Source organism: Streptomyces sp. 142MFCol3.1 (assembly GCF_000424945.1).
Lineage (GTDB): Bacteria > Actinomycetota > Actinomycetes > Streptomycetales > Streptomycetaceae > Streptomyces > Streptomyces siamensis.
In genome coordinates, this window is record NZ_AUKV01000006.1 from 226,784 (window position 1) to 338,663 (window position 111,880).

Below are 111,880 nucleotides of genomic sequence, written 5' to 3' on the forward strand. Positions count from 1 at the left end.
TCGAGCACGGCAGGGGCGGCGGACCCGCGATGACCTTCACCCAGCGCGGCCTGGACCGCACGGTCTGGCCCCGCCTCACCGGCGGCTGCCATCTGGCCCGCGACCCGGTCGCCGCGCTGCGGGACGCCGGGTTCGAACTCGGCCCGTACCGGCGGCTGCTGATGCCCGAGAAGGGGCCTCGGCTGCCCACCTCGTACTGCGTGCTGGGCACGGCGTGGCGCCCCCGCCTCACCGAGCCGGAGAAGCCGGGGCCGGCGGTGTGACCGCAACGGCCGGCGCGGCAGGAGCGGCCTGTGCGCCGGGACCGGCCGACGCGGCAGGAGCGGCCTGTGCGGCAGGACCGGCCGACGCGACAGTAGCTGCCCGACCCGCCGTCCCGTACCCCGTGCTCACAGGCTCCAGCGGCGCAGCTCGTGGGCGATGTCGTGCACCGTCGCCTCGCCGCTCTTCACCAGACGCGCCAGTTCGCGCACCTGCTCGGGCGAGGTGACGACCTTCAGCCCGCTCGCGACGAGATAGGCGTACGCGACGGCCGATGCGAACATCGCGTTGGAGCGTTCCAGTGCGGGAACGTGCAGCAGCAGCTGGAGCAGCGCGGCGGCACGGGCGTGCGGACTGTCGTAGACGGGGATGCCGAATATCTCCGCCTCGTGCCGGCTGACGGCGGCGACGAGCGCTCCCCAGTCCGTGACCTGGGGGTCCCCGGGTGTCTTCTGTTCGGCGATCATGAGGAGCCAGGCAAGATCGACTCTGAGACTGCTCAACTGATCAACGACGACCTTCGCGTGTGCCTTCTCGGTCCGCGCCGAACTCCTCGGCGAAGACGGATTCGTATTGCTTCATGAAATCGGCGGCGGCTTCCACGAACGTGTGGCCGACCTCCCCGGTGTCCTGCCGGACCAGCTCTTCGATGTAGCGGTTCACGCTCATCCCGCGCTCCAGCGCTCGCTCACGGGCGGCGCGGGCCGTGCCCTCGTCCACCCGTACGTTCAGCTGAGTCTTGGCCATGCTTCGAAGCTAGCGCCGGATCGCTAGCACCGGCAAGAGGGGCCGGCGCATCCGGGGGTGGAGTGCCCCGGGTGGAGCATGGCCCTTACACCGGCATCGTGGGCACGACCTGCGGTGGAGGCCGACCGGCACCTCGGGGGGATACCAAGTGTGCCCCCGATCACATTAGGCTCTGCCGGGACATAAGGAGTCGGGACGTCGATCGCTGAGGAGGCGGCCTTGTCCACACCTGCTGCGGAGCATGCTCTCGGGCGCGCGGAGGGGGACGGGATCGCCGCCCGCGCCCGGGGCCTGACCAAGGCCTACGGCTCGGGCGAGACGACGGTGCTCGCCCTCGACTCGGTCGACGTGGACATCGCGCGCGGCCGCTTCACCACGGTGATGGGCCCGTCGGGGTCCGGGAAATCCACCCTCATGCACTGTCTGGCGGGGCTCGACACGGTCTCGGCCGGTCAGGTGTGGCTGGGTGGCACCGAGATCACCGGCCTGAAGGAGCGCGAGCTGACCCGGCTGCGACGGGACCGCATCGGCTTCATGTTCCAGTCGTTCAACCTGATCCCCACGCTGAACGCGGCCGAGAACATCACGCTGCCGATGGACATCGCGGGCCAGAAGCCCGACCAGAAGTGGCTCGACCAGGTCATCGACACGCTGGGGCTGCGCGCACGGCTGAAGCACCGGCCCGCCCAGCTGTCCGGCGGCCAGCAGCAGCGCGTCGCCTGCGCCCGAGCGCTCGCCTCGCGCCCCGAGCTGATCTTCGCGGACGAGCCGACCGGCAATCTGGACTCCCGTGCGGGCCTGGAGGTCCTCGGATTCCTGCGCGAGGCGGTCGACGACCTCGGCCAGACGGTCGTGATGGTCACGCACGATCCCGGTGCCGCCGCCCACTCCGACCTGGTGCTCTTCCTCGCCGACGGACGGATCGTGGACGAGATGGAGCGCCCCACGGCGGACGCCGTCCTGGAGCGGATGAAACGCTTCGACACGCTCCGGGTGACCTTCGACGGCACGGGCGAGGGACCCGGCCCCGACAGGGTGCCCGCCACCGGCAGTGTCGGCCGACCGGGCGAGCCCGGCGACTCCATCGAATCCAGCGACGTGACCCTGGACAAGGACTGAGGCGGTCGTGCTCAAGGCGACACTGCGAAGCTTTCTCGCGCACAAGGGGCGGCTGCTCCTTTCGGCGCTGGCCGTCGTGCTGTCCGTCGCGTTCGTCGCGGGCAGCCTCATCTTCTCCGACACCGTCACCCGTACGTTCGACCGGCTCTTCGCCTCCACCGCGGCCGATGTGACGGTGGCGCCGAAGAACGATCTGGACTCGCAGATCCCGACCGGCGCCACCCAGACGGTGCCCGCCTCGCTCGCGGACCGGCTGGCGAAGGTCGACGGCGTCGCCGCGACCCATGTGGACGCGGCCGTCGAGAACGCCACGGTCGTCGACGCCGACAACAAGTCGGTCGGCCCCACCACCGGCGCCCCCACCATCGTGACCAACTGGGAGGTCACCGAACGCAGTCCGGTGAAGCTGACCTCCGGCCACGAGCCGAGGGGTGACGGCGAGGCGCTTCTGGACGCGGACACCGCCGAGAAGAAGCACGTCGGTATCGGTGACACCCTGACGGTGCAGGCGCAGCCCGGCTCGTTCAAGGTGCGGATCGTGGGCATCGCCACCTTCACCACCACCAACCCCGGTGCCGCGCTGCTGTTCCTCGACACACCGACCGCGCAGACCAGGCTGCTGGGCAGTCCCGACGCGGCGACGAGCGTCTCCCTGGACGCGGCACCGGGGGTGAGCGACGCCGTCCTCAAGCAGCGCGTCGCCGCCGAACTGGGCACCCGAACCTACGAGCTGAAGACGGCCGAGGAGCAGGCCAAGTCCTCCGCCGAGCAACTGGGCGGCTTCCTGGACGTCATCAAGTACGTGATGCTCGGCTTCGCGGGCATCGCGGTCCTGGTGGGCATCTTCCTGATCGTCAACACCTTCTCGATGCTGATCGCCCAGCGCACCCGCGAGCTGGGGCTGTTGCGCGCGCTGGGCGCGGACCGGCGTCAGGTGCGCCGGTCCGTGCTCACCGAGGCGCTGCTGCTGGGGCTGGTCGGCTCCACGCTCGGGCTGGCCGCCGGAATCGGTCTCGCGCTCGGGCTGATCAAGCTGATGTCCGCGTTCGGCATGAACCTCAAGTCGACCGAGATGGTGATCGGCTGGCCCACCCCCGTCTCGGCGTACGCGGTCGGCGTCGGCGTCACCTTCGTGGCGGCCTATCTGCCCGCGCGGCGCGCGGCCGGCGTCTCCCCCATGGCGGCCCTCGCGGACGCCGAGATCGCCGGCGTGGGGCGGCCCCTGCGGATGCGCGCCGTGGTGGGTTCGGTGGTCGGCGCGGCAGGTGTGGCCGCGCTCGCGGGGTGCGCCGCCTCGTCGAAGACCTCGACGGCCGCCTCTCTGCTGGGCCTGGGCGTCGTCCTGACGCTCATCGCGACAGTGATCGCGGGGCCACTCCTGGTGCGGCCGGTGATCCGGGTCCTGGGCGGGGCCTTCCCGGCCCTGTTCGGCTCGGTCGGCCGGATGAGCCAGCGCAACGCGCTGCGCAATCCCCGTCGCACGGGCGCCACCGCGGCGGCCTTGATGGTGGGCCTCGCCCTGGTCGGCGGGATGTCCGTGGCGAGCGCGTCGATGACCAAATCGTTCGACCAGCAGATCGACAGGACGCTCGGCGCGGACTTCGTGATACAGAACAGCAACTTCCAGCCCTTCTCGCAGGAGCTCACGGACAAGGTCCGCGGCACGGACGGCGCCGGGCTGGTGGTCCGTCAGCGGTTCACGCCGGTCGCGGTGCGGCTGCCGGACGGGAAGCGCGTCGAGACGACCGCGGCGGCCTACGATCCGCAGCTCGACGAGGTCGCCCACGTCACGTACGCGCAGGGCGGCACGGCGGCGGCGCTCGGCGACGGCCGTATCGCCATGGACCGGAAGTTCGCGAAGGAGCACGACGTCAGGGTGGGCAGCACGGTCCCCGTCGAGTTCCCCGCCGGCCGCAACACCCGCCTGACGGTGGGGGCCCTCACCGACCAGGACTCCGGCGAGGGCTTCGGCATGCAGGGCGGCCTGTTCTTCGGCTTCGGCACCATCGAGAAGTACGTGCCGGGCGGGCAGGACTCCGCGCTGTACGTCAACGCGGCGTCGGGCACCACGCCCGACCAGCTGCGCACGAGTCTGGAGAAGGCACTCGACGCGTATCCGCAGGTGCAGGTCCGCGACCAGGCCGACTACAAGAAGCTGATCCACGATCAGATCGCGGTACTGCTCTACCTCGTGTACGCGCTGCTCGGGCTCGCGATCGTCATCGCGGTTCTCGGGGTGGTCAACACCCTGGCGCTGTCGGTCGTGGAGCGCACCCGTGAGATCGGTCTGCTGCGCGCCATCGGGCTCGCCCGCCGTCAGCTGCGCCGGATGATCCGGCTCGAGTCGGTGGTGATCGCCGTGTTCGGAGCGGTTCTCGGTCTGGCGCTCGGTGTCGTCTGGGGCGTCTGCATCCAGCAGGTCCTCGCCCTGCAGGGCATGAAGGCGCTCGCCATCCCGTGGGCGACGATCGTCGCCGTCGTGGTCGGTTCGGCGGTGGTGGGCATCGTCGCCGCCCTCCTGCCGGCCCTGCGCGCCTCCCGGATGAACGTGCTGGCCGCGATCGCGCACGAGTGACGTACCCGCCTCCTGTCCGCCGCCCGGGCGCACGCCGACCGTGACCGAGGAGAGTTGATGTCCCGCCTGTTGCGTCCCTTCCGTTTCGGCGTCAGCCTGCTCGCACCCGCCCCTGCCGACGAGTGGCACGCGAAGTGCCGCCGGGCGGAGGACCTGGGATACGACGTGATCACGGTGGCCGACCACCTGGGACTGCCCGCGCCGTTCCCGTCCCTGGTGGCGGCCGCTCAGGCGACCGAGCGGCCGCGCCTGGGCACGTTCGTGCTCAACACGGGCTTCTGGAACCCCGAGCTGCTGGCCCGCGAGGTGGCCACCACCGACGCGCTGACGGGCGGGCGTCTCGAACTGGGCCTGGGTACCGGTTATGTGGAGGCGGAGCACGAGACGGCCGGACTTCCCTGGGGTACACCACGTGAGCGCGTCGACCATCTCCAGCACACCATCGAGGAGTTGGACCGGCTTCTGAGCTCGGAGGACCACCAGCCGCGCCCCGTCCAGTCGCCCCGGGTCCCGCTGCTGATCGGGGCCAACGGCGACCGGATGCTGCGGCTCACCGCCGAGCACGCCGACATCGCGGCGTTCACCGGGGCGCGCACCCTGCCGGGCGGCAGGCTGGAACCGGTCACCGCCGCGGAGCTCGACCAGCGCGTCGCCGTGTACCGGGAGGCGGCGACCGGCCGGAAGGAGCCCGCCGAGCTCAACCTGCTGATCCAGATCGTCACCGTCGCCGAGGACCGATCCGAGGCGATCCGGCCGTGGCTGCCCCGTACCCCCCACCTGACGGAGCAGCAGGTCCTGGAGCTGCCCATCGTCCTGGTGGGCACGCTGGAGGAGATCACCGAGCGGTTGCGGGCGCAGCGTGCGCGGTACGGCATCTCGTACCTGACGGTGCTGGAGCCCCACATGGAGGCGTTCGCTCCCGTCGCCGAGGCGTTGCGCGGCGAATGAGAGCCCGCCCCTCACGCCCCGCGCGTCCTCGGCGACGGCGGTGTCGACGACGGTGTCCGGATGATGGAATTCCGTGCCACCGTCCGGGCGGGGTGATGGGATCGCCACATGACTGAGCTGCGGATACGGGCCGCCGCGCCCGCCGACGCCGACGCCGTGCTGGGCTTCTGGAAGGTGGCCGCGGAGGGGACGAGCATCAGCGACGACCGGGACGGCGTCGAACGGCTGGTGGCCCGCGACCCGGAGGCTCTGATCCTCGCCGAGCGCGACGGCGAACTCGTCGGCACGGTGATCGCGGGCTACGACGGGTGGCGGTGCCATCTGTACCGGCTGGCGGTGCACCCGGAACGGCGCCGGCTGGGCATCGGCTCCGCGCTCCTCGCGGCCGCGGAGGAGCGCTTCGTACGGCTCGGAGGACGGCGCGGGGACGCCATGGTGCTTCAGCGGAACGAGACCGCGCACCATGTCTGGCGCGCGGCAGGGTACAGGTCCGAAGAACAGTGGCGGCGCTGGGTGAAGCCGCTCTCCGGCTGAGAGGTGCGGCCGGGGCGCCGCCGCCCGGGGACACCCCGACCGGAACGCTTTGCCCGTCCTTTACCATTGGAAGATCACTCGATCACCCGATGACACATGAAAGGTGTGAGCGTCCGCCCATGGGCGAGCCTCCCAGTAGCCGATGCCGTGACCCGCACGGCGACCGCCGACATCGCGCGGTCCTCCCGTCCCTGGCCGACCATGGGACGGAGGTGACCCGATGACCGAAGTGCTCCTCCTCCTGGTGGCGGTGCTGCTGTCCCTCGCCTGTGGCGCCTTCGTCGCGGCGGAGTTCTCGCTGACCACCGTGGAGCGCAGCGAGCTGGAGCGCGCCGTGGAGCGCGGTGAACGCGGCGCGTCCGGCGCCCTCAAGGCCGTACGGAACCTCACCTTCCAGCTCTCCGGCGCCCAGCTCGGCATCACCGTCACCAACCTGGTGGTCGGCATGCTCTCGGAGTCCTCGATCGCCGAACTGATCGCGGGTCCGCTGGAGGCCGTCGGCATCTCCCCCTCCGCCTCACAGTCGGTGGCCCTGGTCATCGGTACGGCACTGTCGACGATCTTCCTGATGGTCGTCGGCGAGCTCGTGCCCAAGAACTGGGCGATCTCCTCGCCCCTCGCCGTGGCCAAGCGGGTGGCGACACCGCAACGCTGGTTCAGCGCCGCGTTCCGCCCGTTCATCACCCACCTGAACAACTCGGCCAACCGTGCAGTGCGCCGCTTCGGCCTCGAACCCGCCGAGGAGCTGGCCTCCGCGCGCGGTCCGCAGGAGCTGGTGGCACTCGCCCGGCACTCCGCCAAGGAGGGCGCCCTGGAGGCGGACACCGCCGAGCTCTTCGTGCGCACGCTGAACCTGGCCGACCTGACCGCGGAGAACGTGATGACCCCGCGCGTCCAGGTCATCGCGCTGGACGTCCAGGCGACCGCCGAGGACGTGGCGAACGTGACCCGGGCCACGGGCCTGTCCCGTTTCCCCGTGTACCGCGGCAGCCTCGACTCGGTCGTCGGCGTCGCGCACATCAAGGACGTACTGACCGTGCCGGCCGAGCGTCGCGCGCAGACGTCCGTCTCCCAGATCGTGCGCGAGCCCCTCCTCGTCCCCGAATCGCTGACCGTCGACCGGCTGCTCGACCGGCTGGCCGGCAAGCGCACCATGGCCGTGGTCATCGACGAGTACGGCGGGACGGCCGGGGTCGCCACCCTGGAGGACATCGTCGAGGAGGTCGTCGGCGAGGTGCGGGACGAGCACGACCCGCACGAGACACCGGACCTCGCCCCGGTCGGCCAGGACGAGGACGGCCGCGAGCTGTACTCGGCCGACGGCTCCGCCCGCATCGACCAGCTCGTGCGGGTCGGGCTGCGGGTGCCCGAGGGACCGTACGAGACGCTCGCCGGCTTCGTCGCCGCCGAGCTGGGCCGCATTCCCGCCGTCGGCGACGCCGTCGAGGTCGCCGGCTGGCGGCTCGACGTGGTGGACGCCTCCGGGCGGCGCGCCGCGCGGGTACTGATGCACGCGCCGGACGACGAGGAGGAGGGGGCGCGATGACCGCCGTACAACTGCTGATCGGCCTCGCGACGCTCGTCGTGAACGCCTTCTTCGTGGGTGCCGAGTTCGCGCTGATCTCGGTGCGTCGCAGCCAGATCGAGCCGCACGCCGAGCAGGGCGACCGGCGGGCCCGCAGCGTGCTGTGGGGGCTGCAGCACGTGTCGGCGCTGCTCGCCGCGGCGCAGCTCGGCATCACCCTGTGCACGCTGGTCCTCGGCATCGTCGCCGAGCCCGCCATCGCCCATCTGCTGGAGCCCGTGTTCCACGCGATGGGAGTGTCGTCGAGCGCCGGCCACGCCGTCTCGTTCGTCATCGCGCTGACCCTGGCGACGTATCTGCACATGCTGCTCGGCGAGATGGTGCCGAAGAACATCGCGCTCGCGGAGCCGGTACGCACCGCGCTGCTGCTCGGGCCGCCGCTGGTCGCGCTCTCCCGGGCGCTCCGGCCGGTGATCTTCACTGTCAACGCCTTCGCGAACGGCCTGCTCAAGCTGTTGCGGGTCGAGGCGAAGGACGAGGTCTCCGCGACCTTCTCCGACGACGAGCTGGCCCGGCTGGTGCAGGACTCCGGCGCTGCGGGGCTCATCGACGACCGCGCCAAGGAACGGCTGCACGACGCCCTGGAGCTCGGCCGCAGGCCGGTGTGCGACGTGGTGCTCCCACTGGAACGCGTCGTCTACGCGCGCGTAGGCGTCACCCCGGAGCAGCTGGAGCGGCTGTCCGCCGAGTCGGGTTTCTCCCGCTTCCCCGTCGTCGACGACGGACGTCGCATCGTGGGGTACCTGCACGTCAAGGACGCGCTCGACGCGACGCCGCGCGACCTGCCGTTCCGTGTCCAGGACATGCGGTCCATCGCGCGAGTCCGCGAGACCACTCCGCTCGACGACGTCCTCACGGCCATGCGGCGCAGCCGCACGCATCTCGCGGCCGTCATGGGCAGCGACGGGCGGCTCGCGGGGCTGGTCACGATGGAGGACGTACTGCGGGAGCTGTTCGGTCAGCCGGCCTAGCGGACCTCCCCCGGCGGGCCGTCACGGCCCCCGCCGGTGGCACGGACCCCGCTGGTGGCACGGGCCCGGCGCCGTGCGCGGGTGGGCCTGCCGTGCGCTCCGACGCCCCGGGGCCTCCCCGGGCGTCGGGTCACCGGCGTTCGGACGCTCCCAGGGGTGGCTGGGGGCGGCTCTGGACTCCGAACGGGCGCGCGTCCCCGGGTGTTCGCCCCGAAAGGCCGCTCCCGGTGTCCGGGCGCGGCACGCGTCGGTCGAGGAGGGACGGGGGCTACGGCCCGACCGACCGACGAGTATGTGATCGGGTTACCATCTTTGGCGCCATGCAAACAAATGCCACCTACACCAGCCTCGTCGCGGTCGGCGACTCCTTCACCGAGGGCATGTCGGACCTGCTGCCCGACGGTTCGTACCGCGGATGGGCCGATCTCCTCGCGAGCCGGATGGCGGCCCGGACGCCCGGTTTCCGGTACGCCAACCTCGCGGTGCGCGGCAAGCTCATCAAGCAGATCGTCGACGAGCAGGTGGACGTGGCCGCCGCGATGCGGCCCGACGTCATCACCCTGGTCGGCGGACTCAACGACACGCTGCGGCCCAAAGTCGACATGGGGCGCGTCCGCGGTCTTCTGGAGGAGGCCGTGGAGCGGCTCGCCCCCGCCTGCGAACAGCTGGTGCTGATGCGCAGCCCGGGCCGCAACGGTCCGGTGCTCGAACGCTTCCGGCCCCGCATGGAGGAACTCTTCGCCTGTGTCGACGACCTCGCGGCACGGCACGGCGCGCTCGTGGTGGACCTCTACGGCGCCCCGTCGCTCGCCGACCCCCGTCTGTGGGACGTGGACCGGCTCCACCTGACGTCCGAGGGACACCGCAGGGTCGCGGAAGCCGTGTGGCAGGCCCTTGGCCACGAGCCGGAGGACACCGCCTGGCGGACGCCGATGGCGGCCACGGCCCCGCCGCGCTGGCTCGCCCGGCGCGCCGCCGACGCGCAGTTCGCCAAGCAGCACCTGCTGCCGTGGATCGGGCGCCGGCTGACCGGCCGGTCCTCCGGCGACGGACGCCCGGCGAAGCGGCCGGAACTGCTGCCGTACGAGGGGCCGGCGGCATAGCCGCCGACGCCCGGACGGCACCGTGGGGTACACAGGAGACGCACCGCTGAAGGGAGCCCCGTGCCCACGACCGTGATCAACCTGAAGGGCCACATCCGCGAGTTCGGTCCCCGGCTGGAAACCGCCCCCGACGATCTCGTCTACGTGGGCCGCCGCTGGACCATGGGCCATTGGGACCTGCCGCAGCACCCCCTTTACAACCCCTTCGCGCCCGACACCGCCACCAAGCGGCGCGACGGCACCCGCGCCGAGGTCATGGTGCAGTACCGGGCGTATCTGCTGGAGCGGCCCGAGCTGCTGGAGCTGGTGCCCGCTCTGCGCGGGAAGACGCTGGCCTGCTGGTGCGCTCCCGAGCTCTGCCACGGCGACGTCCTGGCCGAGCTCGCGGACGCGTCGGCGCCGGACTCGTAGCTTCCCACGAACAACCCCGCGGCGCTGGCCTGCAGGAATCGCCAGTAGAATCCGTACACGTGACTGCTGCGCCTGCAAAGCCCCGTATCCCCAACGTCCTCGCCGGACGCTATGCCTCCGCCGAGCTCGCCACGCTCTGGTCCCCCGAGCAGAAGGTCAAGCTGGAGCGTCAGCTCTGGCTGGCCGTGCTGCGGGCCCAGAAGGACCTCGGGATCGAGGTTCCGGACGCCGCCATCGCCGACTACGAGCGTGTCCTCGACCAGGTCGACCTCGCGTCGATCGCCGAGCGCGAGAAGATCACCCGCCACGACGTGAAGGCGCGGATCGAGGAGTTCAACGACCTCGCCGGGCACGAGCACGTGCACAAGGGCATGACCTCCCGCGACCTCACCGAGAACGTCGAGCAGCTGCAGATCCGGCTCTCGCTGGAGCTGATGCGCGATCGCACGGTGGCCGTGCTGGCGCGTCTCGGCAAGCTCGCCGGAGAGTACGCCGAGCTGGTCATGGCCGGCCGCTCGCACAATGTGGCCGCTCAGGCGACCACCCTCGGCAAGCGTTTCGCGACCGCCACGGACGAGCTGCTCGTCGCGTACGCCCGGGCCGAGGAGCTGATCGGCCGCTACCCGCTGCGTGGCATCAAGGGCCCGGTCGGCACGGCGCAGGACATGCTCGACCTGCTGGGCGGGGACGCGGCGAAGCTCGCGGACCTGGAGCAGCGCATCGCCGGGCACCTCGGCTTCTCGCAGGCCTTCACCTCCGTCGGCCAGGTCTACCCGCGCTCCCTCGACTACGAGGTGGTGACGGCCCTCGTGCAGTTGGCGGCGGCCCCGTCCTCGCTGGCCAAGACGATCCGCCTGATGGCCGGGCACGAACTGGTCACGGAGGGCTTCAAGCCGGGCCAGGTCGGTTCCTCGGCGATGCCGCACAAGATGAACACCCGCTCCTGCGAGCGTGTCAACGGCCTGATGGTCATCCTGCGCGGCTACGCGTCGATGACCGGCGAGCTGGCGGGCGACCAGTGGAACGAGGGCGACGTGTCCTGTTCCGTGGTGCGCCGGGTCGCGCTGCCCGACGCCTTCTTCGCCCTGGACGGTCTGCTGGAGACCTTCCTCACCGTGCTCGACGAGTTCGGTGCGTTCCCGGCCGTCGTCGCGCGCGAGCTGGACCGCTACCTGCCGTTCCTCGCGACGACGAAGGTCCTGATGGGCGCGGTGCGCGCGGGCGTCGGCCGCGAGGTCGCCCACGAGGCCATCAAGGAGAACGCCGTCGCCTCCGCCCTCGCCATGCGTGAGCGGGGCGCCGAGCGCAACGAACTGCTCGACAAGCTCGCCGCGGACGAGCGCATCCCGCTCGGCCGCGCCCAGCTCGACGAGCTGATGGCGGACAAGCTGTCCTTCACCGGTGCCGCGGCCGACCAGGTCGCCGCCGTCGTGGGCCGGGTCGAGGAGATCGTGAAGCAGCACCCGGAGGCCGCCGGCTACACGCCGGGAGCGATCCTCTGACACGGCTCACACCCGCGGACCTCGAGGCCGCCCGCGACCGGCTGGTGCCGGATGTCGTCGCGGACGGCCTCGACGTGCTGTTCTGCGGTATCAATCCGGGTCTGACGACGGCGGCGACGGGGCACCACTTCGCCCGCCCCGGCAACCGCTTCTGGCCCGTGCTGCACCTTTCCGGCTTCACTCCCCGTCTGATGAAGCCTGCCGAGCAGCAGGAGCTGCTGTCCTACGGGCTCGGCATCACCAACGTGGTGGCGCGGGCCACCGCCCGGGCCGACGAACTCAGTGCCGACGAGTACCGCGAGGGCGGGCTGCTGCTGGCCGCCAAGGTGCAGCGGCTGCGGCCGCGGTGGCTGGCCGTGGTGGGCGTGACCGCCTACCGGGCCGCGTTCGGTGAGCGCGGGGCCCAGGTGGGGCCGCAGGAACGGACGTTCGGAGCCAGCCGGGTGTGGGTGCTGCCCAACCCCAGTGGGCTCAACGCTCATTGGACGGCGCCGACGATGGCCGAGGAGTACGCCCGGCTGCGGGAGGCCGCCGCCGAGGAGTGACGGGTCCCAGAAGCGACGGGCCGGAGGCGTCAGGGTGGGTCGATCTCCGTGATCACGGCGAGGAGCTGGAACGGCAGCTCCTTGTCCCACTGGGAGACTCCGAGGGCCACCCAGCGGTCGTGGTGACCGGCCTTCCACAGGTGCACGTCCGGTACGTGCGAACTCAGGTCGCCCCACGGCTCGGGTATGTCCTCGCCGCTCGCCGTCCGCCCGAACACGCTTCTCAGGCTGACCCGCTGAGGTGCTCCCCAGCGGCGGGTGAGCAGCTCCGACAGACCGTCTCGGTCGGCCTCGTACTGCTCCTCCGTCTCTTCCCACGCCGTGCCGTCGTCCTCCCAGAAGTCCTCGCTCGTCGCCAGTTCGGCTATGTGGTAACCGGGTCCTGCGGTGCCGACGTCCGATCGGCCGTGCTCCGCCGGGAAGTCCGCGGAGCACAGCCGCTCGATCGTGGCGAGGTGCTGCGCGCTGGTCATGGCATCCAGTAAAGCGGCTGCCACTGACAATTGGCGTCCCGTCAGGCGTCCCGGCGCCGCATGCTCCACGCTCCGGCCGCCAGGGCCGCCGCCGCCCAGAGTGCCGTGACGCCGAGGCCCGTCCAGGGGCCGAGGGCGCCGTCCCACGTCTCGTGGAGCACCACCTGGCCCGCCTTGTCCGGCAGGAAGTCCGCCACGGTGCCCGACGCTCCGCCGACGACGAAGGACACGATCAGGAGGAACGGGATCAGAATGCTCAATGTGGCCACGCCACTGCGCAGGACGGCCGCGATTCCCCCCGCGAAGAGGGCCATCAGCGCCAGATAGACGCCGCAGCCGACAGCGCCGCGCAGTTCCTCGCCCCAGGTGAGCGTGCTCGCCCTGGAGCCGAGCACCGCCGTGCCCACGACCATGCTCACACCCCCGGAGACCAGGCCGATCACGAGGGCGGGGCCGCCCACGGCCACGGCCTTGGCCGCGAACCACCGCACGCGGTCGGGAACCGCGGCGAGCGAGAGACGCAGAGCACCTCCCTGGAATTCCGCCGAGACCGCCTGCGCGCCGAAGGTGATCGCCGCGATCTGTCCGAAGCTGACGCCGAAGAACGTGGAGAACAGCGGGTCGAACTCCTCCCCCGAGTCGTCCAGTCCGGCGAGTGCGGAGAAGGCGGTGGTCGCGAGGAGGACGGCGGCCAGTCCCCACAGGAGCGACCGCAGCGTACGGATCTTGATCAACTCCGAGCGCAGTGCGGGTGCGAACGTCATGGTCAGGCCTCCTGAGTCTGCGGCGTGGTCGGGGTGGCGGCGAACTCGGTCTCGGCGCCCGTCAGATCCAGATAGGCCTGCTCCAACGTGGCTTCCTCCGAGGCGAGTTCGAGGATCGGAAGGTGCGCAGCCGAGGTGAGGCGGCCGATGTCCTCCACGCGTGCGTCGAAGGCCGTCCAGCGGCCGTCCTCGCCCTCGACCGCCTCGATGCCGTGCCGGGCGAACAGGCCGCCCAGCGCGGCTCCGTCCGTGGTGCGCACCCGCACCCGGGGCTGCACGCGCGCGTGGATGAACTCACGCATGGGCATGTCCGCCAGGAGCCGGCCGCGGCCGAGGACCACGAGGTGGTCGGCGAAGGACGCGGTCTCGTTCATGAGATGGCTGGAGACGAGGACGGTGCGGCCCTCGCGGGCCAGCTCGCGCAGCAACTCCCGGATCCAGATGATCCCTTCGGGGTCGAGCCCGTTCGACGGCTCGTCGAGCAGCACCACCGGCGGGTCCCCCAGGAGGGCGGCCGCGATGCCGAGCCGCTGACGCATCCCCAGGGAGTACGTCTTGACCCGGTGCCGGGCGACGGAGCCGAGTCCCGACTGCTCCAGCACCTCGTCCACCCGCCGTTCGGGGATGCGGTTGCTCGCGGCGAGCGCCCTCAGGTGGTCACGGGCGGTGCGCGACCCGTGCGCGGCCTGCGCGTCGAGCAGGGCGCCCACGTGGCGCAGGGGCTCGTCGAGCGTGGCGTAGGCGCGGCCTCCGACGGTGGCGGTGCCGGACGTGGGCCGGTCGAGGCCGAGCACGAGTCGCATGGTGGTGGACTTTCCGGCGCCGTTGGGACCGAGGAATCCCGTGACACGGCCCGGGAGAACGCTGAAGGTGAGGTGGTCGACGGCGCGCTTGGTGCCGTACTCCTTGGTCAGGTCCTGGACGTCGATGCTGGTCATGGTGACAGCGTGGCCGGTGCAGACCGGGTGTGGCCTCCCCCGCCGGTGGAGATGGTCTCCCCCGAGCGGGGGAGGCCCGTTGTCAGTGGCTCCTGGCACGATGACGCAATGGCCCGCTTTCTGCGCCCGCTGGTCCGGGGGACGACGTACACACGACTGCTGCACCTGTGGGTGCCGATGCTGTTCGTCTCCGTGTGGATGTTCATCGACATGTCGAAGCCGTGGGTGCCGGCCGCCCTGCTCGTCCCGCTGGGGCTGATCCCCGCGGTGCGCCGGGGTGAGGGGGTACAGGCGCGCTACATGCTGGCGCCCGGCGAGCGGGAAGCCCCCGAGTCGGCCTTCTCCCTCTCGCCCGCGATCACGTGGCGCGACCGGCTGCGGACGGTGCTCTGGCTGGAAGCGCGCATGGCCCTCGGGTGGGTCCTGGCGCCCGCCACGGTCTGGCTGCCGGCGACGGCGGTGATTCTCACCCAGGCCTCGTTCCGATCAGTGTCGATCGACACCCCGATCGTGACCCTCCATATCGATCCGCACTGGGCGTACGCGCTGCTCGTCCCGCTGCCGCTGCTCGCGCTGTACGGCGTGGTCGTCGGGCTCGGTGAGCTGATCACCGCGATCGCGCGCCGGCTCCTCGGGCCCTCCCCCACCGAGCGGCTCGCGGCACTGGAGGAGCGCACCGAGCAGCTGCTGGAGCGCAATCGCATCGCCCGCGAGCTCCACGACTCGATCGGACACGCGCTGACCGTCGCGGTGGTCCAGGCCGGAGCGGCCCGCGCGGCCGGTGACCCCGCCTTCACCGAGCGGGCACTGGCGGCCATCGAGGACACGGGCCGTGCCGCCCTGGAGGATCTGGAGCGCGTACTGGGCGTGTTGCGGGAGGCCGAACGGCCGGTGAGCAGCCGCCCCACCCTGGCCGACGCCGACCGGCTCCTGGAGTCGGCGCGCGCCTCCGGGGCCAAGGTCGACGCCGAAGTCACGGGCCCCGTCGACACGGTGCCCGGTCCGGTGTCCCGGGAGGGCTACCGCATCCTCCAGGAGTCGCTCACCAACGTGTTGCGGCACGCGGGAAGCGTCCCCGTCCAGGTGCGTGTCGAAGTCCGGGGCGAGTCGCTGGACCTGGAGGTCCGCAATCTGCTGGCCTCGGACATACCGGGGCCCGGCCGGGGCAGCGGGCTGCGCGGCATACGGGAAAGGGCCGCGCTGCTCGGCGGTCGCGCGCGGACGGGCCCGGACCAGGGCGAATGGCAGGTGCATGTAGAGCTGCCGCTGAGTTGATCTAGGCTGGCCGGATGCCGGTCACCGTTCTTCTCGTCGACGACGAACCCCTCGTACGCGCCGGTCTGCGCGCCGTCCTGGAGGCGCAGTCCGACATCGAGGTCGTCGGGGAGGCGGCGGACGGTGCCGCGGTGATCCCCCTGGTGCGGCAGCTGCGTCCCGATGTGGTCGCCATGGACGTCCGGATGCCCCTCCTTGACGGCATCGAGGCGACGCGCGCGGTGCTGCGCACGGTGAGCGATCCGCCGAAGATCCTCGTGGTGACGACGTTCGAGAACGACGAGTACGTCTACGAGGCGCTGCGCGCGGGAGCGGACGGGTTCCTCCTGAAGCGGGCACGGCCGGCCGAGATCGTGCACGCGGTGCGACTGGTCGCCGAGGGCGAGTCACTGCTTTTCCCCTCCTCCGTAAGGCAGTTGGCCGCCGAGTACGGCGACACCTCGGGCAATCCCGCCGCCCGGGCTGCCATGGAGCGAGCCGCGCTGACCGAGCGGGAGGCGGAGGTCCTGCGCCTGATGGCCAGGGGCCTGTCGAACGCGGAGATCGCCGCACGGCTGACCGTCGGCACCGAGACGGTGAAGTCCCACGTCAGTGCCGTACTGGCGAAGCTGGGAGCCCGGGACCGCACCCAGGCGGTCATCGCGGCGTACGAATCGGGGTTCGTGGCACCGGGCTGATCAGGACGCGCCGTCCATGAAGGGGTCCCGGCACTCGCCGGGGTGCGCCCCGCCGAGTACGATCCGCCCAACACGCGCGCGAGCTGGGAGGACGGACGTTGGGGCGGTTGACCGGCGGGGACCCCTCTCTGCTGCGAAGGATCAATTCCGCGGTGGTGCTGCACGCACTGCGCGCCACGGACTGCGCGACCCTCACCGAGATCACCCGGGTGACCGGACTGTCCCGGCCGACGGTCGAGGGCGTCGTCGAGGGCCTCATCGAGAACGGGCTCGTCGTCGAGAAGGCGGCCGAGGAAGGCGCCGCACGGCGCCAGGGGCGTCCGGCGCGCAGGTTCCGCTTCAGGGCCGAGGCGGGCCATCTGCTGGGCCTGGAGATCGGCCCGCACCGGGTCGCCGCGCTCCTCGCCGACCTGGACGGCCGGGTCATGGGCGCCATGGCGAAGGACGTCGACGAGACCGCTTGCGCGGACGAGCGGCTCGAACGGCTGCGGGTGGCCGTCGCGGAGCTGCTGCGCCGGGCGGGCGTCTCCCGCAACTCCCTGCGTGCGGTCGGTGTGGGCAGCCCCGGGATCGTCGAGGCGGACGGCACCGTGCGGCTGGGCACGGCGCTCCCCGAGTGGACGGGCCTGCGGCTGGGCGAGCGACTGAGCCGCTCCTTCAAGTGCCCGGTGCTGGTCGAGAACGACGCCAACGCGGCAGCGGTCGCCGAGCACTGGAAGGGCGCGGCCACCGAGTCCGACGACGTGGTGTTCGTCCTCGCGGGACTGAGTCCGGGTGCCGGGTCGCTGATCGGCGGCCGGCTGCACCGCGGGTACGGGGGCGCGGCCGGCGAGATCGGCGCGCTGCATCTGCTGGGGCGCGACGTCACCCCGGAGACCCTGCTGTCCACGACGGACGAGCCCTTGCACCCGCTGGACGAGCAGGCTGTGGCCGAGGTCTTCGCCCTCGCGCGGAACGGCGACCAGCGGGCGCGCGCGGCCGTCGACCGTTTCATCCAGCGCCTGGTGCACGATGTGGCGGCGCTCGTCCTCGCCCTCGACCCCGAACTGGTCGTCATCGGCGGCTGGGCGGCCGGGCTGGACGGTGTACTGGAGCCGCTGCGGCGCGAGTTGGCACGCTACTGCCTGCGCCCGCCGAAGGTGACGCTGTCGATGCTGGGCGAGGCCGCCGTGGCGACGGGTGCCCTGCGGCTGGCCCTCGATCACGTGGAGGAGCAGCTGTTCGCGGTCGAGGGCACCGTGACGGCGCGCCGCTGACCCGCGAAGCGCGCCGCGCCCCGGGCGTGACCGGGGCGCGACGTGCGGCTCAGGAGGCCCGGCGCTCCGGGTCGTGGTGTATCTCGACCCCGCCGGAGTCGCCGAAGGTCAGCCGGCAGGTGTCGGCCCGGTACGTGGCGACGGAGACCGCGGCGGTACGCCCCTCGGCGAAGAACCGGGTCGTGACGACGAGCACGGGAGCTCCGGGGAGCCGATCGAGCTCCTTGGCGTCGTCAGCGCGCGCCGAGCCGAGCTCCACCGCCCGGTCCTGGTTCTCCAGATCCAGCCGCTGGAGCTCGCGCAGCACGGCACGCGCGCGTGCCGCACCCGAGGGCGCGTCTATGGCAGACAGGTCGGGGACCGAGGACGCCGGCACGTAGAGCAGCTCGGCGGCGACCTGCTGGCCGTGGGTCACCCGGGAGCGGCGCACCGTGTGGACCTGTTCGCCGTGTGCCGTCTCCAGGATGCCGGCCACCGAAGCGGGCGGCGCCGCCACCGTGCAGTCCGTGGCCTGCCACGCATCGCCGGCCGCACCCGGCCAGGTGTGCTGTTCGGATCCCACGGCGACGCCCACGCGCGGCGGTGCGACGGTGGTGCCGACACCCCGGCGGCGCTGGAGCCTGCCTTCCAGTTCGAGCTGTTCGAGTGCCTGCCGCAGGGTGGCCCGGGCGACGCCGAAGCGGGCTGCCAGGTCACGTTCGTTGGGCAGGATCTCGCCGACCGAGAACTCGGAGTCCAGTGCCTCACTGAGCACGGTCTTGAGATGCCAGTACTTAGGCTCCGGCACCGATTCCAGCTGCGTGGTCCCCACCCTGTCCTCCGCAATCGCCGTGGCCCGGCGGCGTTTTAGCGCCCTTGTTTATTAAAGGTTCTTGCACTATCTCTGCGACGATAGGCCCGCCCCCACCCTTGGTCAAGACCAATCCTCGATCGCTTACGCTGTGCACAGGCGCGTTGCCGCAGAGCGTTCACGGGGCGTTCGCAGGGGGCGATCTTCCGGACACAACGCCGAAAGCCCCCGTCCAGAGGACGGGGGCTTTCGAGCACGTACGAAGGCGATCCGGACGGTGCGCCGACGCGGGCCGCCACGCCCGGCCCCGCGGCGGCTCAGCCGCGGTTGCGGCTCAATCGACGTCGAGCGTCAGCAGCTTCTCCGGGTTGCGCATGATGTAGATGCACTGGATCCGGCCGTCCACGACGTCCAGTTGGAAGACGCTGTCGGGCTTCGAACCGGACATGATCACGAGCGCGGGGCCGCCGTTGATCTCCAGGAAGCGGAACGAGACGTGCGGTACGCCCTTCTTCGCCGCGCCGTGCAGGAACCGCCCCACCTTGTCGGCGGACTCGATGACCCGCAGCGGGGCCTGCGACCGCCCGCCGCTGTCGCCGACGAGGCGGACGTCGGGGGCGAGCATGGCCATGAGCCCTTCCAGGTCGCCGTCCGCGGCGGCGGCCAGGAACCGCTCGGTGAGGTCGCGGCGTTCGGCGGGGTCGACCTCGTACCGCGGCCGGCGTTCGTCGACGTGCCTGCGCGCCCGCCCGGCGAGTTGACGCACCGCGGGCTCCTCGCGGTCGAGGACGGCCGCGATGTCCGCGTACGGGTAGCCGAACGCCTCGCGGAGCACGAAGACGGCCCGCTCGAGAGGCGAGAGGGACTCCAGGACGACGAGGACGGCGAGCGAGACCGAGTCGGCGAGGACGGCCCTCTCCGCGCTGTCGGGGACGGTGTCCGCGAAGTGCGTGACGTACGGCTCGGGAAGCCACGGCCCCACGTACGCCTCTTTGCGCGACTGCACTTGGCGTAGCCGGTCGATGGCGAGCCGGGTGGTGACGCGGACCAGATAGCCGCGCGGCTCGCGCACGTCCGAGCGGTCGGCGCCGGACCAGCGCAACCAGGCCTCCTGCACCACGTCCTCCGCGTCGGCGACCCTGCCGAGCATGCGGTAGGCCACGCCCGTCAGCAGGGGGCGGTGCTCTTCGAAGACGTCGGTCGCCGTGTCGGGTGCCACGGCTCCATCCCACCCGACGGATCCCCTCATGTCCAGGCGGAATCGGTCGACGCCGGAGCAGAATGACCTGCGGGCCACCGGTGGCCGGTGTCCCCGACCCTGGAGGAGTGACGATGCGGTACGCGGTTCTGGGCACGGGCGAAGTGGGGCGCACTCTCGGCGGCAAGCTGATCGAACTGGGTCACGAGGTGTCGTTGGGTTCGCGGGTGAAGGACAATCCGGCAGCCGTGGAGTGGGCCGACAGCATGGGCCCCGGCGCGGGCCACGGTACGTTCGCGGAGGCGGCGGCCTTCGGCGAGGTCGTCGTGAACGCGGTGGGCGGGCGGGTGGCTCTCACCGTGCTGCGTTCCGTCGACGAGGAGCATCTGAACGGGAAGATCGTCCTCGACGTGTCCAACCCCATCGCCTTCGAGGAGGGGCAGGTGCGTCTGGCCCCGGTCGAGTCGGACAGCGTGGGCGAACAGATCCAGCGGGCCTTCCCGAACACCCGCGTGGTGAAGAGCCTGAACACCATCAACTGCTATCTGATGGTGGACCCGGCGATGGTGCCCGGAGAGCACCAGATCTTCGTGTCCGGCGAGGACCAGAGCGCGAAGGAGCAGGTGACCGCGATGCTCGGGGAGTTCGGCTGGCCTCCGCACCGCGTCATCGACCTCGGCGGCATCCGCACGGCCCGGGCCGCGGAGATGATGCTGCCGCTGTGGCTGACACTGTTCCAGCACATCGGGCACCCCGAGTTCAACGTGGAGGTACGCAGGGCGCGTTGAGGACGGTGAGCACCTCGCACCACCTTCAGGACCCGTGCCCGCGAGTCCGCGTCCCAGGGTTCTCGGCGCGGGGGCTACCCGTCGGTAGCAGTTGCTGACAAGCTGTCTACAAGACAGTCCGTCAGCGTGTCCCATGCGTCCCAGACGAGGAGCAGCCCCATGTCCGCCACGGTCTCGTTCAGCCTCCCCACCTCGCGCGGCCCCAGGACCGTCACCGTCTCCTACGCGCGCGTGGGCACCGGTGAACCGCTCCTGCTGCTGCACGGGATCGGTCACCACCGGCAGGCCTGGGACCCGGTGCTCCACATCCTGGCCGCCGAACGTGACGTCATAGCCGTCGACCTGCCCGGCTTCGGGGAGTCCCCGGCACTGCCCGACGGCCTCACCTACGACCTGTCGACGGTAGTGCCCACGCTGGGCGCGCTCTGCGAGGCTCTCGGCATCGAACGGCCGCACGTGGCGGGCAACTCGCTCGGCGGGCTGCTGGCTCTGGAGCTGGGCCGCGAGAAGCTCGTACGGTCCGTCACTGCGCTCTCGCCCGCCGGATTCTGGTCGCCGGTCGAGCGCCGCTATGCGTTCGGGGTGCTGAGCGCCATGCGGCAGGGGGCCAGGCGGCTGCCGCTCCCCGTGGTCGAGCGGCTGTCGCGGACGGCCGCCGGACGGGCGGCGCTGACAAGCACCATCTATGCCCGGCCGGGGCGCCGGTCACCCGAGGCCGTCGTCGCCGAGACCCTGGCGCTGGCCCACGCCGAGGGATTCGCCGAGACCCTCAGGGCGGGCACCACGGTCCGGTTCACGGACGACGTCCCGGGCCTTCCCGTCACCGTGGCCTGGGGAAGCCGTGACCGGCTGCTGGTGCGCCGCCAGGGGATCCGCGCCAAGCACATCATTCCGCGTGCCCGGCTGGTGCGGCTGCCCGGTTGCGGACACGTCCCGATGAACGACGATCCCGCGCTCGTCGCCCGCGTCATCCTCGACGGCAGCCGCTGATCGACGCCCGACGAGAGCCAGGGCACCGGATCCGAGGGCGACTCCGGCGCCCACCAGGCCGCTTCCGAGGGCCTGCGCGGCTCCGTAGGCGCCCGTGCCGACGAGCGGCGCGCTGCCCGCCGCCGCGACGGGGATGAGGCCGGAGAACAGGGTCGCGCGCTCCGCGCCGATGCTCTGCATGCCCATGTACCAGCACACGAACCCGACGACCGTGACGACCGCCGCCTGCCACAGCAGCGCGGCGGTCTCGGTGGCGTCCGGCATCCGCAACCACGCGCTGCCGCCGGTGAGCAGCCCCGCCACGGCCGACTCGACGGCAGCGACCCCGCAGACGGTGGCCGACAACAGCCGTGGCCCCAGCGGCCGCAGGACGGGTACGGCCAGGACCGCGAAGCCCACCTCGCCGCACAGCGCACCCACGGAGCAGCCGATGCCCGCGGCGTCAGTACGGCCCCACCCCTGGACGGTGAAGGCGCCCAGTGCCACGAGCAACGCCCCGTACAGGACGCGGCGTTGAGGCCTGCGCCCCTCCTGGAGGGGCACGACGACGGCCACGACGACCGGGGCACAGCCCACCAAGACGCCCGGGACAGCGGGTTCCGCCGTCCGTTCGGCGGCGATCACCGCGAGGTTGAAGCCGACCATGCCGACGGCCGCGAGCAGTGCGAGACGGCCCCATCGACGCGCGTCGAGGGAACGCAGTCGCGTCATGGAGCCCCGGCCGACCATGGGCAACAGCAGCAGGCAGGCCAGTCCGTAGCGCAGGAACTGACCACCCGCGTAGGGGTAGTGGCCCAGGACGCTGTTGGCGGTGAAGGAGCCTCCGACGAGGACACAGGCGAAGGCGGCGAGCAGGGCGCCTCGGGCGGTGGTGGGGTTCATGAGGGCGACGCTATGAAGGCGCGTGGTCCGGTTTAAGGTCCACTTCCATGACGTCATCGGGGACCAATCACAGCGTGCCGGCGGGGCCCGGGCCGTCGGACGGTGCTCCGTGGGCGGCGGCCTGGGAACTGCTCCTTCCGGCCGCTTCGGCCCCCGCACGCGCGCGTGGCCGCACCCTTCAGGCGGCGCTCCGCGAGGCGGTCCGCACGGGCCGGCTCGCTCCGGGGACCCGCCTGCCGTCCAGCCGCGAGCTCGCCGCAGACCTCGGCGTGTCACGGGGCCTGGTCACCGAGGCGTACGAGCAGCTGACGGCCGAGGGCTACCTGCGCAGCGACCGGGGTGCCGGGACCTGGGTCGGCGACGCGGTCCGGGCGGCCGGTCCCCGCGCGCGTGACCTGGCCCCGCGGAGCTCCGGAGCGCGGGCCGACTTCGTGCCCGGTACGCCCGACCTGTCGCTGTTCCCGCGCGCCGCGTGGGCGGCCGCGCACCGCGGCGTGCTGGGCGAACTGCCGCACCATGCCCTGGGTTACCCCGATCCGCGCGGGCTGCCCCGGCTGCGCACCGCGCTCACCGAGCTGCTCGCCCGGCGCCGCGGCGTGGTCGCCGACCCGGAACGGATCGTCGTGGTCTCAGGAGTGGCGCAGGCCATGGCCCTGCTCGGGCTCGTGCTGCACGCGCGCGGTCTGCGCACTGTCGGCGTGGAGGACCCCGGCAGTCCCGAGCACGGTGCGCTGTACGCCTCCGCCGGCGTCGGCACCGTACCGCTGCCGCTCGACGACGAAGGACTGGCCGTCGGACCACTGAAGGCGTCGGGGGTGCACGCGGTGGTGACGACGCCGGCTCATCAGTTCCCCACGGGCATCGCCTGCTCGGCACGTCGCCGCGCCCAACTCCTCGACTGGGCTCGCTCGGTGGGCGGGCTCGTGATCGAGGACGACTACGACGGGGACTTCCGCTACGACCGTGCCCCCGTGGGCGCCCTCCAGGGGCTCGATCCGGGGCACGTCGCCTACACCGGGTCGGTCAGCAAGTCCCTCGCCCCGGGCCTGCGGCTCGGCTGGCTGCTCGTACCGGCCTCGCTCTGCGAGGAGGTCGTCGAACGCAAGCGCACCATGGACCTGGGGAACCCGGTCGTCGACCAGGCGCTCCTCGCCCGCTTCCTGGAGCGCGGGGACTACGACCGGCAGCTCCGCCGCTGCCAGCGCGCCTACCGGGAACGGCGCGACGCCCTCGTGGCCGCGCTGGCGTCGCACTTTCCCGGTACGGAGGTGTCGGGCATCGCGGCCGGCCTCCACGCCATCGCGGCCCTGCCCGAGCGGTACGGGCCGCTCGACCGTTTCCTGGAACGCACCCGTGCGGCCGGGGTGGCGGTGCGTCCGCTGGCGCAGTACGGGACGGCGGTCGAGGACGGCTTGCGGCTGGTGCTGGGGTACGCGCATCTGTCGCCCGCGCGGATCCACGACGGGGTGGCGCTGCTGGCGGAGGCGGTACGCGACTGATCCCGCCGGCGTGCTCCCACCCCGGCGCGGCGCGTGAGCGCACGCGGACCCGCCCACGAGCGGACCCGCCCCGGCACGCATGAGCGCACGGATCCGCCGCCCGCGACCGGTCCCGGAGGTCCCGTCCGTTTCGCGATGCCCACGGGTGCCCGCGTGCCCGGTACGGCGGTTCCCCTGTCCCTGGGGCCAGTTGTTCACTTGTGGTTTCCGTGTGCGCTGCGGCGCACCAGTAGTTGTGGCACTGCACACCGGCCGGATCCGTCCCAGGAGGCGCATTCATGTCGCACCATCCGCCAAGCCACTTCCCCGGTCGTCGCAGCGTGCTGCGCGGCTCCCTCGCCGCGTCCGCGGCGCTCGCCCTGCCCACCGCGCTCGGCTCGGCACCGGCGTTGGCCCTGTCCGGACGCCCGAAGGCGGGGTGGGGCGTACAGGCGGGCGACGTGACCGCCGACTCCGGCCTCGTGTGGGTCCGCTCCGACCGCCCCGCGCGGATGATCGTCGAGACGTCGGCGACCGAGTCGTTCAGCCGTTCCCGCAGATGGCACGGGCCGCTGCTCGGCGCGGACACCGACTTCACGGGGACCACCAGGCTGCGCGGGCTGCCCGCCGGCGAGCAGATCCACTACCGCGTCCTGCTCGCGGACCCCGACGACCCGCGGCGCACCGGCGAACCGGTGACCGGCACCTTCCGCACGACGCCCGCCGGACGACGGCGTGGCGTGCGCTTCCTGTGGTCGGGCGACCTGGCGGGACAGGGTTGGGGCATCAACCCCGACATCGGCGGCTACCGCATCTACGACGCCATGGCCCGGCTCGATCCGGACTTCTTCCTGTGCAGCGGCGACAGCATCTACGCCGACGGACCGATCGCGGCGACCGCGACGCTCCCCGACGGCAGCACGTGGCGGAACATCACGACCGAGGAGAAGTCCAAGGTCGCCGAGTCGCTGGCCGAGTTCCGCGGCAACTTCCGCTACAACCTGCTGGACGAGAACCTGAAGCGCTTCAACGCCCAGGTGCCGTCGATCATCCAGTGGGACGACCACGAGGTGCGCAACAACTGGTACCCCGGCGAGGTGATCGCGGCCTCGGACACGCGGTACACGGAGAAGAGCGTCGACGTGCTGGCCGCTCGTGCCCGTCGCGCGTTCAGCGAGTACTTCCCGCTCTCCACGCTGCGGCCGGGCGGCAAGGACGGCCGCGTGTACCGGGTCATGCGTCACGGCCCGCTCCTGGACGTCTTCGTGCTCGACATGAGGACCTACCGCAACGCCAACTCCTCCGGCACCCAGACCACCGACCCGCAGGGCATCCTCGGCGTCGAGCAGCTGGAGTGGCTCAAGCGCGAGCTGTCGCGGTCGCGCGCGGTGTGGAAGGTGATCGCCTCCGACATGCCGCTCGGTCTGGTCGTGCCGGACACGACCGAGGGGAAGCCGAACATCGAGGCCGTGGCACAGGGCGACCCCGGCGCACCTCTCGGACGCGAGTTGCAGATCGCGGAGCTGCTGCGGTTCGTCAAGCACCGGCGGATCACCGGCACCGTCTGGCTGACCGCCGATGTGCACCACACCTCGGCGCAGCACTATCAGCCGTCGCGGGCCGCCTTCACCGACTTCGAGCCGTTCTGGGAGTTCGTGTCCGGGCCTCTCAACGCCGGAGCCTTCCCGGCGAGCGCGCTGGACGGCACGTTCGGACCGGAGCGGGTGTTCGTGAAGGCTCCGACCGCGTCGAACGTCTCGCCCGCGGGCGGATACCAGTTCTTCGGCGAGGTCGACATCGACGGAGACAGCGGCGAGCTCACGGTGCGGCTGCGGGAGCAGGACGGGACCGTGCTGTTCACTCAGGTGCTGCAGCCGGGGCGCGTGGGCCAGTAGCGTCTCTCGGCTCCCGTACCCTCGAACGGGCGGGCCGCGCACCGGAGTCATCCCCCGGTGTGCGGCCCGCCCGCCTGCCCTGCGGACCGGCCCGCCTCGGCGCGGCTCAGGTCGACTCAGCTCGGCGCGCTCGGCCGCGGCTCACCTCGGCCCGGCGCGGCACGGCACGACTTCCCTCAGCCGACGCGGCGTGGCTCGGCCCGGCGCGGCACGGTTCGGGCCGGCGCGGCACGGTTCGCACCGTGCACAAGTATGCGCAGGTCAGAACCGATTGTCAGTGGTCACCTCTACGGTTTTTCCATGACACGATCTTTCCAGGCCGTGGCCTACACCCGACCCTCCGCGCTGGAGTCCGCACCGGGCGGACAGCGGCTGGGACTTGAGACCTCGCAGGGCGCGACGCCCACGGGAATCCAGGCCCACCCGCGCTTCTTCGCGGGCTTCCTGACCTCCCCTCAGGTCGCCGCGGCCGGGCTGCTGGCGGTGGCCGACGTCGCCGCGGCCCGCTACTACCAGCGGCAGCTGAGCGCGTCCCTGGACCCGGTGGTCACGGGCAACGGCGACCGGCTCCGCTTCGAGTCCTTCTCCGGCTGCGGGGGTGTGTACGCGCGCCTGGACGTCCTGACGCCGGGTCTCGACGGCGGCGAGGTCGGCCACGGCACGACCAATGTCGACGTCAACAACCCGCTGCGCGAGGCGCTTTCCCGCATCGGCACGGACGATCCGCTGCACCTGCGGGTCGGCCCCGACGACCTGACGGTGACCACGCTGGACGGCCCCGTCGTCGAGAAGAAGGTGCCGCTGCCGGACCGCTGGTTGCGGGGGTTCGCCGAGGCCCAGGTGACGGCGGCCGGTTTCGACCTGCGGGCCGAGCTGCCTGCGGCCGAGGCAGTGCGCTTCCTGCGCTCGCTGCCGCGCGGCACCGCGCGCGGCGCTTCGCGTGGAGCCCAGTGGGTGGTGCCGGCGGGGCGCGGCCTGCGGCCCACGACCCGCCCGGTTTCCGGGGCGGTGTGCCTGCCCGGCCCGGAGCGCCTGATCGCCCTCCAGCGGGTGCTGCGCCACGCGTCGGCGCTGCGGGTGTACGGCCCTCCGGTGACCGGCGACACCAGCGCCGCCGCCTGGGAGGTCGTCCTGCCGGGCATGCGGCTGACGCTGACGCTGTCGCCCGACTCCGCTCGCGGGTTCTCCGGGGAAGGCGGGGTGCTGGACGCCCTCGCGACCGACGAGGCCGCCGAGGACGCGGAGTTGATCGCCGTGCTGCTGGCCTGGGAGCCGCGCGTCGACGTGGGAGACCTCGCCGCCGCCTCCGGCCTGCCGGCCGAGCGGGTGCGCGCCGCGCTGATCCGCCTCGGCACCTCGGGCCGCGTGGGGTACGACACGGCGGAGGCGGCGTACTTCCACCGCGAACTGCCATACGACGCCGAGCGGGTGGAGCGTCACAATCCGAGGCTGCGGTCGGCCCGGGCCCTGGTCGCCGCGGGTGCGGTCGCCCTGGACGGCGCGCTCGGCACGGTGACCGCCGAGGACGGCCACGTCCACCGGGTGCGCGACGACGCGGGGACGCTGAGCTGCTCCTGCCTGTGGTGGGCCAGGTACCGGGGAGGACGCGGACCGTGCAGACACGCGCTGGCGGTGCGCATGGTCCGGCGGGGAAACGCGACGGGGCGGCGGGAGACGCGGATCGACGGGGGTGTGCGATGAGTCGCGAGGCGCTGGTCACAGCGGTACGGGCAGGTCAGACGATCGAGGTCACCGGCCTCCTGGACGGGATGACGGATGCCGAACGGCGGGCGTGCCTGCCCGCGTTGAAGGAGCTGCGCAAGGAGTTGCGGGGCGCCCCGTGGAGCGCCCCGTCCCGCAAGGCCTACCCCGCGCTGCACGCGGCCGGCGCGGCATGTCACACGGGCGCGGCGGGGGCGGCCACCTGGATCGCGGCGGCCGACATGCGCTGGTCCCAGGCCTCCCCCGGCGTGCTCCTGCACGTCCTGGGCGACCGTGCGCCCGAATGGCTCGGCGACGTGGCTCACCGACTCGCGCAGCGGCCGGTCACCTCCCGGGTGCCGTACGCGTTGACGGCGGGCCTGGTGCGGCTGTCGGGCTGTGAGGTGCCGACGACCGACGCCCATGTGACGGGCTGGTTCGAGCACGTCGGAAGTGCGTGGCACCACGGGGACACCGTGGTCGAGCGCCTCCGCCAGGAGCCGCACCTGCCGGTCATGGTCGCCGCCCTCTTCGAGTCCCTGGAGGTGACCGGCCGGGTCGGCTGGCTGTTCGGTGACGGTCCGGACAGTTGGTACAGCGCACTCGCGCGGCTCACCCGGGAAGGCACCCTCGACCGCAAGATCATGGTGGACGCCTGCGTGGCCAGGCTGCTGCGCGGTGGCACGGCCGCCGACCAGCGGTTGTTCCTGCGCCTGCTGACCTGCCTCGACCTGACGCGGGACGAGGAGCGGGAGCGGTCGGCGGACTGGACGGCACTGGCCTGCGACGCGGCGTCGCCGGTGGCTTGGCACGCCCAGGCCATTCTGGCTTCCCTCGTCCTGGACGGCGAGCCGGCGCTCCGGCAGCTCGCCGAAATGACTTCCGGGGTGCTGTTCCGGCCGGAGAAGAAGCTCGTCCGGGCCCAGCTCATCCTGTTGGGCAAGGTACTCAAGCGCGATCCGTCGAGCGCGCCCGACCTCCTGCCGGCGGTGGCGCAGGCGTTCGGGCACCAGGACACGGAGGTGCAGGAGCGCGCGCTCAAGCTCGTGGAGCGGCACTTCGCCCGGCTCGACGGTGCGGACGGGGCCCGCGAGCGGATCGCCGAGCTGGCGGCGGAGTTGAGTCCCGGGCCACGCGCCCGGGCGGAGCGGCTGCTGGGCGCCGGTGTGGTGGATTCCTCCCCGCTGGTCCACACGGAGGTGCTGCCGCCAGTGCCGGAGCGCACACGGCTCGCGCCGGCGCCGGGATCGGCGGTGGAGGTGGCCGAGGAGGTCGGCGCCCTGCTGGCCTCCGGCGGCGACGTCGCCACCTTCGAGCGCGCGCTGGACGCTCTGGTCCGACATGCCCACGACGACCGGGAGGCGCTGCTGGAGGCCCTGCACCCCGCCGTCGCACAGCGCTGGTGGCTGGACGCCGGCGTCTCCGACACGCATGCGGACCGGTACTTCCGGGAGTCGCCCTACGGGCTGGAGGTCGTCCTCGCGTCGTTGCTCGGGCGGGTGCGGGCGGCCACGCTCCACGCGGCGGTGCAGCAGAGGCCGGACAGGGGCGACTGCCCGCACCGCGCCCTGTCCCGCGCCTTCGACGCGCGTCTGTGGGAGGTGGCCCATCGGATCCGTACCGATCCGCTGCCGTTCCTGCTGGCCACCCCCAGCTGGTCGACGGGGCTGCTGGAGCCGGACGAACTGGTGGCACGTCTGGCCGAGTACCGGCGGCTCGACGCCCGGCCTGGAGCGGCGGACTTCGCCCAGGCGCTGCTGCGTGTCCGGCGGGACGGCGACGGTGCGCCGGCGGCCGCGGCGGCACAGGCTCGGGCGCTCGGCACACCCGAGGGGTACCGGCTGGCCCAGTGGCTCACCGCGCAGGGCCCGCGTCTCCCGCTGAGCCGGCGTCGGACCGTGGGCGTCCGCATCCTGCTGGAGCTGGGCGAACTCGACGAGATACAGGGGCAGTTCCCGCCGGAGTTCCGGCGGCTCGGACGTCCGCAGTCCGTCTTCAAGAACCGCACGTACTGCCCGCACTGGGACCGGGCGGAGCGGCAGCACTGGTCGGCGGTGCTGCCCGGCCGGCGGGAGATGGTGGCGGCCCGCGTACTCGGCGACCTCGCCTCGGCCGCCGTGGACGACAGCCGGAAGGAGGCGGCGATCCTGCCCCTGCTCGCCGAGGCCGACGGTGAGGCGGGTGAGGCCCTGCATCTGTGTGTGGCGTACGGGCTGGCGGCGCGCGACCCGGAGGACCGGCTGTGCGCCGTGGACGCCCTGCTGGTCCTGGCGGCGCGCGGTCAGCTCGACGCGGCGCGGCTCGGCGCCGATCTCGGCCAGTTGGTGCGCCGTGGTTGTGTGAAGCCGCTGCGGCTCGCCGAGTCGATACGCACCGCGGCGGCGACCGGCGCGTACGCCACCGTGTGGTCGGTGCTCCGTGACGCGCTGCCGATCGTGCTGGCCGACCTCGCGACGGACGGTACGGGCGGCAGCGCCACGCGCGGGCTCGGGGACCTGCTGGCGGTCGCCGCGGACTGCGCCGAGCGGTCGGGGGCACGCGGCGATCTGGCCCATCTCGCCCGGGCCGCCGGGCGGCGCGGCTCGTCGCGGCTGGTCACCCAGGCCCGCCGCCTACGGATCGCGCTGACGCAGGAGGCAGCCGCCTGACGTACGACCGGCCCGTCGGCGGCATGACCCGAGGGGGACGCACCGCCTTTGACGAGTCTCGTGACCAGTGCGGAACACGAGCGGTCCAGGCCGAGCAAAGGACCCCTAAAAAGAACTGTAAAAAGGGCAGAACGACACTTAACCGATCAGTCACAAAGCGTTCGTGATCACGCAACACCGTTCCTTCACAGTGACTGTATGACTCCTGACATGTCTGATGTGACCCGTGCGAAGCACGGGCGTCCCATACACCACTGGCGGCGGGACGTCGTCGAACTCGCCGCCCTGTTCACGGCCGTGGCCGTCGCCGACGCCGTCGCCAACCTGATCGGGCACGGGCCCGACGGCCCCGCCCTGCTCGTGATCTCGGCGGTGATCCTGGTCGCCACGGCGGGCTTCCACATCTGGTGGGCACGGCGCCACGGCCACGCCCCGCCGGCGGGCGATACCGGCGCCCGGCCCGGCGCCCACGGGCGACGGGCCGGGCGCTCCGACGAGCCCGCCGCGGCCCCGCAGGCCGCCGGGGAGACCGTGCTGTGGCGGATGCGCACGACGGTGAAGGACGCGCCGGGTTCGCTGGCGGCGCTGTGCACGGCGCTGGCCCGGCAGCGGGTCGACATCCTGAGCCTGCAGACGCATCCGCTGGCGAAGGGCACGGTTGACGAGTTCCTGCTGCGGGCCCCCGCGGACCTGGACGCCGCCGAGATCACCCGGGCCGTGTCCCGGGCGGGCGGTGCCGGGACGTGGATCGAGCGTGCCGACGCCCACGACCTGGTGGACGCTCCGACCCGGGTGCTCGGCCTGGCCACTCGCACAGCGCTCGACGCCGCCGAACTTCCCCTGGCTCTGCGACAGTTGCTCGGCCGCTGCACCATCCGGTCGCTGCCCGGCAAGTCGCCGGTCTCCGGACGGGTGGAGGAGGGCGCGCCCGTGGAGGGTGCGCTGGAGGACACCGTCATGCGGCTGCGGGCCCCGGAGGGCGGTGTGATCACGGTGGAGCGGCCGTATCTGCCGTTCACGCCGACCGAGTTCGCGCGGGCGAGGGCGTTGGTGGAGCTGGACGCGCGGCTCGGTCCGCGGATTCCGCGCAGCCAGGACGTGCTGACGCTGCCCGAGGGCAACGCCATCACCGTGCGACGGGCCGACGGGTCCGACGTCGAGGCGGCCAAGGCGATGCACGAGCGCTGCTCCGCGCGGACGCTGAGCATGCGCTACCACGGCCCGGTGGGCGACGCGGACCGCTACCTCAGCCACCTGCTCAGCCCGCGCTTCGGTCGCACCCTCGCCGTGCAGACGGCGTCGGGCCGCATCGTCGGGCTCGGACACCTTCTCTGGGACGGTGACGAGACGGAGATCGCGCTCCTCGTCGAGGACGACTGGCAGCGGCGCGGGATCGGCAGCGAGCTGCTCGGCCGGCTGGTGGCCCTGGCCGTCGAGGCCGGCTGCGAGAGCGTGTACGTCGTGACGCAGGCCTCCAACACCGGCATGGTGGCCGCCATGCGCGGCCTCGGTCTCCCCCTCGACTACCAGATCGAGGAGGGCACCCTGGTCATCACCGCCCGCCTGGAGCCGGCCGGACCGGCGCGGCTGCCGCACGGCGAAGAGCAGCGCGGGGAACGCGTCGCGCGCGACTGACCGCGTCCCGTACGGACACCTCGCCGTCCGGCCCCCCGTGGGTCGGACGGCGAGGTGAAGCCGGGCGTCCGCCGTCACTCGGACCGGCCCGGCTCCTCCCCCGCTCCCGCGCCCCTCTCCCCTACGCCACGGGCACCGGGGTCCCCAACGCCGCGTCGAGGTCGGCCCAGAGGTCGTCGACGTCCTCCAGACCGACCGACATCCGCAGCAGCCGGTCGCTGACGCCCGCGTCGTGGCGGTCCTGTTCGGGCACTATGCGGTGGCTGATCGAGGCCGGGTGCTGGATCAGGCTGTCCACGCTGCCGAGGCTCACGGCCGGGGTGACCAGACGGACCCCGGCGATCACGTCGTGCGGGTCCCCGTGAACCTCGAACGCGATCATGGCGCCGCCGATGCGCGGGTAGTGGACGCGGGCGACACGCGGATCGGCGGCGAGGCGCCGGGCGAGTTCGGCGGCGTTCGAGGACGCGGCCCGCACCCGTACCGGAAGCGTGGACAGGCCGCGCAGCAGCAGATATCCGGCCAGCGGATGCAGGACACCACCGGTCGCGAACCGCACCTGGCGCAGCCGCCGGGCGAACTCCTCATCGCAGGCCACCACGCCGGCCATCACGTCGCCGTGTCCGCCGAGGTACTTGGTCGCGCTGTGCAGGATCAGGCGCGCGCCGTGTTCGGCGGGGCGCTGCAGCACGGGCGTGGCGAACGTGTTGTCCGCGAGCAACGGCACGGAGCCACAGGCGTGCGCGACGGCCCTGAGGTCCACCTCGGCAAGCGTCGGATTGGCCGGCGACTCGACCATCACCAGACCGGTGTCCGGCCGCAGGGCGTCGGCGATGCCCGCCGGATCGACCCAGGTGACCTCGCTGCCCAGCAGGCCCGCCGTCAGCAGGTGGTCGCTGCATCCGTACAGCGGGCGTACCGCGACGACGTGCCGCAGGCCCATGGCGTTCCTGACGAGCAGGACGGCGCTCAGCGCGGCCATGCCACTGGCGAAGGCGACCGCGCTCTCGGTGCCTTCGAGCCGGGCGAGCGCGGTCTCGAAGCGGGCGACGGTCGGATTGCCGAGCCGTGCGTAGACGGGCGGGCCGTCCGGTTCGGCGCCGTCCGCGGCGAACGCGTCGATGCGGGCGGCCTCGCCCCGGCTGTCGTACGAGGGGTAGGTCGTCGACAGATCGATCGGCGCCGCGTGAAGTCCCTGGGCGGCGAGATCCTCCCGCCCGGCGTGCACGGCCTCGGTGGCGAGCGCCCGGACCAGGGGTGCGGCGGACACCTGGGGGGTTCCGTTCAGGTCGTCCCGGGCATCGCGAGCGTCATATGCGTCGTACACAACGGAGTCCATGTGGCGAAGCCTGAACACCGAACGGGCCGTGAGCGCCACATCCCGTGTTACGTTCGCGCCATGGCCGATTCCGTCGTACTCGATCCGGTGGATCTTCATCTGCTGCGGCTGTTGCAGAACGACGCCCGGACGACGTACCGCGACCTCGCCGCACAGGTCGGTGTCGCGCCCTCGACGTGCCTGGACCGGGTGACCCGGCTGCGCCGTGCGGGGGTGATTCTCGGCCATCAGCTGCGGCTGGACCCGGCGAAGCTGGGCAGGGGCCTCGAAGCGTTGCTGTCCGTGCAGGTCAGGCCGCATCGACGGGAGCTGGTGGGGCCCTTCGTGGACCGGATAAGGGCCCTTCCGGAGTCCCGCACGGTCTTCCATCTCACCGGTCCCGACGACTATCTCGTCCATGTCGCGGTGGCGGACATGGCGGATCTGCAGCGCCTGGTGCTCGACGAGTTCACCTCGCAGCGCGAAGTGGCGCGGGTCGAGACCCGGTTGATCTTCCAGCAGTGGGACTGCGGTCCGCTGCTGCCTCCCCGCCGGGACGCGCACACCGGCCAGCCGTCCGCGGAACCGTCCGTGCGGCTCGGCAGGACGCCGGTGCCCGAACAGCCCGCCAGGCCGGCGGCGGGGGCTGGCTGATCCGGCACAAGAACCGGATACCGGGCTGACGCGACGCCCGTCCTCATATGAGGATGTCCGCATGTCACAGACGAAGAGCCCGCTGCCCCGCGAGGTCGCCGACACCTACGTCGACGAACTCATCGCCCTCGACCCGGTCCTCGGAACGTACCTCGGTGTGAAGGAGAGTCACAACAAGCTCCCCGACACCTCGCCCGCCGGCCAGGAGGCGGTCGCGGAGCTCGCACGGGCGACGCTCGCCCGGCTCGACGACGCCGAGCGGGTGCCCGGGGCGGACAGTGACATGGAGCGCCGGTGTGCCCGGCTGCTGCGCGAGCGGCTCACCGCCCAACTCGCCGTCCACGACGCCGGCGAGGGCCTGCGCGCCGTCGGCAACCTGCACACGGCGCCGCACGGCGTGCGCGAGATCTTCACCCTGACGCCGGCCGACACGCAGGAGGACTGGGCGATCATCGCCGAGCGGCTGCGCGCCGTTCCGGCCGCCCTGGCGGGATACCGCGAGTCCCTCGCCCTCGGCCTGGACCGCAAGCTGTACGCGGGCCCGCGCCCGACAGCGACCTTCATCGGGCAGCTCACCGAGTGGTCGGACACCGACGGGCAGGGCCTCGGCTGGTTCGAGGACTTCGCGTCGGCGGGCCCGGACGCGCTGCGGGAGGAGCTCGACACGGCCGCTCGCGCCGCCACCGAGGCGATCGTCGCCCTGCGGGACTGGATGCGCGACGTGTACGCCCCCACGATCGAGGGCGCGCCCGACACGGTGGGCCGTGAGCGGTACGCACGGCTGGCCCGCTACTTCAACGGCACCGATCTCGACCTGGACGAGGCGTACGCCTACGGCTGGGCCGAGTACCACCGGCTGCTCGCGGAGATGAAGTCCGAGGCCGAGAAGATCCTGCCCGGCGCCGCGACCCCCTGGGTGGCGCTCGCGCACCTCGACGAGCACGGTAGGCACGTCGAGGGCGTCGACGAGGTGCGGACCTGGCTCCAGGGCCTCATGGACGAGGCGATCGAGGCCCTGGACGGCACGCACTTCGAACTCGCCGAGCCGGTACGGAAGGTGGAGTCCCGCATCGCACCGCCCGGTGGCGCCGCGGCACCGTACTACACCGCGCCGTCGCAGGACTTCTCGCGCCCCGGACGGACGTGGCTGCCGACCATGGGGCAGACCCGCTTCCCCGTCTACGATCTGGTCTCGACCTGGTACCACGAGGGGGTGCCCGGCCATCACCTCCAGCTCGCCCAATGGGTGTACGTGGTCGACGACCTCTCCCGCTACCAGGCCACCGTCGGCCAGGTCAGCGCGAACTGCGAGGGCTGGGCGCTCTACGCGGAGCGGCTGATGGACGAGCTGGGCTTCCTCACCGACGCCGAGCAGCGGCTCGGGTACCTCGACGCGCAGATGATGCGCGCCGCCCGGGTCGTCGTCGACATCGGCATGCACCTGGAGCTGGACATCCCGGCCGACTCGCCCTTCCACCCCGGTGAGCGGTGGACCCCCGACCTGGCGCAGGAGTTCTTCGACGCGCACAGCAGCCGCCCGGCCGACTTCGTGGAGAGCGAGCTGACCCGCTACCTCACCATCCCCGGCCAGGCCATCGGCTACAAGCTCGGCGAGCGTGCGTGGCTGCTGGGCCGGGAGAACGCGAAGAAGCGGCACGGCGACGCGTTCGACGCGAAGGCCTGGCACATGGCGGCCCTGTCTCAGGGTTCGCTGGGCCTGGACGACCTGGTGGACGAGCTGTCCCGGCTCTGAGCTGCGCGTACGGAGCGGCCGGGACCGGTACCCGCCCGGCCGCTCAGTGCGTCAGCCGGCGCAGTTGCACGAGGCCGAGCCATGTCTCGGGGCCCGGCTCCGCGTAGGCGGCGCGCACCGCGTACCGGCCGGGTTCGAGAGCGACCCGCAGATGGTCGGTGCGCTCCGAGGCGGTGCCGGGCCACGCCGCGTCGAAGAGGACCACCGGCCCCGGTACCTTCCACTGCACCTCCGGCTCCCACGCGGCCCCGGCCAGCGCGGCCGGCACGCCGGAGAGGAGCTCCTGCTCGGACTCGGCGGCGCACCACCGGACGAAGGTGCCGTACTCGGGGAGGTATGCCGTGGAGGCGGGCTGGTCGCCGAGGACGAGGGCCCTGGTGTCCCCGACCGGCACGAGGCCGATGAACCCTTCCACGTCACATGCCCGGTCGTAGTCGGAGGACATGTCGTCGCCGTCCGCCCCCGACCAGAACGGCAGCACGACCTCCGGGATCGCTATGAGGGGTCCGCCACCCGACTCCACCCAATCGACCGCACCTGGGTCCGCGTATCTGGCCATGCGCAGAAGCTACACGCCCGGGACCGCAGGGATGTTCGGTGTCCCCCACCCCGTCCGATACGAGCGGGTCAGCAGCCGCAGTCGTCCGTGCCGACCGGGGCGGTCAGCGGGTCCGCGGCGCGCCGCTCCCGGCCCTCCCAGGTCTCGAACTCGAAGCCCTCACGGGCCCAGTACTCGAAGCCGCCGAGCATCTCCTTGACCTGGAAGCCGAGTTGGGCGAGGGCGAGAGCCGCGCGGGTGGCTCCGTTGCAGCCGGGACCCCAGCAGTAGGTCACGACCGGAACCGACTTGTCGAGGATCTGCTCGGCCTGTTCGGGGATGAGCGCGGTGGGCAGGTGGACGGCGCCGGGGATGTGACCCTGGTCCCACGACTCGGTGGAACGGGAGTCGAGGACGACGAAGCCGGGGTCGGCGCCGTCGGCGAGGGCGGCGGCGACGTCGGACACGTCAGCGTGGAAGGCGAGGCTCGCGCCGAAGTAGGCGGCGGCCGCGGCCGGGGACGCGGGCGCGACCCGCAGGACGGGGTTCGCGCCCGCCGACCCGGTCGTGGTCGCGCCGGTCATGGTCCCGGCGGTCGTGGTGCCCGCGTCGGGCTGCGTCGTCTTCACGGTGCCGGTGGTGCCGGTGGTGCTGGTGGCGGCGGTCGCGGTCATGGTCTGGCCTTCCCTCCCGGGTCCCGCCGGCCGGCGCCGGTGCGCGCACCCTCCGCGCATCCGGCGGCCCCGGTGCTTCCTGCGCACCCGGCCGAGCGGAACGTTCTCACCAGAAATCTACGGTCGATGATCCACATCCTGAAGTGGCGATCCACGGCCTCCCTCTTGATCGACCGGGGAATCGCCTGCTATCCAACGCACATGACCGCGTATTCCCCGGACGCCACCGACTGGCGCATCCTCGATGTCCTCCAGCGGGAGGGGCGGGCGAGTTTCGCCGAGCTCGCCCGCGCCGTCTCCATGTCCGCGAGCGCGGTCACCGAGCGGGTGCGCCGCCTGGAGGAAGCGGGCGTCATCCGGGGCTATGCGGCCGTCGTCGATCCGGAGAGCCTCGGCCTGCCCATCCTCGCGTTCGTCCGGCTCAGATATCCCCATGGCAACTACAAGCCGTTCCACGACCTCGTCGCGGCGACGCCCGAGATCCTGGAGGCGCATCACGTCACCGGCGACGACTGCTTCGTCATCAAGGTCGCCGCACGCTCGATGAGCCACTTGGAGGAGGTGTCCGGCAGGATCGGCGCCCTGGGCTCGGTGACGACCAGTGTCGTCTACTCCTCCCCGCTTCCCCGGCGGCCCCTCGGCCACTGAGTCCGCCGCCCCGGGCAGCCGGGTCGCGTGACGTATGGCGGCCGGCGCGCCTGACAACCGGAGGCCGGGTCGCGCGGCATGCGAGGGCGGGGCCCGTGCGGCGCCCGGGCGTCCGTCGGTGCCGGCGGGCCGCCGAACGACATGGCAGCGGTGCGCCGTGTCAGTCGACGGCGCCCCTCTGCCGTACGACCGAGCCCGTCCTCCCCTTCACCACTTCCAGCTGGGCGTGCACGCGCCGCCGCAGATCGGCGACGTGGCTGACGATGCCGACGCTGCGATCGCGCTCCCGCAACGAGTCGAGGACGTCGAGGACCTCGTCGAGGGTCTGGTCGTCGAGACTGCCGAAGCCCTCGTCGATGAAGAGGGTGTCGAGCCGCACGCCCCCCGCCTCGTCGGTGACGACGTCCGCGAGGCCGAGGGCCAGCGCCAGCGAGGCGAAGAACGTCTCGCCGCCGGACAGAGTCGCCGTGTCCCGCTCGCGTCCGGTCCAGGCGTCGACGACGTGCAGGCCGAGTCCGCTGCGGCCACGGCCGGCACGGTCGGCGGAGTGCACGAGCGTGTAGCGCCCGGAGGACATGCGGTGCAGGCGCGCCGTCGCCGCGGCGGCCACCTGTTCCAGGCGCGCGGCGAGAACGTACGACTCCAGGCGCATCTTGCGTTCGTTCTCCGCCGACGTGCCCGCCGCGAGGCCGGCCATGCGGGCGACACGGTCGTACTCCTCGCGCAGCGGGGCCAGCCGGCGTACGCCTGTGTCGGCGCGCCCGGACAGTGCGTCGAGCTCGGCGCAGCGCCGGGCAGCGGCGTCCTGCGCGGAGGCCGCGTCCCGCAGGCGGCGGGCGGCGGACTCGGCGGCCCGCTCCGCGGCGGGCAGGTCGGCGGGCGGCCGCTGGGCGGCGTGCGCCGTGTCGGCCTCGGCGAGCACCGCGCGCACGGCCGCCTCCTCGGACTGCCAGGCGTCGAGCCTCCGTTGCAGTTCCCGGTGGGCGGCGTCGTCGAGCAGCGCGGCGGCGGCCGCCCGCGGGGTGTCGAACCCGGCACGGAACGCCGCGTCGGCGAGCCGGGCGTCGGCCTCCTTGAGGCGCTGCGCGGTGTCCTCGGCGGCGCGGACGGCGTCCGCGGCCTCCGTCAGCAGCGCTACCCGCCGCTCCAGCTGGGCGGCGCGCGCGGACACGCTGCCCGCGTCGCCGCGTGCCTGCGTCAACTCCCCTTCGAGACCGGCCTTCTCGCGGTCCAGCGCCTCGCGGAGGGAGGCACGCGAGGCGACGCGACGGGCGGCTTCCTGCTGGGCGGCCGTCCGCCGCCGGTACTCGCGCTCCGACTGCTCCCGCGCCTCACGCGCCGCGTGCAGGCCGGAGGCGGCGGAGCGGGCCTCGGCGTGCCGGTGTTCCAGCTCCTCGGTCTCCTGGGCGAGGCGCGCGGTGGGGGTGTCGCCCGCCTCGGCGGTCGCGGCGGCCAGCGCCTCGCGCACGACGCCGAGCCGTCTCTCCGCTTCGGCGCGCTCCTCGTCGGCGCTCTGGAATCCGGCGAGGGCCCGTTCCTCGGTCTCGCGGTCGACGTGTCCGTCGATCTTCTGTGCCGGTGCCGGGTGTTCGGTGCCGCCGCAGACGGCGCAGGGCTCACCGTCGACGAGGCCCGCGGCGAGTTCCGCGGCGATGCCCTTGAGCCGCTGTTCCTTCAGGTCGAGCCAGTGGGCGCGCGCTTCGGTGGCCCGCTCGCGCGCGGCGAGGGCCCGCTCGTGTGCGGCGTCCGTGTCGCGTGCGAACTGGTCCCTCTGCCGAGCCGCGTCGAGCCGCCTGAGGGCCGGGTCGCGCTGGACGGCGAGCTGCTCTGCGCGTGTCGCCGCCTCCTGTGCGGTCTCGATGTCCGACTCGATGCCGGCGCGGGTGTCCTCCCATGCGGCGAGCCAGGCCTCGGCCTCCTGGAGGACGTCCTCGTCGGCGCGCTCCTGACGGTCCAAGGAGGCGCGCTCCGTGGTCAGTTCGGCCAGGCGCCGTTCGGCCCGGCGCGCGGATTCCAGGCCGCCGAGCTCCTCGGCCGCCTTGCGGGCGGCGGTGGCGAGTCCGGACGCCCCGGCGTCGGCGAACGTCTGCGGCAGACCGGCAAGCGCGCGTGCCTCTTCGTCCGCCGCGCGCCGATGCTCGGTCTCGGCGAGGTCGCGCAGGTCGAGCGCCGGAGCCACCGCCTCGGCCTTGCGGGCGCGCTGCATGCGCGCCTGGGCCTCCTGGTGGGCGTCGGCGCGCTCCTCCAGGCGCGTGGCCCGCTCCCGAGCCGCGGTGAACCGGCGCTGGAGTCGGTCCACTTCACGTACGTCGTCGAGTTCGCGGTCCGCCGCGGTGTGCGCGGACTCGGCGGCGGTGCGTGCGCAGTGAGCGATCGTGAGGCGCTCGCGGGTGGTGCTGCGGGCGACGGCGGCCCAGGCCAGGACGGACTCAGCGAGGCCCGGTTCGCCGGGTTTCAGCTCGGGCAGGGCGATCTCGACGCCGCTCCCGGCCTCCTGCTGCATGCGGTGCGCGTCGGCCAGCAACTCGGCATCCCTCGCCCGCACTTCGGCCTCGGTGGTGCGGCGCCGCTCGGCGAGGCGCTTTTCGACCTCGGCGAAGCGGTGGGTGTCGAAGAGGCGGCCGAGCAGCTTTCCGCGGGCCTCGGCGTCGGCCCGCAGGAAGCGCGCGAAGTCGCCCTGGGGCAGCAGCACGACCTGGCAGAACTGCTCGCGGCTCATGCCGAGCAGTTGGGTGAGCTCCTCACCGATCTCCTGGTGGGAGCGGCTGAGGTCCTTCCAGGAGCCCGCCGAAGCGTCGTACTCGCGCAGCCAGCTCTGGGCCTTCTCGGTGGTCGTGCCCGTGCCGCGCTTCTTGGGCCGCTCCCAGGGCGGCTGCCTGGTGATCTCCAGCCGGCGTCCGGCGACGGTGAGGTCGAGGCGGATCTCGGTGCGGGTGCCGGGTTCCGCGTGGTCGCTGCGCAGACCGAGGCCCTGCCCCGTCTGGCGGGCGCCCGGCACCGCGCCGTACAGCGCGTAGCACACGGAGTCCAGGACGGAGGTCTTGCCCGCGCCGGTCGGTCCGTGAAGCAGGAAGAGTCCGGCGGCGGACAGCGCGTCGAAGTCGACCGTCTGGGGTGCGCCGAAGGGTCCGAACGCGGTGATGTCGAGGCGGTGCAGTCTCACCGGGCGACCTCCCGAACGGCCTCGTCGGCGCGGACGGCGTCGAACGCGTCACGCAGCACGGCCTGCTCGTGCGGGTCGGGGCCCGCACCGCGTACATGGGCCACGAAGTCCTCCGCGATCTGCTCCTCGCTGCGGCCCGCCAGCCGCCGGGCGTAGGAAATGTCGGGTTCCTCGGGGGCGCGCTCCGGGTCGAAGGCGAGGTTGAGGGTGTGCGGGAAGCGCTCGGACAGCCTGGCCATGGGATCGGCCGGGCGGACCGGGTCGGTGAGGGTCGCCTCGACCCACGCGTCCTCGTGGCGCGCCAGCGCCGGATCGGCGAGGAGGTCGTCCAGGCGGCCCCGGAGGCGGGCGAGGGTGCGGGGCACAGGGCAGTCGATCCGCTCCGCTTCGAGGGAGCCGTCGGCGCCCAGGTCGACCAGCCACATGGTCTTGCGGTGGTCGGCCTCCGAGAAGGAGTACGGAAGCGGGGAGCCCGAGTAGCGCACGCGCCCGGTGATGGTCTGGCTGCCGTGCAGGTGTCCGAGCGCGGTGTAGTCGACGCCGTCGAAGATTCCGGCGGGCACGGAGGCGACGCCGCCGACGGTGATGTCCCGCTCGCTGTCGCTGGGCTCGCCGCCGGTGACGAAGGCATGGGCGAGGACCACGGAGCGGGTGCCGGGCGGGCGGGCGGCGAGGTCGGCGCGGACCCGCTCCATCGCGGCGGCCAGTACCGTCTCGTGTCCCGGCTTGTCCACCCCGAACTCGTCCTTCACGAGAGCCGGTTCGAGGTACGGCAGGCCGTAGAAGGCCACGTCGCCGTGCTGGTCGGCGAGGACGACGGGGGTGCCGCACGCCGAGGGCTCGGTCCGCAGGTGGATGCCGGCCCGGCCGATGAGTCCGGCGCCGACTCCGAGCCGGCGGGCCGAGTCGTGGTTCCCGGAGATCATCACCGTGGGCACGCCGAGGTCGGCCAGCCGGTGCAGCGCGTCGTCGAAGAGCTCGACGGCGGCGAGGGGCGGCACCGCCCGGTCGTACACGTCCCCCGACACGACCACCGCGTCGACGCCGCGCTCGCGCGCGGTCGTGACCAGATGGGCGATGAACTCGGCCTGGGCGCCGAGCATGTTCACCCGGTGGAACGCCCGGCCGAGATGCCAGTCGGAAGTGTGCAGGAGCCTCATGATCCCCGAGACTAACGGGCGGGTCGGACATCACGGGCGGCTACTCCCGTATCCCCCGTCCGCCGCATCGGCGGTGGGTGTCCGCTCGGCCCGTCACGCGTCCCCGTACGCCTCTCCCCCGAGTTCGAGTTCCGCCGCCCCGGACGTCGCGTCCGCCAGCCAGGCGCGGAAGGCCTCCACGTCGGCGTCCGGCAGCCCGATCTCGATGGTGACCACCTCGCCGTACCGCACGTCGCGCACCTCGCGCCCGGCCGAGCGCAGGTCGTTCTGCACCTTGCCGGCCCGCTGGTGGTCCACGGTCACGGTGGCGAGCCGGAACCTGCGGCGGGTGACGGTCCCGAGCGCGTCCAGGGCCTCCCCCACCGAGCCGCCGTAAGCCCTGATGAGTCCGCCCGCGCCCAGCTTGACCCCGCCGTAGTAGCGGGTGACGACGGCCACGACGTACCGCATGTCGCGGCGCAGCAGCATCTGGAGCATGGGGACGCCGGCGGTGCCTCCCGGTTCGCCGTCGTCGCTCGCCTTCTGCACGGCCGCGTCGGCACCGATCACGTACGCGTAGCAGTTGTGCGTGGCGTCGGCGTGCTCCTTGCGGACGGCCGCGACGAAGTCCTGGGCCTCCCGCTCGGTGGCGGCCGGGGCGAGGGCGCACAGGAAGCGGGAGCGATTGATCTCGGTCTCGTGCACGCCCGCGCGGGCCACTGTGCGGTACTCGTCCTGCATCGGGTCAGCGTATGCGCTGCACGCGTGCGTGCCGTACGCCGCCTCCCGCCCCGCACGCCCTCTCCCGCCTCCGGGCCCGGCCGCCCTTGGTGACCGCTGCGACGGATGTCGGCAGTGTCACGTCCGAGGGGCTCGTACCGGCCCCCGGCGCGGGGGGCTCACCCCGGCGCCGTCACGTCTTCTTCCCCCTCTTGCCCCTCGGCACCGTCACGTCGGTGAGCAGTGCCCCGGAGGGCGCGAGCTCCTGCCAGCTCCCGCCGTGCCAGGCGAGGACGGCGACGGCCGCGGTCGGGAACTTCGTGCGCACCTGCACCAGGGTGTCGTCCAGGTCGTCCCCGGCGAGGTCGAGGATCAGATCCTCGATCCCCGGGTTGTGCCCGATCAGCAGCAACGTCCTGACCCGCTCCGGGACTGCCCGGACGGCCGCCAGTAGTTCGGATGCGTCCGCTCCGTACAGGCGCCGGTCGAACCGTACGGGAGGCGGGGTGCCCCACTGTTCGGCGGCCAGTTCCCAGGTCTGGCGCGCGCGGACGGCGGTGGAGCACAGCGCGAGGTCCGGCAGCCAGTCGGCGCTTGCGAGCGCCCGCCCGGCTGCCGGGGCGTCACGACGGCCGCGCGGCGCGAGCGGCCGCTCGTGGTCGGGCACGCCCGCGGGCCACGCGGACTTGGCGTGCCGCAGGACCACGAGCCGCCGCAACGGCCCGGCAGCCGCGCGCGGCGTCACGACGCCGCTCCGATGTCCCTGGTGAGTTCGAGCCCGAGGAGCCGGTCCGCGTAGGCGTACGTCTCGAAGCGGGCCCCCTCCGGTACGTCGGACTCCTCCACCCACCGCAGGACGCCGAGGACGCCGGGAACGTCCAGGTCGTCCTCCCAGGCGGTGCGCAGTCGCTGCCGTACGTCCTCGGGCACGGGCCTGGAGGGCCGGGTCGCCCAGGCGGCGACCGCGGCGCGCCAGCGCGCGAGTGTGTCCGCGGCATCGGCCAGGGCGGCCGCGTCGAGGCGCAGAGGGTCGTCCCTGCGGTGCTGGAGCAGAGCGAGGCGCAGGACGGTGGGGTCGGGGGCTCCGGTGTCGGCGCCGGGGCCCGCCCACGCACCGAGGCCGGATCCGGCCTCGGGTCCGCCGCCGGGCTCCACGGGGGCGACTCCCACGCGTACGTCACCGGCGGCCGCGTCGTCCGCGGTCCCGCCGGGGGACGGCGCGGCCTCCGTCGCCGCGCTCCCGGGCGTGAGGACCTGGAGGGTGTGGGTCGTACCGAGGCCGCCCGTGGCGTCGCGGCGGTCCTCGAAGGGCCGGATACCGAGCGCCGCCGCACTCGCCCGCAGCGCGTCCGGGTCCGCCACGGAGCCGGACGTCGCCCAGACGGGGGTCCCGCCGAGCTCCAGAGCGCGGACGAGGACGTCGGCGACGAGGAGCACCCGCAGACCGGTGATGTCGAGCCCGGGCGGGCGCGCGTGGACGCGGACCAGGCTACGGCGTGGCGGGACGGCGTCGGTGGGCTCGCCCGAGCGGGCGTCGATGATACGGAGCACGAGGTGAGCGTAGGCGCGCCGGCAGCCGGACGCAGGGAGATGGAGCCCGTTCCGGACAGACGTTCGCGCTTCAGGATTCCTCTCCGCTGCGCCGGACCCGTGTGCGGGCCCCGCCGGAGTCCACGCACCGGGCCGGCCGCCGCGCGCATCAGACGTCGGACATCGCGCGGCTCGGCGATCATCCGGTTCGGCGATCACCCGGCCCAACGATCGCCCGCTCCGGCGATCGCCCGCTTCGGGCACCGGACATCCGGCCGGGCAACCGGCGCGGCGCGCTCACCGCCTCGCGCTCCGGCTGCCGTCGACTTCGGCGGCGCATCACACGGCGTTCACGGGGACGCCACGCATGCGCCCCGGAGACCTGAATGAGTGGTTCCGCTCAAGGAGGCCGCGCGGCGACGCCGCACGCACCCGACACGGCCGACACCGGCACCGCCGCTCGTGAGAAACACCGGAGACCGAAGGGCCGACCCCATGACGGGCACCGAACCCGACGCCACGCTGAACCGCCGCCGCCTGCTGCTCGCCTCCGGTGCCGCCGTCGCCGCCGGGGCCGCCGGGACGACCGGGGCGTTCCTGCCCGGCCGACGCCGCCGCCCCGCGACGGCGGACGCCCCCGGACACCCGGACACCCGGGCCACGGCTCCGCGAGACCCGGCCGGACGGCAGTCGCGAGCGGTCCGGCGTCCCACGCCCTACGGCACGACGACGCTGGAGACGACGGCCCGGCTCGGTCGAGCGGCGGGTCCCGGCACGTATCGGCGGCTCGTCCCGGGGCCGGGCTGGCCCCTCACCGTGCGGGCGGAGCTCGCCGCCGCGGGCACCGGGCGTCAGCACCGAAGTACGCCCCTGGCCTGCTTCGTCCAGTTCACCGACCTGCATCTCGCCGATGTGCAGAACCCGCTGCGCACGGAGTTCCTGCGGTCGCGCGGGGCCTCCGCGTGGCGGGCGCAGGAGGCGCTCACGGTGGTGGGCGCGGTGGCGATGGTGGAGCAGGTGAACGCCCTCGGGGCAGGCCCGCACACGGGGCTGCCGCCCGCGTTCGTCATGACGACGGGCGACAACGTCGACAACAACTCGGTGATCGAGCTGGAGTGGTTCCTCACGCTGATGAGCGGCGGCCGGATCACCCCGAACAGCGGTGATCCGGCGGCCTACGAAGGCGTCCAGAACTCCGGGCTGCCGCTCTACTGGCACCCGGACGACGCCGCTCTGCGCGACCTGGACAAGCGGCGGGGGCTCCCTCACGTCCCCTGGTTCCTCGAGGCGGCCACCCGGACGGTGTCCAGTCCCGGTCTGCGTGTCCCCTGGTACTCCACGGTCGGCAACCACGACGACCTGCCCGGCGGTTGTCTCTCTCCGACGCTCCACGACATCGCCGTCGGCTCCCGCAAGCTGCTGTCGGTCCCGGACGCGGACGCCGCCGCCTACGGGCGGGCGCTGCGCACCGGTGACGACCCGCGGAGCGAGGTACTCACGTCGGTCCTGCGCAGACACGCGGCCTCGGCACGCACCGTGACGCCCGACGAGCGGCGCCGGCCGTTCACTCCGCGCGACTACCTGGCGGCACATCTCGACGCCGCGCACACCGGCGCCGGTCCCCGCGGCCACGGGTACACCGAGGACCATCTCGACGGCGAGCGCATGTACTACAGCTTCCGGATCGCCGAGAACGTCCTCGGCGTGAGCATCGACACGACGTACCGCGGCGGCCACTACGAGGGCTCCCTCGGCACCGAGCAACTGCGCTGGCTCGAACGCACCCTGGCGGCGCACAGTTCCCGGTCGTACGACGCCGACGGACGGCTCGTCCGCCGTCCCGGCGCCGACGACGCGCACATCCTGGTCTTCAGCCACCACCACAGCGCCGGCATGACCCGCCGCCCGGACGCCGCCCCCACCGGCGAGCCGCGCCACGACGGTGCGGAGGTGCTCGCCCTGCTGAGCCGTTTCCCGAACGTGGTGGCCTGGATCAACGGCCACAGCCACGTCAACCGGATCACCCCGCACGGGCACGCGACGCCGGCGCGCTCCTTCTGGGAGGTCAACACCGCCTCCCACGTGGACTATCCGCACCACGCCCGCCTCTTCGAACTGGCCGACAACGGCGACGGAACGATCTCCCTGTTCACCACGCTCATCGAATCCGCCGCCCCGCACCGCACCGCCCCCGGTTTCGACGACCTGTCGGCGGTGGGCCTCGCCTCCCTCTACCGGGAACTGGCGTACAACGCGCCCGGCCTCGCCGCGGGCATGTCGGGCGGTGTGCAGGAGGACTGGGCGGGCGGAGCCGGTGACCGCAACACGGAGCTGCTGCTGGGAATCACCCGGTGACGTCCGCTGTTTCCCCGCTGAGCGCCCCGATGCGGGCGTTCACCGTGACGAGGTGCGACGACAGGGACCCCTAGGAGGCCGAGCATGTACGGCGACCCGGCAACGATCCGCAAGATCCTCACCGAACTGGGCGACACCTGGGCGATCGTCGGCCTCTCGTCGAACGAGCGGCGCGCCGCGCACGGCGTCGCCGATGTCCTCCAGCGCTACGGCAAGCGCATCGTCCCTGTGCACCCGAAGGCCGAGACCGTCCACGGGGAGCAGGGCTACGCCTCCCTCGACGACATCCCGTTCGAGGTCGATGTGGTCGACGTCTTCGTCAACAGCGACCTCGCGGGTCCCGTCGCCGACGGGGCGGCGGCCATCGGCGCCAAGGCCGTCTGGTTCCAGCTCGGTGTCGTCGACGAGTCCGCGTACGACCGGACCCGCGCGGCCGGCCTCGACAGGTCATGGACCGCTGCCCGGCCATCGAGATCCCGCGCCTCGGCTGACCCCGGGCCCGGGGTCGGGGCGAACGCGGTGACGGGCGCCCGGAGTGCGCCGGGAATTGTGGTTGACGGGGCGGCCGCGGCACCGGTTTCCTGCTGCGGTGTCCACTCTTCGTATCGAGCAGCCCGACGACGACGCCCGTCTCGAGGACTGGCGGCACGTCCACAACCTGATCGTGCCGGCCGCCGCCATGTCCCTGGACGACGCGCGGGAGCGTGCCCGGCGGTACCGTCTGGAAGTCGCCTACCTCGGTGACGTCCTGGTGGGGTGCACGACCGTGCGCCCACCCAGCGACGACACCGCCACGGCCACGGTCATCGCCCGTGTGCTCGCCGAGCACCGCGGTCGTGGCTTCGGCGAGGAGCTCTACTCACGCGGTCTCCAGGAGGCACGCGGACTGGGCGCCGAGGTGATCGAGACGGTCGTGCTCACGGCCAACGACGATGGCCTCCGCTTCGCCCTCAAGCACGGTTTCGTCGAGGTGGAGCGCTATGTGCTGCCCGGCGAGAGTGCCGAGTGGATCGATCTGCGACTGGCCTGACGGGCCCCGGCGGGCGGCCCGGCTGACGGCGGGCGCGTCACCGGCCCCGGGCGAGGAACGCCGCGACGGTTTCGCTGAAGCCGTGCGGGTCGTCGAGCCACGGATAGTGGCCCGCGCCCGGGCGCACACTCAACTCGGCCCGCGGGAAAAGGTCCGCGACGGTCGCCGCGACCCGCGGGAGGGGGCCGCCGTCGAGTGCTCCCGCCACGAGCAGTACCCGCGCGTCCCAGGCGGCGACGGCGGCCCGGGTCTCGGCGGGACGGAAGGCGCCGGGTGCCGCGTACAGCTCCGCGGCCTCCTCGTTGGTCTCCTCGACCTCGGTCGCGGCATGTGCCCGGGCGGTCGCGTCCCAGTTCCCGTAGAAGAAGGGCAGGGCGGCGTCCCAGTCGGCGTCGCTCGCGGTGCCGGCCCAGATCCGTTCGTAGGCGGGGTGCCCGGCCTCGAACCACGGCTCGGCCTTGCGCAGCACGGCCGCCTCCAAGCGGTGTTCCACGGTGAAGTCGACGCCGAGGGCGCGCGCCCGCCCGGCGACCAGCGTCAGGGTGCGGACGCGTCCGGGACGCCCGGCGGCGTACTGGAGGGCCAGGTCGCCGCCCGCGGAGTGCGCGAGCAGATCGACCCGGTCCAGGCCGAGATGCGTGCGGAGCGCCTCGACGTCGTCGGCCTGCCGGTCGCAGCGGTACGTCGCCGGATCGGCGGGGGTACCGGAGTCGCCGGTTCCGCGCAGGTCGAGCAAGATCAGCCGGCGGTGCCGCGACAGTCCTCCGAGGTCGCCCAGGTAGGAGGAGGCCCGCATCGGGCCGCCGGGCAGGCAGAGCAGCGGTTCGCCCTCGCCCAGGGCGCGATAGGCGAGGCGGGTTCCGTCGGGAGCTGTGAAGGCCGGCATGCCGCCATCCTCGTGAGGGGGCACCGTCCGCGGCAATACGTTTCCCGCGCACGGCCGTGCATTCCCGCGGACGACCGCGCACGCCCTTCGCCTCTGGCTCCCCCGCCGTACGCCTGCGGTTGCCTCCATCGGAGGGACGAGCGCGAGGGCGGGCGGAGGGACGAGTGCGAGGGAGGGATGACGGAACCGCTGACAGGCATGCGAGTCGACTGCACCGACCACGTCGGCCCCGCCCTGATCCGGCCGTACGGCAGCCCGGTGGACACCTGGCGGGAGAACGGTCCGTACCCGCAGCGCGAGGAGCGCGAGGAGCGGCCCCGCAGCCGTACGGCGAAAGGTCGTCAGCCGTGCGACGGACGGTCGTCAGCCGTGCGACGGACGGTCGTCAGGCGTGCGGCGGACGGTCGCTGATGCGGTGGTCGGCCAGGTTCAGCGCCTCGTCGACCACCCGGCGCAGATGACCGTCGCCGAGCGAGTAGATCACCCGGCGCCCCTCCTTCCGGGTGTTCACGAGTCCGGCGAGCCGGAGGCGGGCCAGATGCTGACTCACGGCCGGACGTGCGGCCCCGCACGCCTCCGTGAGTGTCGTGACGTCGGCCTCGCCGCCGGTCAGCGCGTGCAGCAACGCGAGGCGCGTGCGGTCACCCAGGAGGGCCAGCAGCTCGGCGGCGAGAGCGAATTGTTCCTCGCCGGGGGTACGCGGGTGCGCATCATGCGCAGGTGATAGGTGCATGCGTGCGCTCATACGCACATAATGGCCTCATGGACGCCGACACGTCCACTCCCGCGCACCGGAAGGGGACTCCCGTGAGCGACCACCGCCCCTCGGACGAGGCCCACGGCCACATCCGCCGCCACGACCACGCCGACGCACGCCGCCAGGCACCCTCGGACGACGACCACGCCGACGCACGCCACCAGGCCCCATCGGGCGACCCCGGTGGCGGCACAGGGCATGGCACCGGACACGGCCCCGACCCTGGCCGTGTGCACGAACGCGAACACGGTCACGGCCACGACCACCTCCACGACCACGCGCACAGCCACGCCCGCTCCCCCGCGCCCGGCCCCTCCCCCAGCGCGGGGCACGGGCGGGGCCATGAGCACGGGCACGGCCACGCGCACACCGTCGCGAGCCGTCTGCGGCACCTGATCACGCCGCACTCGCACGCGACCGCCGACAAGGTCGACTCAGCCCTGGAGTCGTCGGCGCGGGGCATGCGCGCGCTCTGGGTGTCGCTCGTGGTCCTGGGTGCAACGGCCCTGGCCCAGGCCGTCGTCGTCGTGATGTCGGGGTCGGTGGCGCTGCTCGGCGACACCGCGCACAACGCGGCGGACGCCCTGACGGCCGTGCCGCTGGGGATCGCCTTCGTGCTGGGCCGCCGTGCCGCGACGCGGCGCTTCACGTACGGCTACGGGCGGGCTGAGGACCTCGCGGGCATCGTGATCGTGCTGACGATCACGGCGTCCGCGGCCTTCGCGGCCTGGACGGCGATCGACCGACTGCTCGACCCGCAGCCCGTGCGGCACGTCCCGGTCGTCGCGGCGGCAGCCGTGATCGGCTTCCTCGGCAACGAGTGGGTCGCCCGCCACCGTATCCGCGTGGGCCGCGAGATCGGCTCCGCCGCACTGGTCGCGGACGGGCTGCACGCGCGGACGGACGGCTTCACCTCGCTCGCCGTGCTGGTGGGTGCGGGGGGCGCGGCACTCGGCCTGCAACTGGCCGATCCGCTGGTCGGGCTGGCGATCACCGCGGCGATCCTGCTGGTGCTGCGCGATGCCGCCCGGGAGGTGTTCCGGCGGCTGATGGACGCCGTGGACCCGGAGTTGGTGGACCGCGCCGAGCGAGCGCTGCGCGAGGTGCCGGGCGTGCACGGGGTGGGCGAGCTGCGGCTGCGCTGGATCGGGCACCGGCTGCGCGCCGAGGTCGCGGTGGTCGTCGACGGCGAGGCGAGCGTCCGCGAGGCCCACCGCATCGCGGTCGAGGCCGAGCACGCCCTGCTGCACGCGGTGCCGAGGCTCACCGCCGCACTGGTGCACGCCGACCCGGTGACCGCACCCGGGGAGACGGACCCGCACCTGGCGCTGGCGCACCACGCGGCGGCCTGACCGCCACGCACTCGACGGCCGGGCGACCTCGCGGGCACGGACCCGGCCCGGCCGCCTAGCCGAACCGCGAGTCAGGCGACTCCGAGCCCCTCCAGCACCACCGCGTTCGGCAGCTCGGCGAACATCTTGCCCGGCACCAGCAGCTTGCCCCGCCGCCGCCCGCTGCCGACGAGCACATAGGGCAGTTCGACTACGGCCGAGTCCACGAGCAGCGGCCAGTCGGCGGGGAGCCCCAACGGTGTGATGCCGCCGTACTCCATGCCGGTCTCCCCGGTCGCCGTGTCCATCGGCGCGAACGAGGCCTTGCGGGAGCCGAGTTGACGCCGCACGGCTCCGTTGACGTCGACGCGGGTGGCGGAGAGGACGACGCACGCGGCGAGCGTGGTCTCGCCGCCCCGCTTGCCCGCGACGACCACGCAGTTGGCGGACTGGTCGAGCAGCTCCGCTCCGTAGTGCTCGACGAACGTGGCTGTGTCTGCCCAGTCCGGCTCGGTGTCGACGTAGACGATCTGGTCGGCAGGGGTGCCGCCCCGCCACTTGCGTACGGCGTCGGCGACCGGCCGGGTCAGTTCGTCGAGGCAGTCGGGGGCGGGCGTGGCGGTGTCGAAGCGTCCGATGGGTGCGCGCATGGCGGCACGCTAACAGCCGGGCCGGCGGGGTCGGCCGGTCGTCTCGGCACGCGAGCGGCACGGCCCGCAAAACGGCTGGGTGCACGAGGAGCGGGACCCACGGGACGCTCGATGTGTGAGGAACAGGGCCCGCCGGACGCCTCGGTGCACGAGGGACAGGGCCCGCGCGAAGCCTCAGTGCACGAGGGGGACGGACACCGCCATGACCATCTCGACCGGCACGTCACCGTCGTTGCCGTACCGGTGCGGAGTGTTGGCCTCGAAGGACGCGCTGGCGCCGGCGGGGACGAGATGCTCGACCCCGTCGACGGTGAGGGTCAGTTCGCCCTCGGTGACGTGGACGAGTTCGACCGTGCCCGTGGGGTGCGGGTCCGAGGGGCTGCCCTCGCCCGGCATCAGCCGCCAGTCCCACATCTCCAGCGGACCGGGGGCCTCGGTGCCCGCGAGGAGCCGGTTGTAGCTGCCCGCTTCGGTGTGCCACAGCCGCACGGCCTGCTCGGCGGGGACGATACGGACCTTCGGTCCTTGCTCGTAGTCGAGCAGGGTGGTGATGCTGACGCCGAGGGCGTCGCCGATCTTGACGACGGTGCCCAGGCTGGGATTGGTCCTGGCCTGCTCGATCTGGATGAGCATGCCGCGGCTGACTCCGGCGCGCGCGGCGAGCGCATCCAGGGTGAAGCCGCGCTCGGTGCGCCAGCGCTTCACGTTGCGCCCCAGCGACTGGGTCAGCAGGTCGAGGTCCGACACATTCCGTCCAATATTCTGGATGACAGAGTTCAATCAGGTGAACTATCGTGTGGTGCACCCGATCGTTCACCGAACTGTACTGCGAGGGGCCCGATGACGGCATTGCCAGCACTCTTCGCCCTGGCGACCAGCCTTCTGTGGGGCCTGGCCGACTTCGGCGGTGGGCTGCTCACCCGTCGCATGCCGGCCCTCACGGTGGTCGTCCTCTCCCAGTCGATCGCGGCCGTGGTCCTGGGCGCGATCGTCGTGGCCACCGGCGGCTGGAGCGCGGCGGGACCGCAGCTCTGGTTCGCGTTCGCCGCGGGTCTGGTCGGCCCGGTCGCGCTGCTCTCCTTCTACAAGGCCCTCGCCCTGGGCCCGATGGGCGTCGTCTCCCCGCTCGGTTCTCTCGCCGTGGCCGTCCCGATCACCGTGGGACTCGTCCTCGGGGAGCGTCCCGGGCCGACCCAGTTCGCAGGGATCGCGATCGCCGTCGCGGGCGTGATCCTCGCGGGCGGCCCCCAGTTGCGGGGCGCTCCCGTACAGCGGCAGGCGATCCTGCTCTCGCTGCTCGCGGCACTCGGCTTCGGCACGGTCTTCGCCCTGATCGCGGAGGCGTCGTCGTCGGTCACCGGCCTCTTCCTCGCCCTCTTCGTGCAGCGCGTGACCAACGTGGCCGCGGGCGGCGCGGCGCTGCTCGCCACCGTCGGGCGCGGCGCCCGGGCGCTCCCCGAGGGCGGCTTCCGCTGGCGTTCCCTGCCCGCGCTCGCCTTCGTCGGACTCGCCGACGTCGCGGCCAACGGCACGTACTCCGTCGCCGCCCAACACGGCCCGGTCACCGTGGTCGCCGTCCTCGCCTCGCTGTACCCGGTGGTCACCGCACTGGCGGCGCGCGGCTTCCTCAGCGAACGGCTCCGCGGGGTGCAGGCCGCGGGAGCCGGCCTCGCCCTCGTCGGCACCGTGCTTCTGGCGACGGGCTGACTCCGCGTACGACAGGACGAGCGGGAGCGGGGGCGGCGGGGAGATCGGGCCACGGAGAGCCCGGACCCGAAAGCCAGGAACCGAGAACCAGGCACGACAGACCCGGCACGAAAACCCGGCACGGAAGAGAGCCGGCCACGACAGACCCGGCACGGAAGGCCGGGGCCGCACGGCCCTCACCCCTTCAGGACTCCGCGCGCACGTCCCCGGTGGCGCCGTCGGTGTCGAGGTCGAGATCCGCGAGCCGGGCCGTGGCCTCTTCGTCGAGCCCGGAGAGGGCCAGCAGCTGCTCCGGTGTCACGCCGTCGGGAATCGGCACGGGCGCCGGGGTCCGCAACGGCGGCTGCCAGCCGGCCACCGGGTCCCAGCGCCGCACGACGCGCGCCGGAGCGCCCGCCACCACGGCATGGTCCGGCACCCGACCGCGCACCACCGCACCGGCCGCGACCACGACGTTCCGCCCGATGCGGGCGCCCGGCAGGATCACCGCGCCGGTCCCGATCCAGCAACCGGGGCCGATCTCCACGGGCTCCATCCGCGGCCACTGCTTGCCGATCGGCTCGTGCGGATCGTCGTACGAGTGGTTGGTGGAGGTGACGTACACGTACGGCCCGAAGTAGCAGTCGCTGCCGATCGTCACCGTCGTGTCGGCGATGACGTGGCTGCCGCGGCCCAGGACGACACCGTCGCCGATGCTCAGGATGGGATCGGGGCCGAGGTCCAGGTCGGGCATCAACCCGGCGGTCAGTGTGACCTGTTCGGCGACGATGCAGTGCGAGCCCAGGTGGATCCAGGGTTCGCCGAAGACCGTGCCGAGCGGGAACGCGAGTCTGGTACCTGTTCCCATCGACCCGAAGCGGAAGTGCCCCGGGTGCTCGGCCGAGACGGCTCCCGTGCGCTGCACCCAGGCCCAGCCCGCGTGGACGGCGCGCTGAGCCAGGCGTCGCCGCCATGATGAGAACGTGTTCTTGCTCTTGGGCACCCGCTCACCGTACTCAGCGCGAGCTGCGCCGATGAGCTCGTGCGGCTGTGATCTTCACCCCACCGGAGCAGCAAGCGATGACATACGGTGCCGGTGTACCGACGCGACGGGAAGACGGTGGGGCGGGCGATGAAGCAGCAGGCGTTGATCATGGGGATCGGCGGCAAGGACCCGAAGGTGGACCAGGAGGCCTTCGCGGCACCCACCTCCGTGATCATCGGGGACGTCACCCTGCACGCCGGAGCGAGCGCCTGGTACGGCGCGGTGCTGCGCGCCGACTGCGGTCCGATCGTCGTCGGCGCCGACAGCAACGTTCAGGACAACTGCAGCCTTCACGTGGACCCGGGCTTCCCCATCACGATCGGCGAGCGGGTCTCCGTCGGGCACAACGCGGTGGTGCACGGCGCCACCGTCGAGGACGACTGCCTGATCGGCATGGGCGCCACGGTGCTGAACGGCGCGGTGATCGGCGCCGGTTCACTGGTGGCCGCGCAGGCGCTGGTCCCGCAGGGCATGCAGGTGCCCCCGGGCTCTCTCGTCGCGGGCGTGCCCGCCAAGGTGAAGCGGCAGTTGACCGCCGAGGAGCGCGAGGGCATCTCGCTGAACGGCACGCTGTACGTCGAGCTGGCGAAGGCCCACCGGGCCGCGCACGAGGGGAACTGAGCCCCGCCCCTCAGGTTGCCCCCGGTCTCCGGGTCACCGCCACCGTTGACGACGGTGCGGCCGGAGCCGAGCAGCGTGGCACGGGCGCGGCCGGGCGCACGGCCTGCCCGGCCGCGCCCGGAAACGACCAGGGATCGGACGCGCGCCGTCCGGTTCAGTCGCCGGCGGGCGCCGCGACCGGGTCCGCGCCGGCCTCGGCCCGCTCGGCCGAGGCCCGCTTCGCCTTGCGCTTGACGATCAGCATCGAGGCGAGCCCGACTAGCACCGCCGCGACGAGACCCAGCCACGAGAAGCGCTTCAGCCAGGACTCCGCGACGACACCGACGTAGTAGATGACCGCGGTGGTACCGCCGGCCCAGACGATGCCGCCGAGCACGTTGGCGATCAGGAACTTCCAGTACGGCATCCGCAGCACGCCCGCGAGCGGACCGGCGAAGATCCTCAGCAGGGCGATGAACCGGCCGAAGAAGACGGCCCACATGCCCCACTTCTGGAAGGAGCGCTCGGCCGTGGCCACGTGCCCCTCACTGAAGTGCCGGGGGAACTTGGCGCCGAGCCAGGCCAGGAGTGGACGCCCGCCCTTGCGGCCGATGGCGTATCCGATGGAGTCGCCGACGATGGCGCCCAGGCTGGCGCAGGCGCCCAGGACGACCGGGTTGATGCCCTCGTGCTGGGAGGAGAGCAGCGCCGCCGAGACCAGGATGATCTCGCCGGGCAACGGGATGCCCAGACTCTCCAAGCCGATGACCAGGCCCACGAGCGCATAGATGCTGACCGCGGGCACCGTCTCGAGCCAGTCCTGGACGTGCAACGCCGGTACCTCCCGTTTCCCTGTGCCTGGTCCGGGCACGTGCGCCGCACATGATCACCCGGGGTGCGCTTCCCCCCTGAGCACACGCCGGGAAGCCTACCTGGTCGGTCTCGCCCGACGGAGTCCCCGAGGGTGCCGCGGAGCTCACACCGGACCCCCTTGAGCAACCAAAGGTTGCACATCACGAAGGAGCGCTCTAGAGTGACACGCAACTAAAGGTTGCATATGGAGGTCGGCGGGATGGAGTACGGCAGCATCGAGCGGGAGATCTACGTCGAGGCCACGCCCGAGGTGGTCTACGAGGTGGTCAGCAGGCCCGAGCACCTGAAGGAGTGGTGGCCGGACGAGGCGGAGCTCGAACCGGTTCCCGGCGGCACCGGAGTCATCACGTTCGGCGACGCGGCCGCCCCCGAAGCGAAGGCCGTGCCGCTCACGGTGGTGGAGGCCGACCCGCCGCGGCGGTTCTCCTTCCGGTGGGTGTACGACGAGGGCGTGACCGCGTCGGCGTCCAACTCCCTCCTGGTCACCTTCGACCTGGTCCCGTCCGGCGCGGGCACGCTGCTGCACTTCACCGAGGCCGGGTTCCGCGAGAAAGGCTGGGAGGCGGCCGTCCTCGAGGAGCAGTACCTCGACCACGTGTCCGGATGGGACCACTTCCTGCCGCGCCTCGTCTCCTACGTCTCCCGGCTGGTGTCGGCGTCATGAGCGTCACCGTCGACGACGACCTCTGGTCGGCGGTCGGGGACCCCATACGGCGCCGGATGCTCGACCTGTTGCTGAGCGGCGGCGGTGGCACCGCCACCACGTTGAGCGAGCGGCTGCCGGTCACGCGACAGGCGGTGGCCAAACACCTCGGCGTGCTCGACCGGGTCGGCCTGGTCCACGTCACGCCGTCCGGACGCGAGCGTCTGTATCGGGTTGACGAGGCCCAACTCGCCCGCGCCGTAGCGCAGTTGTCGTCGGTCGGAGCCGCATGGGACGCCCGGCTCCAGCGCATCAAGCGGATCGCCGAAGCGATCCAGCGCAGCAAGGACAGCTGATCGACCGCGCCCGCGCGCGGGCGCGCCCACACGAAAGAGGTATCGAGATGGTGGACATCCTGCACAGGATCGGCGTCACGGCGTCGCCCGACGACGTCTACGCGGCCCTGACCACGATCGACGGGCTGTCGAAGTGGTGGACCAAGGACACGGAAGGCGACAGCGAGGTCGGGGGCGTCATCCGGTTCCGTTTCGTGCCCGGCGGGTTCGACATGAAGGTCCTGGAGGCCCAGCCCGCCGAGCGCGTGCTCTGGGAGGTCGTCGACGGCCCCGAGGAGTGGATCGGCACGCAGATCACGTTCGAGCTCAAGCAGGAGGACGACTTCACGATCGTGCTGTTCCGGCACGAGGGCTGGAAGGAGCCGGTGGAGTTCATGTACCACTGCAGCACCAAGTGGGCGATCTTCCTGATGAGCCTCAAGAAGCTGGTCGAGACCGGCAAAGGCGATCCCGCGCCGCACGACGTCATGATCAGCAACTGGCACTAGCACCTGCCGTGCGGCCGTAGGCTCAGGGGCCTTCGGTCGCACGTCAGGGGCCCCGGCCGGGGCCCCTGACGACAGGCGGCTCAGCCGTTCGGACGCAGCGTCCAGACGACCGTCATCTCACCCGTGACGGCGCCGTCACCGCGCTGGATGGCGATGGCGACCGGGAACTCGGGCCGCCGGCCGGCGTCCAGTTCGGCGACGACGTCGGCGGCGGGCCGGCCGAGGGTCGCGGTGGCCGTGACGCGCCCCATCGCGAGCTTCTTGTAGGCGATCTCGGCGCTCACCGCGAGCGGCACGGCGCGCGAGAGCTGGTCCCCGAACGCGGCGAGGACGATCGCTCCGCTCGCCGACTCCCCCAGCGTGAACATCGCTCCGGCGTGCGGCCCGCCCACGTGGTTGTGGTAGTCGCTCTGGTCCGGCAGCGCCACCACGGCCTTGTCCGGACCGGTCTCCACGAACTCGAGGTTCAGGGTCCGGGCCATCGGCACGGTGGCGGCGAGCATCTCGCCGATCGTCATCTGGTCTGCGCTCATACCGGCATGTTACCCACCAGTAGCAATCCTTGGCCAGTGCGCGCCCGTCATCGCCGTATCGTTACGCCGCATGTGGCCAGGAGAGCAGCCGCCCACGGGCGGACAGAATCCCCAACAGCCCACCGGGGGCGGACAGTCGAACCCTCAGCCGTACGCCGGAGCGGGAGGACCGGGCCCCAGGCCGGACGCCGGCACCGGGCAGCCGAACCCGTACCGGAAGCCGGGGTACCAGCAGCCCAGTCCCTGTCACCGGACAGCGGCCCCCTGGAACGTCGCGACGGTCACCGCGGACTCCGCGACACCGCCCGGGGGCCGCGGCGACGGCAGGCGGACGAAGGTCGTCGCCCTGGCCTCGGCCGCGGCGGTCGTGATCGCCGCAGGAGTGACCGGCTTCGTCCTGCTCGGATCGGGCAAGGACGACGGGGCGGGACCCGAGCCGACCGGGTCGCCGTCCGCGACGTCGAGCCCGGCGAGCGATCCGCGGGACACCGGGGACGCCAGGAAGCCGACCGTGGCCGGCTGGAAGACCGTGGTGAATCCCAAGCGTGGCATCGCCTTCGACGTCCCCCCGCAGTGGGGACTGAAGTCGACGGGCTGGGTCACCTACGTCTCCGAGGACGACGACCCCCGGGACGAGCCCCTCGCCGCAGTCGCGGCCCCCGCGCTCCTGAAGGAGAGGTGGTGCGGCTCCGACGACGACAAGGACGGCACCGAGGACTACACAATGCTCGCGGGCGCCGGGACCAAGCGGAACAACGGGGCGAGGAGCCCCGAGGAGGCGGCCCGCGACGACGCCGCGGCATGGGTCTACGGCGCCTACACCCAGCCCGACAGGAAACTGGTGACGTCCGGCGCCGTGGAGCCGTACACGACGAAGTCCGGCATCACGGGCAGTCTGGCCACGGCATCTTCGTCGGGTGTGGAGAAATCGAAAAAGTGCGCCGGCGACGGGAAGGCGACCGTCTTCTCCTTCAAGGACCCCTCGAACGACATCGTTTCGTGGGAGTTCTTCGGGGCGAAGGGGGTGTCCGAGGAGGTCTCGGACACGACGGTGCTGAAAATCGTCTCCACCGTACGGCTCTACGACGTTCCCCCGGCGTCCTGACTCGTTGCCCGAGTCACTGATCCGGTACACGTCTGACGAAACACGGTGACCCAAACATGTCACGGGCGGCACTAGGGTTACTGCCCATGTGGCCAGGACAGCAGCCGCCCGGGGGCGAGCAGAATCCGCAGGACCAGAACCCGTACCAGCAGCCGGGGTACCAGCAGCCGAATCCGTACCAGCAGCCCGGCTACCAGCAGACCGGGCACCAGCAGCCCAACCAGTACGGGCAGCCGCAGTGGGGTTCCCCGTCGGAGCCTCCCGGCGCGCCTCAGCCGGCGGGGGGCAGCGGCGGCGGTGGCGGCGGCAACAAGACGAAGATCACCGCGATCGTCGCGGCCTCGGCCGTGGTGATCGCGGCCGGAGTCACCGGCTTCCTGGTCCTGGGCGGCGGCAACGACGACGACAAGGCGGACGGCAAGCCGTCCAAGTCGCCCAAGAAGTCCGCCTCCACGTCGGCGAGCCCGAGCGGCGACGACAACCCGCGCGGCGGCGACGAGGAGAAGGCGACGATCGCGGGCTGGAAGGTCGTTGTGAACCCCAAGTGGGGCACCGCCTTCGACGTCCCGGCGGACTGGGAGGTCAAGACTCCCGGCACCTTCATCGGCTTCGAGGACGACAAGAAGGGTGACGGCTCCGCGCTGATCGGCATGTCCGCACCCGCGTTCCTCAAGGAGAAGTGGTGCACGTCCGACGACGACAAGGACGGGTACGAGAGCGACACCGCACTGGCCGCGGCGGGCACCAAGGGCCAGAGCGGCGCCAAGAACACCGACGACGTCGCGCGCAACGACTCGGCGTGGTGGGTCTTCGGCGGCTACACCGACCAGAAGGACGCCTCGAAGAAGCTGCTGAAGATCGGCAAGCCGAAGGCGTACACGACGAAGTCCGGTGTCGAGGGCAGCGTCGCGACCACGTACTCGTCCGGTGTGCCCAAGAAGGGCAAGTGCGACTCCAACGGCAAGGCGACCACCTTCGCCTTCAAGAACTCGGCGGGCGACTTCGTCTCCTGGACCTTCTACGGTGCCAAGGGTGTCGGCGAAGAGGTGCCGGACGCGACCGTGCAGAAGATCCTCAGCACGGTACGACTGCACGGTGACCCCACGGGCTCCTGAACCCCGAGGGACGGTCCGGGCCCGTCGGACCGCGGCGACCGTCCTTGAGCGACCGTCCTGAAGCGGCGGCCGCGACAGCCGTCAGGGCACGGGGCTGCCGCCCCGCCCGAGCCCGCATCCCCGCGTTCCGCCCGGCCGCCGCGCACCCGCGCGGCGGCCGGGCGGCGACCCGGCGATGTCCGGCAGCGGCCCGATCGGTTTGGCAAGCAGTGGCTCCTGCGGCGATAGTCAGCCGGTGAACACTGCCGCCGACTCCCCGCGCCACCTGCGCCGTCCCTCCTGGGCGGGCCGGAACTACACCCTCCTGACCGCCGCCGCGGTCGTCACCAACCTGGGCAGCCAGGGCGCGCTGATCGCCGCCGCCTTCGCGGTTCTCGAAGCGGGCGGCGACGGCGGCGACGTGGGCCTGGTGGCGGCGGCCCGGACCCTGCCGCTGGTGCTCTTCCTGCTGATCGGCGGTGCGGTCGCGGACAGGCTGCCGCGGCATCGGGTGATGGTCGCGGCCAACGCCCTCAACTGCGCGTCCCAGGCCGTGTTCGCCACCCTGGTGATCAGTGGTGACGCGCGGCTGTGGCAGATGATGCTGCTGTCCGCGCTCGGCGGCACCGGCCAGGCGTTCTTCAACCCCGCGGCGGAGGGCATGCTGATGTCCTCGGTCGCCGGGGAGCAGGCGAGCCGCGCCTTCGCGATGTTCCGGATGGCGATGCAGGGCGCGGGGCTGGGAGGCGCGGCCCTCGGCGGCGCGCTGGTCGCCGTGCTCGGACCGGGCTGGGTACTCGCCGTGGACGCGCTGGCGTTCGCGCTCGCCGGAGCGCTGCGCTCGTTCCTCGACGTCGGTCACATTCCACCGCGCGAGCCCGGCGGCGGGCTGCTCGCCGATCTCCGCGACGGCTGGCGCGAGTTCGTCGGCCGGCCCTGGCTGTGGACGATCGTCGCGCAGTTCTCCGTGGTCGTCGCGGTGGTCGGCGCCGCGGACGCCGTGTACGGACCGCTGGTCGCCCAGGACAGCCTCGGCGGCCCGGGTCCGTGGGGTCTGGCCCTCGGTGCGTTCGGCGCCGGGACCGTCGGCGGTGCGCTGCTCATGACCCGCTGGAAACCCCGTCGGCTCCTGTTCGCGGGCACCCTCTGCGTCTTCCCGCTGGCCCTGCCCGCCGCCGCGCTCGCGGTCCCCGTGGCGGTGGGTCCACTGTGTGCGGTGATGTTCGGCAGCGGCCTGGCCATCGAGGTCTTCGGTGTGTCCTGGATGACCGCGCTGCACCAGGAGATCCCCGAGGACAAGCTCTCGCGCGTCTCCGCGTACGACTGGTTCGGGTCGATCGCCATGGTCCCGCTGGCCACGGCGCTGGCGGGCCCCGTCGAACAGGCCGTCGGACGCACGACCGCCCTGTGGAGCTGCTCCGCGCTGGTCGTGCTGGTCACGGCGGCGGTGCTGTGCGTGTCCGACGTGCGGAACCTGACGCGGCGGACGAGGGAACTGGCGCACGGTGCACCCGGGCGCGGGACCGGCACTGCACCCGATGAGGCCGCTGTGGCGGACGGCCTGACCAAGGCCGCGGCCGGAGGTTCCGCCACGGCGACGGTCGGAGCCGGGTCAGCCGATGCCGAAGGCTCCGGCGGGCGGCTCGGGTGAGGCGACCGCGTCCTCCTCACGGACGGGTTCGACGGCGCCGGTGAACTCCCTCAGCGCGGGGCCGTGTTCCACGCGCGCGGGGAAGGCGTCGGCGGCCGTCCGCCGGGCGAGAGCGGCCGTGTCGAGGGGGCGGTGGGAGGCCACGAGCACGGCGTTGCCGAAGCGGCGGCCGCGCAGCACGCCGGGTTCGGCGATGAGGGCCAGTTGCTCGAACACCGCGGAGAACGTGGCGAGCTGGGAGCGCAGAAAGGCGAAGGGCGCGGCGTCGGCGAGGTTGGCCAGATAGACACCGTCGGCGCGCAGCACCCGCTCGGCGGCGCGTGCGTACGCCAGGGTCGTCAGGTGCGCCGGTACGCGTGAGCCGCCGAAGACGTCCGCGATCAGGATGTCCGCGGAGTCGGGCGCCGCCGCTTCGAGCCAGGCCCGGGCGTCGGCGCCGTGCAGGGCGACATCGGCGTCCTCCGGCACCGGCAGGTACTCGCCGACCAGGGAGAGCAGTGCGCGGTCGGCGTCCACCACGTCCTGCCGGGAACCGGGCCGTGTCGCGGCGACGTAGCGGGGCAGGGTGAGCGCCCCGCCGCCGAGGTGCAGGACGTCCAGCGCCCGGCCCGGCGCCGCCACCGTGTCCAGCACATGCCCGAGTCGGCGCGTGTACTCGAACTCCAGGTGCGTCGGCTCGTCGAGATCGACGTACGACTGCGGCGCGCCGTCCACCGTCAGCAGCCATGCCCGTTCCCGGTCGATGTCGGGCATCAGCTTCGCTGTGCCGTGATCCACGGCGCGCGTCACGGGTATCGGCTCGTCCACCCGTCCATTGTGCCGTGGCGGCCGGGGCGGAGGGCACGCGCCCGTGCCGGGACGTCCGGGAGCCGCTCGGCTCAGGCCCGCCAGACCTCGGCGATCCGCGCCGTGGGCGCCGGGGCCTGCGCTCGTCCGGCTTCGGCCGCGGCGGCTCTGGCCGCGGGGTCCAGCGGGTTGCGTCCGAAGGACCGCCGCGCGGCGGCGCTCGGCGAGACGACGGCGACCTGGGCGCCCTCCTCGGTGAGCCTGCGGCCCTGCTCGACGGCGCGATCAGTCTCGCGCACGGAACCGGCAGCGCGACGAGCGGGTGTCCGCCCCCTCTCCCGCAGGGGTGGACACCCGCCGTCCCGGCGGCGGTCAGCCGACCGACGACACCGTGCCCGCGCCGACCGTCCGGCCGCCTTCGCGGATCGCGAAGCCGAGACCGGGCTCCAGCGGCACGTCGCGGCCGAGCTCCACCGTCATGGTGACGGTGTCGCCCGGCCGGGCGATCGCCGTCGCGCCGAGGTCGACGTCGCCGACCACGTCCGCGGTGCGGATGTAGAACTGCGGCCGGTACCCGGTGGAGACGGGGGTCGTGCGCCCGCCCTCGCGGGCCGACAGCACGTACACCTGCGCCGTGAAGCGACGACTGGGCACGACGCTGCCGGGCGCGGCGACGATGTGCCCGCGCCGGACCGCGTCGCGGGGCACGCCGCGCAGCAGCAGGGCGACGTTGTCGCCGGCCTGGGCCTCCTCCATGGGCTTGCCGAAGGTCTCCAGGCCGGTGACCACCGTGTCCACCGCCGCGCCGAGCACGTCGACACGGTCTCCGACACGGATCGTGCCGCGCTCCACGGCGCCGGTGACGACCGTGCCGCGGCCGGTGATGGTGAGCACGTTCTCGACCGGCAGCAGGAACGGCGCGTCGAGATACCGCTCGGGCATCGGCACATAGGTGTCCACCGCGTCGAGCAGGGCGTCGATCGCCGCCGTCCACCGTGGGTCCCCCTCCAGGGCCTTGAGACCGGAGACCCGTACCACGGGTACGGAGTCGCCCCCGTAGCCCTGCGCGGAGAGCAGTTCGCGGACCTCCAGTTCCACCAGGTCGGTGAGCTCCTCGTCACCCGCGTCCGCCTTGTTGAGGGCGACGACGATGTGGTCGACGCCCACCTGACGGGCGAGCAGTACGTGCTCGGCGGTCTGCGGCATGATCCCGTCCAGCGCGGAGACGACGAGGATGGCCCCGTCGAGCTGGGCCGCGCCCGTGACCATGTTCTTGACGTAGTCGGCGTGGCCCGGCATGTCCACGTGGGCGTAGTGCCGGGTGTCGGTCTCGTACTCGACGTGCGCGATGTTGATGGTGATGCCGCGCGCGGCCTCCTCCGGCGCCCGGTCGATACGGTCGAACGGTACGAAGGTGCCGGAGCCGCGCTCGGCGAGCACCTTGGTGATGGCGGCGGTCAGGGTGGTCTTGCCGTGGTCGACGTGCCCCATGGTGCCGATGTTCAGGTGCGGTTTGGTGCGCACGTAAGCCGTCTTGGGCATGGCTGTACCTCGAAGCCTCTTCAGTGTCAGCGGAACTGAGTGATGGCCCCGGCGCGAACGGCCGGGACGGGGACCCCGAGGACTCGCCGACCCTCCCCCTGCGGGGTCCGCCGGACGATCCGGGAAGGGTCAGCTTCGGGCGCCGTCTACGGCTGCCACGACGATCGGGACGGCAGCCTTCGGCGCATCCGCGACTGCGGATGCTGCGAGGAGGAAGGCGTACCGGAACATGGGGAGATCATCTCCGACGCGTCCGTCCGCGTCGAATGGTTTTCGGTGCCACGGCGGCGGGTGGTGCGGCTGGTGCCCCGGGGATGTCAGGGGCCGATGTTCTTGAGCGCCTCGCGCACGGACAGCGGAGCCAGACTGCCGCGCTCGCGGGCGACGAAGTCCCGTACCGCCCCGGGGTCCGTCTTCGCGTACTCGCGCAGACTCCAGCCGATCGCCTTGCGGATGAAGAAGTCGGGGTGTCCGGCCCGGCGGGCGCAGTACGCGAAGAGCCGCGCGGTGTCGGTGTCCTCCTGGTAGCGCAGCTGGTGGAGCAGCGCCGTGCGCGCGACCCACAGGTCGTCGTCCGCGATCCAGGCGTCCATGTCGGCCTTCAGCTCCGGGTCGGCGGCCACCAGCCCGCCCACCACGTGCGCGGCGAGCGCGTCGACGGTGTCCCACCACGGGACGGTGCTGACCAGGTGGCGGGCCACCGGCAGGAATCCCGACGACAGCCGTTCGACGTGGCGGCGCAGGAAGTCGACGGCGAAGTAGTGGTATTCGCGCTCCGTCAGCTCCCAGCAGCGCAGGGCGAGCGCGGTGCAGTCCGCTTCGTCGGGGCGCGCCGTGCCCGCCAGGACGGTCCGCGACAGAGCGCGGCGGCCGGGCGTCGTCAGACCGAGGAAGGGGGCGACGTCCTTCATGTACGCGCGCATCGACGCGGCCCGGTCGGGGTCGGCCGCCGCGGAGTAGGTGGCGGTGAGGCGCGGCAGTACCGTGTCCGCGAAAGCGCTGCTCGGCGCCGCGAACCGTGCACCTGACGTTCCGGAAGCTGTGACGCCCATGAGACGAACCATACGGCGATCACACACATACGTCGGTTAGTGTCACCGGATGCTCGATGCCACCACCCGCTCTGGGGGCACCGCCACGGCCACTCCCCGGGCCGCCGCCACGGAGCTCGCCCTCACCACTGAGTCCACCGCGGCCGCGCCCTCGGCACTGACCGCCGGGCGCACCCGGCCGGCCGCCCGGTGCGGCAGAGTGCTGCTGTCGCCCTGGTCGCGTTTCTCGCTCCTCGTGGCGCTGCTCGCGGCAGCCGCGTCGACCGTGCTGCTGTTCGAACCACAGCGCCTGCTGGCCGACGGCTGGCCACCTCACCTCGGGGGCGCGGCGGCAGCCGCCGCGTTCGCCGTTGCGTACGGGCTGTGCACGGTCGCCTTCGTGCCCCGTCCGCTCCTCAATCTCGCGGCGGGCGCCCTCTTCGGCTCCCAACTGGGCCTGGGCACGGCGCTCGCGGGCACGGTCCTGGGTGCCGGGGTCGCCTTCGGGCTGGGCCGGGTGCTCGGGCAGGACGCGCTGCGTCCGCTGCTGCGCGGCCGCTGGCTGAAGGCCGCGGACGGTCAGCTCAGCAGACACGGGTTCCGCTCGATGATGGTGGCCCGGCTGTTTCCCGGGGTGCCGTTCTGGGCCGCCAACTACTGCGCTGCCGTCTCCCGCATGGGCTGGATGCCCTTCCTCCTCGCCACCGCGCTCGGTTCGATCCCGAACACGGCCGCGTACGCCGTCGCCGGCGCGCGAGCCTCGACGCCGACGTCGCCCGCGTTCCTGATCGCCATGGGCTGCATCGCGGTGCCGGGTCTCGCGGGCGCGGTGGTGGCGTGGCGCAAGCGGCACCATCTGCGCGCCACCTGACCACACGGCCGTGCGCGGGCCCACGTGGGCCTGCGCGGCCACCGCATCGGGTCGCGTCCGCCCGCGCGGCGCCGTCCGCTGCCGCCACTACCGCGCGCGGCAGCGGGCCGTAGCGGCTCGCGCCACGTGCGCGTTACCAGGGACGGCGGTTGGCACCGGCGCGCGGACACCGGCCTCGGCGGTCCGCACCGCCCGCGGAAACCGACCACGGCGGTCCGCACCGCCCGCGGAAACCGGCCTCGGCGGTCCGCACCGCCGACCGAGGCCACGCCTCACGGCCGGGCGGACGCCCGGCCGTCCTGCGCCCCGCCGCGGCACCCGACCGAGGCCGTACGCCTCGCACCGCCGGGCCAGGAGCAGCCCAGTTGGCCTGCGGAGGCCCGGTGCGCACTACAGCGCTTCGATCACCATCGCGTTCGCGAGGCCGCCCGCCTCGCACATCGTCTGGAGCCCGTAGCGGGCACCGCGGGCCCTCATCGCGTGGACGAGCGTGGTCGTCAGACGGGTACCGCTCGCGCCGAGCGGGTGGCCGAGCGCGATGGCGCCGCCGTGCACGTTGACCTTGGACAGGTCGGCGCCCGTCTCCTGCTGCCAGGCGAGGACGACGGCCGCGAAGGCCTCGTTCACCTCGAAGAGGTCGATGTCGCCGAGGGAGAGTCCCGCCGAGCGCAGCACCTTCTCGGTGGCCGGGATGACGCCGGTGAGCATCAGCAGCGGGTCGGAGCCGGTGACGGCGAAGCTGTGCAGCCGGGCGAGGGGGCGCAGGCCGAGGCGGGCCGCGGTCTCGCCCGACATGATGAGCACGGCCGACGCGCCGTCGTTGATGGGGCTCGCGTTGCCCGCGGTGACGGCCCAGTCGATCTGCGGGAAGCGCTCGCCGAAAGCGGGGTCGTAGTACGCGGGCTTGAGCCCGGCGAGTATCTCGGTGGTGCTGCCCGGCCGGACGGACTCGTCGCGCGTCACGCCCTCCAGGGGAGCGACCTCCGCGTCGAACAGGCCGCCGTCCCAGGCCGCGCCCGCCTTCTGGTGCGAGCTCACCGCGAAGGCATCCATCCGCTCGCGCGAGATGCCCCACTTGGCGGCGATGAGTTCGGCACTGATGCCCTGGGGGACCAGGCCCTCCGGGAAGCGTGCGGCGACTCCGGGCCCGAAGGGGTCCTTGCCCGCCGGCACGTTGGACCACATCGGGACGCGGCTCATCGACTCCACGCCGCAGGCCACGGCGATGTCGTACGCGCCCGACATGACGCCCTGCGCGGCGAAGTGCACGGCCTGCTGCGACGAGCCGCACTGGCGGTCCACGGTGGTCGCGGGCACCGTCTCGGGGAATCCGGCGGAGAGCACCGCGTACCGGGTGGTGTTCATGGCCTGCTCGCCGACCTGGTCGACGGTGCCTCCGATGACGTCGTCGATGAGCGCCGGGTCGACTCCCGAGCGTGCGACGAGGGTCCGCAGCGTGTGGGCGAGGAGCTCCACCGGGTGGACGTGGGCGAGGGAGCCGTTGGGTTTGCCCTTGCCGACGGGAGTGCGCACGGCTTCGACGATGACGGCGTCACGCATGTTCGATCTCCAGACTCACTGAGTTCGTTTTCCAAACCCGCTAAGTGACCCAAGAGTAGCTTGGTGGGTTGGATAATCCAACCCACCCGATAGACTGGCGACATGAAGGACGCACGCCCCTGCTCGATCGCCGACACCCTGGCCCTGGTCGGCGAGAAGTACTCCCTGCTCGTACTGCGCGAGGTGTCACTCGGCGCCCGGCGGTTCGACCAGCTGGTCCGCAACATCGGCGCCCCGCGCGACGTGCTGACGGCCCGCCTCAAGCGCCTCGTCGACGCCGGCGTACTGGAGAAGGTCGAGTACAGCGATCGCCCCAAGCGCTACGAGTACCGGCCCACGCAGGCCGGCCTAGAGCTGGAGCCGGTCCTGATGACCCTGATGGCCTGGGGCGACCGCCATCTGCACGCGGACGGTGACCGCCCCATGGTGATCGAGCACGACTGCGGCCACGAACTGGTCCCGCAGGTCGTGTGCGCCGAGTGCGGCAAGGAGGTGCAGCACGACGACCTGACGGCCCACCCGCAGGCGCCGGGCTGGACGGTGACGGGCCCCGCGGTGGCCTAGGTTCGACCACCGCTCCGAGGAGCCGGCAGGGGTCGTGCGGCAGTCGGCGCCCGCCCGGCCGCTCCGGCGCGTGCGGGCAGCCCACGACCGGCGCGCCTAGGCGTTCCCCTTGTAGACGTCGAGCCGCCCGCACATGCCGAACCGGCCGTGCGCGGACGGCTGTTCGGCCCGGACGGCGGCGTCGGCGAGATGCGACGCGTCGCCGCGCTCCAGCCGGTCGAGCTGGTCCCCCGTGACCGCAGCCGCCGCCTCGGCGCCCCGCCGCCATCGCTCGCGCCACTCCGCGAGGCGGGGCCGCACCAGCTTCGCCGCGGCCCGGTGGAAGGCGGCGAGCGGCTCGGGCCCGTCCGCGTCGCGCAGCGCCCGGTAGCCGTCGAGGGCCAGGTCCCGCCGGGCGCGGGCGAACCGGGCCTGCTCCTCCTCCGGCGCATCCACCGGGATCACCGTGGCCGCCGCGTACGTCTCGGGATCGGTCAGGTGCTCCGGGGGCAGCGTCAGGACCGCGTCCCCCGCCTCCGGCAGTCCGCTGTTCTGCATGAGGACCGTGATGCGCAGGTCGTCCTCGTCGACCAGCCGGTGGATCGTGCCGGGAGTGAACCACGCGACGGTGCCGGGCGCGAGCGGCGTGACCTCGTACCCGGAGGTGGTGAGCGTCTGCACCGCCCCGCGCCCTCCGGTGACGACGTACGCCTCCGAACACGTCAGGTGCACATGGGGAGTTCCCCCGCGCACGCCGTCGGCGGCAGGCCAGTCGTACACGCGCAGGTGCGAGACGGCGACGGCTCCGGGCAGCCCGGCGAAGCCGGTGGACGCGGCGCTCACCAGGGGTGCTCTTCCAGGTACTCGGCCACCTCGGCGGGCCCCCAGGCGCCGTCCGCCACCACCACCCGGTAGCGACGGGTGAGGGTGTCCCCGGGCGCGAGCTCCAGTTCGTCGAAGAAGGCGAGCGAGGGGGCGATCGCGGCGAAGGGCTCGTTGCGGACGAACCAGTGGGCCGGATGCCCGCCGCGGGCCCCGGCATGATCGTTCTCCGGGGCGTGCGCGAAGACGAGCGTGGCGTGCCCGTCGGCACCGTCGTGCTCCCCCGAGTACGCGATCCAGGGTGCCTGCCGCCCCATCAGCGCGGGCCCTTCGGCCCCGGGTCCGATGACCCGCCCGCCGCGGAAGGCGCGCGGCCCGCGCCAGAACAGGCCGGTGTAGCCCGCCATCTCCCGCCCCGCGGTGGTCGGACTGCCGAAGCGCAGCGGCTCGGTGCGGCGGTTGGTGACCGCGGTGGTCCAGGTCAGCGCCCAGGAACCCCTCTCCGGGTCGATGTCGTGCACCTCGATGCGCCGCTCCTCGTCGGCCCAGAGGTCACCGTCGTACGGATGCCACGTGAGGCGCTCCGCGACCACCGCGCGGCCCCCGCCCGAAACCACCTCGTCGAACGCGATGTGCGCCATCGACCCGACGCGCTCCGGGAGTTCGCGATAGCCCTGCCCGCGAACGTACGTGTTACCGCCCCACAGGTTCTGGCCGGACAGGTGCGAGGCCGTCATCTGCAGGCCCTTGTGCCAGCGGTGGTCGTTGGGCCGGTAGTCCGTGACGATGTCGCCGGCCAGCGTCCGGAGCGGATGCAGGTACGGCTTCGGGGCCTCCCAGGCAGCCTCGGGCCGGTAGACGTAACTCAGCAGCTCGACACCCGTGGTGGCGTCACTGATCGTGATGCGGTCGCCGTGCGCATGGACGACGCGCGGGCCGTCGGCCGGGACTCCGGTCATGCCGACACCTCCTGCCCCGCGCCGGGCGCGGCCTCCCCGCTCGTCCCGCCTGTTCCCGACGGATCCGGCGCCTCGCGGATGCCCGTCGCCGCGTGCGCGCCGGACGCGGCCGGTGCCCAGCCCGGGGCACCGCCGTGCAGGGCCGTGTAGTACGGGTCGCCCGGGCCGATCTCCCCGGCCCGGACGGTCGTGTCCGTGAACGCGGACTTGTACAGCGCGCTGATGAGTTCCAGGCTGGTGCGCCCGTCGGCACCGCTGCTGCGCGGCCGTTCACCGGCGCGCATGCTCGCGACCAGGTCCCGCAACTGCGCGAGGTGCGAGCTGGGCACGTCCTCACCGAAGTCCCGCCAGCCCGCGGCCTCCGCGTCCGGCACCTCCGGCGCCGGCGTGATGCGCCAGTCGTCGTTGCGGTGTCCGTACAGGTGGGTGAGTTCCACCGTGGCGCGTTCGCAGTCGACACGGATGCGGCTCACCTCGTCCGGACTCAGCACGCTGTTCACGACGGTGGCCAGCGCACCGCTCTCGAAGCGCACGAGGGCGGTCGAGACGTCCTCCGTCTCGATGTCGTGCACCAGACGCCCGGCCATGGCGCGCACCTCGCTCCACGGCCCCAGCAGATCGAGCAGCAGATCCATCTGGTGGATGCCGTGGCCCATCGCGGGCCCGCCGCCCTCCGTGGCCCAGCGTCCGCGCCAGGGCACGGCGTAGTAGTCGGCGCCGCGGTACCAGGTGGTCTGGCAGTGCGCGACGAGGGGACGCCCGAGGGCGCCCCCGGAGATCAGCCGCCTGACGTGCCGGGCGCCGGATCCGAACCGGTGCTGGAAGACGATCGAGGCGTACGGGCCTTGCTCCTCGCCCTCCGCCGCCTCGACGGCGTCGAAGTCGGCGAGCGTCGGGACGGGCGGCTTCTCGCACCAGACCCAGGCACCCGCGCGCAGCGCCGCGACGGTCTGCTCGCGGTGCAGGGTCGGCGGGGTGCAGACGGCGACCAGGTCGGGTCGCTGCTCCTCCAGCATCCGGTCCAGATCGGTGTAGGCGTGCGGGATCCCCGCCGTGGCGCAGAAGTCCCGCACGGCCTCCTCCGCGATGTCGACCGCGGCGACGACTTCCGTCTCGCCCTCCTCGGCGAGCCGGGCGAGCGCGGGGTGGTGGCTCCCTCGCGCGATGGCGCCCGCGCCGACGACGGCCGCTCTGATGCGGCGGCCCGCGAAGGGGGTGACCGCCGGGCGGCCCGGGAAGGTCTCGGTTGCGATGTCGGGTGTGGGCATGGACCTGATCAGCACTCCATCGGACGCGACGCCGGACGTTGACCAACGCTTGTCGGCAACGGGTGGAGCCAGGCCGGAGCAAGCGCTTTCCCTCGTGCCGCAACGTATGCGGCGCCGCAGCCGCCGGTCAACCACCCCGACACGAGCACCGGACCAGCCCCGCACAGCCGCGGCCGGAGCCCGCCGACGGCCCCTGCCGTCCGCCGCCGCGAAGCCCCTGTGGCCGACCCGTCACCCGCGGGCGCTACGCTGCCCTCATCGCCCGTGATCACCACACAAGCGTCACGGCGCGCCCATCGCCCCTTCCACGATCAGCACTTGGACCACGTAACTTCATGTCTTGGTTTGAATCCCTCATCCTCGGACTCGTCCAGGGGCTGACCGAGTTCCTTCCCGTCTCCTCCAGCGCGCATCTGCGGCTGACGGCGGCCTTCGCCGGCTGGAAGGACCCGGGCGCGGCGTTCACCGCGATCACCCAGCTCGGCACGGAAGCGGCGGTGCTGATCTACTTCCGCAAGGACGTCGGCCGCATCCTCGCGGCCTGGTTCCGCTCACTCACGAACAAGGCGATGCGCCGGGACCACGACGCCCAGATGGGCTGGCTGGTGATCGTCGGCTCGATCCCGATCGGCGTGCTGGGCGTGACGCTGAAGGACCAGATCGAGGGGCCGTTCCGCGATCTCCGCGTCACCGCCACGATGTTGATCGTGGTGGGTGTGGTCATAGGCATCGCCGACCGGCTCGCCGCGCGCGACGAAACGGGCGGCAGGCACCGGGCGGCCAAGCAGCGCAAGACACTTCAGGACCTGAACGCCAAGGACGGGCTCCTGTACGGCGTCTGCCAGGCGATGGCCCTGGTCCCCGGCGTCTCCCGGTCCGGCGCGACCATCAGCGGCGGCCTGTTCATGGGCTACACCCGCGAGGCGGCGGCCCGTTACTCCTTCCTCCTCGCGATGCCGGCCGTGCTCGCCTCCGGCACCTTCGAGCTCAAGGACGCCGCCGAGGGCGGTCATGTCTCCTGGGGCCCGACGATCTTCGCGACGATCATCGCCTTCACCGTCGGCTACGCCGTCATCGCCTGGTTCATGAAGTTCATCTCGCACAAGAGCTTCATGCCGTTCGTCTGGTACCGGATCGCGCTCGGCATCGTCATCATCGCGCTGGTGACGACGGGGGCGCTGAGCCCGCACGCGGCCGAGTCCGCGGGCTGAACCGGCGGACCGCCGCGCGGCCGGGACGCCGTCCCGTGTGTGATGACGTACGGTTCACCGCCCCGCAGCGCGGCTGCCGACCGTCGGCCGTGATGAAGCACATACGGGATGAGTAGCGGTCCGGTAGCGCAGTGTCAGTCCTTGCCCCTAGGCTTGTGCGCATGTCCCCCGATTCCACACCCTCTGGTTCCGTGCGATCTGCGGCCGCGTTAAACGAGCAGATCCGCGCCCTGTGGACCCGCGCAGGCGGTTCCCTGTCCGCCCAGGAGCGCGCGGAGTACGAGCTGCTCGTCGTGAGGTGGGCGGAGGCGATCCGGGGCGAGGTCGTCGAAGCCGCCTGACCGTCCCGGGTACAGCCGGCCGCACACCGCCCGCGGAGCCCTGGACCCGACCGGGGCACTCGCCCGGAGCCCACGCTCCGTGAGCCCCTCCGAGGACGGCCCGCCCGAGGCATCCTCCAAGAGCCGCCCGTCCCGACGCCGCTCGTGGAATCCGGGCAGGCAGCCTCGGCGCACCGTCCCGTGTCCGGGACCCCGGCGGCCCGGAACGCGGCGGCCCGGCACCCTCTGACCGGCCGGTCGGCGTCGGCCGGACCGCGTCCTCGGGTCGGCCGGCCCGCGCCCGTCACCCTCGCCCGTCACCTTCCTCCGGACACCCGGAGCACCGCCCCTGTCGTGTACGACGCCTCGGGGGACATCAACCAGGCGACGGCGGCGGCGATTTCGTCGGCCGCGCCCACCCGGCGCAGCGGGATCGACGAGGCGGCCCGCTCGGCGCGGCCCGGGTCTCCCATCGTCGCGTGCATCTCCGTGTCGATCATCCCGGGCGCGACCGCGTTGACGCGGATGCCGTCGGGGCCCAGTTCCTTGGCCAGCCCCGTCGTCAGCGCGTCGACGGCCGCCTTGGTGGCCGCGTAGTGCACGAATTCTCCCGGGCTGCCCAACGTGGCGGCCGCCGAGGACACGTTGACGATGACACCGCTCCCCGAGGCGGCCATCGAGCGGGCGGCGCGGCGCGAACAGAGCAGCGTCCCCAGCAGGTTGACCTCCACCACCCTGCGCAGATCGGCGGGGTCGGCATCCGCGAGTCTGCCCAGCGGACCGGTCACCCCGGCGTTGTTCACCAGGCCAGTGACCGGACCGAGCCGCTCCGCCGCCGTCTCGAAGAGCCGGTCCACGTCGTGCTCGTCGGACGCGTCCACGCGGACGGTCACACAGCGTGCTCCGGCCGCGCGAACGGCGGTCGCGGTCGACTCGGCGGCCTCGCCGTCACTGACGTACCCCACCACCACGTCGTGCCCGTCCGCCGCGAGGCGCCTGCACGTGGCGGCTCCGATCCCCCGACTGCCACCCGTGACGATCGTGACCGGACGTGTCATAAGAGCCTCCTCGCGCCGGGAATCGGTCACCTTCGACCGCATGCGGATCACCCACGATCTCAGACGGACAGACACCCGTGCCGGGAAGGGAGCGTCCCGGCGCCGGGCGAGCGCCTCTCTCCGACGGGCCCTCGGCCGCACCGACCGCGTCAGGGGGCCACCGGGCGACCTCGAAGCGGCCACCGAATGTCGCCGCACGCCTCTTGGCGTGGCACGCCCCGTGGCCAACACTGAGCCGATGACGCAGCGTGTGGAGCTCGCCACCGTGATGGACAGGCTCGCCGTGGACGGACTCGTCACCGAGTACGCCGTGGCCGTGGACGACGGCGACTGGGAGGCGTACCGCGGACTGTTCACGGCGGACGGACGCGCGGACTACCGCTCGGCCGGCGGCATCGAGGGGGACGCCGCGCACATCGCGCAGTGGCTCGCCCGGAGCTTGCAGCTGTTCCCCATGCGCCAGCACCTGATCGTGAACCGCCGGGTTCGGTTCGGGATCCTCGATCAGGACACCGGCGACACGGCACGGGTGCAGGCGGACTACATCAATCCCATGCGCCTCGCGACACCGGACGGCGCCTCCTCGGAACCGGCGGGAGGTTCCACCGCGCCCGACTTCGTGTGCGGCGGCCGGTACGCCTTCGGTCTGGTGCGTACGGACGACGGCTGGCGGCTGCGGGAGGTGGTCGTCCAGGAGAAGTGGCGCCGCACCCCGGCGCCGACGTCCCCGTGAACCCCTGAGGTCCACCCGTGGCCTCAGGGCCCCCGGCGCCCACGGGCCCCTGAACTCCTGACGGCACCGGCCTTCCAGAGTCCCTGACGTCCACCCCGGCTTCCCGACCCCCTGAGATCACCGCGGCGGCGCGCCCCGTCCGAGGCCCTCTGTCGGAGATCGCCGAGGGCGCGCACACTGGAAGCACCACCTGGGGAGGGAGGCGCTGTATGCAGAGGCCGGACGGTCGGCCCGGTCGGCTCGGGCCGTGGCTCGGCTCTCCATGGCGGCGCGGGGTCCTCGCCGCACTGGCGGGCGCCCTGCCCGTGTTCGCCTTCCCCGCCCCGTCCTGGTGGTGGTTCGTCTATGTCGCCCTGGTGCCCTGGATCCTGCTCGTCCGCTCGGCACCGACCGGGAGACGGGCCGCGTACGACGGCTGGCTCGGCGGGCTCGGCTTCATGCTGGCCGTCCATCACTGGCTGCTGCCCAGCCTGCACGTGTTCACGGTGCTGATAGCGGCGCTGCTCGGGCTGCTGTGGGCCCCCTGGGGATGGCTCGTGCGGCGGTTCCTGGCGGGGGCGCCCTCCGCGGGCCAGATCGCCGCCGCGCTGATCGTGCTGCCCTCGGGCTGGCTGATGGTCGAACTCGCCCGCTCCTGGCAGGGATTGGGCGGCCCGTGGGGTCTGCTCGGGTCGAGCCAGTGGGAAGTGGCGCCCGCGCTGCGGCTCGCCTCGGTCGGCGGTGTATGGCTGCTCAGCTTCCTGGTCGTGGCGGTCAACATCGCCGTCGCCGTCCTGATCGCGGTACGCCGGTCCCGCGTGCCCGCCGTGGCCGGGCTGGTGGCGACCGCTGCCGTGACGTCGGCGGCGTGGGTGTGGTCACCGCGCCCGGACGTCGACGGCCGGGTCAGGATCGCCGTCGTGCAGCCGGGCGTCGTCGACGGCATCGGGAGCGGAACCGAGCGGTTCGCACGCGAGGAGGCACTCACCCGCACGCTCGCCGGGCAGGACGTCGACCTCGTCGTGTGGGGCGAGAGCAGTGTGGGCTTCGACCTGGCGGACCGCCCCGACCTCGCGGTCCGGATCGCCGCGCTGTCCCGGCTGACGGGCGCCGACATCCTGGTCAACGTCGACGCCCGCCGTTCCGACCGTCCGGGCATCTACAAGAGCTCGGTCCTGGTGGGCCCGCAGGGTCCGACCGGTGACCGCTACGACAAGATGCGACTCGTCCCCTTCGGCGAGTACGTGCCCATGCGTTCCCTGCTCGGCTGGGCGACCTCGGTGGGCAAGGCTGCGGGCGAGGACCGCCGACGCGGCAGCGAGCAGGTGGTGATGAACGTGGGGCACGGGCTGCGAGTCGGCCCGATGGTCTGCTTCGAGTCCGCCTTCCCCGACATGAGCCGGCACCTCGCCCAGGACGGCGCCGGGGTGCTCCTCGCTCAGTCGTCGACGTCGACGTTCCAGCACAGCTGGGCGCCCGAGCAGCATGCCTCGCTCGCCGCACTGCGGGCCGCCGAGACCGGACGCCCGATGGTGCACGCGACCCTGACCGGCGTCTCCGCGCTCTACGGGCCGAGCGGCGAGCGCATCGGCTCCTGGCTCGGCACGGGCTCGCACGGGGCGACGGTGTACGAGGTCCCGCTGGCCCGCGGGATCACGCCGTACGTCCGGTTCGGCGACTGGCCGGTGTACGCGGCCCTGCTGGTACTGACGGCGCTGTGCGCGACGGAGGGCGTCCGCGCGATCAGGCTGCGGCGGTCCGTTCCTCGACCTCACGTACCACCCGCTCGCACAGTTCGTGGGTGGCCAGCGCGTCACGGGCGCTGAGCACCTTTCCCGCGCGTACGGCGTCGAGGAAGGCGAGGACCGCCTGCTCGATGCCGCGCTGCCGGGCCACGGGGACCCAGTCCCCGCGCCGTCGCACGGTGGGCTGGCCCTTGTGGTCGATGACCTCGGCGAGGTTGACCACCTGGCGCTTGGTGTCCTGGCCCGAGACCTCGAGGATCTCCTCGTTCGATCCGCTGAGGCGGTTCATCACGCCCAGGGCGGTGAATCCGTCGCCGGCGAGTTGCAGCACGACGTGGTGCAGCAGTCCGTCCGCGACCCGGGCCCGCACGGTGACGTCGTCGACCGGGCCCGGCGCCAGGAACCGCAGGGTGTCCACGACGTGGATGAAGTCGTCGAGGACCATCGTGCGCGGCTCTTCGGGCAGTCCTATGCGGTTCTTCTGCATCAGGATCAGCTCCCGCGGGTGGTCGGCGCACTGCGCGTACCCGGGTGCGTAGCGCCGGTTGAAGCCGACCGCGAGGCTGACGTTCCGCTCCTCCGCCAGCCGGACCAGCCGCTCCGAATCGGCGAGCCGGTACGCGAGGGGCTTGTCGACGTACGTCGGTACGCCGGCCTCCAGCAGGCGCGTGACGATCTCCGGGTGCGCGACGGTGGCCGCGTGCACGAACGCCGCGTCGAGGCCCTGTGCCAGCAGGTCCGCCAGGTCGGTGTGGCGCTGCTCCTGAGGCAGGTGCAGGCCGTCGGCCACCTGGTGGAGCGTCTCGGGCGTGCGCGTATGCAGGTGCAGTTCGATCCCCGGCTGCGCTCCGAGCACCGGCAGATAGGCCTTCTGCGCGATGTCGCCGAGTCCGATGCAGCCGACCTTCACTGAGCTCTCCTCGCGTTCAGACGCCGGCTCCGGTGACCGGCTCGGGCCCGGCCGGACGGGTGGCCGGCACGGCCTCGACGGAAGCATACGGCGGCTGCGGCGGTCGCCAGTCGGCGATGCCGTCGAAGCTCCGCAGCAGGAGCTCGGGCCCGGCCTTGGACAGCGCGGCGAGAGCCGCGTTGCGCACGGCGATGCCGACGCGGCTGGTCATCATGTCGATCCGTGCCACCTGGACGGCCTTGCGGGCGATGGCGGCGGTGCGCGGCGCCCGGGCCACGGAGTAGGCGGCGAGGTCGACGGTGTCCGGGCCGGCGTGATGGGCGAGGACCATCGCGTCCTCGATGGCCTGGTTGCCGCCCTGCCCGAGGGTCGGCGGCATCGCGTGCGCGGCGTCGCCGAGGAGGACCGTCCGGCCGCGGTGGAAGGCCGGCAGCGGTTCGGCGATGTGGTGGACGTCGTGACGCAGCACGTGCGCGGGTTCGGCGGCGGCGATCAGGGCGGGGATCGGGTGGTGCCAGTCGCCGAACCGGCGCAGGAGTTCCTGCCTCTCGTCGTCGGCGGCGTGCTGCCCGGCGGGGGCCAGAGCTGCGCCGTACGCGTAGATCCTGCCGTCCTTGAGCGGTTGGGTGCCCCAGATGCGGCCCCTCCCCCAGGTCTCGTGGGCGTCGAAGGCCTGCCGCGGTGCCGGGCTCACGATCCGCCAGGTGGTGAATCCGGAGTAGACGGGCCCGGGATGCCCGGGGAAGAGCGCCTGCCGCACACCGGAGTGGATGCCGTCGGCGCCGACGACCAGTTCGGCCTCCAGGCCGCCGTCCGCGGTGGCGACCAGGGCGGGGCGCGCGGTGTCGCCCGGGTCGGCGAGCCTCGCCTCGGCGGCCGTCCGGACGGTGTCCTCGGGGAGCCGGGCGACGAGCCGGGCGACGAGCTCGGCGCGGTGCACGACCACGAGCGGGCCGCCGAAGCGCTCGGCGAGGGCGGAGGCGCTGGTGCGCGACACCCAGCGCCCTTGCGGGGTGCGCATTCCGCCGTCACCCTGCCAGGCGGCGAGTCCCCTGATCTCTTCCCCCATGCCGATCACGTCGAGCGCGCGGAGCGCGTTCGGTGCCAGGGAGATGCCCGCGCCGACCGGCGTGAGCGAGCGGGAGCGTTCCAGGACGGTGACCTGCCAGCCGCGCAGGCGCAGGGCCACGGCCGCGGTCAGTCCGCCGATGCCGCCTCCGACGATGACGGCGCGGGGCCGGCCGGCGGATTCCGCCGTGGCGCCCCTCGTGGCGGCCCGGGCGTCGATGGGCTGCGCCACGGTGCGTGCCGCTTCCGTCCCTGCCGCCACCGGCCGCGCCGGAACCTCGGGCACCTCGGACATGGCTCCTCCTGGTCCTCAGGGGTCACCGCCCGACTGCGATGACCGCGCACACCAGGTCACTACACCTGTAGTTACCCGGCATCTCGACCGTACTACAGATGTAGTGATCCCGATAGGTTGGTCCCATGCCCGTACGCAACCCCGGCGCCGGTCGCGCCGAACTGATCGCCGACACCGCGCTGGGCCTGCTCGCCGAGCGCGGGATGCGCGGTCTGACCCACCGCGCGGTCGACGAGACCGCCGGGCTCCCCCAGGGCTCGACCTCGAACCAGGCACGCACCCGGCTGGCCCTGCTGGAGGCCGCCGTACGGCGGCTCGCCGAGCGTGAGGCGCAGGTGCTCACGCCCGACGAGATGCCGGACCCGCGCGGCGGGCCCGACGCCCTGGCCGACGGACTCGCTCTCGCCCTGCACCGCTATCTGACCCGCCATCGTCAACTGCTCGTCGCCCGCTACGAGCTGGCGCTGGAGGCGACCCGGCGCCCCGAGCTGCGGGAGTTCTTCGACGCGGCGGGGCGGCGCTTCCGGGACCCGCTGACCGCGCTGGTCACCGCCGCCGGCTCGAGCGCCCCGGACCGGCACGTACTGTCCCTGGTCGCCTGGTGCGACGGGATGATGTTCTCGTGCGTGGCCGGCTCGTTCCACGACGCGGTGCCGGGGATCGAGGAGCTGCGCGCGAGCTTTCGCGAGCTGTTGCGGGGAATGCTGGCACCCTGATCCCGGGCCGCCCGGCGAGCCGTGCGCAGGCGGTCAGTTCTCCGGCGTCCGCGCCCATCGGAGGAACGGAAGGATCACCCATGTGGGGCAATCTGCGCTTGTCCGCTCCCCAAAGCGGCCGGGACACAGCAGAGTTGCGCGAGTGCATCGAACGACGACCACCGCAACGCTCCTGGTCGCCGCGGCTGTCACCGCCCTCTCGGGTTGTGTGACCGTCCAGCGGCCGCCCTCTCCCGGCCCGCCGCCCGCGCCGCCCCGGCCCGCCGCGCCGCGCCCGGACGGAAAGGGCGAACCGCAGATCGTGCAGGCACCCGCGAAGGAGGCGCTGGAGCTCATCGGGCCGTCCTCGAAGCCTTCGAAGCGTGCCCCGGCACCGCACCGGGCCGCTCCCCCGCCGGCCGCCACGGCACCACCGACACCGCCGCACCGCGACCGGCCGGACCCGCGGCCCGCCCCGCACCGGCCCGACACGCATCCCGCCGAGCCGCCCGTCCCTACCCGTCTGCCACGAGGCTCGGACGTGTGCGCCCTGGGCAGGAAGTACGGCGGCTGGAAGGCGGACAGCCCGGAGGCGACCATCTGCAAGAAGGCGTACGGCCCCTGAGGGATCCCGGTCGGTGCCGTGCCCGTCCCGAGGCGGGCACGGCGTCATCGGTGCCCGTGGACAGGCCGGCGGAACCCGAGGCCGTGCGCGTCCCAGGGGCATACCGGGAGCGGGGTCGGTGCCTCGTCAGGGGCGTTTTCTCGGCGGTCCCAGCGTCTCGCCTCCCGGACCGCCGAGACGGTCGGGGAGGCTGTCCCCGTCCGGGATGCCGTCGTGGGCGAGTCTCGTCTCCAGGCGGGCGATCGCCGCACGGATCCCGTCGCCGTAACTGTCGTCGCCGAGGGCGCCGACCGCGCCGCGTGCTCTGCGCAGGTGGCTGCGGGCGACCTCGCCGTGGCCGAGCTTCACGTAGTCGGCGGCGAGGTTCAGATGGAGGGACGGGTAGAAGGCGCGGACCGCGAGCAAGTGGTGGCGCTCCGCGAGTCGCCCGTCGCTCAGCTCCTCGGCCGCCGACAACGCGCGCAGGTCCCAGGCGAGTTCGTCCGAGGGGTCGTCCTGGGTGTCGGCCATGTAGTGCGCCAGCGTGCAGCGGTGCAGCGGGTCGCCGTCCTCGCCGATCTCCGCCCACAGGTCCAGGAAGCGGCCCCGAGCCTCCTCGCGGTCCCCGCCGTGGTGCAGCATGACGACCTGTCCGATCCGGGTCATGATGGCGTCCGGCGCCGCCTGCTCCTGTTGCTCCGCCACCGCGTCCTCCAGGCTCGTCGCTGTCCCCACGACGCTAGCCGGAGCCACTGACAATCGGGCTCAGGCGCCCCCGTACGCCACTGGGCCAGGCCGGTGACGGGCGGGGGTGCGGACCCCCGGACGACCGCGGAGGACGGCGACGGCCGACCCCGGTCACGGGGGCCGACCCCGGTCACGGGGGCCGGCCACAGGTCCGCCGTCAGCCCAGGTCGGGAATCCGCCAGTCGATCGGCTCGTGCCCCTGACGGGCCACCGCCTCGTTGATCTGCGTGAACGGACGCGAGCCGAAGAACTTCTTCGCGGACAGCGGCGAGGGGTGCGCCCCCTTCACCACCACGTGCCGCTCCTCGTCGATCAGCGGGAGTTTCTTCTGCGCGTAGTTGCCCCACAGCACGAAGACGGCCGGGTCGGGCCGGTCGGCCACGGCACGGATCACCGCGTCGGTGAACTTCTCCCAGCCCTTGCCCTTGTGCGAGTTGGCCTCACCGGAGCGCACGGTCAGCACCGCGTTCAGCAGCAGCACTCCCTGCTGGGCCCACGGCATCAGATAGCCGTTGTCGGGGATCGGGGTGCCCAGTTCCTCCTTCATCTCCTTGTAGATGTTCCGGAGGGAGGGCGGGGTCTTCACACCCGGGCGGACCGAGAAGCACAGGCCGTGCCCCTGTCCCTCGCCGTGGTAGGGGTCCTGGCCGAGCACGAGGACCTTCACCCGCTCGTACGGTGTCGCGTCCAGCGCGGCGAAGACCTCCTCACGCGGAGGGTAGACAGGACCCTTGGCGCGCTCCTCCTCGACGAACTCCGCGAGTTCCTTGAAGTAGGGCTGCTGCAGCTCCTCGCCCAGGACGCCGCGCCAGGACTCGGGCAGCATGGCGATATCGGTCACGTCAACTTCCTCCGATGTGCGGTCACTTCCAGACCACAGAACCTACCGTCGCCCACTGACAACCGGCTCCGGGCCCCGCTCCCCGGCCGAGGGGACGGGACGACGGTACGGGTGGCGTGACCGGCTTACGGGAATCGGCCTCCGCCCCGTGGGCCCCCGCCGCGGACCCTCGCTCCGCGGGCCCTCGCGCCGCGAACGGAGACCGGCTCTCCCTACCAGCTCGTCTTGCGGTGCAGTTCCCACATCGTCATGATCGTCGACGGGTCCAGGGCCCGCTCACCGCCCGAGATGTCCTCGCTGGCGGCCACGTACTGCTTGCCCTGCCACAGCGGCAGCAGCCGGGCGTCGTCCACGAGGATCTGCTGCGCCTCCTTGAACTCCTTCACCACGGCGCCGCGGTCGCTCTGCCGGCGGGAATCGGGCAGCAACTGGTTGGTGATCCGCGGCGACGGATAGGGCGTACCGAGCGCGTTCTGCGCGCCGACGAAGGGCGCGATGAAGTTTTCGGCGTCCGGGAAGTCGGGGAACCAGCCGCGCCCGAAGACCGGGTACTCGCCCTTGCGGTAGCCCGCCTCGTACGTCTTCCAGGGGCGGCTCTTGAGCGTGATGCTGAACAGCCCGGAGCCGTCCAGCTGGGCCTTCAGCTCCCGGAACTCCGGTGCCGTCTCGGAGCCGTAGCGGTCGGTCGTGTACCACAGGGTCAGCGGCACCCGCTGGGTGATGCCCGCGTCCTTGAGGATCTTCTGCGCCTTGGTCCTGCTGGGGGTGCCGTAGCTGTCGAAGAAGCCCGTGGAGTGCCCGATCAGGCCGGCCGGGACCATGGAGTACAGGGGGTCGACGGTGTCCTTGTAGACCTTGTGCGCGATGGCGGGCCTGTCGACGACCTGGGCGATGGCCCTGCGGACGGCGAGCTTGTTCGCCCACGGGTCCTTCGGGTTGAAGACCAGGTAGCTGATCTCGGTACCCGCGCCCTCGAGGAGCTGGATGCCGTGCTGGGAGTCACGGCTCTGGAGCTGGACGATGTCCGAGGAGGCGAGTCCCCGGTAGGTCACGTCGATCTTCTTGTCCCGCAGCGCCTCGACCATCTGGGCCGAGTCCTGGAAGTAGCGGATGGTGACCGAGTCGTTCTTGCGGTCGGCGAAGCCGTTGTAGTGGTCGTTCCTGACGAGTTCGGCCTTCTTGCCCTCCTCGTAGGACCGGAGGGTGTACGGCCCGGACCCGAAGACCTTGCCGTCCTTGCGCAGGGCGTCGGCCGGGTAGTCGTCCGGGTCGACGATCGACATGGCGGGCGTGGCCAGCACGAACGGGAAGGTGGCGTCCGGCTTCTTGAGGTGGAAGACGACCTCGCGGTCGCTCAGGGCCTGGACCCGGCCCAGGTTCCCGAGCAGGCCCGCGGGACCGCCGGGCACGTCGATGGTCCTGATCCGTTCGATGGAGTGCTTGACGGCGTGCGCGTCCAGCGGGTCACCGTCGGAGAACTTCATGTCCGGACGGAGCTCGCAGCGGTACGTCCGCTTGGAGACGTCCGTGAACGCGCAGCTCTTCGCCGCGTCGGGCTGCGGCGTCACCGCGCCGTTCGGGTAACTGAGCAGCGTCTGGTAGATGTTGCGGAACAGCTCCCAGGAGCCGTCCCAGGAGGCGGCCGGGTCCAGTGTGCTCGGAGCGCTGGTGGTCCCCACCACGATCGGACCCTTGTCGTCGGACGATCCCGAGGAGAGAACGCCACACCCGGCCACCAGGGTTATGGACGTGATCGCCGCCAGCTGCCGCAGACGTCGGTTCCGTTTGAACACGCGCACACTCCTCGATCTGCCGTACCAAGGGTCGGCAGACCATACCGCAGCGCCCCGCCGGTGGAACATGTTCACGGCAGGGCACTTGATCAGCAGGAATGTGACTACGTTGTCAGGCTTCTGTGACGCCGCGGGCGGTCCGGATATCGAACGCGCCGCCTCTCGACAACGTCGCTGTTTTTGTCAACTCCCCACAAGATGTGGAGCGCTGCGGTCCGGCACGGAGCTCACACCCCGGGTCCATCGGCGGGCCCGGCCGCCCGGAATGTGCCTCGAAGGAGCGGTGCGGCGCTCCGCGGAACCGACGTCGGGTTCCGCGGAGCGGGGCGTCCACGGCGCCGGGCGTCACTCGACCCCGGCGACCGGCGTCACTCGACGCCGGCGTTGAGGAAGATGCCGCCGTCGACGACCAGCGTCTGCCCGGTGATCCAGTCCGACTGCTGCGAGGTGAGGAACGCGGCGGCGCCCCCGATGTCGGAGGGCACCCCGAGCCGGCCGAGTGGGTAGGCCGCGGCGGCCTCGGCCTCACGGCCCTCGTACAGGGCGGCGGCGAACTTGGTCTTGACCACGGCGGGCGCGATGGCGTTGACCCGGACCTTGGGCGCGAACTCGTGCGCGAGCTGCACCGTCAGGTTGATCATGGCGGCCTTGCTGACGCCGTAGGCGCCGATGAACGGCGAGGGGGCGAGGCCGGCGACCGAGGCGATGTTCACGATCGCCCCGCCGTTCTCGCCCTGCCAGGCCTTCCAGGTCTGCTGCGCGAAGCCCAGCGCCGAGATCACGTTGGTCTCGAAGACCTTGCGCGCCACATTGAGGTCGAGCTCGGCCATCGGGCCGAAGACCGGGTTCGTGCCGGCGTTGTTGACCAGGTAGTCGACGCGGCCGAAGGCCTCCATCGTGCGCTCGACGGCGAGGGCCTGGTGCGCCTCGTCGTGGGCCTTTCCGGCGACGCCGATGACGCGGTCGGAGCCGAGCGCCTCGACGGCCTCCTTCAGGGCCTCCTCGTTGCGGCCGGTGATGCAGACCCGGTCACCGCGGGCGACCAGGGCCTCCGCCACGCCGTAGCCGATGCCGCGGCTCGCGCCCGTGATCAGCGCGACCTTGCCCGAGAGTTCGGGAAGAGCAGTCATGTCCTTGTCCCCCGGCCTCAGTTGAGCGGTCCGCCGGCCACGTACAGCACCTGGCCGGAGACGAATCCGGCGGCCTCGCCGGTGAAGAAGGCGATGGCGTTGGCGATGTCGTCGGGGTTGCCGACGCGCTGCACGGGGATCTGGGTGGCGGCGGCGGCCTGGAAGTCCTCGAAGCCCATGCCGACGCGGGCGGCGGTGGCGGCGGTCATGTCGGTGACGATGAAGCCGGGCGCGACGGCGTTCGCGGTGACGCCGAACTTGCCGAGCTCGATGGCGAGGGTCTTGGTGAAGCCCTGGAGGCCGGCCTTGGCGGCGGAGTAGTTGACCTGGCCGCGGTTGCCCAGGGCCGAGGACGAGGAGAGGTTCACGATCCGGCCGAACTTCGCGTCGACCATGTGCTTCTGGCAGGCCTTGGCCATCAGGAAGGCGCCGCGCAGGTGCACGTTCATGACCGTGTCCCAGTCGGTGGCGCTCATCTTGAACAGCAGGTTGTCGCGGAGCACGCCCGCGTTGTTGACGAGGATGGTCGGCGCGCCGAGCTCCTCGGCGATGCGCGCGACGGCGGCCTCGACCTGAGCCTCGTCGGAGACGTCGCAGCCCACCGCGATGGCCTTGCCACCGGCGGCGGTGATCTTCTCCACGGTGTCCTTGCACGCGGCCTCGTCGAGGTCGATCACCGCGACGGCACGGCCCTCGGCGGCCAGTCGTACGGCGGTGGCGGCACCGATGCCGCGCGCGGCACCGGTGACTACGGCGACCCGCTGCTCAGTGGTGGACATTGCTGGTTCTCCTCGCCCTTGGAAAGCCTGTCGGAAAGCCCGTCCCGGCAACCTTGGCACCTTCTCGGCGCCTCGGCGGTGCGGAATGGCCTGCGGCTCACGGTACGCCCCTCGGGTGAGCGACCGCTTAGTACCTTCAGCAGACGTGACGCTAGAAGCCCTGGCACTCGGTGTCAACGGCACACCGCGCGCATGTGATCCATTACCTGACCAGCAGCTGGAGCAACCGTTCCGTCTCGGCCTCCGGATCGGCGGTCAGGCCGGTGTGCACGGGGCCCGGCTGCACGACCGTCGAGCGCGGCGCGATGAGCCAGCGAAAGCGCCGCCCGGCATCGTCCCGGGCCGCCTGACCTGCCGCTTTCCCACCTGCACAGACACCCTCGACGGCCCGCAGGGCAGCGCGCACGCCCGCCACGTCCGCTTCCGGGTCGAGCGCCCGCAGCTTGGACTCGTCCAGATGCGTCCGAACGGCGACGAAGGACTTGGCACGGCAGTAGACCAGCACCCCCGCGTTGAAGCACTCGCCGCGTTCGACCCGCGGCACCACGCGCAGCAGCGCGTACTCGAAGACGTCCCGCTCGCTCACGCGTCCCCCTTGCCGGCCCCGACGGCCTCGATGCCGTTGATCCGCTCGTGGATGACGGCGGCCCGTGCCAGAAGCGGCTGCGCGTAGGCGTGCCGCAACGCGTCGGCCGAGTCGAAGCCCGGCTCGTCGGCCAGCCACGCGTCCGGGATCTCGGCGGTCACCTCGGCGAGCAGCTCCTCCGTGACCAGCGGTGCCAGCTCCGCTGCGGCCGAGGCGACATCCGGCCCGAAGGGCGCGAGCGCGTGCTCGGAGACGTCGTACGGCTTGGCCGCGGACGTCTGCACGCCGGGCCAGTGATGGTGCCAGATCATTGTGGCGCCGTGGTCGATGAGCCACAGGTCTCCGTGCCACACCAGCATGTTGGGGTTGCGCCAGGAGCGGTCCACGTTGTTGACCAGCGCGTCGAACCAGACGATCCGCCCGGCCTCCTCGGCGCTCACGTCGAAGGCGAGCGAGTCGAAGCCGATCGCGCGGGAGAGGAAGTCCATGCCGAGGTTCAGACCGCCGCTGGACTTCAGCAGCTCCTGGACCTCCTGGTCCGGTTCGCCGAGTCCCATGACCGGGTCGAGGCCGATCGTCACCAGGCCCGGCACCCTGAATCCGAGCCGGCGGGCGAGTTCACCGCAGACGACCTCGGCGACGAGCGTCTTGCGCCCCTGCCCGGCACCGGTGAACTTCATGACGTACGTCCCAAGGTCGTCGGCCTCGACGAGCCCCGGCAACGAGCCGCCCTCGCGCAGGGGCGTGATGTAGCGGGTCGCGATGACTTCCTTGAGCATCGCCCCAGGTTACCGGGGTGGACCAAGGGCGAGGACGCGACCCGTGGGTGTGCGCCGCGCCCGGCGGCCGAGGGTCCGGCGGTCCGCACCGGCCGGGCCGCCGCCCGTCGGCCCGCTGTCGATCCCGTCGGCGCGCTGTCGATCCGGTCAAGAAGTCGCCAACCCCCTGAACAGGGCACACGTCCGAACCGTACTTGTCTACGGATCACCATCACGTCCGTTGAAGGGAAAGTCGGCATGACCAGCGAATCGCTTCACCCCGTCCCGGCACCGGCCCGGCGCACCGTCGTGGCGGCGGTCGGCGCGGCGGGGCTCGCCGTCGCGCTGACCGCGTGCGGGGACGACAAGAAATCGTCCGGTTCCAGCGAGGTGAACGGGGGCGGCTCGGGCGGCGGCGACAACGCGGCGGCCGGAAACGCCGGTGGCACGGTGCTCGCCAAGACCAGCGACATCCCGGAGGGCGGCGGCAAGGTCTTCGCGGACCAGGGTGTCGTCGTGACCCAGCCGACGGCGGGCACGTTCAAGGCGTTCTCGTCCAAGTGCACGCACCAGGGCTGCGCCGTGAAGGGCATAGCGAACGGCGTCATCAACTGCCCCTGCCACGGCAGCCAGTTCTTCGCCGCCGACGGCAGCGTGAAGAAGGGGCCCGCGACGACCGCCCTGGCCGCCGCGACGATCACCGTCGAGGGCGACTCCATCAAGCTCGCCTGAGCACCGGGGCTTCGGCGGCGGCGTCAGCGGCGCGGACGCTTGAAGCAGGCCAGCACGTCGTCGGTCGTCGCGATGGTGGCGACGAGGGCGAGGGTGTTGCGGATCATCGCGGGGGTGTAGTCGGAGGGCACCCCCGCGATGGCGTCCGCCGGCACGACGGCGGTGTAGCCGAGGTTCACGGCGTCGAACACGGTGTTGGGGATGGCCACATTGGCCGAGACGCCGGTCACCACGAGGGTGCGGCAGCCCAGGTTGCGCAGCAGTGGGTCCACGTCGGTGCCCGCGAGGGGGGACAGTCCGTGCAGCCGGCGTACGACGAGGTCCTCCTCGGCGACCATGACGGGCGACGCGATGCGGACGGCGGTCGTGCCGGTGAGCTGCTGGACGGGCAGTCGGGCCGCGACGCGGAAGAGGCGGGCGTTGTGGTTGGCGCCCCGGCCGTCCGGGCGCCGTTCGGCTATGGCGTGGACGACCTGCACTCCGCTCTCGTGGGCCGCGGCCACCAACCGGGCCACGTTGACGAGCGCTCCCGACGACCGTGCCTCCTCGGCGAGTTCGGGCAGGGCGCTGTCCTGGCCCACGACACCCTGCTGGCACTCGACGGTGAGCAGCACCGTGGCGGCGGGGTCGAGGAGTTCGCTGAGCTGTTCGTACGACGGCATGGCTCCCCCTGGTCGTCGAGGCCGGAGCGGGCGAGCGTAACGACCATTGCGTGGGGACGGAAGACGGCCCATGCTTTTCTGACGTGATGTCAGAGGATCTCTGTCGGCAGCGAAGCGGGCCGACGCGGACGAAGAGGAGACCGCATGGCCGTCACTCAGCGCAGGGGCCGGAAGATCATGATGACCCCCGGCGAACTGGACGAGTTCCTCACCACCGAACGGACCTGCCGCGTCGCGACCGTGTCGAAGGACGGCGCGCCGCATGTCAGCGCCCTGTGGTTCGCCTGGGACGGCACATCCCTGTGGCTGTACTCGGTGGTGCGCAGCAAGCGGTGGGCGGAGCTGCGCCGCGACCCACGGGTGGCCGTGGTGATCGACTCCGGTGAGCAGTACGGGGAGCTGCGCGGGGTCGAACTGTCCGGCACGGTGGAGTTCGTGGGCGAGATACCCCGCGTCGGGGACCTGTGCGCCGAACTCGACGTCCCGGAGACGCTGTTCGCCCGCAAGAACTTCGGTCTGGAGGAGATGCCGCACGACGGCAGGCACGCGTGGATGCGGCTGACTCCGGAGGCCATCGCCTCGTGGGACTTCCGCAAACTCCCCTCGCTCTAGGGGGTGTCCACCGTTCGGCGCCGCCAGGCGCCGCCGAACGGGCCGCTCGCATCGGGGTTCTTGGGGCGTCCACGAGTGAGCGGCGACCGGCCGCAGGCCTCAGGGCCCCGGGTCGCCCGCCCGCGCGGGGCGCCCCGCCCCGGCCCGTCACCCCGTCACCCCGTCACCCCGTCACCCCGTCACCCCGTCACCCCGTCACCCCGTCACCCCGTCACCCCGTCACCCCGTCACCCCGTCACCCAGAGTGGATACCGCGGCGCGGAGGGCGGGCCGCGGCGCCGACCGGCCACGGCCCCGCCCGCGGGGCTCACTTGACGGTCTCCCCCGCTCCGCGCAGTGCCCGGACCGCCGCCCTGATCGACGGCCGACGGTCGGCGTCGGCCCGCCATACGACATACACGTGCCGGCGTACGCGCTGCCGCACGGGCACCGTGACCACGCCCTCGGGCATCGGGTGCCGCCCGAGGAGCGGCGCCACGCAGACGCCGAGCCCCGCGGCGACCATGGCCAGCTGCGTGTGCGTCTCGGCCGCACGATGGCCGATGTGCGGCTCGACGCCCTTGGAGCGGAGCGTGAACATCAGCCACTCGTGACAGAACTCGCCTTCGTTCCACGTGATCCATTCGTCCTCGGCGAAGTCGGCGAGGTCCACCTCGGCGCGGTCCGCGAGCCGGTGCCCGGCCGGCATCGCCACGTCGGCGGGGTCGTCCAGGATCGACGCCTTGACGAGGCCGTCCGGCAGCGGCATCGGCTTGTTGTACCAGTCGAGCACGACGGCCAGATCGAGGTCGCCGCGGATCACTCCGGCCACCCCGGCCTCCGGCTCCAGCTCGCAGGAGCGCACCCGGAGCCCCGGGTGGTCCGCGCGGAGCGTGGCGAGCGCGGCGGGGAACAGCCCGCGTGCGGCGGTGGGGAACGCCGAGAGCCGCAGTTCGCCCACGACCTGACCGCGCTGCGCCTCCAGGTCCGACTGCGCCAGCTCCACCTGGGACAGGATGCGCGCGGCGTGGTCGGCGAGCAGCCGGCCGGCGTCGGTGAGACGGATTCCACGGCCGTTCTTCGCGAGCAGTCGCTGCCCCACCTCGCGCTCCAGCTTCGACATCTGCTGGGAGACGGCCGACGTCGTGACGTGCAGCCCCTCGGCCGCTCCGCTCACCGAGCCGTGCCTGGCGAGGGCGTCGAGGGTGCGAAGGCGCTCCAGGTTCAACATATAAGCAATGCTACGAGATACCGCTCCGAAAATCTCGCTTGTGCTAAGAGATCGTTGTACCCCATGGTGGTGTGCATGAGCACCGCCACCAGCGCCCGCGCCCTCTCCCCCGCCACGGCCGGGCCCCGTCGCCGCACCGCCCTCGACTGGCGGGTGCGCTTCGGCATTCTCGCCCTGATCTGGGGCTTCAGCTTCCTGTTGATCAAGGTGGGCACGGAGGGCTACGCGCCGTTCCAGGTCACCTTCGGGCGGCTGCTGTTCGGCACGGCGGTGCTCGCCGCGGCGATGGCGGTGAAGCGCGAGCGGCTGCCGCGCGGAGTGCGGACCTGGGGGCACCTGACGGTCGCGGCCCTCCTGCTGAACGCGCTGCCGTTCTCGCTCTTCGCCTATGCGGAACTGACCGTCCCGTCCACGCTCGCGGGCATCTGCAACGCGACCTCGCCGCTGTGGGGCATGGCCCTGTCGCTGGTCGCCCTGTCGGAGGACCGGCCGACTCGCAGCAGGGTGGCCGGGCTCGGGATCGGCTTCATGGGCGTCCTGACGGTCCTCGGCGTCTGGCAGGGCTTCCACGGCCTGGACGCCAGGGGCACGGCGATGGCCCTGCTGGCCTCCCTGAGCTATCCGGTCGGCTGGATCTACGTCCGCCGCACGCTGGCCGGCACCGGCCACTCCCACCTGTCGATGACAGGCGCCCAGCTCCTCCTGGCCACCGCCCAACTGGCTGTCGTGACGCCGCTGTTCACCACCCTCCCCAGCCGCTTCCCGGTCGTCCCGCTGCTCGCCGTCGTCGCCCTGGGAGCCCTCGGCACGGGCCTGGCCATGCTCATCCAGTACGGCATCGTCGCCGAGGTCGGCCCGACGACCGCGCAGATGGTCACCTACTTCATCCCGGTGATAGCCACCGCGGCGGGCGTCGCGATCCTCGGTGAATCGCTGTCCTGGTCGACTCCGGTCGGCGCCGTGGTCGTGCTCGCGGGCGCGGCGCTCACCCAGGCCAAGCCGCGCACCTGATCAGCCTGCGGGGCGGCCGACGCCGGCCGGGGCGGCGCCGAGTCCCCGGCCGGCGTCGCGTCACACGTAGCGGCGGGCCGGTGCGGGGCCGACCGCGGACGCGACCGCATCGGCGAGCGGTTCCATGTCGTCCGGAGTCAGCGTCGACACGGTGATCCGGATACCCGGCGGTGCGCTCATCCGGAAGCGGGCGCCGGGCGCGACCGCCCAGCCGGCGTGCAGCAGCCGTGCGACCGCCCCGGTCTCGTCCGGCACGGGGATCCACACGTTCATCCCGCTGCGCCCGTACGCCTCCACGCCGCGTCGCCCGAGGGCGTCGATCAGCGCGTCCCGCCGCCGCCCGTACTCCGCCGCCACAGCCGCCGCGTCCACGGCGCCGGAGGTGCACAGGTGGACGACGGCCTTCTGGAGCAGACGGCTCACCCAGCCCGGCCCGAGCCGCTGGCGCCCGTGCACCCGGTCGACGGTGACGGGGTCGCCGGTGAGGACCGCGAGACGCAGGTCCGGGCCGTACGCCTTGGCGACGGAACGGACGAAGGCCCAACTGTGCGTCACGCCCGCGAGGGGATGGAGCGGCTGGTCGACGATCCGGTGCCCGTGGTCGTCCTCGATGAGCAGGATCTGCGGATGCTCCTCCAGAACGGCGCGCAGGGCACGCGCCCTTGCGGCGCTCACCACGGCTCCGGTCGGGTTCTGCGCCCGGTCCGTGACGATCAGGGCCCGCGCTCCGGTCTCCAGGGCGCGGCGCACGTCGTCGGGGAGCGGCCCCTCGTCGTCGACGCCGACGCCGACCGTGCGCAGTCCGAGCGCCGGGGCGAGGTCGAGCAGGCTGCCCCAGCCGGGGTCCTCGAGGGCCACGGTGTCCCCGGGCTTGAGATGAGCCGTCAGCACACGCTCGATGGCGTCGAGCGATCCGGAGGTGACGACGACGGGTCCGCCGGGGACGCCGTCCTCGTTCAGGTCGGCGCGGGCGATGCGCTCCAGCTCCGGTTCGACGGCGGCCTCCCCGTACCTCACGGGCTCACGGTCCGTCCGGCCGGCCGCCACGGCGAACGCCTCGGCGAGACCGGGCAGCAGTGTGGGGTCGGGGTTGCCGTCCGCCACGTCCCGTACGCCGTCCGGCACCTCGACCCGAATGTGCTCACGGCCCGTGGTGGCGGGCTTCGGCCGGACCCTGCTGCCGCGGCGGCCGGCGGTCTCGATGACCCCGCGTTCGCGCAGCGTCCGATAGGCGGCCGCGACGGTGTTCGGGTTCACTCCGAGCTGTTCCGCCAACTCCCGCATGGGCGGCAGCAGTTGACCGGGGACGAGGTCTCCTGAGCCGACCGCGCTCTCGACGCCGGCGGCAATCTCGGCTGCACGACGCCCAGTGATCCGATACTCTCCTAGCACAAAGTAAATTATGCACTAGTGCAATGGAGTACGCAATGCCGGAGACGAGCACCCCGCCAGGGACGTCGCGGGCCACCGCCTACACCCCGACCGAACGCACCGTGCCCACCCGCTCCAAGGAACGCGCGGCGTACGACCGCGAGCTCGTGCACGCGATACTCGACGAGGGGTACGTCTGCCATCTCGGCTTCGTGCGCGACGGCGCCCCCGTCGTCCTGCCCACGCTCTACGGCCGTGTCGGCGAGCGCCTCTACGTGCACGGCTCGACGGGATCGCGCCCGCTGCGCATGACGGGCCAGGCCGACCCGGGCCTGCCGGTCTGCCTGACGGTCACCCATGTCGACGGGCTCGTCCTGGCCCGCTCGGCCTTCCACCACACGATCAACTACCGCTCGGTGGTGGTGCACGGCATCGCCCACCAGGTGACCGACCCGGACGAGAAGCGTACGGCTCTGGACGCCCTGGTGGATCACGTCGTCCCCGGTCGCTCGCTCGACTCGCGCCCCGGCAACGGCAAGGAACTCGCGGCCACCGCCGTGATCCGGCTCGACCTCGACGAGGTGTCCGCGAAGCTGCGCACCGGCGGCCCGAACGACGAACCCGAGGACCTCTCGCTCCCCCACTGGACCGGAGTCCTGCCGCTGGCCAAGGGGTTCGACACCCCGGTACCGGCCGACGATCTGGCTCCCGGCATCGGCCTTCCGGACTACCTCGCCACCTTGTGAGACCGCCGGGGCGCACCGCCCACGGCGTGGGGGGTGAGGGGTGCGAGCCCGGCGGGCCCGCACCCCTCACCGCCGAGGAACGCCGGTCCTGGATCGGACGAGGTCCGATGAGCGCCGGCCCCTCTTCGGACGCCGGGCGTCGTCAGGCCGTCGGCCCGCTGTCGACGGCACCGGTGCCGGACGCGGCCGGGGCGGCATCAGCGCCGGACCCGGTGGTGACCGCCCCGTCGCCGGACCCGGCAGCGACACGTCGGTCGCCGGACCCGGCGGCGACAGGCCCGTCGCCGGCCCTGCGCCGGTCGGTCGCCACGGCGCGCGTCTCCGCGACCGCGAGGCCGGTGACCGACCCCAGCATCAGCAAGGTGCCCACCAGCATCGCCGCCGTGAGCCGCTCGCCGAGCAGTCCGACCGCGAGAACCGCCGCGCTCACCGGCTCCAGCAGCATGATCACGGACACGGTCGCCGAACGGACCACGGCCGCACCCGCGAAGAACAGGGCGTAGGCCAGCGCCGTGGGGACGGCCGCGATGTACCCCAGCAGCGCCAGTACGTGCAGCGGCTGGGCGGCGTGCGGGACCAGCCCCTCGGCCAGTCCGAGCGGCAGCAGGCAGGCCGCGGTGACGGCGAACGTCCACACCGTCGTGCCGGCTTGGTCGGCGCGACCGTCGCGCCCCCACCACCGGGTGAGCAGCGTCATCACGGAATACCCGGCCGCGGACAGCACCGCCAGCGCGACACCCCAGGGGCGCACCGTCGCGCCCCCGCCGCCCAGCACCAGCACCCCGAGCCCGGTGAGCGCTCCGGCGACGGCGGTGATCCCGCCGCGTCCGAGCCGCTCCCCCATGGTCAGGCGCGCGCCGAGCGCGATGAGCACCGGCCCGGCCCCCAGGGTGACGACGGTCGCCACGGCGAGGCCGGTCGCCTCGACTGCGGCGAAGTAGGCGGTCTGGAAGACGGCGAGCCCCACGCCGGTGGTCCCGATGCGCAGGGCCTTGCTGCGCAGCGGCTCGCGCACGGCGGGCCGGACCCGTCGGCGCGACCGCACGCGCGCGGCGAGCAGCAGTACGAGCCCGCCCCCGCAGCGCCAGAAGGAGAGGGCGATCGGCCCCATGTCACTGGCCCGGTAGACCAGTGACGCGGCCGCGCCCGCGGTGCCCCAGGCGGCACCGGCGACGATCAGATAGAGGAGGCCTCGCCCGATGGGCAGGCCAAAAGCAGTGTGCGACACGTGTTCTCTCCGCAGATTCGCAGAAGTACGGGAAGGGACCACGTCGCAGCCGGCGCACGGGACACCGGACGCCGACGCGCGTCACGGAGCACAGGGCTCGGGACGGCGCGACACGGCGCACGGGACACGGGGCACGGGGCTCAGAACGAAACTCGGGACACGAGACTCAGTGGAGGGCTCGGGACGCGAGGCTCGGAGCACCGGCGTACGAAAGGTCCTCGGACTTCTTCCGCGGGCAGCACCGTCCCGCCCGGCACGTGGCCGGGCATGTGTCCGGAAGGGCCCGCCTCAGGCGGCAGGGGGCGGGAGAACGAGCGTCAAAGGCATGACCTGCACTTTAGGCGACCATTCCCGGAGTGGACAACTCTCTCTCGGCGTCACTCCCGCCACTGGCGACCGGCCCGTCCGAGGGCTTCGCGGGCGCCGACGACTGCGCGATGAACGCACCCAGCAGCACCACCGCACCGCCGACGATCTGCGGCGCCGAGAGGTGCTCCCCCAGCAGGACCCAGGCCAGGACGGTTGCGATCACCGCTTCGAGGCAGGCGACGACGCCCGCGACCTGCGGGGAGAGCCTGCGCACGGAGAGCACCCCGGTGACGTAGGCGACGACGGTCGCGATCAGCACGATCCAGCCGAGGAGCAGCGCGGCGAGCACGGAAGTCCCGTTCATGTCGGCGCTGCCGCCGAGCACGGACCAGTCCATGGTCCACGGACGCGCGACGGCGGTCAGTACGAGGGTGCCCACGAGGAGCCCGTAGGCGATCACGCCGAGCGGGTCCGGTGCCTCGTCGCCGGCGTCGCTGCCCTGGTCGGACAGGACGAAGTAGCCGACCTGGCAGCAGGCGGCCCCCAGCGCGAGCAGCAGCCCGAAGGCGTCGAAGCTCAGCCCCGACCAGACCTCGACCACGCAGGCGAGTCCGCCGACGGCGAGCACCACGCCGAGAGCCGCGGCCCGCGTCACGGGGCGGCGCTGCACGAAGCGGACCCAGCCGAGCACGAGCGCGGGTGCCAGGTACTCGACCAGCAGTGCGACGCCGACCGGGATGCGGGAGATCGCCGCGAAGTAGCAGGCCTGCACACCGGCCACACCGAGCAGCCCGAAGCCGGCGAGCAGCGCCGTGCGGCTCCGCAGGAGCGACCGGTGGCGCACCGCCACCGGCAGCATCACCAGCGCGGCGCCCGCGACCCGCAGCCACACCACATGGAGCGGGTCGAGACCCGCTTCGATCAGCGGCTTGGCCGCGACACCCGATCCGCCGAAGGCGACCGCCGACACGAGCGCGAGGCCGAGGCCGACGCTCTTCACTCGGTTGCCCTGACTGCCCTGAGACGTATGCACCGCCACATGATGACAGGCGATGACATGAGCGTCACCCCCGTTGACACCTGTCTCGACGGCTGGACTCCGGCGGGGACGAACGGAGGCTGCGGGCACGGGTCCAGCGACCCCTGCTGGAGGGCGGCCGGGTCGAAGGGTGCGGGCACTGGTGCGACGGTCGCCGCTGACGCGGGGGCGGGTGAAAGCTCGGCGACACATCGGGCGGCCCCTACGGGCGCGCGGCCACCCGGAGGCCCTGGGCACCAGCCCGACGGAACGCCTCGGACGCGAGGCCGAGCGACGGCTCCGGGGACACGTCGTGCGGTCGGGCCGCGGGCACACGGGCCGGCCGGCCGCGGGCACACCGCCGCCCGGGACCGCCGGCACCGGCCCGACGCAGCGGTCGCCGCGCGAACCCGAAGGAAAGCTCAGGGCACGGAACAACCGGCTGTCGCGAACGCGAGACCGACCGCTCCGATTCAGCGCCCGCCGTCGACCCGGCCCACGTATCCCTCACAGCCGGCCTCGACGCGCTCCAGCAGTGCGGGGGTGTCGACGCCCGCGCGCCCGAGGACCTCGACGGCCCGCGACTGGGGGTCGGCGACGAGCGTCACGAGCAGGTCGAGACCGCGGGCCTGTTCGTCGCCGCGCAGCACGGCACGCTCGTACGCCAGCTCCATGGCCCCGGCCGCCACCGGGGACCATCCCGTCTCGGTGGCGATCGGTACGACGCCGGAGTCCTCGACGGAGCTCTGCCAGCGCAACCCGTAGCCGATGCTGCGCTGCACCAGATAGCCGAGGAGCCGGGCGACCTGACCGGCACCGTCGAAGGCGGCGCGCACCTCGGGATCGGACTCCAGCAGCGAGTGCAGCAGATGCGCGGTGTCGATCTGCCGGTCCCCGTCCCGCAGCGCCCGCCTGCGGGCACCCGAGACCACCGAGGCCAGCTCGGCACTGAGCCCGGCGTCGAGTTCTGTTCGGTTCGGGCCGCTCTCGGCGGCGGACCGCTGGCGAATACGGGATGGCACAACCCCTACCCCATCAGTCTCGCGAAGCCGGGACATCCTCGGCGGGCAGCATCTTCGGGTCCGACACAGGTTGGGCATCCATGGGGATGTTCTCCTCCTTGCGGATGACTTCGGGCCGTTTCCCCCTGGGGCGCGCGCCGCCCTGCGTCGCGTCCCGCCCGCGGCCGCGCTGCCGCGGCGCTCCCCCCCGAAGCACGGCGAGCGAGGCCGGCCCTGCCCGGGGTGGGCGGGCCACTCTCCACAATTTCTGACAGTTCATCAGTATTGAATGTTCCGGGGCCTGCGGCTACGTTCCGCGACACCGTAGCTGCGCCGGGCGCAGCGCCCGACACGAAGGGGTGGTCGCATGGCCGAAGTCAGCGCGGAAGCACGCATCGAGGCACCCGCCGAGAAGATCTGGGCCCAGCTCACGGACTGGCCCGCGTACGGCGAGTGGAACGCGACCCACACCAGCTTCCCCAAGGGCGGACCCGAGACCCTCGAAGTGGGCGGCACCTTCGAGGAGAACATGAAGCTCATGGGCTTCCCCGCCGAGGTCACCTGGACCATCGACGCACTGGAGCCGGGGCACCTCCTGGCGATCCGCGGCAAGGGCCCGATGGCCGTGAACGTCGCGACGCGCTACACGCTCACCCCCGACGACGGGGCGACGACGGTGCGGATCGACGGGGAGTTCACCGGCGCCGCGGTCTCGCTCATGGCGGGCAAGCTCAAGGACTCGGCGACGGCCGCGCTGAACGAGTCGCTGCGCAAGCTCGGCGGCCTGGTCGCCTGAGCCTCCCGGCTCGCTCGGACACGGCGCTCAAGGACAGCCCCTGCAAAATCGTTCTCCCGGGCCGAGGCACACATGGACGGCGCCCCGCGGAATCGTGTCGTCCGCGGGGCGCCGTCCGTTGTCACAGCGTGCCATCAGTCCTCGTCGGCGAGGATCAGGTACAGCTTCTTGCGGGCTTCGTTGATGACCACCAGCGCCTTGTCGCGCTGGTCCTTGCTGCCGGTCTTCCAGACCTGGCCGAAGGCCTCCATGAGACCGAAGCCGGCCTGCCGGATCTCGTGCAGCGTCTCCCAGTCGACCCCGCGCCCGGCCTCTTCCCACGGCGCGTCGGGCCCCTCGTCCGCCGCGGCGCGGCCGGACTCGGTGAGCGAGAACAGCTTCTTGCCGCCCTCGGCCGCACTGACGATCAGCCCCTCGTCCTCCAGCAGTTGGAGGGTCGGGTAGACCGAACCGGGGCTGGGCTTCCACGCCCCGCCGCTGCGCTCGGCGATCTCCTGGATCATCTCGTAACCATGCATGGGCCGGTCCTTGAGCAGGGCCAGAATCGACGCGCGTACGTCGCCGCGCCGCGCCCTGCCGCGCGGTCCGCCCCGACCGCCACGCCCGCCCCAGGGACCGGGGCCGAAGCCCGGCCCCCCGAAGCCGGGGCCGCCGGGACCACCCGGCCCGAAGGGCCCGAACGCCCTGCGCCGCCCCTCGAAGCCGCCCCGACCCCGATGGCCGGGGCCGCCGTGGTGTCCATGTCCGTGTTCGTATCCGAAGTCTTCTCCACGGGAACGCATCGCCATCACTCCATTCCATCGTTGATCGATCGCGATGCCTCAACGATATATCGGAACAGTTCGGCTGACAATCCTCCGGGTCCAGATACTCGTGATTGGCCTTGTTCCGCCGCTCCGGCCTGCGGCTAGCGTCGGGCCATGCGGATTCGAATCGTCGACGCCTTCACCGACCGACCCTTCGCCGGCAACCCGGCCGGGGTCGTCCTCCTCGACTCCTTCCCCGACGACGCCTGGCTCCAGAACGTCGCTCTCGAGGTCAACCACGCCGAGACGGCGTTCGCCCACCGCCTGCCCGAGGGCGGCGAGGCCGACTGGGCGCTGCGCTGGTTCACGCCCGCCACCGAGGTCGCCATGTGCGGGCACGCGACGCTGGCGACCGCGCACGTCCTGCACAGCACGGGCACGCACCGGGGCCCGGTGCGGTTCGCGACGCTCAGTGGCGTCCTCGTCGCGACACCGCAGGAGGACGGTTCGATCACCCTGGACTTCCCGACCGCGCCGCTCACGCCGGTCGACGTCCCCGACGGCGTCGCCGAGGCACTGGGCGCCGAACCGCTCGCGGCCTGCGACACCGGTCCACAGGTCGGCGACCTGGTGGTCGAACTCGCCGACGAGAAGACGGTCCTGGGCCTAGCCCCCGACCACAAGGGGCTCTCCCGCCACTCCCGGCGCGGCATCATCGCGACCGCCCGCGCCGAGGACGCCTCCCGCGGCTACGACTTCGTCTCGCGCTGCTTCTTCCCGAACGTCGGCATCGACGAGGACGCGGTCACCGGCAGCGCCCACACGGCCCTCGCCCCGTACTGGTCCGAGCGCCTGGGCCTGCCCGACCTCACCGGCCTCCAGGCCTCCCGCCGCTCCGGCCTCGTCCGCACCGGGCTGCGCGGGGACCGCACACTCCTGACCGGCCGCGCGGTCACGGTCATCGAGGGCGAGCTGCTGGCCTGAGGGCACGGCTCACGGCGCGGCTCGCGACACGGCTCGCGACACGGCTCACGGCACGGCGAGAAGGGGCGTACGGACCTGCCGTTCGCCCCGCGCCGCCGGTCACCGGGCACCCTCGCCGGCGCACGTCGCCGGCAGCGGGGGCGTCAGGCCTGTGCCCCCGCACCGCCCTGCCGCGCTCAGGCCGTCGGCAGCCACCCCACCTTCCCGGCCAGCAGCGCGTACCCGACGAAGGCACCGATGTCGAGCAGCGAGTGGGCCACCACGAGCGGGCCGACCCGTCCCCAGCGCCGGTACAGGTAGACGAAGACGACGCCCATGACCATGTTGCCGATGAACCCGCCGATGCCCTGGTAGAGGTGGTACGAGCCGCGCAGCACCGCGCTCGCCACCAGCGCGGTCCCCGGCGTCCAGCCCAACTGCCCCAGCCTGCGCAGCAGATAGCCGACGACGATGACCTCCTCCAGCACTGCGTTCTGCACGGCCGAAAGGATCAGCACCGGGTACTTCCACCACACGTCGGGCAGCGCCTCCGGCACCACCGTGAGGTTGAAGCCGAGCCCCCGGGCCGCCAGGTAGAAGGCGATGCCCGTACTGCCGATCACCGCCGCGACGCCCGCCCCGCGGCCGAGGTCCGGCCACGGGCGCGTGCGGTCGAAGCCGATGGCGCGCAGCCCCGTGCCCTCCCGCAGCAGGAAGTGCGCGACGAGCGCCACCGGCACCAGGGCCGACGCGATCCCGAAGAGCTGCCAGGCCAGATCGAGCCACGGCCGGCCGGGTGCGGCCGAGGCGTTGAGGGTGGCCGCCTGGTCCTTCAGACCCCCCGGTTTGGTGACTGATCCGACAAAGCTGATCAGCGCGGACACCCCACTCGCACCGAGCGAGAGCCCCAGAACGAGCAGCGTCTCGTCCCGCAGAATCCGCCGTGTCAGCCCCTCCTTCGGAAAGGAATCGGCCACCGACCCCGCCTCCACCTGCACTCCCGCCTCCAGTTGAGTAATCCCGCCGCATCCCCATCTTGACCCCGCCAGGGTCTCGAAAGAAGTTACGAAGATCGTGCGCGACAGGCCGTCCAGGGGACGGACACCGTACGGGGCGCACCTCCCCCTTCCCCTGTCTTACGGCCGTTTCGCGGCTCGGGGGTCAAAAGGGAGGACGCCACCGTCATGGGGCGTCCCAGCTTGCCCGACGAGTACGGGCCGGGTGCCGCCGACCCCCGCCACGCGCGCGCCGCCGCACTCGACCGGCTGCAACGGCTCACCGCCCCGCAGCGGCCGGGTAGCGATGGTCGCGATCGCGGTGGGTCCCGACGCCGACAGGCAGGAGATGGAGCAGATCGCCAGGGGGACCGACGGCTCGGGCCATCAGGTCGGCGACCCGTCGCAGATCCACTCGCGGATCCTGACGGCGATCATGGCGGCGGGCAGCCGAAGCTGACCCGCCCCGTGAACCGGCGGTCCGATCAGCCGAGCGGCACCGGTTCCGGCAGCCCGACCGGCCAGGTGTGCACCGGCTCGCCGAGATGCATCAGCTCGCCGTAACGCCGTGTGGTCGCGGCCAGCGCGGCCTCCCGGCTGAGCCCCTTCTCCAGGGCCCGGTGGAAGGTGGCCGCCTGCCACGTCGCTCCGTTGGTGCGCAGCCGGCACCGGTCCTCGATCACCCCCAGGTAGAGGTCGCGGTCCGCGGGTTCGACACCCCAGGCGTCCAGCCCGGCGGCGGCCAGCGGCAGCAGCTCGTCACGGACCAGGTTGACCACGTCCACCTGGGTCGTCCCGCCGTACCGGCCCCGCCGCGGCCATTCCAGACGGGCGTCGATGCCGTGCCTGCAGGCGGCGTCGAAGTTCGCGGCCGCCGACTCGAAGGACAGTCGCGTCCACACGGGCCGCGACTCCTCGGCGAGCGCGCGGACGAGCCCGTAGTAGAAGGCCGCGTTGGCGATCACGTCGACGACGGTGGGGCCGGCGGGCAGGACCCGGTTCTCGACGCGCAGGTGGGGGACGCCGTCGGCGATGCCGTACACGGGCCTGTTCCAGCGGTACACCGTGCCGTTGTGCAGCACGAGTTCGGCGAGCTTGGGGGTGCCTCCGCCGTCCAGGACGGCCTGCGGGTCCTCGTCGTCGCAGATCGGCAGCAGCGGAGGGAAGAAGCGCAGGTTCTCCTCGAACAGCTCGTACGCCGAGGAGATCCATCGCTCGCCGAACCAGGTGCGCGGCCTGACCCCCTGGGCCTGCAACTCGGGCGGCCGGGTGTCCGTGGACTGCTGGAAGAGCGGGGGCCGCGACTCACGCCACAGCTCGTGACCGAACAGGAAGGGCGAGTTGGCCCCCACGGCGACCTGCGCGGCGGCCACCGCCTGCGCGGCGTTCCACACGTCCGCGAACCGGCCCGGGGTGACCTGGAGATGCAGTTGCACCGAGGTGCACGCGGCTTCGGGCGCGATGGAACGCGACCTGCACACCAGGCGCTCGATGCCGTCGATGTCCAGGGCGAAGTCCTCTCCCCGGGCGGCCACGATCTGATCGTTGAGCAGCGTGTAACGGTCGACGTCCGACAGATTGGCAAGGACCAGGTGGCGCTGGCCGAGCGTCGGCAGAATGCCGATCATCACGATTCCGGCATCGACCTCGCCGGCTTTTCGGTGCGCGTACGCGAGTGAGGTGCGCAGCTCCTCGGCGAGCCGGTCGAATACCCGGTCACCGAGCCGGTGTGGGGCTATGTTGACTTCCAGGTTGAACATGGCGAGTTCTGTTTGGAAATCGCGGCTCGCAATGCGATCGAGTACTTGCGCATTCATCATTCTGGGCATGCCGTCCGGTCCTGCGAGATTCAACTCGATCTCCAGGCCCATCAGATTCTTGGGGCGATCGAACCTCTTCTCCTCCAGCAGTCGCTCCAGCACCGTCAGACACTGGCGGAGCTTGTCGCGGTGGCGCTGGCGATCGGACAGGTCGAACGGCCCTGCCACGACCTTCTCCCCCATCGAAGTGTCCCTCCTCGGATGGGCGGCCGATGCTCCGGCCCCTGGCGTCCCGGGTCACGTGGGATGATGCCCCGGCATCGCCATTCATAACGCCCCCGGACGAGCTCGCGGACCGCTAGGCTGGAGTCCGGGCCCCGGGCACATTCACGAGGCATGCGGCAATGTGCAAGTTACGGCCCGACATGATCTCGTGAAAAACGCCGACGCGAATCGGCCGACCGCTTCGGCGAAGCGTTCCGAGGTCATCGCGCCGCCCTCGCGCCGAATCGGGATGAACCTCCTCGTTTCATCGACCGAATAGCGCCTTGTTCTTCATATTCGGGACGGCTAGACGAAACACCGTCTGAACACGTGTCGTATAAACTCCGCAAACGAGGCAGAGAATTGGCGCTCGCGGTCGTGGAACCTGTCGGCAGATCCAGACCCCACGCCCCCTCTGACCCCGAGAGCTGACAGCGCCGTCCGCCCCCGCCCTCGTGCCGCCATGCCTGTCGAATGAGAGGCGACCCACCATGCCGCTGCATGTCCCCCCGGCTCCCGCGCCCGCCCTTCGCACCGTCCTCATGGCACTCGGTTCCCCCACCGCAGTCCGCGAGGCCCGCACCCCGTCCCTGCGTCTGGCCCAGGGGCCCGTCACACCCGAACTCCCGCTGCCCGTGCACGTCCTGGACCGGACCACTCCCGAGGGCGCGCCTGCCACCCGGCTCGCCGGCTGGCGCTTCCTGATCCGCAGCGGCGACCGCGCGGTCGCCGCGGCCGACACCATGCTGACGCCCGACGGCTGGGCGTTCTCCCGCTTCTTCGAGGGCCCGTACATCACCGCGACCGAACGCGCGGTGCGTCAGGCCGAGTCCATGCAGCAGCCGTACCAGGCACGCCTGCTGTCCGTGCCCGAGCTGTACATGCTCACGCTCTGGCTGCACGGCGACTGCACCGCGGACGCCGCCACCGGACTCCCCGTCGCCACCGACCTCCTCGTCCCGCTGGCTCCGGCGCCGCCCGGCATCGCCGCACACCGTCCGCACAGCGTCGCCGAGCTGCTGCCGGTGCTCACCCACCGGCTCACTCCCGCACCGCTGCTCATCACGCCCGCGTAGGACCGCGACCACCCCGCCCGCACGGGCGGACACCCTCGCGAACCGCGCACGACAGGCACCGGCTCCCGTGCCCCGCCGCTGCTCCGCCGGCCGCGGGGCACGCCGCTGCGCGCCGCCCGTCCCAGACCGCCGCGCGAGCGCGCTCGTCGGTGCTCCACGGCGCTCGTACGAGGCAGGACATGCCCGGCGCCCCGACCGGACTAGCCCTATTCGGCCACCCCGAACCACCCGAAGAGACAGTGCAGTTGGGATGAACCGTCCGCACGGGTGATGCGTCATCAACCTGTAAGAAGCGGTGCCGCGAAATCCCTGCGGATTGACGTCCGTAGAGCAACACTGGTTTCCAGACCACACACCAACGGGGGGCGGCCATGACCTCATCGAGCCGCGGGACAGACACCACAGCCATCACTCACATCTCGACCCAGCGAAAGATCCCATCCATGTGCCAGCACCAGCCACCGTGTCCGTCAGCCGAGTCAGCCGATCGGGAGTCCGCCCGTCTCGCGGCGCATCACCCGGAGCAGGGATGGAGCCTGCTGTGCAACGGCGTTCTGCTCTTCGAGGACACCGGTGAGCTCCTGCCCGACGGCCAGATCATCGCCCCCCACCGCCCCCTGGGCAGCGCACAGGTGATGACGGCCGCCTGAGGCACCACGGGTCGCAGGCACGCGGCCCGGACACACGAGGGGCCGGCCCGGAGACGTACTCTCCGAACCGGCCCCGACGCATGTCCGTGGGCGACTACTCCTCGTAGCCGCCCGCGTCCGCCGTGTCGATCAGTCCTCGTAGGCGTCCAGCGGCGGGCAGGAGCAGACGAGGTTCCGGTCGCCGTACGCCTGGTCGATGCGGCGCACCGGCGGCCAGTACTTGTCCGCGGCCGAGACACCGGCCGGGAAGACGGCCTCCTCGCGCGAGTACGCGTGGGTCCACTCGCCACCGAGCGCGGCGGCGGTGTGCGGGGCGCCCCGCAGCGGATTGTCGTCGACCGCCCACTCACCCGAGCCGACCTTCTCGATCTCGGCGCGAATCGCGATCATCGCGTCGCAGAACCGGTCGAGCTCGCCCAGGTCCTCGGACTCGGTCGGCTCGATCATCAGCGTCCCCGCCACCGGGAACGACATCGTCGGCGCGTGGAAGCCGTAGTCGATCAGGCGCTTGGCGATGTCGTCGACGCTCACGCCGGTCGCCTTGGTCAGCGGGCGCAGGTCGATGATGCACTCGTGCGCCACCAGCCCGCCCGGACCGGTGTAGAGCACCGGGTAGTGCGGCTCCAGACGCTTGGCGATGTAGTTCGCGGACAGCACGGCCACCTGCGTGGCGCGCTTGAGGCCCTCGCCGCCCATGAGCCGGACGTAGGCCCAGGAGATCGGCAGGATGCCCGCGGAGCCCCACGGAGCGGCCGAGATCGGGCCCACACCGGTCTCCGGACCGGCCGCGGGCTGCAGGGGGTGGTTGGGCAGGTACGGCGCCAGGTGCGCGCGCACGCCGACCGGGCCGACGCCCGGGCCGCCGCCGCCGTGCGGGATGCAGAACGTCTTGTGCAGGTTGAGGTGCGAGACGTCACCGCCGAAGTGCCCCGGCTTGGCAAGACCCACCAGCGCGTTGAGGTTGGCACCGTCGACGTAGACCTGACCGCCGGCCTCGTGGACCTGCGCGCAGATGTCGGCGACGTGCTCCTCGAACACTCCGTGCGTCGAGGGGTACGTGATCATCAGTACGGCGAGTTCGTCACGGTACTGCTCGATCTTGGCACGCAGGTCCTCGACGTCGACCTCGCCGTCGTCCGCGGTCTTGACGACCACGACCTTCATGCCGGCCATCACGGCGCTCGCGGCGTTGGTGCCGTGCGCGGAGGACGGGATGAGGCAGACGGTGCGCTGCTCGTCGCCGTTGGCCCGGTGGTAGCCGCGGACGGCCAGCAGACCGGCCAGCTCGCCCTGCGAACCGGCGTTGGGCTGGAGCGAGACCTTGTCGTACCCGGTGACCTCGGCGAGCCGCTCCTCGAGCTCCGTGATCAGCGTGAGGTAGCCCTGTGCCTGCTCGGCCGGGACGAAGGGGTGCAGCTGGCCGAACTCGGGCCAGGTGACCGGCTCCATCTCCGTGGTCGCGTTGAGCTTCATCGTGCATGAGCCCAGCGGGATCATGCCGCGGTCGAGCGCGTAGTCGCGGTCGGACAGCTTGCGCAGGTAGCGCAGCATCGCGGTCTCGGAGCGGTACTGGTGGAACACCGGGTGGGTGAGGTAGTCGTCGGTGCGCAGCAGCGCGTCCGGCAGGGTGTCCTCGGCGGTGGCGTCCAGCGCCTCGACGTCGCCCTCGACACCGAACGCGCTCCACACGGCGCCGAGCTCACGGCGCGTGGTGGTCTCGTCGCAGGACATCGACACGTGGTCGGCGTCCGCCTGGTGGAGGTTGACGCCGTGCTCGCGGGCGGCGGCGACGATCTCCGCGGCCCTGCCCGGGACCCGTACGGTCAGTGTGTCGAAGTACGCACCGTGCACGACCTCGACCCCGCCCGCCGTCAGACCCGCGGCGAGCACGGTGGCGTACCGGTGGGTGCGTCGCGCGATGGTCCGCAGACCGTCGGGGCCGTGGTAGACGGCGTACATGCCGGCCATCACGGCGAGCAGCACCTGAGCGGTGCAGATGTTGCTGGTGGCCTTCTCCCGCCGGATGTGCTGCTCGCGCGTCTGCAGTGCGAGGCGGTACGCCTTGTGTCCGTCGGCGTCGACGGACACACCGACCAGGCGACCGGGCAGGCTGCGGGCGAACTTCTCCTGGACCGCCATGTAGCCGGCGTGCGGACCGCCGAAGCCCATCGGCACACCGAAGCGCTGCGTCGTACCGACGGCGATGTCGGCGCCGAGCTCACCCGGCGAGGTGAGCAGGGTCAGGGCGAGGAGGTCGGCGGCCACGGTGACCACCGCGCCGAGCTCGTGGGCCTGGTCGACGACCGCCTTGATGTCGCGTACGGCACCGGAGGCGCCGGGGTACTGGAGCAGTACGCCGTTGATGTCGCGCTCGGCGATCTCGGCCGGGATGCCTTCGCTGAGGTCGGCGACGACGACCTCGACGCCGGTCGGCTCCGCTCGGGTCTCGATGACGGCGATGGTCTGCGGCAGGGCGTCCGCGTCGACCAGGAAGAGGCCCTTCTTGTTCTTGCCCATGCGCCGGGACAGCGCCATCGCCTCGGCGGCGGCGGTGCCCTCGTCGAGCAGCGAGGCGCCCGAGGTCGGGAGCCCGGTCAGCTCGGCGACGACGGTCTGGAAGTTGAGGAGCGCCTCCAGGCGGCCCTGCGAGATCTCCGGCTGGTACGGCGTGTACGCGGTGTACCAGGCCGGGTTCTCCATGACATTGCGCAGGATCACCGGCGGCGTGAACGTGCCGTGATAACCGAGGCCGATCATCGAACCGAGCACCTCGTTGCGGTCCGCGAGGGAACGCAGCTCGGCGAGGACCTCCGCCTCGGTACGCGCGCCGGGAAGCTTCAGCGCCTCGGCATTCTTGATCACGTCCGGCACCGCGGCGGCCGTCAGATCGTCGAGCGAGCCGTATCCGACGTGGGCGAGCATCTTGGCCCTGGCCTCGATGTCGGGCCCGATGTGGCGCTGCTCGAAGGGGATTCCCTGTTCGAGCTCGGAGAGCGGAATGCGGTGGGCGGTCATTGCGGAGGCCTCCTGGTCTGACGCGACCTTCGAGGGGCACCCCGGCACGGGTACCCCGACGGCCTCCCCCTCTGTCATCTCAACCTGAGAGCTTCACCGGCCCGTCCGACGTGCCGGTTTTCACCGTCGGTGAGAGCGGAAGCCGTCGGCGACCGCCCTGCTTTCCAGAGTGACCTCGTCCGTGCGGTACGTGAGCCTGAGAGATTCCGGGGAGGATTTGCTCCTTCGGCGCCTCCGATGAAGTCTGGAGGACTCTCCCGCACGGGGTCAGCAGCCGCTGTCAGCCTACCAGCGAGGACAGGACACGATCCTTCGAGTGGCCGCCTGCCTGAATGTGCTCTTTTGTAGTGCTTACGAATGAGTTGCGACCAAGTGGAGGGCCCGTGCAGACCGACATCGATCCGCGCAACCTGATCGGCCGCAAGGCGTTCGACCGCAATGGCACCAAGATCGGCACGATCGACGAGGTGTACCTCGACGACGCGACCGGCGTACCGGAGTGGGCGGCCATACGCACCGGCCTCTTCAGCAGGGACGCTTTCGTGCCCCTTGAGCCCAGTGAACTCGTGGAAGGGGCCCTGCGCATCCCCTTCGACCGGGCTCTGATCAAGGACGCTCCCGACTTCGGCGTGGGCCGGCACCTCTCGCCCGAGCAGGAGCTCCAGCTCTACCACCACTACGGACTCGACGTGGCGGCCCCCTCCCCGCCTCCGCCGGACCGTGACTTCGGCAAGGTCGCGGGCTCGGACGAGCCCTGACCTGGATGCTCCGACGCGTCCGGGACGACCACCGGAACGACCAGGGGCAGCGGATCGGCCGGCTCCAGCTCGGGGTCGTCGGTCCGGAACGTCTTGACCCGCCCCGGCGCGGAGTAGGGCGTCTCGAACCGCACCGTGACCCGACCCAGGCCGCTGCCCTGGACCCAGCCGTGCCCGTGCTCGGCGTGCCGCACGTCGTGCCCGGCGGGCCACCGGCGCTCGGCGAGCGCCTCCGGTGATGCCCCGGACTCGCGTGACCCCTCGTAGGCGGGGTGCTCCTGGTCGGGAAGCTCCTCCGCCGCGGCATGGGCCTGCGCCTGCGCGAACAGGTCCTCCTGTGTGTAGTCGGCGAGCCCGGAGACTCCGACCCCCAGCAGCCGGACGCCACCGGTCGTGTCCACGGCCTCCAGGAGCCGCGCGGCGGCCTCCCGCACGACCGCAGGATCGTCCGTGGGCCCCCGCAGCGTCTCGGACCGGGTGAGCGTCGAGAAGTCGTACCTCCGCACCTTCAGGACGATGGTCCGCCCCGACAGTCCCGCCCCGCGCAGCCGCTGCACGCAGCGGTCGGCGAGCCGCTGCACCTCCAGACCGACCCGCATCCGGTCGTGGATGTCCACGTCGTAGGTGTCCTCGACCGAGACGGACTTCGTCTCCCGCTCGGCGACCACGGGCCGCTCGTCGTGCGCCAGCGCCATCGCGTACAGCGCGTGTCCGTGCGCCTTTCCCAGCAGCCGTACGAGCTCGTCCTCGCCGGCCTCGGCGATCTCCTCGACCGTGGTGATCCCGGCCCGCCGCAGATGGTCCCCGGTCGCGGGACCCACGCCGGGCAGCGTCCGCACCGACATCGGCCCCAACAGCGCGCGCTCGGTGCCGGGCTCTATCAGGACCAGTCCGTCGGGCTTGGCCTGCTCCGAGGCGATCTTCGCGAGCATCTTGGACGCGGCGAGCCCCACCGATCCCGTGAGTCCCGTGACGGCACGGATGTCCGCGCGCAGCTTCACCCCGGCGAGCCGTGCGGAGCCCGCGTCCCAGGCCGCGCCCCCCGCTTCCAGGTCCACGAATGCCTCGTCCAGGCTCAGCGGCTCCACCAGGGGCGACAGGGCCCGCAGCAGCGCCATCACCTGCTCGCTGACCTCCTTGTAGAGGCTGAAGCGGGGCACGAGATACGCGGCGTTCGGTGCGAGGCGGCGGGCCTGGGCCATGGGCATCGCCGAGTGGACACCGAAGACCCGGGCCTCGTACGACGCGGTGGCGACGACTCCACGCGGTCCGAGCCCACCCACGACGACGGCTTTTCCGCGCAGGCTCGGCTTGGACGCCTGTTCCGCCGAGGCGAAGAAGGCATCCATGTCGAGATGCAGGATGGTGGGCGCGGTTCTCACATGTCCGATGCTGCACCACGCCACTGACAATGCCCCTGCGAGGCCCGCCGCTCACGGGACGGCCCGTGGAGCGGCGCGCCCCTCGCGCGGGGACGCTCAGGGGGTCACACAGCCCGGTTGCGCCGTCGCGCCAGCTCGTCCGCGGGGTTGTGCCCGACGAGCGTCTCGCCGGTGTCCACACGCTCTCCGTGCAGCTGCGACAGGGCACCCTCGACGTCCCGCCACACCACTCCCACGGCGATCCCGAAGACCCCTTGGCCGCCCTGGAGCAGCGCGTGGACGTCGTCGGGCGAGGTGCACTCGTAGACGGTCGCGCCGTCGCTCATCAGCGTCATCCGCTCCAGGTCCCGGAAGCCGCGCTCCCTGAGGTGCTGCACCGTGGTGCGGATGTTCTGCAGCGACACGCCGGTGTCGAGGAACCGCTTGACGATCTTAAGGACGACGACGTCACGGAAGCTGTAGAGCCGCTGCGTCCCGGATCCATAGGCGGGCCGCACGCTCGGCTCGACGAGCCCGGTCCTCGCCCAGTAGTCCAGTTGCCGGTAGGTGATGCCCGCGGCGGCACATGCCGTGGGACCGCGGTAGCCGATCTCCTCGGAAACGGCCCCTGCCTCGTCCGGCACCGCCGTCGGCCGCATCGGAGCATGCTCGCCCGTGCTGCCGTGGTCGGGGTACCCCCTGCTCGAGCGGAGCCGAGCGCTGGTGGGAGGGTACGGGCCGCTCTCCCCCAGACCGTGTCCGGGGGCACCCCCAGCCGTACCGTCGCCGCTGTTTCTCACGCCGACCTCCGTCCTTGACCTGCCTTCTCGACGGTAGGCAGTCACCACCGGTGCGTCAACGATCGCCACACTCGGCACGCCGAGTGATAATCACCCTAAGAGTGGTTTCTCGTGCCCCACCGCGGGGAAAGGCTAGCCGAATGCTCCCCGCTCGGCCCGCGGCGCACCACACTGGCCACGGGCAATTGCCGCCGGGACCGGCGCACCTGCGCGGACACCGCCGATGGGCGGTGGCGGGGCCTCACTGGCTGTTGGTGCCGAAGTCCTCGGGCGAGATCTGGTCGAGGAACTCGCGGAACTTCTCCACCTCGTCCTCCTGCTCGTCCGGGATCGCGATGCCGGCGTCGTCGAGCACGCCGTCGCTGCCGTAGATCGGCGTTCCGGTGCGCAGTGCCAGCGCTATGGCGTCGGAGGGCCGTGCGCTGACCTCGACCCCGCTGGCGAAGACCAGCTCCGCGTAGAAGACGCCCTCACGCAGGTCCGTGATGCGTACCTCGGTGAGCTCCTGACCCACGGCCTCCAGCACGTCCTTGAACAGGTCGTGGGTCAGCGGTCGTGCGGGGGCCATGCCCTGCTGGGCGAAGGCGATCGCGGTCGCCTCCCCCGGTCCGATCCAGATGGGGAGGTACCGGTCGCCTCCCACTTCACGCAGAAGCACGATCGGTTGGTTGGAGGGCATTTCGACCCGGACACCTACGACATCGAGCTCGTTCACACAGCAACCCTAGGCCGTGCCCGGGACGTTTGGGTAGTCGGGCACAGAACGGGTGGACGATCCGGAGCCCCGGCCGACGCCCCGGTTCAGGGCAGTCGTACGCCCAGCGCGGTCTGCACGAGCGCCGCGTGCAGTTTCACCGTGAGCCCCGCGAGCTCCTTGGTACGGGCCTCCGCGTGCGCCCGCGTCTGCGGGTTGCGATGGCGCCGCAGCGGGGCCACCACCTGGTCGACGAGCCCCGCGTCACGCTCCGCGGCGGCCTTCATCGCACGCAGATGGCGTGGCTCGATCCCGAACCGCCCCAGCTCGACGACCAGACTCGCGACGGTCACCGCCTCGGCGTCGTACACGCCGTCCGCCAGCGGTGCGATCAGCCCGTACGACTCCCACTCCGCCAGGTCGCGCTCGTCGATCTCCGCGGCGGCCAGCAGCTCGGCACGGCCCACACGGGCCGCCGTGGGCGCCTCGGGCTCGCCCATGAAGTCGCCCAGGGGTTCGCCGTCCCCCGCGTCGCGCTGACGGCCCGCGGACGGCAGACGCACGGGCTCACCGCGCTCCAGGGCCTCCAGGTGCTGGCGGATCACCTTGAGGGGCAGATAGTGGTCCCGCTGCATCCTCAGGACGTGCCCGAGGCGCTCGACGTCGTGGGCACTGAACTTGCGGTACCCCGAGGGGGTCCGTCGCGGCTCGACGAGCCCCTCCGACTCCAGGAACCTGATCTTGGAGATGGTGACTTCGGGGAACTCGTCGCGCAGTGCGTTCAGCACCACACCGATGCTCATCAGCCCATTGTCCGTGGCGGCGGTACCGCTGCCGGCACCGCCGCTCGGTCTTTGAAGCATGGACCTTCCCTGGGGTCCCCCCTGACGGAGTCTGGGGGAGGGTCAGATGGCCCGCTGGCTCGCGTAGAAGACCAGCCGGTACTTGCCGATCTGCACCTCGTCACCGTTCGCCAGAGCTACCTGGTCGATCCGCTCGCGGTTGACGTACGTGCCGTTCAGGCTGCCGACGTCGGCCACCGTGAACGAGCCGTCCGCCGCGCGCCGGAACTCCACGTGGCGACGCGAGACCGTCACGTCGTCCAGGAAGATGTCGCTCTGCGGATGACGCCCCGCCGTGGTCAGCTCGCCGTCCAGCAGGAAGCGGCTGCCCGAGTTCGGGCCGCGGCGCACCACCAGGAGCGCCGAGCCGAGCGGCAGCGCGTCGACGGCCGCCTGCGCCTCCGGGGAGAGCATCGGCGACGGCGTCTGACCCGTCACCTCGGCGTCGTAGGCCTCGATGCCGGAGATGGAGATCGTGGACGTCGTCTCGGACGGACGCTCGGCGCCGCCCCGCAGCGGCGCACCGCAGTTGGAACAGAACCGGCTGTTCTCGGCGTTGCGGTTACCGCACCTCGTACACACCAGGGCCATGGACGGATCCTCCTGCCGCGGCTGCCCACCGGGGGCATGGGACGCATACGGGCCGGAGGCAAACCCTCCACCCGCACCTGAGGTTGACGGATCCCCGAAACCTATGCGGCCGGACTGGGCAGGGTCAACAGACGGCGCGCCCTGACCACCGGAATTGTCACCACCCGGACCAGCGACCTGGTCACGGAACAGCGGGCGGTCGCCGCCGTGGGCCTCCGCGTCTCCCTGGCGCGGTGCACGGTGCCGGGCGGTGGCGTTGTCACCGCTGCCCTCTCGCGCGCTCTTGCCGAACAACTTCGCAAACAACTTCACGGGCGATTCCCCTTGACCGAAACAGACCCGCCCGTGGGGCAGGACGAACCCTGATTGAACACACCGGTCGACCCGGACATCCTCACAACGTCCGTATCCACCAGACAGTTTCCACCACGCACCACCCAATCGGTGCGCCGACCCCCCGCAACCTCATGCCCTCGCCGGACGACCCTCATGCGACCCCGGCTCACTGGGAGGACGACCGAGCGTAGTCAGGCCGCTTCGCCGGTCGCAAGGCGTCCACCACGATCTTGGTCGCACGGTCCACCGTCACGGTGGCCTGCTCCTTCTCCAGTGTCTGCACCACACCTCCGGGGATGTTCAGCGCCGGCTCCAGGTCCTGCGGCTTGCCGATGACCTTGAAACGATAGGGCTGGGCGATCTTGTTCCCGTCGACCTTCACTCCGCCGTCGAAATCGCTCAGGAAGGTGTTGGCGACGACGCGTACGCCGTTCACCTGGATCGCCTCCGCGCCGGCCGCGCGCAGCTCCTGGACCGCGTCGAGCAGCATGTCCGCCTTGACCGTCCCTTTCGCATCGTCGATCGTCACGGTGATGCCGGGCCCCTGCGCCGCCACGGTGCCCGCCAGAATGCCGAGTTGTTTCTCCTTCTCGACCGTCTGCTTGCGAGCCTCCTCCGCCTGGTTCGAGCTGTTCTCCAGCTCGGTGCGCTGATCTTCGAGACCCTGCTTCTCGTCCTCAAGACGCTGAGTTCGGTTGTCGAGTTCATCGAGGATGCGTACGAGATCTTCCTGACGTGCTCCGCGCAGGGCGCTGCCGCTGTCGCTGTTGGAGGCGACCTGGACGGCGAG

General features: G+C 72.3%; 109 protein-coding genes, 2 pseudogenes and 1 riboswitch (2 of these 112 cut by a window edge). Of the genes and pseudogenes, 54 read left to right on the plus strand and 57 right to left on the minus strand.

Features of this window, described 5'->3' with window-relative positions:
• Positions 1–263: the 3' end of a class I SAM-dependent methyltransferase gene (locus tag H305_RS45435; RefSeq protein ID WP_037763386.1), read on the plus strand. Its footprint begins 457 nt before the window's first position; the window shows 263 of its 720 coding nt (coding positions 458–720); its start codon lies beyond the left edge, outside the window; it ends in the stop codon at positions 261–263.
• A gap of 126 nt (positions 264–389) precedes the next feature.
• On the opposite strand, the gene H305_RS0110915 is transcribed toward H305_RS45435, so the two are convergent.
• Complete coding sequence (locus tag H305_RS0110915) at positions 390–764, minus strand: hypothetical protein (RefSeq protein WP_028800408.1); 375 nt, start codon at positions 762–764, stop codon at positions 390–392.
• Between the two features lie 4 nt (positions 765–768).
• The gene (locus tag H305_RS0110920; protein WP_028800409.1) at positions 769–1,008 is read right to left on the minus strand and encodes a toxin-antitoxin system antitoxin component; all 240 of its coding nucleotides are present in this window, start codon (positions 1,006–1,008) and stop codon (positions 769–771) included.
• Positions 1,009–1,227: 219 nt separating this feature from the next.
• Between H305_RS0110920 and H305_RS45440 the strand changes: the two genes are divergently transcribed.
• The 10 genes from H305_RS45440 (at position 1,228) to mug (ending at position 12,301) form a co-directional block, all read left to right on the plus strand.
• The gene (locus tag H305_RS45440) at positions 1,228–2,127 is read left to right on the plus strand and encodes an ABC transporter ATP-binding protein (protein WP_078628980.1); all 900 of its coding nucleotides are present in this window, start codon (positions 1,228–1,230) and stop codon (positions 2,125–2,127) included.
• 7 nt (positions 2,128–2,134) lie between these two features.
• Positions 2,135–4,702 (plus strand): ABC transporter permease, encoded by a 2,568-nt coding sequence (locus tag H305_RS0110930; protein WP_028800410.1) that lies wholly within the window; start codon positions 2,135–2,137, stop codon positions 4,700–4,702.
• Between the two features lie 66 nt (positions 4,703–4,768).
• Complete coding sequence (locus tag H305_RS0110935; protein ID WP_028800411.1) at positions 4,769–5,650, plus strand: LLM class F420-dependent oxidoreductase; 882 nt, start codon at positions 4,769–4,771, stop codon at positions 5,648–5,650.
• Between the two features lie 108 nt (positions 5,651–5,758).
• Positions 5,759–6,184 (plus strand): GNAT family N-acetyltransferase, encoded by a 426-nt coding sequence (locus tag H305_RS0110940; RefSeq protein WP_028800412.1) that lies wholly within the window; start codon positions 5,759–5,761, stop codon positions 6,182–6,184.
• A 220-nt stretch (positions 6,185–6,404) separates the two neighbouring features.
• The gene (locus H305_RS0110945; protein WP_028800413.1) at positions 6,405–7,730 is read left to right on the plus strand and encodes a hemolysin family protein; all 1,326 of its coding nucleotides are present in this window, start codon (positions 6,405–6,407) and stop codon (positions 7,728–7,730) included.
• Complete coding sequence (locus H305_RS0110950) at positions 7,727–8,740, plus strand: hemolysin family protein (protein WP_028800414.1); 1,014 nt, start codon at positions 7,727–7,729, stop codon at positions 8,738–8,740. Before H305_RS0110945 ends, H305_RS0110950 begins: the two co-directional genes overlap by 4 nt.
• A 320-nt stretch (positions 8,741–9,060) precedes the next feature.
• A complete protein-coding gene (locus H305_RS0110955; RefSeq protein ID WP_028800415.1) occupies positions 9,061–9,843 on the plus strand; it encodes an SGNH/GDSL hydrolase family protein in 783 nt (260 codons plus the stop codon).
• A 60-nt stretch (positions 9,844–9,903) separates the two neighbouring features.
• Positions 9,904–10,254 (plus strand): DUF4326 domain-containing protein, encoded by a 351-nt coding sequence (locus H305_RS0110960; protein WP_028800416.1) that lies wholly within the window; start codon positions 9,904–9,906, stop codon positions 10,252–10,254.
• 59 nt (positions 10,255–10,313) lie between these two features.
• The gene (gene purB, locus H305_RS0110965; protein WP_028800417.1) at positions 10,314–11,756 is read left to right on the plus strand and encodes an adenylosuccinate lyase; all 1,443 of its coding nucleotides are present in this window, start codon (positions 10,314–10,316) and stop codon (positions 11,754–11,756) included.
• A gap of 44 nt (positions 11,757–11,800) precedes the next feature.
• Positions 11,801–12,301 (plus strand): G/U mismatch-specific DNA glycosylase, encoded by a 501-nt coding sequence (mug, locus tag H305_RS0110970; protein WP_028800418.1) that lies wholly within the window; start codon positions 11,801–11,803, stop codon positions 12,299–12,301.
• 29 nt (positions 12,302–12,330) lie between these two features.
• Here the strand turns inward: mug and H305_RS0110975 are convergent, their stop codons facing one another.
• From H305_RS0110975 to H305_RS0110985, 3 genes are read right to left on the minus strand one after another with little or no spacing between them, the layout of a single operon-like run.
• On the minus strand, positions 12,331–12,774 hold the full coding sequence (locus H305_RS0110975; RefSeq protein ID WP_028800419.1) for a hypothetical protein: 444 nt from the start codon (positions 12,772–12,774) through the stop codon (positions 12,331–12,333).
• Positions 12,775–12,815: 41 nt separating this feature from the next.
• Entirely contained in the window at positions 12,816–13,538 is a 723-nt protein-coding gene (locus tag H305_RS0110980; protein WP_028800420.1) for an ABC transporter permease, read from the minus strand.
• A gap of 2 nt (positions 13,539–13,540) precedes the next feature.
• Positions 13,541–14,476 (minus strand): ABC transporter ATP-binding protein, encoded by a 936-nt coding sequence (locus tag H305_RS0110985; protein ID WP_028800421.1) that lies wholly within the window; start codon positions 14,474–14,476, stop codon positions 13,541–13,543.
• A gap of 108 nt (positions 14,477–14,584) precedes the next feature.
• Here H305_RS0110985 and H305_RS0110990 point away from each other — a divergent pair, with 108 nt between their 5' ends.
• From H305_RS0110990 to H305_RS0111000, 3 genes are all read left to right on the plus strand, one after another.
• On the plus strand, positions 14,585–15,751 hold the full coding sequence (locus H305_RS0110990) for a sensor histidine kinase (RefSeq protein WP_028800422.1): 1,167 nt from the start codon (positions 14,585–14,587) through the stop codon (positions 15,749–15,751).
• 14 nt (positions 15,752–15,765) lie between these two features.
• The gene (locus tag H305_RS0110995; RefSeq protein ID WP_028800423.1) at positions 15,766–16,428 is read left to right on the plus strand and encodes a response regulator transcription factor; all 663 of its coding nucleotides are present in this window, start codon (positions 15,766–15,768) and stop codon (positions 16,426–16,428) included.
• A gap of 98 nt (positions 16,429–16,526) precedes the next feature.
• A complete protein-coding gene (locus H305_RS0111000) occupies positions 16,527–17,684 on the plus strand; it encodes an ROK family transcriptional regulator (protein ID WP_028800424.1) in 1,158 nt (385 codons plus the stop codon).
• Positions 17,685–17,733: 49 nt separating this feature from the next.
• Here the strand turns inward: H305_RS0111000 and H305_RS0111005 are convergent, their stop codons facing one another.
• Together H305_RS0111005 and H305_RS0111010 are read right to left on the minus strand one after the other, a co-directional pair.
• Positions 17,734–18,495 (minus strand): GntR family transcriptional regulator, encoded by a 762-nt coding sequence (locus tag H305_RS0111005; protein ID WP_028800425.1) that lies wholly within the window; start codon positions 18,493–18,495, stop codon positions 17,734–17,736.
• A 313-nt stretch (positions 18,496–18,808) separates the two neighbouring features.
• On the minus strand, positions 18,809–19,693 hold the full coding sequence (locus H305_RS0111010) for an RNA polymerase sigma-70 factor (protein ID WP_028800426.1): 885 nt from the start codon (positions 19,691–19,693) through the stop codon (positions 18,809–18,811).
• 113 nt (positions 19,694–19,806) lie between these two features.
• On the opposite strand from H305_RS0111010, the gene H305_RS0111015 reads away from it, so the two are divergent.
• Both H305_RS0111015 and H305_RS0111020 read left to right on the plus strand, forming a co-directional pair.
• Complete coding sequence (locus H305_RS0111015; protein WP_028800427.1) at positions 19,807–20,460, plus strand: NADPH-dependent F420 reductase; 654 nt, start codon at positions 19,807–19,809, stop codon at positions 20,458–20,460.
• 159 nt (positions 20,461–20,619) lie between these two features.
• On the plus strand, positions 20,620–21,450 hold the full coding sequence (locus H305_RS0111020) for an alpha/beta fold hydrolase (RefSeq protein WP_028800428.1): 831 nt from the start codon (positions 20,620–20,622) through the stop codon (positions 21,448–21,450).
• 45 nt (positions 21,451–21,495) lie between these two features.
• On the opposite strand, the pseudogene H305_RS56000 reads toward H305_RS0111020, so the two are convergent.
• A pseudogene (locus tag H305_RS56000) lies at positions 21,496–22,389 on the minus strand (DMT family transporter); the annotation flags it as partial.
• Here H305_RS56000 and H305_RS0111035 point away from each other — a divergent pair.
• From H305_RS0111035 to H305_RS45445, 5 genes are all read left to right on the plus strand, one after another.
• Positions 22,380–23,831: a PLP-dependent aminotransferase family protein gene (locus H305_RS0111035; RefSeq protein ID WP_028800431.1), complete on the plus strand. Its 1,452-nt coding sequence runs from the start codon at positions 22,380–22,382 to the stop codon at positions 23,829–23,831. The pseudogene H305_RS56000 and the gene H305_RS0111035 sit on opposite strands and share 10 nt — an antisense overlap.
• A gap of 278 nt (positions 23,832–24,109) precedes the next feature.
• A complete protein-coding gene (locus tag H305_RS0111040) occupies positions 24,110–25,705 on the plus strand; it encodes an alkaline phosphatase D family protein (protein ID WP_028800432.1) in 1,596 nt (531 codons plus the stop codon).
• A 300-nt stretch (positions 25,706–26,005) separates the two neighbouring features.
• On the plus strand, positions 26,006–27,406 hold the full coding sequence (locus H305_RS0111045; RefSeq protein ID WP_028800433.1) for an SWIM zinc finger family protein: 1,401 nt from the start codon (positions 26,006–26,008) through the stop codon (positions 27,404–27,406).
• Entirely contained in the window at positions 27,403–30,054 is a 2,652-nt protein-coding gene (locus H305_RS0111050; protein WP_028800434.1) for a DUF6493 family protein, read from the plus strand. The genes H305_RS0111045 and H305_RS0111050 overlap by 4 nt, the downstream gene beginning before the upstream one ends.
• 198 nt (positions 30,055–30,252) lie before the next feature.
• Positions 30,253–31,689 (plus strand): GNAT family N-acetyltransferase, encoded by a 1,437-nt coding sequence (locus tag H305_RS45445; RefSeq protein ID WP_051370515.1) that lies wholly within the window; start codon positions 30,253–30,255, stop codon positions 31,687–31,689.
• 121 nt (positions 31,690–31,810) lie between these two features.
• On the opposite strand, the gene H305_RS0111060 is transcribed toward H305_RS45445, so the two are convergent.
• On the minus strand, positions 31,811–33,028 hold the full coding sequence (locus H305_RS0111060) for a trans-sulfuration enzyme family protein (RefSeq protein WP_234020734.1): 1,218 nt from the start codon (positions 33,026–33,028) through the stop codon (positions 31,811–31,813).
• Positions 33,029–33,088: 60 nt separating this feature from the next.
• Between H305_RS0111060 and H305_RS45450 the strand changes: the two genes are divergently transcribed.
• The gene (locus tag H305_RS45450) at positions 33,089–33,661 is read left to right on the plus strand and encodes an Lrp/AsnC family transcriptional regulator (RefSeq protein WP_234020735.1); all 573 of its coding nucleotides are present in this window, start codon (positions 33,089–33,091) and stop codon (positions 33,659–33,661) included.
• 61 nt (positions 33,662–33,722) lie between these two features.
• On the plus strand, positions 33,723–35,414 hold the full coding sequence (locus H305_RS0111070; RefSeq protein WP_028800436.1) for a DUF885 domain-containing protein: 1,692 nt from the start codon (positions 33,723–33,725) through the stop codon (positions 35,412–35,414).
• Positions 35,415–35,457: 43 nt separating this feature from the next.
• Here H305_RS0111070 and H305_RS0111075 read toward each other — a convergent pair whose 3' ends face one another.
• Both H305_RS0111075 and H305_RS0111080 read right to left on the minus strand, forming a co-directional pair.
• Positions 35,458–35,973: an immunity 21 family protein gene (locus H305_RS0111075; RefSeq protein ID WP_028800437.1), complete on the minus strand. Its 516-nt coding sequence runs from the start codon at positions 35,971–35,973 to the stop codon at positions 35,458–35,460.
• 68 nt (positions 35,974–36,041) lie between these two features.
• Complete coding sequence (locus H305_RS0111080; RefSeq protein ID WP_037763502.1) at positions 36,042–36,536, minus strand: rhodanese-like domain-containing protein; 495 nt, start codon at positions 36,534–36,536, stop codon at positions 36,042–36,044.
• A 291-nt stretch (positions 36,537–36,827) separates the two neighbouring features.
• Between H305_RS0111080 and H305_RS0111085 the strand changes: the two genes are divergently transcribed.
• A complete protein-coding gene (locus tag H305_RS0111085; protein WP_028800439.1) occupies positions 36,828–37,274 on the plus strand; it encodes an Lrp/AsnC family transcriptional regulator in 447 nt (148 codons plus the stop codon).
• A gap of 160 nt (positions 37,275–37,434) precedes the next feature.
• Here H305_RS0111085 and H305_RS0111090 read toward each other — a convergent pair whose 3' ends face one another.
• From H305_RS0111090 to H305_RS0111110, 5 genes are all read right to left on the minus strand, one after another.
• Positions 37,435–40,437: an AAA family ATPase gene (locus H305_RS0111090; RefSeq protein ID WP_028800440.1), complete on the minus strand. Its 3,003-nt coding sequence runs from the start codon at positions 40,435–40,437 to the stop codon at positions 37,435–37,437.
• Positions 40,434–41,597, minus strand: coding sequence for an exonuclease SbcCD subunit D (locus tag H305_RS0111095; RefSeq protein ID WP_028800441.1), 1,164 nt, complete (start codon positions 41,595–41,597; stop codon positions 40,434–40,436). Before H305_RS0111095 ends, H305_RS0111090 begins: the two co-directional genes overlap by 4 nt.
• A 93-nt stretch (positions 41,598–41,690) precedes the next feature.
• Positions 41,691–42,317: a YigZ family protein gene (locus H305_RS0111100; protein WP_028800442.1), complete on the minus strand. Its 627-nt coding sequence runs from the start codon at positions 42,315–42,317 to the stop codon at positions 41,691–41,693.
• A gap of 172 nt (positions 42,318–42,489) precedes the next feature.
• On the minus strand, positions 42,490–43,041 hold the full coding sequence (locus tag H305_RS0111105; RefSeq protein ID WP_028800443.1) for a SixA phosphatase family protein: 552 nt from the start codon (positions 43,039–43,041) through the stop codon (positions 42,490–42,492).
• Positions 43,038–43,847, minus strand: coding sequence for a hypothetical protein (locus H305_RS0111110; protein ID WP_028800444.1), 810 nt, complete (start codon positions 43,845–43,847; stop codon positions 43,038–43,040). Before H305_RS0111110 ends, H305_RS0111105 begins: the two co-directional genes overlap by 4 nt.
• Before the next feature lie 474 nt (positions 43,848–44,321).
• On the opposite strand from H305_RS0111110, the gene H305_RS0111115 reads away from it, so the two are divergent.
• From H305_RS0111115 to H305_RS0111120, 3 genes and pseudogenes are all read left to right on the plus strand, one after another.
• Positions 44,322–46,181 (plus strand): TIGR03767 family metallophosphoesterase, encoded by a 1,860-nt coding sequence (locus tag H305_RS0111115; protein WP_028800445.1) that lies wholly within the window; start codon positions 44,322–44,324, stop codon positions 46,179–46,181.
• Positions 46,182–46,265: 84 nt separating this feature from the next.
• Positions 46,266–46,672: pseudogene (locus H305_RS50460) on the plus strand (CoA-binding protein).
• A 98-nt stretch (positions 46,673–46,770) separates the two neighbouring features.
• The gene (locus H305_RS0111120) at positions 46,771–47,211 is read left to right on the plus strand and encodes a GNAT family N-acetyltransferase (protein WP_028800446.1); all 441 of its coding nucleotides are present in this window, start codon (positions 46,771–46,773) and stop codon (positions 47,209–47,211) included.
• Between the two features lie 37 nt (positions 47,212–47,248).
• On the opposite strand, the gene H305_RS0111125 is transcribed toward H305_RS0111120, so the two are convergent.
• Positions 47,249–48,097, minus strand: a complete 849-nt coding sequence (locus H305_RS0111125; RefSeq protein ID WP_028800447.1) for an alpha/beta fold hydrolase — start codon at positions 48,095–48,097, stop codon at positions 47,249–47,251.
• Between the two features lie 385 nt (positions 48,098–48,482).
• Positions 48,483–48,842: an ArsR/SmtB family transcription factor gene (locus H305_RS0111135; RefSeq protein WP_037763395.1), complete on the minus strand. Its 360-nt coding sequence runs from the start codon at positions 48,840–48,842 to the stop codon at positions 48,483–48,485.
• 395 nt (positions 48,843–49,237) lie between these two features.
• Here H305_RS0111135 and H305_RS0111140 point away from each other — a divergent pair, with 395 nt between their 5' ends.
• Positions 49,238–50,206: a cation diffusion facilitator family transporter gene (locus H305_RS0111140; protein WP_107440002.1), complete on the plus strand. Its 969-nt coding sequence runs from the start codon at positions 49,238–49,240 to the stop codon at positions 50,204–50,206.
• A 71-nt stretch (positions 50,207–50,277) separates the two neighbouring features.
• Here the strand turns inward: H305_RS0111140 and H305_RS0111145 are convergent, their stop codons facing one another.
• Together H305_RS0111145 and H305_RS0111150 are read right to left on the minus strand one after the other, a co-directional pair.
• On the minus strand, positions 50,278–50,835 hold the full coding sequence (locus tag H305_RS0111145) for a YbaK/EbsC family protein (RefSeq protein ID WP_028800451.1): 558 nt from the start codon (positions 50,833–50,835) through the stop codon (positions 50,278–50,280).
• A 174-nt stretch (positions 50,836–51,009) separates the two neighbouring features.
• The gene (locus H305_RS0111150) at positions 51,010–51,582 is read right to left on the minus strand and encodes a helix-turn-helix domain-containing protein (protein ID WP_028800452.1); all 573 of its coding nucleotides are present in this window, start codon (positions 51,580–51,582) and stop codon (positions 51,010–51,012) included.
• Positions 51,583–51,684: 102 nt separating this feature from the next.
• Here H305_RS0111150 and H305_RS0111155 point away from each other — a divergent pair, with 102 nt between their 5' ends.
• Positions 51,685–52,542 carry an EamA family transporter gene (locus tag H305_RS0111155; protein ID WP_028800453.1) on the plus strand — a complete coding sequence of 286 codons (858 nt, stop codon included), beginning with the start codon at positions 51,685–51,687 and terminating at the stop codon, positions 52,540–52,542.
• Positions 52,543–52,726: 184 nt separating this feature from the next.
• Here the strand turns inward: H305_RS0111155 and H305_RS0111160 are convergent, their stop codons facing one another.
• Positions 52,727–53,524: an acyltransferase gene (locus tag H305_RS0111160; RefSeq protein ID WP_028800454.1), complete on the minus strand. Its 798-nt coding sequence runs from the start codon at positions 53,522–53,524 to the stop codon at positions 52,727–52,729.
• 129 nt (positions 53,525–53,653) lie between these two features.
• Between H305_RS0111160 and H305_RS0111165 the strand changes: the two genes are divergently transcribed.
• Entirely contained in the window at positions 53,654–54,187 is a 534-nt protein-coding gene (locus H305_RS0111165) for a gamma carbonic anhydrase family protein (RefSeq protein ID WP_028800455.1), read from the plus strand.
• 154 nt (positions 54,188–54,341) lie between these two features.
• Here the strand turns inward: H305_RS0111165 and H305_RS0111170 are convergent, their stop codons facing one another.
• Positions 54,342–54,998, minus strand: coding sequence for a DedA family protein (locus H305_RS0111170; RefSeq protein WP_028800456.1), 657 nt, complete (start codon positions 54,996–54,998; stop codon positions 54,342–54,344).
• 240 nt (positions 54,999–55,238) lie between these two features.
• Between H305_RS0111170 and H305_RS0111175 the strand changes: the two genes are divergently transcribed.
• Genes H305_RS0111175 through H305_RS0111185 form a run of 3 tightly spaced genes read left to right on the plus strand, consistent with a single transcriptional unit; the run spans position 55,239 to position 56,526 of the window.
• Complete coding sequence (locus H305_RS0111175; RefSeq protein WP_028800457.1) at positions 55,239–55,703, plus strand: SRPBCC family protein; 465 nt, start codon at positions 55,239–55,241, stop codon at positions 55,701–55,703.
• Positions 55,700–56,038, plus strand: a complete 339-nt coding sequence (locus H305_RS0111180; RefSeq protein ID WP_028800458.1) for an ArsR/SmtB family transcription factor — start codon at positions 55,700–55,702, stop codon at positions 56,036–56,038. Before H305_RS0111175 ends, H305_RS0111180 begins: the two co-directional genes overlap by 4 nt.
• A 47-nt stretch (positions 56,039–56,085) precedes the next feature.
• Positions 56,086–56,526, plus strand: a complete 441-nt coding sequence (locus H305_RS0111185; RefSeq protein ID WP_028800459.1) for an SRPBCC family protein — start codon at positions 56,086–56,088, stop codon at positions 56,524–56,526.
• 80 nt (positions 56,527–56,606) lie between these two features.
• Here the strand turns inward: H305_RS0111185 and H305_RS0111190 are convergent, their stop codons facing one another.
• Complete coding sequence (locus H305_RS0111190) at positions 56,607–57,044, minus strand: DUF4442 domain-containing protein (protein ID WP_028800460.1); 438 nt, start codon at positions 57,042–57,044, stop codon at positions 56,607–56,609.
• An 85-nt stretch (positions 57,045–57,129) separates the two neighbouring features.
• Here H305_RS0111190 and H305_RS45455 point away from each other — a divergent pair, with 85 nt between their 5' ends.
• The 3 genes from H305_RS45455 (at position 57,130) to H305_RS45460 (ending at position 60,909) form a co-directional block, all read left to right on the plus strand.
• The gene (locus tag H305_RS45455; RefSeq protein ID WP_037763398.1) at positions 57,130–58,164 is read left to right on the plus strand and encodes a hypothetical protein; all 1,035 of its coding nucleotides are present in this window, start codon (positions 57,130–57,132) and stop codon (positions 58,162–58,164) included.
• An 86-nt stretch (positions 58,165–58,250) separates the two neighbouring features.
• Positions 58,251–59,279: a hypothetical protein gene (locus H305_RS0111200; protein WP_028800461.1), complete on the plus strand. Its 1,029-nt coding sequence runs from the start codon at positions 58,251–58,253 to the stop codon at positions 59,277–59,279.
• A gap of 235 nt (positions 59,280–59,514) precedes the next feature.
• The gene (locus H305_RS45460) at positions 59,515–60,909 is read left to right on the plus strand and encodes an MFS transporter (RefSeq protein WP_037763401.1); all 1,395 of its coding nucleotides are present in this window, start codon (positions 59,515–59,517) and stop codon (positions 60,907–60,909) included.
• Here H305_RS45460 and H305_RS0111210 read toward each other — a convergent pair.
• From H305_RS0111210 to H305_RS0111225, 4 genes are all read right to left on the minus strand, one after another.
• On the minus strand, positions 60,871–61,716 hold the full coding sequence (locus H305_RS0111210; RefSeq protein WP_028800462.1) for a spermidine synthase: 846 nt from the start codon (positions 61,714–61,716) through the stop codon (positions 60,871–60,873). The two genes, H305_RS45460 and H305_RS0111210, sit on opposite strands and share 39 nt — an antisense overlap.
• 71 nt (positions 61,717–61,787) lie before the next feature.
• A complete protein-coding gene (locus tag H305_RS0111215) occupies positions 61,788–61,994 on the minus strand; it encodes a hypothetical protein (RefSeq protein ID WP_028800463.1) in 207 nt (68 codons plus the stop codon).
• 73 nt (positions 61,995–62,067) lie between these two features.
• On the minus strand, positions 62,068–63,237 hold the full coding sequence (gene tuf, locus H305_RS0111220) for an elongation factor Tu (RefSeq protein ID WP_028800464.1): 1,170 nt from the start codon (positions 63,235–63,237) through the stop codon (positions 62,068–62,070).
• A 317-nt stretch (positions 63,238–63,554) separates the two neighbouring features.
• Positions 63,555–64,289 carry a DNA alkylation repair protein gene (locus H305_RS0111225; RefSeq protein WP_028800465.1) on the minus strand — a complete coding sequence of 245 codons (735 nt, stop codon included), beginning with the start codon at positions 64,287–64,289 and terminating at the stop codon, positions 63,555–63,557.
• A 49-nt stretch (positions 64,290–64,338) separates the two neighbouring features.
• Here H305_RS0111225 and H305_RS0111230 point away from each other — a divergent pair, with 49 nt between their 5' ends.
• On the plus strand, positions 64,339–65,139 hold the full coding sequence (locus tag H305_RS0111230) for a TVP38/TMEM64 family protein (RefSeq protein ID WP_028800466.1): 801 nt from the start codon (positions 64,339–64,341) through the stop codon (positions 65,137–65,139).
• Positions 65,140–65,529: 390 nt separating this feature from the next.
• On the opposite strand, the gene H305_RS0111235 is transcribed toward H305_RS0111230, so the two are convergent.
• Positions 65,530–66,699 (minus strand): thiolase family protein, encoded by a 1,170-nt coding sequence (locus tag H305_RS0111235; RefSeq protein ID WP_028800467.1) that lies wholly within the window; start codon positions 66,697–66,699, stop codon positions 65,530–65,532.
• A gap of 102 nt (positions 66,700–66,801) precedes the next feature.
• On the opposite strand from H305_RS0111235, the gene H305_RS0111240 reads away from it, so the two are divergent.
• Positions 66,802–67,263: a winged helix-turn-helix transcriptional regulator gene (locus tag H305_RS0111240; protein ID WP_028800468.1), complete on the plus strand. Its 462-nt coding sequence runs from the start codon at positions 66,802–66,804 to the stop codon at positions 67,261–67,263.
• 96 nt (positions 67,264–67,359) lie between these two features.
• Here H305_RS0111240 and H305_RS0111245 read toward each other — a convergent pair whose 3' ends face one another.
• Genes H305_RS0111245 through H305_RS45465 form a run of 3 tightly spaced genes read right to left on the minus strand, consistent with a single transcriptional unit; the run spans position 67,360 to position 70,291 of the window.
• Entirely contained in the window at positions 67,360–68,085 is a 726-nt protein-coding gene (locus H305_RS0111245; protein ID WP_420708047.1) for a cupin domain-containing protein, read from the minus strand.
• Positions 68,082–69,023 carry a PmoA family protein gene (locus H305_RS0111250; protein ID WP_028800470.1) on the minus strand — a complete coding sequence of 314 codons (942 nt, stop codon included), beginning with the start codon at positions 69,021–69,023 and terminating at the stop codon, positions 68,082–68,084. Before H305_RS0111250 ends, H305_RS0111245 begins: the two co-directional genes overlap by 4 nt.
• Positions 69,020–70,291, minus strand: a complete 1,272-nt coding sequence (locus tag H305_RS45465) for a Gfo/Idh/MocA family protein (protein ID WP_107439997.1) — start codon at positions 70,289–70,291, stop codon at positions 69,020–69,022. The genes H305_RS0111250 and H305_RS45465 overlap by 4 nt, the downstream gene beginning before the upstream one ends.
• A 335-nt stretch (positions 70,292–70,626) precedes the next feature.
• Between H305_RS45465 and H305_RS0111260 the strand changes: the two genes are divergently transcribed.
• Together H305_RS0111260 and H305_RS50465 are read left to right on the plus strand one after the other, a co-directional pair.
• Positions 70,627–71,502, plus strand: a complete 876-nt coding sequence (locus H305_RS0111260) for an undecaprenyl-diphosphate phosphatase (protein WP_028800471.1) — start codon at positions 70,627–70,629, stop codon at positions 71,500–71,502.
• A gap of 161 nt (positions 71,503–71,663) precedes the next feature.
• Positions 71,664–71,843 (plus strand): hypothetical protein, encoded by a 180-nt coding sequence (locus H305_RS50465; RefSeq protein WP_028800472.1) that lies wholly within the window; start codon positions 71,664–71,666, stop codon positions 71,841–71,843.
• A 296-nt stretch (positions 71,844–72,139) separates the two neighbouring features.
• Here H305_RS50465 and H305_RS0111270 read toward each other — a convergent pair whose 3' ends face one another.
• Positions 72,140–72,880 carry an SDR family NAD(P)-dependent oxidoreductase gene (locus H305_RS0111270; protein ID WP_028800473.1) on the minus strand — a complete coding sequence of 247 codons (741 nt, stop codon included), beginning with the start codon at positions 72,878–72,880 and terminating at the stop codon, positions 72,140–72,142.
• 238 nt (positions 72,881–73,118) lie between these two features.
• Between H305_RS0111270 and H305_RS0111275 the strand changes: the two genes are divergently transcribed.
• Positions 73,119–73,613: a nuclear transport factor 2 family protein gene (locus H305_RS0111275; RefSeq protein ID WP_028800474.1), complete on the plus strand. Its 495-nt coding sequence runs from the start codon at positions 73,119–73,121 to the stop codon at positions 73,611–73,613.
• Between the two features lie 209 nt (positions 73,614–73,822).
• A complete protein-coding gene (gene lnt, locus H305_RS0111280) occupies positions 73,823–75,418 on the plus strand; it encodes an apolipoprotein N-acyltransferase (protein WP_028800475.1) in 1,596 nt (531 codons plus the stop codon).
• Here lnt and H305_RS0111285 read toward each other — a convergent pair.
• Entirely contained in the window at positions 75,336–76,247 is a 912-nt protein-coding gene (locus tag H305_RS0111285) for a Gfo/Idh/MocA family protein (RefSeq protein ID WP_028800476.1), read from the minus strand. The genes lnt and H305_RS0111285 overlap by 83 nt on opposite strands.
• Positions 76,248–76,263: 16 nt before the next feature.
• Complete coding sequence (locus H305_RS45470) at positions 76,264–77,472, minus strand: FAD-dependent monooxygenase (protein ID WP_051370525.1); 1,209 nt, start codon at positions 77,470–77,472, stop codon at positions 76,264–76,266.
• A gap of 263 nt (positions 77,473–77,735) precedes the next feature.
• Here H305_RS45470 and H305_RS0111295 point away from each other — a divergent pair, with 263 nt between their 5' ends.
• Positions 77,736–78,326, plus strand: coding sequence for a TetR/AcrR family transcriptional regulator (locus H305_RS0111295; protein ID WP_028800477.1), 591 nt, complete (start codon positions 77,736–77,738; stop codon positions 78,324–78,326).
• Positions 78,327–78,468: 142 nt separating this feature from the next.
• Entirely contained in the window at positions 78,469–78,930 is a 462-nt protein-coding gene (locus H305_RS0111300; RefSeq protein ID WP_028800478.1) for a hypothetical protein, read from the plus strand.
• A 126-nt stretch (positions 78,931–79,056) separates the two neighbouring features.
• Here H305_RS0111300 and H305_RS0111305 read toward each other — a convergent pair whose 3' ends face one another.
• From H305_RS0111305 to H305_RS0111335, 7 genes are all read right to left on the minus strand, one after another.
• A complete protein-coding gene (locus H305_RS0111305) occupies positions 79,057–79,614 on the minus strand; it encodes a hypothetical protein (RefSeq protein ID WP_037763405.1) in 558 nt (185 codons plus the stop codon).
• Between the two features lie 199 nt (positions 79,615–79,813).
• Positions 79,814–80,497: a uracil-DNA glycosylase gene (locus H305_RS0111310; protein ID WP_028800480.1), complete on the minus strand. Its 684-nt coding sequence runs from the start codon at positions 80,495–80,497 to the stop codon at positions 79,814–79,816.
• Between the two features lie 212 nt (positions 80,498–80,709).
• The gene (locus H305_RS0111315) at positions 80,710–82,290 is read right to left on the minus strand and encodes an ABC transporter substrate-binding protein (protein ID WP_028800481.1); all 1,581 of its coding nucleotides are present in this window, start codon (positions 82,288–82,290) and stop codon (positions 80,710–80,712) included.
• 368 nt (positions 82,291–82,658) lie between these two features.
• On the minus strand, positions 82,659–83,420 hold the full coding sequence (locus H305_RS0111320) for an SDR family oxidoreductase (RefSeq protein WP_028800482.1): 762 nt from the start codon (positions 83,418–83,420) through the stop codon (positions 82,659–82,661).
• A gap of 17 nt (positions 83,421–83,437) precedes the next feature.
• Positions 83,438–84,199: a 3-oxoacyl-ACP reductase FabG gene (gene fabG, locus H305_RS0111325; protein ID WP_028800483.1), complete on the minus strand. Its 762-nt coding sequence runs from the start codon at positions 84,197–84,199 to the stop codon at positions 83,438–83,440.
• A gap of 202 nt (positions 84,200–84,401) precedes the next feature.
• Positions 84,402–84,785, minus strand: coding sequence for a DUF3037 domain-containing protein (locus H305_RS0111330; protein ID WP_028800484.1), 384 nt, complete (start codon positions 84,783–84,785; stop codon positions 84,402–84,404).
• Positions 84,782–85,564 (minus strand): HipA family kinase, encoded by a 783-nt coding sequence (locus H305_RS0111335; protein ID WP_028800485.1) that lies wholly within the window; start codon positions 85,562–85,564, stop codon positions 84,782–84,784. The genes H305_RS0111330 and H305_RS0111335 overlap by 4 nt, the downstream gene beginning before the upstream one ends.
• A 237-nt stretch (positions 85,565–85,801) precedes the next feature.
• On the opposite strand from H305_RS0111335, the gene H305_RS0111340 reads away from it, so the two are divergent.
• Entirely contained in the window at positions 85,802–86,275 is a 474-nt protein-coding gene (locus tag H305_RS0111340; protein WP_028800486.1) for a Rieske (2Fe-2S) protein, read from the plus strand.
• Positions 86,276–86,298: 23 nt separating this feature from the next.
• Here the strand turns inward: H305_RS0111340 and H305_RS0111345 are convergent, their stop codons facing one another.
• Positions 86,299–86,937, minus strand: coding sequence for a cysteine hydrolase (locus H305_RS0111345; protein WP_028800487.1), 639 nt, complete (start codon positions 86,935–86,937; stop codon positions 86,299–86,301).
• A gap of 144 nt (positions 86,938–87,081) precedes the next feature.
• Between H305_RS0111345 and H305_RS0111350 the strand changes: the two genes are divergently transcribed.
• On the plus strand, positions 87,082–87,549 hold the full coding sequence (locus H305_RS0111350) for a pyridoxamine 5'-phosphate oxidase family protein (protein WP_028800488.1): 468 nt from the start codon (positions 87,082–87,084) through the stop codon (positions 87,547–87,549).
• Positions 87,550–87,856: 307 nt separating this feature from the next.
• On the opposite strand, the gene H305_RS0111355 is transcribed toward H305_RS0111350, so the two are convergent.
• Positions 87,857–88,759 carry a LysR family transcriptional regulator gene (locus H305_RS0111355; protein WP_028800489.1) on the minus strand — a complete coding sequence of 301 codons (903 nt, stop codon included), beginning with the start codon at positions 88,757–88,759 and terminating at the stop codon, positions 87,857–87,859.
• 75 nt (positions 88,760–88,834) lie between these two features.
• Between H305_RS0111355 and H305_RS0111360 the strand changes: the two genes are divergently transcribed.
• Entirely contained in the window at positions 88,835–89,770 is a 936-nt protein-coding gene (locus tag H305_RS0111360) for a DMT family transporter (RefSeq protein WP_028800490.1), read from the plus strand.
• A gap of 60 nt (positions 89,771–89,830) precedes the next feature.
• Here the strand turns inward: H305_RS0111360 and H305_RS0111365 are convergent, their stop codons facing one another.
• The gene (locus H305_RS0111365; RefSeq protein ID WP_028800491.1) at positions 89,831–91,162 is read right to left on the minus strand and encodes an aminotransferase class I/II-fold pyridoxal phosphate-dependent enzyme; all 1,332 of its coding nucleotides are present in this window, start codon (positions 91,160–91,162) and stop codon (positions 89,831–89,833) included.
• 35 nt (positions 91,163–91,197) lie between these two features.
• On the opposite strand from H305_RS0111365, the gene H305_RS0111370 reads away from it, so the two are divergent.
• Positions 91,198–91,887, plus strand: a complete 690-nt coding sequence (locus H305_RS0111370; protein WP_028800492.1) for a pyridoxamine 5'-phosphate oxidase family protein — start codon at positions 91,198–91,200, stop codon at positions 91,885–91,887.
• A gap of 142 nt (positions 91,888–92,029) precedes the next feature.
• Here the strand turns inward: H305_RS0111370 and H305_RS45475 are convergent, their stop codons facing one another.
• The 3 genes from H305_RS45475 to H305_RS0111385 all read right to left on the minus strand — a co-directional run bounded on the left by H305_RS45475 (position 92,030) and on the right by H305_RS0111385 (position 95,500).
• Positions 92,030–93,115, minus strand: a complete 1,086-nt coding sequence (locus H305_RS45475) for a DMT family transporter (RefSeq protein ID WP_078628985.1) — start codon at positions 93,113–93,115, stop codon at positions 92,030–92,032.
• Between the two features lie 337 nt (positions 93,116–93,452).
• Positions 93,453–94,463, minus strand: a complete 1,011-nt coding sequence (locus tag H305_RS0111380) for an EamA family transporter (RefSeq protein ID WP_028800493.1) — start codon at positions 94,461–94,463, stop codon at positions 93,453–93,455.
• Positions 94,464–94,915: 452 nt separating this feature from the next.
• Entirely contained in the window at positions 94,916–95,500 is a 585-nt protein-coding gene (locus tag H305_RS0111385; protein ID WP_078628986.1) for a Clp protease N-terminal domain-containing protein, read from the minus strand.
• Between the two features lie 310 nt (positions 95,501–95,810).
• On the opposite strand from H305_RS0111385, the gene H305_RS0111390 reads away from it, so the two are divergent.
• Positions 95,811–96,239 carry an SRPBCC family protein gene (locus H305_RS0111390; RefSeq protein ID WP_028800495.1) on the plus strand — a complete coding sequence of 143 codons (429 nt, stop codon included), beginning with the start codon at positions 95,811–95,813 and terminating at the stop codon, positions 96,237–96,239.
• A 134-nt stretch (positions 96,240–96,373) separates the two neighbouring features.
• Here the strand turns inward: H305_RS0111390 and H305_RS49755 are convergent, their stop codons facing one another.
• The gene (locus H305_RS49755; RefSeq protein WP_063611312.1) at positions 96,374–97,021 is read right to left on the minus strand and encodes a PadR family transcriptional regulator; all 648 of its coding nucleotides are present in this window, start codon (positions 97,019–97,021) and stop codon (positions 96,374–96,376) included.
• Positions 97,022–97,159: 138 nt separating this feature from the next.
• Between H305_RS49755 and H305_RS0111400 the strand changes: the two genes are divergently transcribed.
• On the plus strand, positions 97,160–97,969 hold the full coding sequence (locus tag H305_RS0111400) for a PhzF family phenazine biosynthesis protein (RefSeq protein ID WP_028800497.1): 810 nt from the start codon (positions 97,160–97,162) through the stop codon (positions 97,967–97,969).
• Positions 97,970–98,145: 176 nt separating this feature from the next.
• Here the strand turns inward: H305_RS0111400 and H305_RS0111405 are convergent, their stop codons facing one another.
• Positions 98,146–98,946, minus strand: coding sequence for a CPBP family intramembrane glutamic endopeptidase (locus H305_RS0111405; protein WP_028800498.1), 801 nt, complete (start codon positions 98,944–98,946; stop codon positions 98,146–98,148).
• A gap of 223 nt (positions 98,947–99,169) precedes the next feature.
• On the opposite strand from H305_RS0111405, the gene H305_RS53340 reads away from it, so the two are divergent.
• Positions 99,170–99,403, plus strand: a complete 234-nt coding sequence (locus H305_RS53340; RefSeq protein ID WP_158690515.1) for a hypothetical protein — start codon at positions 99,170–99,172, stop codon at positions 99,401–99,403.
• Positions 99,404–99,428: 25 nt separating this feature from the next.
• On the opposite strand, the gene H305_RS0111415 is transcribed toward H305_RS53340, so the two are convergent.
• Positions 99,429–100,946, minus strand: a complete 1,518-nt coding sequence (locus H305_RS0111415) for a glutamate--cysteine ligase (RefSeq protein ID WP_028800499.1) — start codon at positions 100,944–100,946, stop codon at positions 99,429–99,431.
• A gap of 512 nt (positions 100,947–101,458) precedes the next feature.
• Between H305_RS0111415 and H305_RS0111420 the strand changes: the two genes are divergently transcribed.
• On the plus strand, positions 101,459–102,043 hold the full coding sequence (locus tag H305_RS0111420; protein ID WP_028800500.1) for a hypothetical protein: 585 nt from the start codon (positions 101,459–101,461) through the stop codon (positions 102,041–102,043).
• A 443-nt stretch (positions 102,044–102,486) separates the two neighbouring features.
• Positions 102,487–102,693, plus strand: coding sequence for a DUF5999 family protein (locus H305_RS0111425; RefSeq protein WP_028800501.1), 207 nt, complete (start codon positions 102,487–102,489; stop codon positions 102,691–102,693).
• A 129-nt stretch (positions 102,694–102,822) separates the two neighbouring features.
• On the opposite strand, the gene gcvP is transcribed toward H305_RS0111425, so the two are convergent.
• A complete protein-coding gene (gcvP, locus tag H305_RS0111430) occupies positions 102,823–105,708 on the minus strand; it encodes an aminomethyl-transferring glycine dehydrogenase (RefSeq protein ID WP_028800502.1) in 2,886 nt (961 codons plus the stop codon).
• A gap of 174 nt (positions 105,709–105,882) precedes the next feature.
• Positions 105,883–105,978: riboswitch (glycine riboswitch) on the minus strand.
• A gap of 113 nt (positions 105,979–106,091) precedes the next feature.
• On the opposite strand from gcvP, the gene H305_RS0111435 reads away from it, so the two are divergent.
• Entirely contained in the window at positions 106,092–106,466 is a 375-nt protein-coding gene (locus tag H305_RS0111435; RefSeq protein ID WP_028800503.1) for a PRC-barrel domain-containing protein, read from the plus strand.
• On the opposite strand, the gene H305_RS0111440 is transcribed toward H305_RS0111435, so the two are convergent.
• The 6 genes from H305_RS0111440 to H305_RS0111465 all read right to left on the minus strand — a co-directional run.
• Positions 106,385–107,848 carry a DNA polymerase IV gene (locus tag H305_RS0111440; protein WP_028800504.1) on the minus strand — a complete coding sequence of 488 codons (1,464 nt, stop codon included), beginning with the start codon at positions 107,846–107,848 and terminating at the stop codon, positions 106,385–106,387. The genes H305_RS0111435 and H305_RS0111440 overlap by 82 nt on opposite strands.
• Positions 107,849–107,952: 104 nt before the next feature.
• Positions 107,953–108,627 carry a MerR family transcriptional regulator gene (locus H305_RS0111445; RefSeq protein ID WP_199791382.1) on the minus strand — a complete coding sequence of 225 codons (675 nt, stop codon included), beginning with the start codon at positions 108,625–108,627 and terminating at the stop codon, positions 107,953–107,955.
• A gap of 241 nt (positions 108,628–108,868) precedes the next feature.
• Complete coding sequence (locus H305_RS0111450) at positions 108,869–109,342, minus strand: bifunctional nuclease family protein (RefSeq protein ID WP_006123076.1); 474 nt, start codon at positions 109,340–109,342, stop codon at positions 108,869–108,871.
• Positions 109,343–109,428: 86 nt separating this feature from the next.
• Positions 109,429–110,184 carry a MerR family transcriptional regulator gene (locus H305_RS0111455; protein WP_028800506.1) on the minus strand — a complete coding sequence of 252 codons (756 nt, stop codon included), beginning with the start codon at positions 110,182–110,184 and terminating at the stop codon, positions 109,429–109,431.
• Positions 110,185–110,226: 42 nt separating this feature from the next.
• Positions 110,227–111,195 carry an FHA domain-containing protein gene (locus tag H305_RS50470; RefSeq protein ID WP_078628988.1) on the minus strand — a complete coding sequence of 323 codons (969 nt, stop codon included), beginning with the start codon at positions 111,193–111,195 and terminating at the stop codon, positions 110,227–110,229.
• 61 nt (positions 111,196–111,256) lie between these two features.
• Positions 111,257–111,880: the 3' portion of a DUF881 domain-containing protein gene (locus H305_RS0111465; protein WP_028800508.1), read on the minus strand. Its footprint extends 216 nt past the window's final position; only the last 624 of its 840 coding nucleotides appear in the window; its start codon lies off the right edge, out of view; the stop codon is at positions 111,257–111,259.

Excerpts from the sequence above, each read along its gene's own strand:
- H305_RS0111050 (WP_028800434.1), top strand. The coding sequence starts at position 27,403 with ATGAGTCGCGAGGCGCTGGTCACAGCGGTACGGGCAGGTCAGACGATC.
- H305_RS0110940 (WP_028800412.1), top strand. The coding sequence starts at position 5,759 with ATGACTGAGCTGCGGATACGGGCCGCCGCGCCCGCCGACGCCGACGCC.
- H305_RS0110955 (WP_028800415.1), top strand. The coding sequence starts at position 9,061 with ATGCAAACAAATGCCACCTACACCAGCCTCGTCGCGGTCGGCGACTCC.
- H305_RS0111095 (WP_028800441.1), bottom strand. The coding sequence starts at position 41,597 with ATGAGGCTCCTGCACACTTCCGACTGGCATCTCGGCCGGGCGTTCCAC.
- H305_RS0111075 (WP_028800437.1), bottom strand. The coding sequence starts at position 35,973 with ATGGCCAGATACGCGGACCCAGGTGCGGTCGATTGGGTGGAGTCGGGT.
- gcvP (WP_028800502.1), bottom strand. The coding sequence starts at position 105,708 with ATGACCGCCCACCGCATTCCGCTCTCCGAGCTCGAACAGGGAATCCCC.
- H305_RS0111185 (WP_028800459.1), top strand. The coding sequence starts at position 56,086 with ATGGTGGACATCCTGCACAGGATCGGCGTCACGGCGTCGCCCGACGAC.
- H305_RS0111115 (WP_028800445.1), top strand. The coding sequence starts at position 44,322 with ATGACGGGCACCGAACCCGACGCCACGCTGAACCGCCGCCGCCTGCTG.
- H305_RS0110985 (WP_028800421.1), bottom strand. The coding sequence starts at position 14,476 with ATGACCAGCATCGACGTCCAGGACCTGACCAAGGAGTACGGCACCAAG.
- H305_RS0111035 (WP_028800431.1), top strand. The coding sequence starts at position 22,380 with ATGACGTCATCGGGGACCAATCACAGCGTGCCGGCGGGGCCCGGGCCG.
- H305_RS0111015 (WP_028800427.1), top strand. The coding sequence starts at position 19,807 with ATGCGGTACGCGGTTCTGGGCACGGGCGAAGTGGGGCGCACTCTCGGC.
- H305_RS0111045 (WP_028800433.1), top strand. The coding sequence starts at position 26,006 with ATGACACGATCTTTCCAGGCCGTGGCCTACACCCGACCCTCCGCGCTG.
- H305_RS0111225 (WP_028800465.1), bottom strand. The coding sequence starts at position 64,289 with ATGGGCGTCACAGCTTCCGGAACGTCAGGTGCACGGTTCGCGGCGCCG.
- H305_RS45445 (WP_051370515.1), top strand. The coding sequence starts at position 30,253 with ATGACTCCTGACATGTCTGATGTGACCCGTGCGAAGCACGGGCGTCCC.
- H305_RS0111070 (WP_028800436.1), top strand. The coding sequence starts at position 33,723 with ATGTCACAGACGAAGAGCCCGCTGCCCCGCGAGGTCGCCGACACCTAC.
- H305_RS50465 (WP_028800472.1), top strand. The coding sequence starts at position 71,664 with ATGTCCCCCGATTCCACACCCTCTGGTTCCGTGCGATCTGCGGCCGCG.
- H305_RS0111085 (WP_028800439.1), top strand. The coding sequence starts at position 36,828 with ATGACCGCGTATTCCCCGGACGCCACCGACTGGCGCATCCTCGATGTC.
- H305_RS0110945 (WP_028800413.1), top strand. The coding sequence starts at position 6,405 with ATGACCGAAGTGCTCCTCCTCCTGGTGGCGGTGCTGCTGTCCCTCGCC.
- H305_RS0111385 (WP_078628986.1), bottom strand. The coding sequence starts at position 95,500 with ATGTCCCGGCTTCGCGAGACTGATGGGGTAGGGGTTGTGCCATCCCGT.
- H305_RS0111320 (WP_028800482.1), bottom strand. The coding sequence starts at position 83,420 with ATGACTGCTCTTCCCGAACTCTCGGGCAAGGTCGCGCTGATCACGGGC.
- H305_RS0110995 (WP_028800423.1), top strand. The coding sequence starts at position 15,766 with ATGCCGGTCACCGTTCTTCTCGTCGACGACGAACCCCTCGTACGCGCC.
- tuf (WP_028800464.1), bottom strand. The coding sequence starts at position 63,237 with ATGCCCAAGACGGCTTACGTGCGCACCAAACCGCACCTGAACATCGGC.
- H305_RS0111040 (WP_028800432.1), top strand. The coding sequence starts at position 24,110 with ATGTCGCACCATCCGCCAAGCCACTTCCCCGGTCGTCGCAGCGTGCTG.
- H305_RS0111390 (WP_028800495.1), top strand. The coding sequence starts at position 95,811 with ATGGCCGAAGTCAGCGCGGAAGCACGCATCGAGGCACCCGCCGAGAAG.
- H305_RS45450 (WP_234020735.1), top strand. The coding sequence starts at position 33,089 with ATGGCCGATTCCGTCGTACTCGATCCGGTGGATCTTCATCTGCTGCGG.
- H305_RS0111230 (WP_028800466.1), top strand. The coding sequence starts at position 64,339 with ATGCTCGATGCCACCACCCGCTCTGGGGGCACCGCCACGGCCACTCCC.
- H305_RS0111270 (WP_028800473.1), bottom strand. The coding sequence starts at position 72,880 with ATGACACGTCCGGTCACGATCGTCACGGGTGGCAGTCGGGGGATCGGA.
- H305_RS0111260 (WP_028800471.1), top strand. The coding sequence starts at position 70,627 with ATGTCTTGGTTTGAATCCCTCATCCTCGGACTCGTCCAGGGGCTGACC.
- H305_RS0111420 (WP_028800500.1), top strand. The coding sequence starts at position 101,459 with ATGCCGCTGCATGTCCCCCCGGCTCCCGCGCCCGCCCTTCGCACCGTC.
- H305_RS0110975 (WP_028800419.1), bottom strand. The coding sequence starts at position 12,774 with ATGACCAGCGCGCAGCACCTCGCCACGATCGAGCGGCTGTGCTCCGCG.
- H305_RS0110920 (WP_028800409.1), bottom strand. The coding sequence starts at position 1,008 with ATGGCCAAGACTCAGCTGAACGTACGGGTGGACGAGGGCACGGCCCGC.
- H305_RS0111360 (WP_028800490.1), top strand. The coding sequence starts at position 88,835 with ATGAGCACCGCCACCAGCGCCCGCGCCCTCTCCCCCGCCACGGCCGGG.
- H305_RS0111020 (WP_028800428.1), top strand. The coding sequence starts at position 20,620 with ATGTCCGCCACGGTCTCGTTCAGCCTCCCCACCTCGCGCGGCCCCAGG.
- H305_RS0111180 (WP_028800458.1), top strand. The coding sequence starts at position 55,700 with ATGAGCGTCACCGTCGACGACGACCTCTGGTCGGCGGTCGGGGACCCC.
- H305_RS0111080 (WP_037763502.1), bottom strand. The coding sequence starts at position 36,536 with ATGACCGGCGCGACCACGACCGGGTCGGCGGGCGCGAACCCCGTCCTG.
- H305_RS0111355 (WP_028800489.1), bottom strand. The coding sequence starts at position 88,759 with ATGTTGAACCTGGAGCGCCTTCGCACCCTCGACGCCCTCGCCAGGCAC.
- lnt (WP_028800475.1), top strand. The coding sequence starts at position 73,823 with ATGCAGAGGCCGGACGGTCGGCCCGGTCGGCTCGGGCCGTGGCTCGGC.
- H305_RS0111275 (WP_028800474.1), top strand. The coding sequence starts at position 73,119 with ATGACGCAGCGTGTGGAGCTCGCCACCGTGATGGACAGGCTCGCCGTG.
- H305_RS0111345 (WP_028800487.1), bottom strand. The coding sequence starts at position 86,937 with ATGCCGTCGTACGAACAGCTCAGCGAACTCCTCGACCCCGCCGCCACG.
- H305_RS0110950 (WP_028800414.1), top strand. The coding sequence starts at position 7,727 with ATGACCGCCGTACAACTGCTGATCGGCCTCGCGACGCTCGTCGTGAAC.
- H305_RS0111165 (WP_028800455.1), top strand. The coding sequence starts at position 53,654 with ATGAAGCAGCAGGCGTTGATCATGGGGATCGGCGGCAAGGACCCGAAG.
- H305_RS0111350 (WP_028800488.1), top strand. The coding sequence starts at position 87,082 with ATGGCCGTCACTCAGCGCAGGGGCCGGAAGATCATGATGACCCCCGGC.
- H305_RS0111250 (WP_028800470.1), bottom strand. The coding sequence starts at position 69,023 with ATGACCGGAGTCCCGGCCGACGGCCCGCGCGTCGTCCATGCGCACGGC.
- H305_RS0111125 (WP_028800447.1), bottom strand. The coding sequence starts at position 48,097 with ATGCCGGCCTTCACAGCTCCCGACGGAACCCGCCTCGCCTATCGCGCC.
- H305_RS0111400 (WP_028800497.1), top strand. The coding sequence starts at position 97,160 with ATGCGGATTCGAATCGTCGACGCCTTCACCGACCGACCCTTCGCCGGC.
- H305_RS0111175 (WP_028800457.1), top strand. The coding sequence starts at position 55,239 with ATGGAGTACGGCAGCATCGAGCGGGAGATCTACGTCGAGGCCACGCCC.
- H305_RS0110990 (WP_028800422.1), top strand. The coding sequence starts at position 14,585 with ATGGCCCGCTTTCTGCGCCCGCTGGTCCGGGGGACGACGTACACACGA.
- H305_RS0110980 (WP_028800420.1), bottom strand. The coding sequence starts at position 13,538 with ATGACGTTCGCACCCGCACTGCGCTCGGAGTTGATCAAGATCCGTACG.
- H305_RS0111415 (WP_028800499.1), bottom strand. The coding sequence starts at position 100,946 with ATGGGGGAGAAGGTCGTGGCAGGGCCGTTCGACCTGTCCGATCGCCAG.
- H305_RS45455 (WP_037763398.1), top strand. The coding sequence starts at position 57,130 with ATGTGGCCAGGAGAGCAGCCGCCCACGGGCGGACAGAATCCCCAACAG.
- H305_RS0111340 (WP_028800486.1), top strand. The coding sequence starts at position 85,802 with ATGACCAGCGAATCGCTTCACCCCGTCCCGGCACCGGCCCGGCGCACC.
- H305_RS0111145 (WP_028800451.1), bottom strand. The coding sequence starts at position 50,835 with ATGCGCGCACCCATCGGACGCTTCGACACCGCCACGCCCGCCCCCGAC.
- H305_RS0111335 (WP_028800485.1), bottom strand. The coding sequence starts at position 85,564 with ATGCTCAAGGAAGTCATCGCGACCCGCTACATCACGCCCCTGCGCGAG.
- H305_RS0111235 (WP_028800467.1), bottom strand. The coding sequence starts at position 66,699 with ATGCGTGACGCCGTCATCGTCGAAGCCGTGCGCACTCCCGTCGGCAAG.
- H305_RS45465 (WP_107439997.1), bottom strand. The coding sequence starts at position 70,291 with ATGCCCACACCCGACATCGCAACCGAGACCTTCCCGGGCCGCCCGGCG.
- H305_RS0111455 (WP_028800506.1), bottom strand. The coding sequence starts at position 110,184 with ATGCTTCAAAGACCGAGCGGCGGTGCCGGCAGCGGTACCGCCGCCACG.
- H305_RS0111295 (WP_028800477.1), top strand. The coding sequence starts at position 77,736 with ATGCCCGTACGCAACCCCGGCGCCGGTCGCGCCGAACTGATCGCCGAC.
- H305_RS0111190 (WP_028800460.1), bottom strand. The coding sequence starts at position 57,044 with ATGACGATCGGCGAGATGCTCGCCGCCACCGTGCCGATGGCCCGGACC.
- H305_RS0111370 (WP_028800492.1), top strand. The coding sequence starts at position 91,198 with ATGCCGGAGACGAGCACCCCGCCAGGGACGTCGCGGGCCACCGCCTAC.
- fabG (WP_028800483.1), bottom strand. The coding sequence starts at position 84,199 with ATGTCCACCACTGAGCAGCGGGTCGCCGTAGTCACCGGTGCCGCGCGC.
- H305_RS0111135 (WP_037763395.1), bottom strand. The coding sequence starts at position 48,842 with ATGAGCGCACGCATGCACCTATCACCTGCGCATGATGCGCACCCGCGT.
- H305_RS0111200 (WP_028800461.1), top strand. The coding sequence starts at position 58,251 with ATGTGGCCAGGACAGCAGCCGCCCGGGGGCGAGCAGAATCCGCAGGAC.
- H305_RS49755 (WP_063611312.1), bottom strand. The coding sequence starts at position 97,021 with ATGCGTTCCCGTGGAGAAGACTTCGGATACGAACACGGACATGGACAC.
- H305_RS0111425 (WP_028800501.1), top strand. The coding sequence starts at position 102,487 with ATGTGCCAGCACCAGCCACCGTGTCCGTCAGCCGAGTCAGCCGATCGG.
- H305_RS0111240 (WP_028800468.1), top strand. The coding sequence starts at position 66,802 with ATGAAGGACGCACGCCCCTGCTCGATCGCCGACACCCTGGCCCTGGTC.
- H305_RS0111060 (WP_234020734.1), bottom strand. The coding sequence starts at position 33,028 with ATGGACTCCGTTGTGTACGACGCATATGACGCTCGCGATGCCCGGGAC.
- H305_RS0111100 (WP_028800442.1), bottom strand. The coding sequence starts at position 42,317 with ATGCAGGACGAGTACCGCACAGTGGCCCGCGCGGGCGTGCACGAGACC.